At 70.3% G+C, this 114,688-nt stretch carries 108 protein-coding genes and 2 pseudogenes (2 of these 110 running past the window's edge); 63 read left to right on the forward strand and 47 right to left on the reverse strand.

Translation table 11 applies throughout. The annotated features are described in order from the left end of the window. Positions 1-158, forward strand: the 3' end of a protein-coding gene (locus ACIBK8_RS20785; protein ID WP_399043278.1) for a DeoR/GlpR family DNA-binding transcription regulator. 712 nt of this gene lie to the left of the window's left edge; 158 of the gene's 870 nt are visible here — the last part of the coding sequence; the start codon falls outside the window, past its left edge; the stop codon is at positions 156-158. Beyond that, on the forward strand, positions 155-577 hold the full coding sequence (locus ACIBK8_RS20790) for a RidA family protein (protein ID WP_399043279.1): 423 nt from the start codon (positions 155-157) through the stop codon (positions 575-577). The genes ACIBK8_RS20785 and ACIBK8_RS20790 overlap by 4 nt, the downstream gene beginning before the upstream one ends. 278 nt (positions 578-855) lie before the next feature. Here the strand turns inward: ACIBK8_RS20790 and ACIBK8_RS20795 are convergent, their stop codons facing one another. From ACIBK8_RS20795 to ACIBK8_RS20855, 13 genes are all read right to left on the reverse strand, one after another. Further along, positions 856-1,815 carry a hypothetical protein gene (locus ACIBK8_RS20795; RefSeq protein WP_399043280.1) on the reverse strand — a complete coding sequence of 320 codons (960 nt, stop codon included), beginning with the start codon at positions 1,813-1,815 and terminating at the stop codon, positions 856-858. Further along, a complete protein-coding gene (locus ACIBK8_RS20800; RefSeq protein ID WP_399043281.1) occupies positions 1,812-2,153 on the reverse strand; it encodes a PadR family transcriptional regulator in 342 nt (113 codons plus the stop codon). Before ACIBK8_RS20800 ends, ACIBK8_RS20795 begins: the two co-directional genes overlap by 4 nt. Positions 2,154-2,276: 123 nt before the next feature. Then, positions 2,277-3,524, reverse strand: coding sequence for an acyltransferase family protein (locus ACIBK8_RS20805; protein WP_399043282.1), 1,248 nt, complete (start codon positions 3,522-3,524; stop codon positions 2,277-2,279). Between the two features lie 197 nt (positions 3,525-3,721). Continuing rightward, positions 3,722-4,561 carry a glycerophosphodiester phosphodiesterase family protein gene (locus ACIBK8_RS20810; protein WP_399043283.1) on the reverse strand — a complete coding sequence of 280 codons (840 nt, stop codon included), beginning with the start codon at positions 4,559-4,561 and terminating at the stop codon, positions 3,722-3,724. A 305-nt stretch (positions 4,562-4,866) separates the two neighbouring features. Continuing rightward, the gene (locus ACIBK8_RS20815; protein ID WP_399043393.1) at positions 4,867-6,123 is read right to left on the reverse strand and encodes a carboxylesterase family protein; all 1,257 of its coding nucleotides are present in this window, start codon (positions 6,121-6,123) and stop codon (positions 4,867-4,869) included. A 43-nt stretch (positions 6,124-6,166) separates the two neighbouring features. Next, a complete protein-coding gene (locus ACIBK8_RS20820; RefSeq protein ID WP_399043284.1) occupies positions 6,167-7,171 on the reverse strand; it encodes an amidohydrolase family protein in 1,005 nt (334 codons plus the stop codon). Positions 7,172-7,179: 8 nt separating this feature from the next. Next, positions 7,180-7,701: a 3-hydroxyanthranilate 3,4-dioxygenase gene (locus ACIBK8_RS20825; RefSeq protein WP_399043285.1), complete on the reverse strand. Its 522-nt coding sequence runs from the start codon at positions 7,699-7,701 to the stop codon at positions 7,180-7,182. Beyond that, positions 7,698-8,165, reverse strand: coding sequence for a RidA family protein (locus ACIBK8_RS20830; RefSeq protein ID WP_399043286.1), 468 nt, complete (start codon positions 8,163-8,165; stop codon positions 7,698-7,700). The genes ACIBK8_RS20825 and ACIBK8_RS20830 overlap by 4 nt, the downstream gene beginning before the upstream one ends. Further along, positions 8,158-8,973, reverse strand: a complete 816-nt coding sequence (locus ACIBK8_RS20835; RefSeq protein ID WP_399043287.1) for a 2-keto-4-pentenoate hydratase — start codon at positions 8,971-8,973, stop codon at positions 8,158-8,160. Before ACIBK8_RS20835 ends, ACIBK8_RS20830 begins: the two co-directional genes overlap by 8 nt. Further along, the gene (dmpG, locus tag ACIBK8_RS20840; RefSeq protein WP_399043288.1) at positions 8,970-10,019 is read right to left on the reverse strand and encodes a 4-hydroxy-2-oxovalerate aldolase; all 1,050 of its coding nucleotides are present in this window, start codon (positions 10,017-10,019) and stop codon (positions 8,970-8,972) included. Before dmpG ends, ACIBK8_RS20835 begins: the two co-directional genes overlap by 4 nt. Next, the gene (locus tag ACIBK8_RS20845; protein WP_399043289.1) at positions 10,016-10,954 is read right to left on the reverse strand and encodes an acetaldehyde dehydrogenase (acetylating); all 939 of its coding nucleotides are present in this window, start codon (positions 10,952-10,954) and stop codon (positions 10,016-10,018) included. The genes dmpG and ACIBK8_RS20845 overlap by 4 nt, the downstream gene beginning before the upstream one ends. Then, complete coding sequence (locus tag ACIBK8_RS20850) at positions 10,951-11,808, reverse strand: 2-keto-4-pentenoate hydratase (protein WP_399043290.1); 858 nt, start codon at positions 11,806-11,808, stop codon at positions 10,951-10,953. The genes ACIBK8_RS20845 and ACIBK8_RS20850 overlap by 4 nt, the downstream gene beginning before the upstream one ends. Continuing rightward, on the reverse strand, positions 11,805-13,283 hold the full coding sequence (locus ACIBK8_RS20855; protein WP_399043291.1) for a 2-hydroxymuconic semialdehyde dehydrogenase: 1,479 nt from the start codon (positions 13,281-13,283) through the stop codon (positions 11,805-11,807). The genes ACIBK8_RS20850 and ACIBK8_RS20855 overlap by 4 nt, the downstream gene beginning before the upstream one ends. 84 nt (positions 13,284-13,367) lie before the next feature. Between ACIBK8_RS20855 and ACIBK8_RS20860 the strand changes: the two genes are divergently transcribed. Together ACIBK8_RS20860 and ACIBK8_RS20865 are read left to right on the forward strand one after the other, a co-directional pair. Next, a complete protein-coding gene (locus tag ACIBK8_RS20860) occupies positions 13,368-14,342 on the forward strand; it encodes a LysR substrate-binding domain-containing protein (protein ID WP_399043292.1) in 975 nt (324 codons plus the stop codon). A gap of 206 nt (positions 14,343-14,548) precedes the next feature. Next, positions 14,549-15,937 carry an FAD/NAD(P)-binding protein gene (locus ACIBK8_RS20865; protein WP_399043293.1) on the forward strand — a complete coding sequence of 463 codons (1,389 nt, stop codon included), beginning with the start codon at positions 14,549-14,551 and terminating at the stop codon, positions 15,935-15,937. 64 nt (positions 15,938-16,001) lie between these two features. On the opposite strand, the gene ACIBK8_RS20870 is transcribed toward ACIBK8_RS20865, so the two are convergent. Next, entirely contained in the window at positions 16,002-16,670 is a 669-nt protein-coding gene (locus tag ACIBK8_RS20870; RefSeq protein WP_399043294.1) for a GPP34 family phosphoprotein, read from the reverse strand. A 113-nt stretch (positions 16,671-16,783) separates the two neighbouring features. On the opposite strand from ACIBK8_RS20870, the gene ACIBK8_RS20875 reads away from it, so the two are divergent. Together ACIBK8_RS20875 and ACIBK8_RS20880 are read left to right on the forward strand one after the other, a co-directional pair. After that, positions 16,784-17,248, forward strand: a complete 465-nt coding sequence (locus tag ACIBK8_RS20875) for a hypothetical protein (protein WP_399043295.1) — start codon at positions 16,784-16,786, stop codon at positions 17,246-17,248. Continuing rightward, positions 17,248-17,565 carry a winged helix-turn-helix domain-containing protein gene (locus tag ACIBK8_RS20880; protein ID WP_399043296.1) on the forward strand — a complete coding sequence of 106 codons (318 nt, stop codon included), beginning with the start codon at positions 17,248-17,250 and terminating at the stop codon, positions 17,563-17,565. The genes ACIBK8_RS20875 and ACIBK8_RS20880 overlap by 1 nt, the downstream gene beginning before the upstream one ends. Before the next feature lie 132 nt (positions 17,566-17,697). Here the strand turns inward: ACIBK8_RS20880 and ACIBK8_RS20885 are convergent, their stop codons facing one another. Then, positions 17,698-17,850, reverse strand: a complete 153-nt coding sequence (locus ACIBK8_RS20885) for a hypothetical protein (protein ID WP_399043297.1) — start codon at positions 17,848-17,850, stop codon at positions 17,698-17,700. A 209-nt stretch (positions 17,851-18,059) separates the two neighbouring features. Between ACIBK8_RS20885 and ACIBK8_RS20890 the strand changes: the two genes are divergently transcribed. The 14 genes from ACIBK8_RS20890 (at position 18,060) to ACIBK8_RS20955 (ending at position 51,320) form a co-directional block, all read left to right on the forward strand. Next, complete coding sequence (locus tag ACIBK8_RS20890) at positions 18,060-18,371, forward strand: plantaricin C family lantibiotic (protein WP_393686632.1); 312 nt, start codon at positions 18,060-18,062, stop codon at positions 18,369-18,371. 53 nt (positions 18,372-18,424) lie between these two features. After that, the gene (locus ACIBK8_RS20895) at positions 18,425-18,586 is read left to right on the forward strand and encodes a class II lanthipeptide, LchA2/BrtA2 family (protein WP_393686633.1); all 162 of its coding nucleotides are present in this window, start codon (positions 18,425-18,427) and stop codon (positions 18,584-18,586) included. A 307-nt stretch (positions 18,587-18,893) separates the two neighbouring features. Further along, positions 18,894-21,665 (forward strand): type 2 lanthipeptide synthetase LanM family protein, encoded by a 2,772-nt coding sequence (locus tag ACIBK8_RS20900; RefSeq protein WP_399043298.1) that lies wholly within the window; start codon positions 18,894-18,896, stop codon positions 21,663-21,665. Next, on the forward strand, positions 21,662-23,818 hold the full coding sequence (locus tag ACIBK8_RS20905) for a peptidase domain-containing ABC transporter (RefSeq protein ID WP_399043299.1): 2,157 nt from the start codon (positions 21,662-21,664) through the stop codon (positions 23,816-23,818). Before ACIBK8_RS20900 ends, ACIBK8_RS20905 begins: the two co-directional genes overlap by 4 nt. Continuing rightward, positions 23,815-26,565, forward strand: coding sequence for a type 2 lanthipeptide synthetase LanM (gene lanM, locus ACIBK8_RS20910; protein ID WP_399043300.1), 2,751 nt, complete (start codon positions 23,815-23,817; stop codon positions 26,563-26,565). Before ACIBK8_RS20905 ends, lanM begins: the two co-directional genes overlap by 4 nt. 11 nt (positions 26,566-26,576) lie before the next feature. Continuing rightward, positions 26,577-27,524, forward strand: a complete 948-nt coding sequence (locus tag ACIBK8_RS20915; RefSeq protein WP_399043301.1) for an LLM class flavin-dependent oxidoreductase — start codon at positions 26,577-26,579, stop codon at positions 27,522-27,524. A gap of 70 nt (positions 27,525-27,594) precedes the next feature. After that, positions 27,595-28,512, forward strand: a complete 918-nt coding sequence (locus ACIBK8_RS20920) for an ABC transporter ATP-binding protein (RefSeq protein WP_399043302.1) — start codon at positions 27,595-27,597, stop codon at positions 28,510-28,512. After that, positions 28,509-29,237, forward strand: a complete 729-nt coding sequence (locus ACIBK8_RS20925; protein ID WP_399043303.1) for an ABC transporter permease subunit — start codon at positions 28,509-28,511, stop codon at positions 29,235-29,237. Before ACIBK8_RS20920 ends, ACIBK8_RS20925 begins: the two co-directional genes overlap by 4 nt. Before the next feature lie 579 nt (positions 29,238-29,816). Continuing rightward, positions 29,817-46,598 carry a non-ribosomal peptide synthase/polyketide synthase gene (locus ACIBK8_RS20930; RefSeq protein ID WP_399043304.1) on the forward strand — a complete coding sequence of 5,594 codons (16,782 nt, stop codon included), beginning with the start codon at positions 29,817-29,819 and terminating at the stop codon, positions 46,596-46,598. An 18-nt stretch (positions 46,599-46,616) separates the two neighbouring features. Then, positions 46,617-46,829 (forward strand): MbtH family protein, encoded by a 213-nt coding sequence (locus ACIBK8_RS20935; protein ID WP_393686641.1) that lies wholly within the window; start codon positions 46,617-46,619, stop codon positions 46,827-46,829. Between the two features lie 132 nt (positions 46,830-46,961). Further along, positions 46,962-47,555, forward strand: a complete 594-nt coding sequence (gene lspA, locus ACIBK8_RS20940) for a signal peptidase II (RefSeq protein WP_399043305.1) — start codon at positions 46,962-46,964, stop codon at positions 47,553-47,555. 70 nt (positions 47,556-47,625) lie between these two features. Next, a complete protein-coding gene (locus tag ACIBK8_RS20945) occupies positions 47,626-48,816 on the forward strand; it encodes an NAD(P)/FAD-dependent oxidoreductase (protein ID WP_399043306.1) in 1,191 nt (396 codons plus the stop codon). A gap of 105 nt (positions 48,817-48,921) precedes the next feature. Then, positions 48,922-49,569 carry a Type 1 glutamine amidotransferase-like domain-containing protein gene (locus ACIBK8_RS20950; RefSeq protein WP_399043307.1) on the forward strand — a complete coding sequence of 216 codons (648 nt, stop codon included), beginning with the start codon at positions 48,922-48,924 and terminating at the stop codon, positions 49,567-49,569. Between the two features lie 815 nt (positions 49,570-50,384). After that, the gene (locus ACIBK8_RS20955) at positions 50,385-51,320 is read left to right on the forward strand and encodes a DUF5655 domain-containing protein (RefSeq protein ID WP_399043308.1); all 936 of its coding nucleotides are present in this window, start codon (positions 50,385-50,387) and stop codon (positions 51,318-51,320) included. 96 nt (positions 51,321-51,416) lie between these two features. Here the strand turns inward: ACIBK8_RS20955 and ACIBK8_RS20960 are convergent, their stop codons facing one another. After that, positions 51,417-52,163, reverse strand: coding sequence for a DNA-methyltransferase (locus tag ACIBK8_RS20960; RefSeq protein WP_399043309.1), 747 nt, complete (start codon positions 52,161-52,163; stop codon positions 51,417-51,419). A 578-nt stretch (positions 52,164-52,741) separates the two neighbouring features. Between ACIBK8_RS20960 and ACIBK8_RS20965 the strand changes: the two genes are divergently transcribed. The 34 genes and pseudogenes from ACIBK8_RS20965 (at position 52,742) to ACIBK8_RS21130 (ending at position 83,369) form a co-directional block, all read left to right on the forward strand. Then, entirely contained in the window at positions 52,742-53,881 is a 1,140-nt protein-coding gene (locus tag ACIBK8_RS20965) for a C40 family peptidase (protein ID WP_399043310.1), read from the forward strand. 87 nt (positions 53,882-53,968) lie between these two features. Next, positions 53,969-54,277: a DUF6112 family protein gene (locus ACIBK8_RS20970; RefSeq protein ID WP_185300065.1), complete on the forward strand. Its 309-nt coding sequence runs from the start codon at positions 53,969-53,971 to the stop codon at positions 54,275-54,277. After that, positions 54,277-54,966 (forward strand): hypothetical protein, encoded by a 690-nt coding sequence (locus ACIBK8_RS20975; RefSeq protein WP_399043311.1) that lies wholly within the window; start codon positions 54,277-54,279, stop codon positions 54,964-54,966. The genes ACIBK8_RS20970 and ACIBK8_RS20975 overlap by 1 nt, the downstream gene beginning before the upstream one ends. Before the next feature lie 27 nt (positions 54,967-54,993). After that, the gene (locus tag ACIBK8_RS20980) at positions 54,994-56,385 is read left to right on the forward strand and encodes an ATP-binding protein (RefSeq protein ID WP_399043312.1); all 1,392 of its coding nucleotides are present in this window, start codon (positions 54,994-54,996) and stop codon (positions 56,383-56,385) included. 142 nt (positions 56,386-56,527) lie between these two features. Next, positions 56,528-58,000: an SCO6880 family protein gene (locus tag ACIBK8_RS20985; RefSeq protein WP_399043313.1), complete on the forward strand. Its 1,473-nt coding sequence runs from the start codon at positions 56,528-56,530 to the stop codon at positions 57,998-58,000. Between the two features lie 34 nt (positions 58,001-58,034). Continuing rightward, positions 58,035-58,487 (forward strand): DUF6238 family protein, encoded by a 453-nt coding sequence (locus ACIBK8_RS20990; RefSeq protein WP_399043314.1) that lies wholly within the window; start codon positions 58,035-58,037, stop codon positions 58,485-58,487. A gap of 26 nt (positions 58,488-58,513) precedes the next feature. Beyond that, complete coding sequence (locus tag ACIBK8_RS20995; RefSeq protein WP_399043315.1) at positions 58,514-60,019, forward strand: ATP-binding protein; 1,506 nt, start codon at positions 58,514-58,516, stop codon at positions 60,017-60,019. A gap of 33 nt (positions 60,020-60,052) precedes the next feature. Further along, the gene (locus tag ACIBK8_RS21000; protein WP_399043316.1) at positions 60,053-60,250 is read left to right on the forward strand and encodes a hypothetical protein; all 198 of its coding nucleotides are present in this window, start codon (positions 60,053-60,055) and stop codon (positions 60,248-60,250) included. 204 nt (positions 60,251-60,454) lie between these two features. Then, positions 60,455-61,087, forward strand: a complete 633-nt coding sequence (locus ACIBK8_RS21005; RefSeq protein ID WP_399043394.1) for a hypothetical protein — start codon at positions 60,455-60,457, stop codon at positions 61,085-61,087. A 135-nt stretch (positions 61,088-61,222) separates the two neighbouring features. After that, entirely contained in the window at positions 61,223-61,801 is a 579-nt protein-coding gene (locus ACIBK8_RS21010; RefSeq protein ID WP_399043317.1) for a hypothetical protein, read from the forward strand. 97 nt (positions 61,802-61,898) lie between these two features. Then, complete coding sequence (locus ACIBK8_RS21015) at positions 61,899-62,669, forward strand: hypothetical protein (RefSeq protein WP_399043318.1); 771 nt, start codon at positions 61,899-61,901, stop codon at positions 62,667-62,669. A gap of 94 nt (positions 62,670-62,763) precedes the next feature. Then, the gene (locus ACIBK8_RS21020) at positions 62,764-62,985 is read left to right on the forward strand and encodes a hypothetical protein (RefSeq protein WP_399043395.1); all 222 of its coding nucleotides are present in this window, start codon (positions 62,764-62,766) and stop codon (positions 62,983-62,985) included. A gap of 130 nt (positions 62,986-63,115) precedes the next feature. Beyond that, positions 63,116-64,321 (forward strand): AAA family ATPase, encoded by a 1,206-nt coding sequence (locus ACIBK8_RS21025; RefSeq protein ID WP_399043319.1) that lies wholly within the window; start codon positions 63,116-63,118, stop codon positions 64,319-64,321. Then, a complete protein-coding gene (locus ACIBK8_RS21030; RefSeq protein ID WP_399043320.1) occupies positions 64,318-66,117 on the forward strand; it encodes a hypothetical protein in 1,800 nt (599 codons plus the stop codon). Before ACIBK8_RS21025 ends, ACIBK8_RS21030 begins: the two co-directional genes overlap by 4 nt. Positions 66,118-66,325: 208 nt before the next feature. Beyond that, a complete protein-coding gene (locus ACIBK8_RS21035; protein WP_399043321.1) occupies positions 66,326-66,817 on the forward strand; it encodes a hypothetical protein in 492 nt (163 codons plus the stop codon). Between the two features lie 59 nt (positions 66,818-66,876). Further along, entirely contained in the window at positions 66,877-67,386 is a 510-nt protein-coding gene (locus ACIBK8_RS21040; protein WP_399043322.1) for a hypothetical protein, read from the forward strand. A 114-nt stretch (positions 67,387-67,500) separates the two neighbouring features. Next, entirely contained in the window at positions 67,501-68,778 is a 1,278-nt protein-coding gene (locus ACIBK8_RS21045; RefSeq protein ID WP_399043323.1) for a hypothetical protein, read from the forward strand. 5 nt (positions 68,779-68,783) lie between these two features. After that, positions 68,784-70,046: an MFS transporter gene (locus ACIBK8_RS21050; RefSeq protein WP_399043324.1), complete on the forward strand. Its 1,263-nt coding sequence runs from the start codon at positions 68,784-68,786 to the stop codon at positions 70,044-70,046. A gap of 71 nt (positions 70,047-70,117) precedes the next feature. Next, positions 70,118-71,350, forward strand: coding sequence for an ATP-grasp domain-containing protein (locus tag ACIBK8_RS21055; RefSeq protein ID WP_399043325.1), 1,233 nt, complete (start codon positions 70,118-70,120; stop codon positions 71,348-71,350). 127 nt (positions 71,351-71,477) lie between these two features. Continuing rightward, positions 71,478-72,149, forward strand: a complete 672-nt coding sequence (locus ACIBK8_RS21060) for a hypothetical protein (protein WP_399043326.1) — start codon at positions 71,478-71,480, stop codon at positions 72,147-72,149. 108 nt (positions 72,150-72,257) lie between these two features. Beyond that, positions 72,258-74,046: pseudogene (locus ACIBK8_RS21065) on the forward strand (type IV secretory system conjugative DNA transfer family protein). Positions 74,047-74,269: 223 nt separating this feature from the next. Then, a complete protein-coding gene (locus tag ACIBK8_RS21070; RefSeq protein WP_399043327.1) occupies positions 74,270-75,439 on the forward strand; it encodes a DnaB-like helicase N-terminal domain-containing protein in 1,170 nt (389 codons plus the stop codon). A 45-nt stretch (positions 75,440-75,484) separates the two neighbouring features. After that, entirely contained in the window at positions 75,485-76,066 is a 582-nt protein-coding gene (locus tag ACIBK8_RS21075; protein WP_399043328.1) for a hypothetical protein, read from the forward strand. A gap of 1 nt (position 76,067) precedes the next feature. Further along, positions 76,068-76,247 (forward strand): annotated as a pseudogene (locus ACIBK8_RS21080) (hypothetical protein); the annotation flags it as partial. A gap of 118 nt (positions 76,248-76,365) precedes the next feature. Beyond that, positions 76,366-77,265 (forward strand): DNA cytosine methyltransferase, encoded by a 900-nt coding sequence (locus ACIBK8_RS21085; RefSeq protein WP_399043396.1) that lies wholly within the window; start codon positions 76,366-76,368, stop codon positions 77,263-77,265. Positions 77,266-77,358: 93 nt separating this feature from the next. After that, on the forward strand, positions 77,359-77,961 hold the full coding sequence (locus tag ACIBK8_RS21090; protein WP_399043329.1) for a DUF4913 domain-containing protein: 603 nt from the start codon (positions 77,359-77,361) through the stop codon (positions 77,959-77,961). Further along, entirely contained in the window at positions 77,958-78,725 is a 768-nt protein-coding gene (locus ACIBK8_RS21095; RefSeq protein WP_399043330.1) for a glycosyl hydrolase, read from the forward strand. Before ACIBK8_RS21090 ends, ACIBK8_RS21095 begins: the two co-directional genes overlap by 4 nt. Next, on the forward strand, positions 78,722-79,198 hold the full coding sequence (locus ACIBK8_RS21100) for a hypothetical protein (protein ID WP_399043331.1): 477 nt from the start codon (positions 78,722-78,724) through the stop codon (positions 79,196-79,198). The genes ACIBK8_RS21095 and ACIBK8_RS21100 overlap by 4 nt, the downstream gene beginning before the upstream one ends. Further along, on the forward strand, positions 79,195-79,863 hold the full coding sequence (locus ACIBK8_RS21105) for a hypothetical protein (RefSeq protein WP_399043332.1): 669 nt from the start codon (positions 79,195-79,197) through the stop codon (positions 79,861-79,863). The genes ACIBK8_RS21100 and ACIBK8_RS21105 overlap by 4 nt, the downstream gene beginning before the upstream one ends. Further along, complete coding sequence (locus tag ACIBK8_RS21110; protein ID WP_399043333.1) at positions 79,860-80,285, forward strand: hypothetical protein; 426 nt, start codon at positions 79,860-79,862, stop codon at positions 80,283-80,285. Before ACIBK8_RS21105 ends, ACIBK8_RS21110 begins: the two co-directional genes overlap by 4 nt. Positions 80,286-80,306: 21 nt before the next feature. After that, positions 80,307-80,846 carry a hypothetical protein gene (locus ACIBK8_RS21115; protein WP_399043334.1) on the forward strand — a complete coding sequence of 180 codons (540 nt, stop codon included), beginning with the start codon at positions 80,307-80,309 and terminating at the stop codon, positions 80,844-80,846. A gap of 56 nt (positions 80,847-80,902) precedes the next feature. Beyond that, entirely contained in the window at positions 80,903-81,748 is an 846-nt protein-coding gene (locus ACIBK8_RS21120) for a winged helix-turn-helix transcriptional regulator (protein WP_399043335.1), read from the forward strand. A gap of 117 nt (positions 81,749-81,865) precedes the next feature. Next, positions 81,866-82,810: a DUF317 domain-containing protein gene (locus ACIBK8_RS21125; RefSeq protein WP_399043336.1), complete on the forward strand. Its 945-nt coding sequence runs from the start codon at positions 81,866-81,868 to the stop codon at positions 82,808-82,810. Positions 82,811-82,880: 70 nt separating this feature from the next. Beyond that, complete coding sequence (locus tag ACIBK8_RS21130) at positions 82,881-83,369, forward strand: hypothetical protein (RefSeq protein WP_399043337.1); 489 nt, start codon at positions 82,881-82,883, stop codon at positions 83,367-83,369. A gap of 4 nt (positions 83,370-83,373) precedes the next feature. On the opposite strand, the gene ACIBK8_RS21135 is transcribed toward ACIBK8_RS21130, so the two are convergent. Next, on the reverse strand, positions 83,374-83,640 hold the full coding sequence (locus ACIBK8_RS21135; RefSeq protein ID WP_185300041.1) for a hypothetical protein: 267 nt from the start codon (positions 83,638-83,640) through the stop codon (positions 83,374-83,376). 219 nt (positions 83,641-83,859) lie between these two features. Between ACIBK8_RS21135 and ACIBK8_RS21140 the strand changes: the two genes are divergently transcribed. From ACIBK8_RS21140 to ACIBK8_RS21165, 6 genes are all read left to right on the forward strand, one after another. Beyond that, on the forward strand, positions 83,860-84,207 hold the full coding sequence (locus ACIBK8_RS21140; protein WP_399043338.1) for a DUF317 domain-containing protein: 348 nt from the start codon (positions 83,860-83,862) through the stop codon (positions 84,205-84,207). Between the two features lie 32 nt (positions 84,208-84,239). Next, positions 84,240-84,500, forward strand: a complete 261-nt coding sequence (locus tag ACIBK8_RS21145; RefSeq protein WP_399043339.1) for a hypothetical protein — start codon at positions 84,240-84,242, stop codon at positions 84,498-84,500. Between the two features lie 52 nt (positions 84,501-84,552). Continuing rightward, complete coding sequence (locus tag ACIBK8_RS21150) at positions 84,553-84,765, forward strand: hypothetical protein (protein WP_359461388.1); 213 nt, start codon at positions 84,553-84,555, stop codon at positions 84,763-84,765. A 93-nt stretch (positions 84,766-84,858) separates the two neighbouring features. Beyond that, a complete protein-coding gene (locus tag ACIBK8_RS21155) occupies positions 84,859-85,188 on the forward strand; it encodes an esterase (RefSeq protein ID WP_399043340.1) in 330 nt (109 codons plus the stop codon). A 104-nt stretch (positions 85,189-85,292) separates the two neighbouring features. Then, entirely contained in the window at positions 85,293-85,529 is a 237-nt protein-coding gene (locus tag ACIBK8_RS21160; RefSeq protein ID WP_399043341.1) for a MarR family transcriptional regulator, read from the forward strand. A gap of 32 nt (positions 85,530-85,561) precedes the next feature. Beyond that, positions 85,562-85,795: a hypothetical protein gene (locus ACIBK8_RS21165; protein WP_399043342.1), complete on the forward strand. Its 234-nt coding sequence runs from the start codon at positions 85,562-85,564 to the stop codon at positions 85,793-85,795. A gap of 69 nt (positions 85,796-85,864) precedes the next feature. On the opposite strand, the gene ACIBK8_RS21170 is transcribed toward ACIBK8_RS21165, so the two are convergent. From ACIBK8_RS21170 to ACIBK8_RS21210, 9 genes are all read right to left on the reverse strand, one after another. Then, complete coding sequence (locus ACIBK8_RS21170; RefSeq protein ID WP_399043343.1) at positions 85,865-86,269, reverse strand: hypothetical protein; 405 nt, start codon at positions 86,267-86,269, stop codon at positions 85,865-85,867. Between the two features lie 107 nt (positions 86,270-86,376). Beyond that, positions 86,377-88,149, reverse strand: a complete 1,773-nt coding sequence (locus tag ACIBK8_RS21175) for a relaxase/mobilization nuclease domain-containing protein (RefSeq protein WP_399043344.1) — start codon at positions 88,147-88,149, stop codon at positions 86,377-86,379. Then, positions 88,149-88,616 (reverse strand): plasmid mobilization protein, encoded by a 468-nt coding sequence (locus ACIBK8_RS21180; protein WP_399043345.1) that lies wholly within the window; start codon positions 88,614-88,616, stop codon positions 88,149-88,151. The genes ACIBK8_RS21175 and ACIBK8_RS21180 overlap by 1 nt, the downstream gene beginning before the upstream one ends. A 194-nt stretch (positions 88,617-88,810) precedes the next feature. Next, positions 88,811-89,035 carry a hypothetical protein gene (locus ACIBK8_RS21185; protein ID WP_399043346.1) on the reverse strand — a complete coding sequence of 75 codons (225 nt, stop codon included), beginning with the start codon at positions 89,033-89,035 and terminating at the stop codon, positions 88,811-88,813. A gap of 101 nt (positions 89,036-89,136) precedes the next feature. Beyond that, on the reverse strand, positions 89,137-90,201 hold the full coding sequence (locus ACIBK8_RS21190) for a DUF2637 domain-containing protein (RefSeq protein ID WP_399043347.1): 1,065 nt from the start codon (positions 90,199-90,201) through the stop codon (positions 89,137-89,139). Next, positions 90,198-90,764, reverse strand: a complete 567-nt coding sequence (locus tag ACIBK8_RS21195) for a WhiB family transcriptional regulator (protein WP_399043348.1) — start codon at positions 90,762-90,764, stop codon at positions 90,198-90,200. The genes ACIBK8_RS21190 and ACIBK8_RS21195 overlap by 4 nt, the downstream gene beginning before the upstream one ends. A gap of 117 nt (positions 90,765-90,881) precedes the next feature. Beyond that, on the reverse strand, positions 90,882-91,589 hold the full coding sequence (locus ACIBK8_RS21200) for an ATP-binding protein (RefSeq protein ID WP_399043349.1): 708 nt from the start codon (positions 91,587-91,589) through the stop codon (positions 90,882-90,884). Further along, the gene (locus ACIBK8_RS21205) at positions 91,589-92,608 is read right to left on the reverse strand and encodes a hypothetical protein (RefSeq protein ID WP_399043350.1); all 1,020 of its coding nucleotides are present in this window, start codon (positions 92,606-92,608) and stop codon (positions 91,589-91,591) included. The genes ACIBK8_RS21200 and ACIBK8_RS21205 overlap by 1 nt, the downstream gene beginning before the upstream one ends. 1 nt (position 92,609) lies before the next feature. Continuing rightward, on the reverse strand, positions 92,610-92,936 hold the full coding sequence (locus ACIBK8_RS21210) for a transcriptional regulator (RefSeq protein ID WP_399043351.1): 327 nt from the start codon (positions 92,934-92,936) through the stop codon (positions 92,610-92,612). Between the two features lie 571 nt (positions 92,937-93,507). Between ACIBK8_RS21210 and ACIBK8_RS21215 the strand changes: the two genes are divergently transcribed. Continuing rightward, positions 93,508-94,383, forward strand: coding sequence for a helix-turn-helix domain-containing protein (locus ACIBK8_RS21215; RefSeq protein ID WP_399043352.1), 876 nt, complete (start codon positions 93,508-93,510; stop codon positions 94,381-94,383). A 189-nt stretch (positions 94,384-94,572) separates the two neighbouring features. Here the strand turns inward: ACIBK8_RS21215 and ACIBK8_RS21220 are convergent, their stop codons facing one another. Further along, complete coding sequence (locus tag ACIBK8_RS21220) at positions 94,573-95,199, reverse strand: HAD-IA family hydrolase (RefSeq protein ID WP_399043353.1); 627 nt, start codon at positions 95,197-95,199, stop codon at positions 94,573-94,575. Positions 95,200-95,462: 263 nt separating this feature from the next. Continuing rightward, positions 95,463-96,698: an MAB_1171c family putative transporter gene (locus ACIBK8_RS21225; RefSeq protein ID WP_399043354.1), complete on the reverse strand. Its 1,236-nt coding sequence runs from the start codon at positions 96,696-96,698 to the stop codon at positions 95,463-95,465. Between the two features lie 416 nt (positions 96,699-97,114). Between ACIBK8_RS21225 and ACIBK8_RS21230 the strand changes: the two genes are divergently transcribed. Continuing rightward, positions 97,115-97,378, forward strand: coding sequence for a hypothetical protein (locus ACIBK8_RS21230; protein ID WP_399043355.1), 264 nt, complete (start codon positions 97,115-97,117; stop codon positions 97,376-97,378). Positions 97,379-97,908: 530 nt separating this feature from the next. Here the strand turns inward: ACIBK8_RS21230 and ACIBK8_RS21235 are convergent. From ACIBK8_RS21235 to ACIBK8_RS21325, 19 genes are all read right to left on the reverse strand, one after another. Next, a complete protein-coding gene (locus ACIBK8_RS21235) occupies positions 97,909-98,667 on the reverse strand; it encodes a 3-deoxy-manno-octulosonate cytidylyltransferase (protein WP_399043356.1) in 759 nt (252 codons plus the stop codon). A 34-nt stretch (positions 98,668-98,701) separates the two neighbouring features. Continuing rightward, positions 98,702-99,253 carry an NUDIX hydrolase gene (locus tag ACIBK8_RS21240; protein WP_399043357.1) on the reverse strand — a complete coding sequence of 184 codons (552 nt, stop codon included), beginning with the start codon at positions 99,251-99,253 and terminating at the stop codon, positions 98,702-98,704. A 6-nt stretch (positions 99,254-99,259) separates the two neighbouring features. Continuing rightward, entirely contained in the window at positions 99,260-100,381 is a 1,122-nt protein-coding gene (locus tag ACIBK8_RS21245; RefSeq protein ID WP_399043358.1) for an adenosylhomocysteinase, read from the reverse strand. A gap of 31 nt (positions 100,382-100,412) precedes the next feature. After that, positions 100,413-101,411 (reverse strand): NAD-dependent epimerase/dehydratase family protein, encoded by a 999-nt coding sequence (locus tag ACIBK8_RS21250; protein WP_399043359.1) that lies wholly within the window; start codon positions 101,409-101,411, stop codon positions 100,413-100,415. Positions 101,412-101,449: 38 nt separating this feature from the next. Further along, positions 101,450-102,286, reverse strand: a complete 837-nt coding sequence (locus ACIBK8_RS21255) for an aminoglycoside phosphotransferase (protein WP_399043360.1) — start codon at positions 102,284-102,286, stop codon at positions 101,450-101,452. Beyond that, complete coding sequence (locus ACIBK8_RS21260; RefSeq protein WP_399043361.1) at positions 102,283-102,930, reverse strand: histidine phosphatase family protein; 648 nt, start codon at positions 102,928-102,930, stop codon at positions 102,283-102,285. Before ACIBK8_RS21260 ends, ACIBK8_RS21255 begins: the two co-directional genes overlap by 4 nt. After that, positions 102,927-103,688 (reverse strand): phosphotransferase, encoded by a 762-nt coding sequence (locus tag ACIBK8_RS21265; protein WP_399043362.1) that lies wholly within the window; start codon positions 103,686-103,688, stop codon positions 102,927-102,929. The genes ACIBK8_RS21260 and ACIBK8_RS21265 overlap by 4 nt, the downstream gene beginning before the upstream one ends. Positions 103,689-103,690: 2 nt before the next feature. After that, positions 103,691-104,533 (reverse strand): class I SAM-dependent methyltransferase, encoded by an 843-nt coding sequence (locus tag ACIBK8_RS21270; RefSeq protein ID WP_399043363.1) that lies wholly within the window; start codon positions 104,531-104,533, stop codon positions 103,691-103,693. A 31-nt stretch (positions 104,534-104,564) separates the two neighbouring features. Continuing rightward, positions 104,565-105,074 carry a topology modulation protein gene (locus ACIBK8_RS21275; RefSeq protein ID WP_399043364.1) on the reverse strand — a complete coding sequence of 170 codons (510 nt, stop codon included), beginning with the start codon at positions 105,072-105,074 and terminating at the stop codon, positions 104,565-104,567. A 96-nt stretch (positions 105,075-105,170) separates the two neighbouring features. Then, on the reverse strand, positions 105,171-106,223 hold the full coding sequence (locus ACIBK8_RS21280) for a hypothetical protein (protein ID WP_399043365.1): 1,053 nt from the start codon (positions 106,221-106,223) through the stop codon (positions 105,171-105,173). Beyond that, the gene (locus tag ACIBK8_RS21285; RefSeq protein ID WP_399043366.1) at positions 106,220-107,938 is read right to left on the reverse strand and encodes a carbamoyltransferase; all 1,719 of its coding nucleotides are present in this window, start codon (positions 107,936-107,938) and stop codon (positions 106,220-106,222) included. Before ACIBK8_RS21285 ends, ACIBK8_RS21280 begins: the two co-directional genes overlap by 4 nt. Positions 107,939-107,946: 8 nt before the next feature. Then, entirely contained in the window at positions 107,947-108,897 is a 951-nt protein-coding gene (locus tag ACIBK8_RS21290; protein WP_399043367.1) for a thymidylate synthase, read from the reverse strand. Next, positions 108,894-110,747, reverse strand: coding sequence for a hypothetical protein (locus ACIBK8_RS21295; RefSeq protein WP_399043368.1), 1,854 nt, complete (start codon positions 110,745-110,747; stop codon positions 108,894-108,896). Before ACIBK8_RS21295 ends, ACIBK8_RS21290 begins: the two co-directional genes overlap by 4 nt. Next, on the reverse strand, positions 110,744-111,466 hold the full coding sequence (locus tag ACIBK8_RS21300; RefSeq protein WP_399043369.1) for an HAD family hydrolase: 723 nt from the start codon (positions 111,464-111,466) through the stop codon (positions 110,744-110,746). The genes ACIBK8_RS21295 and ACIBK8_RS21300 overlap by 4 nt, the downstream gene beginning before the upstream one ends. A gap of 47 nt (positions 111,467-111,513) precedes the next feature. After that, positions 111,514-111,996 carry a DUF6082 family protein gene (locus ACIBK8_RS21305; RefSeq protein WP_399043370.1) on the reverse strand — a complete coding sequence of 161 codons (483 nt, stop codon included), beginning with the start codon at positions 111,994-111,996 and terminating at the stop codon, positions 111,514-111,516. A gap of 44 nt (positions 111,997-112,040) precedes the next feature. After that, positions 112,041-112,295, reverse strand: coding sequence for a hypothetical protein (locus ACIBK8_RS21310; protein ID WP_399043371.1), 255 nt, complete (start codon positions 112,293-112,295; stop codon positions 112,041-112,043). Positions 112,296-112,424: 129 nt separating this feature from the next. Then, positions 112,425-113,051: a hypothetical protein gene (locus ACIBK8_RS21315; RefSeq protein ID WP_399043372.1), complete on the reverse strand. Its 627-nt coding sequence runs from the start codon at positions 113,049-113,051 to the stop codon at positions 112,425-112,427. Between the two features lie 124 nt (positions 113,052-113,175). Further along, complete coding sequence (locus tag ACIBK8_RS21320) at positions 113,176-113,409, reverse strand: hypothetical protein (RefSeq protein ID WP_399043373.1); 234 nt, start codon at positions 113,407-113,409, stop codon at positions 113,176-113,178. A gap of 3 nt (positions 113,410-113,412) precedes the next feature. Then, positions 113,413-113,958 (reverse strand): ATP-binding protein, encoded by a 546-nt coding sequence (locus tag ACIBK8_RS21325; protein WP_399043374.1) that lies wholly within the window; start codon positions 113,956-113,958, stop codon positions 113,413-113,415. A 321-nt stretch (positions 113,959-114,279) separates the two neighbouring features. Here ACIBK8_RS21325 and ACIBK8_RS21330 point away from each other — a divergent pair, with 321 nt between their 5' ends. Beyond that, a protein-coding gene (locus tag ACIBK8_RS21330; RefSeq protein WP_399043375.1) for an SDR family NAD(P)-dependent oxidoreductase crosses the window boundary here: on the forward strand, positions 114,280-114,688 show its 5' portion. Its footprint extends 401 nt past the window's final position; the window shows 409 of its 810 coding nt (coding positions 1-409); it begins with the start codon at positions 114,280-114,282; its stop codon lies beyond the right edge, outside the window.

Raw genomic sequence — 114,688 nt, forward strand, 5'->3', positions numbered from 1 at the left:
CGAAGTTCGGCCGCCAGGCGCTCTACGAGCTGGCTCCGCTGGCCGACTTCGACCTCGTCATCTCCGACGAGCTGCTGCCGCAGGAGGAGCAGGACGCGCTGCAATCCCTGGGCGTGCGCTACGAGTTGGCGGCGGAGGGCGCCCACCACCGGTCGTGAGCGACACCCCGCTGGAGCGGATCAACCCGCCGCAGCTGTCCGCGCCGAGCGGTTTCAGCCATGCGGTCGTGGCCGCCACGGGGACGATGGTCTTCCTCGCCGGGCAGACCGCCCTGGACGCGTCCGGGCGGATCGTCGGGCACGGCATCGTCGAGCAGTTCGAGCGGGCCCTGGCCAACCTCCTGGCCGCCGCGGCTGCGGCCGGTGCCGCCCCGTGTGACCTGGCCAAGCTCACCGTCTTCGCCGTCGACGTGGACGGCTACCGCGCCCACGCCCGGGAGATCGGGCGGGTGTGGAAGCGCCTGGTGGGCGGCGACTACCCGGCGATGTCCGTGATCGGCGCCGCCCGCCTGTGGGACGGGGCGGCGCTGGTCGAGATCGAGGGCATCGCGGTGGTCGGCCGGGGCCGTGGCGTCTGAATCCGCACGGGGCCGGCACCCCGCGTCGTCAGGAGCAGGAGCAGGAGCGACGCGGTGCGGGCCGTCCCGTGGCGGTAAGCCAGAGCAGTGCCACGCAGGCGACCGCGGCCACGGCGAACACCAGCGGGCGGGCGGGCGAACGCGTCGGATCGTGAGCCCGCCGATAGGGCGCCGACGACGGCGAGGGCCAGGGCCGGCCAGGCGCGCGGGCGCGTGGGGCCTCGGGAGCAACGGACGGCAGCAGGTGGGTGGCGAGTGCGGGAGTTCGACGACAGGACCTAGCCGAGCCGCGGGCTGCTGCGCCGGGTTCTGGCGGCGGCGATCAGGGCCGGGAGCGCGGCGAGAAGGGCGAGGATGACGGCGGATTCCGATACGTGCCGGTTGTCCAGGGGCATCGCCGAGGTGAGGAGTGCGTGGGCGCGCAGCAGCGTGAACGCGGCGACGGGGATGGTCCAGCGGAAGTCGCCTGTGGTGGTCGTCGCCCACCACGCGGCGAGCAGGGCGCCGGCTTCGACCACGAGTTGCGCGCGCTGGAACCACGGGTCGTAGGAGGCGATGCGCAGGGCGCCGGCCGCGAACATGGCGAGGAGTACGGGGACGAGCCAGCCGTAGGAGCGGCGGCGCAGCCGTCGGGGGCGGCACAGGGCCAGCGCCGCGCAGGCGGCGCACAGCGTCGCCGACAGGGCCAGGTCGCCGGCCCTGATCGGGGCGGCGAGGCCGTAGTAGCCGACGCCCACGACACCCTCGTCGCCGAAGAGCGTCGAACTGCCCAGCGTGGCACCGGAGTAGATCATCAGCGCCGCGGCGGGCAGCGCGAGCCACGGTTTGCCGCGCAGCAGCGCCACCAGGGCGGCCAGCGGGAGCAGTCCGTAGGGCAGCAGCCGCGTGGGCGTGCCAGGACCCTGCGCCCACGGGTACCAGCCGGCGTGATGAAAGCCGATGGCGTTGCCGGGGTCGATGCGCAGCGCCCAGTCCCAGACGTCCTGGAGGTACGGCACCAGGGCCAGGGCGGCGAGGACGAGGGCGGCCAGGTGGATGCCGTCCAGCCACCACGGCCTGGCGGTGTCGTCGGCTGCGGTACGGGCGTGCGCCTGGATCCCGCCGCGCAGCAGGGCGGCGGCCTCGCGGGGCGGCGGCCAACTCCGGCCGGGGTGCGCCTCGGTGAGGCAGGCCAGCAGTTCGTCCCCGTACCGGTCACGGTAGGTCTTGGGGTAGACGGCGAGCAGCAGACGGTTCATGCCGGGGCCGTCCCGGGGATCCTGCGGCGTGTGGTGACGACGGCCGCGGCCTGTTGCATGCGCAGCGCCTCCTGCTCCAGCGTGCCGGTGCCGTCGTCGGTGAGCCGGTAGTAGCGGCGTTGCCGCCCGTCCACGACCTCTTCGTGGTCGGCGGTCACCAGACCGGCCTTCTCCATCCGCTCCAGCGCCCCGTACAGGGTGCCGACGGCGAGTGTGAGCCGTCCGCCGGTGGCCTGTTCGGTGGCCTTGATGATGCCGTAGCCGTGCAGCGGTCCGTCCAGGAGCGCGGCCAGGATGAAGTACTGCGGTTCGGTCAGGGTCGGCTGCCGTTTCCTCATGACCGGGAGCATATATCGGCGCTCGAAGTATGCGGCTCCCGGGGCACGGCCGCCGCCCCTCGGGAAATGACGCGGCCGGGCACCGGAGCGAGTGCTCCGATGCCCGGCCGGGTCGTGACGGGCTCAGGCCCTGCCGCGTGCCGCTTCCACCGGGTCCTTCTTGAAGGCCCAGGTCATCTTGGGCTCCATGGCCCAGCGGAAGGCCCGTTGCACCGGTGGGGTGCACAGCAGCGTGATGACGGTGCCCGCGATGAGCGTCAGCAGGACGGCGCCCCACGGCGTGTGCATCCACGGGTTGTCGTACCAGTGCCAGAAGCGGGAGCCCTTGGCGAGGAAGCCGTGCAGCAGGTAGCCGTAAAGGGTGCCGGCGCCGAGTGCGGTGCACCACATCGTGCGGCCCGGGATCCAGGCGAAGAAGCAGGCCACGAGCACCAGCGAGCAGCCGAACATGGCGAGCGTCATCACGGCGCCGCTCCACCACGGGGCGCCGAGTTCCTGGGCGGCGTCGCGGTGGTAGAACCACGCCGCGTTCATCCGCGGCGCGGCCCAGTACGCGAAGACCAGGGCGGCGGCCATGACCGGCACCGCCGCGATCCTGGCCTGCCGGCGCCTGACGAGCTTGAAGTGCTCGGGGCGCAGGCTCAGGCCGATCACGAAGAACGGCAGGAACTGCAGGACCCGTTGGAGGTCGAGGTCGTCACCGATGTCCGGTGAGACGGAGGCCAGTACGGCGATGGTCAGCGCCAGCGGGACGGGCCAGCGCACGATCTTCCACAGCGGGGTGGTCAGCCGCCAGACGAACAGGGCGATCAGGAACCACGTCAGGTACCAGGGGTCCAGGAGGCTGATCGGATAGCCGGGGTCGTCGTCCGCCCACCGCTTGAAGAGGGTGTACGCCACCTCGAAGAGGATGTACGGGATGGCGACGCCGGTGATCAGCCGCTGGAGGCGGTCCTTGCGCATGTCGAAACTGCGCGAGAAATAGCCGGAGATGATGATGAACGCCGGCATGTGGAAGGCGTAGACGGTGATGTAGAGCGCGGCGGCCGAGCGGCTGCCGTCCCGGAGCGGTTCCCAGGAATGCCCCATCGCCACCAGCACGATGGCGAGGTATTTCGCGTTGTCGAAGAACGCGTCGCGCTGCTTGGCCTTCGGCTGCCCCGCATCGGCCTTCGGCGTCTCCTTGGCGGCGCCGGCCGTGGCGGTGGCGGGCCTGGCGGGTGCCGTCGCCGTCGCCGTACCGCCCCTCGCCGCGTCCCGGTGGCCCTGCCGTTCCCCCGGCCAGGCCAGGTTCAGCGTCTCGTCCGAGCCCTGCTGCTGCGGGGGAAGGGGAACCCGCCGGTCGCCGTGCGCCTGTGCATCGTTCGTCAAGGGCCCTCCCGGAACGAACCCAGAGGAGGAGTGGGACGCTGGATCTCACGGGGTGCCAAAACGGAACCCATAAGCCAAATCCTGCGTCTTAGTTCTTTTGCGGGGAGCATGGCGGCATCGAACATCCCAGGCACCTTAACCGCGGCGCGGGAATCCCGTAAATCCCCGCCGGATACGGCCCTTACCGCGCGGGAACGCTACGCGACGACCCCCTCTATGCCCCGCGCCGCCGCGGCCGGGGCCCCGGCTCCCGTACCGGCTCCCCAGGCGTAGATCTCCAAAAGTCTGCCGTGCGGGCCACGCAGCCGGTGCACGGCGGATATCCAGGCCGGACGGGCCTCGGCCATCGGCGGGTTGATCTGGTCGGCGAACCGGGCGTAGCGCGCGAGGTCACGCAGCCGCGGCGCGCCCAGGATGCCGGTGCGCACCTGCGGGACCAGTGCGTGGACGGTCCGCACGCACGGCACGCAGAAGCTCTGGACGACCAGCCGGCGGTCGGTGTGCGCGCGGTCCAGCCAGCCTTCCTTGCGGAGCAGGGCGACGGTCTGTGCCTCGATGCCCGGGTAGCGCGCGGGGGATTTCAGTTCGAGGAGCAGCGCCTGGCCGTTGTGGTCCAGCCGCCGCAGATAGCCGGTGAGGGTGGGCACCCGCTCCCCCGCGAACCGCTTCCCGAACCAGCTGCCGGCGTCCAGACGGGCGAGGTCGGCGGCCGTGAAGTCGCCCACCCGCCACGGTGCGCGGGCCGGGAAGACCCGCGCCGCGTCCGTCGTCCGCCGCAGCGTCGCGTCGTGCATCACGATCAGCTGCCCGTCCCTGGTGCGCTGCACGTCGTTCTCGACCCAGACGCGGCCGATCCGGTGCGCCGCGTCCACCGCGGCGATGGTGTTCTCCGGGGCGCGGTGTGCCGCTCCCCGGTGCGCTATGACCAGCGGCGCGGCGGCCATGGCCGGTTTTCCGGGTGCCGCGGACGCCGTGCCCACGGCTGTCGCGGCCAGCGCGGCGGCGCCGATGGCCAGCCGTATCGGTCGGCGCGGCATGGGGCCTCCAGGTGGCTCGCCCGCAGGGGGCGGACCACGGCCCCTCGGTTGCGTCGGCCCCTCCCACGGCGGAAGGCGGCACTCCACCGAAGATCACCCGATCCGGGCACCGTCGCTATCCGGGCACGGCCATCCGGGCAGCCGGCGCCCTGGAGCCTGTGTCTGACGCATACGGGCGGCCCCGGTCGTGGTCAGCGACCGGGGCCGCCCGGTACCCGGGCCGCCCCACGGGGGCGGGGGCGGCCCGGCCGGGACCGGTGCCGGTCCACGGGGACCGGCACCGGTGGCTTGTGCTTCGCGGCGGGTCAGTCCGCGGGGACTCCCTGGTTCTCGCCCCAGCGCACCGGGTACCCGGCGGTCGGCGCGGGGTCGACGCGTCCGGTGCGGGCGAAGCCGGCCCAGGTGGCGCGCAGTGCCCGGCCGAAGGCGTCGACCTCGTGCCACGGGACGGTGCCGAGCAGCGGCGAGTCACGCCAGGCGGCCTCGTCGCCCAGCAGCAGCGGGAGTTCGAGGCAGTGGGTGGCACCGTAGGCGGAGCCTTCGGGGGCCCAGTCCAGGCGGTAGGTGGCGAGCCGCGCGCCGGCCGCGCGGGCCCAGCGGGCGAACTCGGCCACCGGGCGGGTGAACGCCTCCTCCTCGGCTGCGCGGGCCGCTTCCGGGGGCAGGCCGAAGGCGGTCAGCTCCTCCCGGGTCCAGCCGACCAGCAGGTCGATGCCGTCGAGCCCGGCGGTGGGCGGCTCGGCGGGCACCGGTGGCACGCCGAGCACCGGGCCGAACGGCGGCATGACGCGGCTGCCGGTCCGCTCCGCGACGTGCTCGGCGGTGGCCGACCGTGCCCCGAGCAGTTCGTCGAAGGTGGCGGTGCGCGGGTCGCCCGCCAGCGCTTCGGTGAAGAACGCGCCCTGTTCTTCGGCCTGTTGGGGCAGGGTGGTGGCCAGTTCGAGCACCGGGCTCTGGAGGATCGCCCGCCGCAGCAGCCGGGGCGTCTCGGGGTGGCGGAGCAGCAGGGCCAGCGAGATGGCGCCGGCGGACTGGCCGCAGGCGGTGACGTTGTCCGGGTCGCCGCCGTGCCGTGCGATGTTCTCCCGCACCCAGCGCAGCGCCTCCAGTTGGTCGAGCAGGCCGAGGTTGCCCTCGCTGACGCCCTGGTGCCGCAGGAAGCCGAGCGGGCCGAGCCGGTAGCCGGCGCTGACCACGACGAGGCCGCCTTCGGCGCTCAGCCGGGAGCCGTCGTACCAGTCGAGGAGTCCGGAGCCGCTGGAGAAGCCGCCGCCGTGGAAGAAGACCAGGACCGGGCGGGGCGGGGCCGGCGCGGCGGGGGCGGTGATGCGGAGGCTGAGGCAGTCCTCGCCCTGCAGGTACAGGTCGTAGGGCGTGCCCATCACCGCGTCGAGCCGGGAGGGCGGCTGCGGGCAGATCTCGCCGCTCGCCGCCTCGTCGGACCCGGCGGGGGTGCGGCGCGGCGGTCCGAAGCGGTCGGCGGTGGCGTAGCGGATCGGGCCCGTGCGCCGCACGGCGGCGGTCGCGGCTTCGTTCGGGGCGTCCACGGGAACTCCTCTCAGTCGTCCGGTCGGTCCGGTCGGTCCGGTCGGTCGGTCCGTCCGGTCAGTCCTCCGGCAGCCCCAGGAAGCGCTGGGCGTTGCCGCCGAGCAGCGCGGTCCTGTCCTGGTCGGTGAGGAAGTCCGCGCGGTGCACGACGGCGCCGACGGGGCGTTCGCCGAGCGGGTAGGGGTAGTCGCTGCCGACCATCACCTGGGAGGCGCCGAGGGTGTCCACCAGGGTGCGCAGCGCGGCCGGTTCAAAGACTACGGAGTCGACGGAGAAGCGGTCGAGGTACTTCGACGGCGGCATCCGGGACGTGGCGATGACGTCGGCGCGCTGGTGCCAGGCGTTCTCCAGACGGCCGAGCCAGAAGGCGAACGAGCCGCCGCCGTGCGCGAAGCAGATCTTCAGCGACGGGTCCACCCGGTCGAAGACGCCGCCGAGTATCAGGGCCAGCACCGACAGGTGCGTCTCGGCCGGCATGCCGGTCAGCCATTGGGCCATCCACCGGTCCAGGCGCGGCGAGTTGGGCATGTCCCAGGGGTGCACGAAGACCGGCGCCCCGCGTTCCGCGCAGTGCTGGAGGAACATCACCACACCCTCGTCGTCGAGGTCGCGGTCGCCGACGTGGTTGCCGATCTCCACACCGTGGTGGCCGTTGTCCAGGCACCTGTCGAGTTCCCGGCAGGCGGCTTCCGGGTCCTGGAGCGGGACCTGCGCGAAGGGCAGCAGCCGGTCGGGGGCGGGGGCGCAGATCTCCAGGGCGAGGTCGTTGAAGATCCGGGCGGTCTTGACGGCCTGGTCGGCGGGGCGCGCGTAGGAGAAGAACACCGGTGTGGGCGAGACGACCTGGAGGTCGATGCCGTCCGCGTCCATGTCGGCGAGCCGGGTGGCGGCGTCCCAGCAGTCGGCGCCGATCCGGCGGAACTCCCGGGAGCCCACCATGATCATGGCCTCCCGCTCGGACGTGGCGCGCAGCCAGGGCCAGTCCCCCGCGGGGCCCGCCTCCTTCGCCAGGTCGGGCCAGGCGCGGGGGACGTAGTGGGTGTGGATGTCGATGTGTCTCATGGTGGTGTTCAGCCCTTGCCGGGGTGCAGCGTGCCGCAGGCGCGGCAGGTGCGCGCCTGCTCGTTGTCGTAGAAGCTCTCGAAGACCGGGGGCAGGTCGGTGACGATGTCGCGGACCTGGAGTTCCTCCGCGTGCACCAGCGCGTCGCACCCGGGGCAGTACCACTGGAAGCTCTCCAGGGTGCCCTCCTCCCGGATCCGCTCGATGACCAGGCCGATCGAGCCGGTCTCGGGGCGCTGCGGGGAGTGCGGGACGTTGCCGGGCAGCAGGAACATCTCGCCCTCACGGACGTCGATCCGCCGCTGCCCCTCATCGGTCACGACGTTGACGTGCATGTTGCCCTTGACCTGGTAGAACCACTCCTCGTACGGGTCGACGTGGAAGTCGGTCCGCTGGTTGGGGCCGCCCACGACCTGCACGATGAAGTCGCTGACGCCGTCCCAGATCTGACGGTTGTTCACCGGCGGCTTCAGCTCGTCGGCGTGCTCGTTCACCCACTGCGCGAAGTTGATGACCGGGGGAAGACTCATCGTTGACCGTCCCTTCCGCTGCCGTCGGCCGCGTTGCCTTCGGTTGCCGTGCCGTCGTTCCTGCGGGCGATGCCCTGGATCTCGATCAGGAGGTGCGGGTGCGGGAGCTGGTGCACGGCGACGGTGGTCCGGGTGGGGCCGCTCTCGTCGAAGTACTCGGCCCAGACCTCGTTGTAGCCCGCGAAGTCGTTCATGTTCACCAGGTACGTGGTGACCTGCACGAGGTCGTCGAGCCCCGCGCCGGCCGCGGCCAGCACCTCGCGGACGTTCTCCAGGACCGCCCGGGTCTGCACCCGGATGTCGAGGGTGGTGGCGCCCATGTGGTCGGCCGATGCGCCCGCGATCGTGTTGTCCGGCCTGCGGCTGCTGGTCCCCGAGAAGAAGACCAGCTCGCCTGCGGCCTTGACGTGCGGGAAGCGTCCGCGCGGCGTCGCCTTGCCGGGGACGACGATGCCGTCACTCATCGGTGGCCTCCCCCACGGTGAAGCCCGCCCTGCCGAGCCCGGTCACGGTGGCCTCCACCGAGGTGCCGGGGGTCAGCGCGACGGCCGGGGTGGCGGCGCCTGCCAGCAGGATGCTGCCGGCCCGCAGGGTGTGCCCCTGGGCGCGTGCCATCCGCACGGCGGCGTGCACGGCGCGCAGCGGGTGGCCGAGGATCGCGGCGGTGGAGCCGGTCTCGGCGGTCCTGCCGTCGATCTCCAGGCGCACCCCGCGGTTGGCGAGGTCACCGGCGTCGGCGAGCTCGGTCCACGGGCCCAGGACGTAGCCGCTGGCCGAGGTGTTGTCGGCGACGACGTCCTGGAGGGTGAAGCGGAAGTCGCGGTAGCGGCTGTCGATCACTTCGAGTGCCGGGGCCACCGCGTCGACGGCGCTCTCCGGGTCGAGGTCGTCACCAGGTCCGATGTCGGTGCCGAGCCGGAAGGCGACCTCCGGCTCCACCCGCGGGTGCACGTACCGTCCGAGCGGGATACGGTCGCCGTCCGCGATCCGCATGCCGTCGGTGAGCCGTCCGAAGATGACGTCGAAGACGCCCATCTGCGCGGCCTTCGTACGGCTGGTGAAGCCGAGCTTGACGCCGCTGATCCGCTCGCCGCGGGCCAGCCTGCGGCCGATCAGCAGCTGCTGGACGCGGTACGCCTCGTCCAGTGTCAGCGCGCCCGACGAGGTGAGCTGGGGTACCGGTTCGGCGCGGAGCGCGGCAGTGTCGAGCAGCCCGGCGGCGGTGTCGTGGACCGCGCCGTTGCGGGCGGCCGGGTGGTGTGCGGTGGTCATGCTGCGCCTTCCTCACGCGCGGCGGCCAGATCCAGCGCCACGTCGACGATCATGTCTTCCTGGCCGCCGACCATGTGCCGCCTGCCGACCTCCAGGAGCAGTTCCCGCACGTCGAGACCGTAGCGGGCGGCGGCGCGTTCGGCGTGCAGCAGGAAGCTGGAGTACACCCCGGCGTAGCCGAGGGTGAGGGTTTCCCTGTCGACCCGTACGGGCCGCTTCTGGAGCGGACGGATCAGGTCTTCGGCGGCGTCCTGGAGGGCGAACAGGTCGCAGCCGTGCCGCCAGCCGAGCAGGTTGGCGACGGCGACGAACGCCTCGATGGGACAGTTGCCCGCGCCCGCTCCCTGTCCCGCGAGCGAGGCGTCCACCCGCGTCACGCCGTTCTCGACGGCGACCACGCTGTTGGCGACCGACAGCGAGAGGTTCTCGTGGGCGTGGATGCCGATCTCGGTGCCGGGGTCGAGGGCGTCGCGGTAGGCGCGTACCCGGGCGGCGACGTCGGGCATGGTCAGCCGGCCGCCGGAGTCGGTGACGTAGACGCAGTGCGCGCCGTAACTCTCCATCAGGGCCGCCTGCTTCGCCAGCCCCGCCGGGTCGTTGAGGTGGCTCATCATCAGGAAGCCGGCCACGTCCATGCCGTTCTCGCGGGCCCAGGCGATGTGCTGGGCGGCGACGTCGGCCTCGGTGCAGTGGGTGGCGACCCGCACGCTGCGCACCCCGGCGGCGTGCGCCTGGCGCAGGTCGTCGATGGTGCCGATGCCGGGCAGGATCAGGGTGGTCAGCCGGGCGCGCTGCACGACGGACGCGGCGGCCTCGATCCATTCCAGGTCGGTGCGGGCGCCGTGCCCGTAGGTGACGCTGGAGCCCGACAGGCCGTCGCCGTGCGCCACTTCGATGGCGTCGACGCCGGCCGCGTCCAGGGCGCAGGCGATGGCGCGGACCTGTTCGGCGGTGTAGCGGTGGCCCACGGCGTGCATGCCGTCCCGCAGGGTGACGTCCTGGACGAAGACGGACCTGCCGTCCGCGCCGCCGGTCTGGGTACTCATCGGGTGGCTCCTTCCCGCTCCCCGGCGACCAGGCGTTCCGCGGTGCGCAGGGCGGCGGAGGTCATGATGTCGAGGTTCCCCGCGTAGTCGGGCAGGTAGTGGCCGGCGCCGGTGACCTCCAGGAACACCGACACCTTGGTGCCGCGGAAGGCGCGCCCGATGCCGGGTACGAAGGGCTCGTCGACGGGGTCGAACTGCACGTCCTGCTTGAGGCGGTAGCCGGGCACGTACTCGCGGACCGCGTCGGCCATGGCGGCCACCGAGCGCCGGATCTCCTCCTGCCGGTCCCGGTCGGCCGTCTCGATCAGGCAGAAGACGGTGTCCCGCATCACCAGCGGCGGCTCGGCGGGGTTGAGCACGATGATCGCCTTGCCGCGTTCCGCGCCGCCGACCTGCTCGATGGCGGCGGCGGTGGTCTCGGTGAACTCGTCGATGTTGGCGCGGGTTCCGGGGCCCGCCGAGCGCGAGGCGATCGACGCCACGATCTCCGCGTACCGGACCGGGGTCACCCGCGCGACGGCCGCGACGACCGGGACGGTGGCCTGCCCGCCGCAGGTGACCATGTTGACGTTGTCGGCGCCCGGGTGCGCGTCGAGGTTGACCGGCGGCACCACGTACGGGCCGACGGCGGCCGGGGTGAGGTCGACCATCAGCTTGCCGTGCTCCTTCACCACCGCGTAGTTGTGCCGGTGCGCGGCGGCCGACGTGGCGTCGAAGACGACCTCGACATCGGCGAACTCCGGCAGTGCGCGCAGCCCTTCGACCCCGTCGTGGGTGGTGGCGACGCCCAGCCTGCGGGCCCTGGCGAGCCCGTCGGACTCCGGGTCGACACCCGCCATGGCGGCCACGTGCAGGGTCTGCGACAGCCGCTTGACCTTGAACAGCAGGTCGGTGCCGATGTTGCCGGACCCGATGATCGCTACGGCGCGCGTCATGCCGCGCCCCCTTCCTGAACGTCCCGGGTGTCCCGGATGAAGTCGGCGTGGACCTCGCCGAGCCCGTCGAGCCTGGCGCGGAAGACGCCGGGCCCGGTGACGGGCACCATCGGGCCGAGCGCCCCGGACAGCACCGTTTCACCGGCCCGCAACGGGGCGCCCCGGCGGGCCGCCTCCCGGGCGAGCCAGACCACGGCGGCCACCGGGGTGCCGAGGCAGGCGGCCCCCGATCCGGTGGAGACGATCTCGCCGCGGTGGTCGAGCGCCATGCCGAGGCCGGGCAGGTCGACGGCGGACAGCGGGCGCGGGGTGGTCCCCAGGACCAGGGCGCCGCTGGAGGCGTTGTCGGCGACGGTGTCGGTGATGCCGATGTCCCAGCCGGCCACCCGCGAGTCGACGATCTCCAGCGCGGGCAGCAGGAAGTCGGTCGCCCTGATCACCTCGGCCGCGGTGACCGCATCGCCGTCCAGGTCACGGCCGAGCACGAAGGCGACCTCCGCCTCGATCCGCGGCTGGAGGAAGCGGCCGATGTCGACGGGCTCGCGGTCGGTGAGCACCATGTCGTCGAGCAGCACGCCGTAGTCGGGGGTGAAGACCCCGAACTGCTGCTGCACGGCGGGCGAGGTCAGCCCGATCTTGCGGCCGGCCCGGCGCGCCCCGGCCGCCAGACGGTCGGCGATGACGGCGCTCTGCACGGCGTACGCGGCGTCCTGGTCGGTGTCGCCGATCAGGTCACGGACGGGGGCACAGGGGGTCCTGGTGGCGGCGGCGGTCCGCAGGCGTTCGGCCGCCGCGGCCTGCTCGGGGGTGAGGTCGCGGGCGGCGGGGCCGGCGCCTGGTTCGGTGGTGGTCACAGCTGCACGCACACATTCGTCGGCTCGGAGTAGAAGTGGAGGGAGTGCGTGCCGCCCTCGCGGCCGATGCCGGACAGGCCGGTGCCGCCGAAGGGGGAGCGCAGGTCGCGCAGGAACCAGGTGTTGACCCAGGCCATGCCGGTGCGCATCTGCTGGGCGACCCGGTGGCCGCGGTCCAGGTTGCTGGTCCACACGCAGGAGGCGAGGCCGTACGGCGAGTCGTTGGCCAGCCGGATGCCCTCTTCCTCGGTGTCGAACGGGATGAGTCCCGCGACCGGGCCGAAGATCTCCTCGCGCATGGTGCGGTCGGTGTGCTCCAGGCCGGTCCACAGCGTCGGCTCGATCCAGGAACCGCCCGCCAGGTCCGGGCCGAGGTCGGGTATGCCGCCGCCGGCCAGGACCTCCGCGCCTTCCTTCCGGGCGAGTTCGAAGTAGGAGAGGACCTTCTCGCGGTGCGCCTGGGAGATCAGCGGCCCGGTGGTCGTCGCCGGGTCTTCGGGGCGTCCCGGCCGCAGGGCGCGGGCGCGCTCGGCGAGTCCGGCGGCGATCTCGTCGAAGACCGGGCGCTGGACGTAGACCCGCTCGGTGCACAGGCAGACCTGCCCCGTGTTGGTGAAGACGGACCGGGCGAGGCCGTCCACCGCCCGCTCGACGTCGGTGTCGGCGAACACCAACGCGGCGTTCTTGCCGCCCAGTTCGAAGGAGACGGGCCGCACCCGCGGCGCCACCGCGCGCATGATCGCCGAACCGGTCGCGGACTCGCCGGTGAAGGTCACCCCGTCCACGTCCGGGTGCTCGGTCAGGTACCCGCCCGCCGACTCGGGGCCGAAGCCGTGCACGACGTTGCAGACGCCGTTGGGCAGCCCGGCCTCCTGGAGGATCTCGGCGAGGATCGTGGCCGTGGAAGGCGTCTCTTCCGACGGCTTGACGATGACGGCGTTTCCGCAGGCCAGGGCCGGTGCGAGCTTCCAGGTCAGGAGGAGCAGCGGCAGGTTCCAGGGCACGATGACGGCGACCACGCCGAGCGGCTTGCGGACCGCGTAGTTGAGCGCCTTGCGGCCACCGGGGAGTTCGGTGAGGAAGGAGTCGAGGCCGGTGGCGGAGATCGTGTCGGCGAAGGCGCGGAAGTTCGCGGCGGCGCGCGCCACGTCGAGTTCCTTGGCCAGCGCGACCGGCTTGCCGGTGTCGGCGACCTCGGCCGCGACCAGTTCGTCGAAGCGGTTCTCGATGCCGTCGGCGACCCGTCGCAGCAACCGGGCGCGTTCGGGGACGGTGGTACTGCCCCAGGGTCCGTCGAGCGCCCGGCGCGCGGCACGGACGGCGACGTCGACCAGGACCTGATCCGCCTCGTGGACCCGTCCTATGAGCGAACCGTCCACCGGGCTGATCTTGTCGAAGGTGTGCACGCCGTCCACCAGGGCGCCGTCCACGAAGTTCCGGATCTCCCGCACGGGGAGCGAGTTGCTGCGGCTCATGTCAGCGAGGCTAGGCACCTCAGCCATGCCTGAATAATGCTCTTTACGTTCCCTGCCATAGCCGTACGGGCATATCCTGGGTCCATGGAGAGCGAGAAGCTTCTCGACGGCCGGCTGAAACTGCGCCACCTCACGCTCGTCACCGCCGTCGCGGACCAGGGCAGCGTCATCCGGGCCGCCCAGGAGCTGCACATCACCCAGCCCGTCGTCACCCGCGCCCTGCACGACCTGGAGACGATCCTCGGCGTCCCGCTGTTCGAACGCCACCACCGCGGCATGACCCTCACCCTGTACGGCGAGTCCTTCGTCGGCCACGCCCGCACGGTCCTGGCCCAGCTGCGGCAGGCCGGCGAGGAGCTGACCCACCTCGCCGCCGGCAACCTCGGCACCGTCACCATCGGCATCCACCTGGCCGGCTCGAACCTGCTGCTGCCGCGCGCCATGGCGGCACTCAAACAGGCCCACCCGTCGGTCACCGTCGTCGTCCGCGAGGCCGACCCCGACACCCTGCGGGCCGGCCTGCTCTCCGGCGAGATCGACCTCACCCTGGGCCGCCTCATCGGCTCCCCGCCCCCGCGCCTGACCCACGAGCAGCTCTACCGCGAACCCGTACGCCTGGCCGCCCGCGCAGGCCACCCGGCCCACCGCCAGCGCAGCCCGTCACTCTCCCAACTACGCCGCTACCCCTGGGTGTTGCCCATCGACCGCACCGCACTCCGCGCCGAACTGGAAGAACTCTTCACCCACGAGAACGTCGAACTCCCCGCCGACCGCATCGAATGCACCTCCATGCCGACCCTGCGCCACTTCCTCCTGTCCACCGACGCCATCGCCGCCCTCCCCCTGCTGATCGCCACCCAGGACGCCGACCTGCGCCTCATCGACACCCCCCTGAAATCCATCAGTCAGGCCGTGGGCATCACCCGCCCGTCGGACCGGCCCCTTTCACCGGCGGCGGAGGCGTTGCATCAGCGGTTGCGGGAGGAGGCACAGGCGCTGGCGGAACTGCTCACCATGGACGGCGCCGACGACTTCGCAGCGCCTCGCGAGAAGCCGTGAGGAGCCGTGAGGAGCCGGATGCCGGGTGCCGTTCCCAAATGGCAAGAAGTAACCGTTTTGCCGCAGTCGGCCTGAAGTGCCCTGTCATCTTGCCGCTTGCCGGGCGATCGTTACGGCATTGATCAGCGGGTCCGCGCTCACGCTGGCGCCGTGACCCGGCATCGGCCACCCGGCACGACCGCCAACCACACGGGGAGGCAAGGGAATTGGCGCGCAACCAAGAACCCCGCACCGTCGCGGTGGTCGGAGCCGGCGCCTCGGGCACGCTCACCGCGGTCCGCCTGCTGCAACGCGCCGAACGCGAGCGCGTCCCCCTCGGCGTCTGGCTGATCGACCCGGCCAGGGAAGCCGGTCGTGGCCCCGCCTACGGCACGGACGACCCGCGCCACCTGCTCAACGTCCCCGCGGGCGGCATGAGCGCCTTCCCCGATGACCCCGGGCACTTCGTACGCTGGCTCGCGGCGCGGGGCCACCACCCGGCCGGTCGGGACGACTTCGTCCCCCGCATGCACTTCGGCCGCTACCTCTCCGATGTCCTGCACGAGGCCGGCCGGCGCGCCACGCTCCCACGGCTGCACCGGCTGCACGACCGCGTGACGGACGCACGGGCCGACGCGTCGGGGGTGACCCTCAGGCTCCGCGCCCACGGATCACTCCGCGCCGACGCGGCCGTCCTCGCCCTCGGTGTCTTCCGGCCCGGTTGCTCGTGGGCGCCGCCCGACCTGCGCTCCGGCGACCGCTTCATCGCCGACCCCTGGCGGCCCGGCGCCCTCGCCGCGGTCCCGCCCGCCGAGGACGTCCTGATCGTCGGAACGGGTCTGACCATGGCCGATACGGCGGTGACCGTCGCCCGCCACGGCCGCGTCGTGCACGCGGTGTCGCGCGGTGGGCGCCTGCCCCACACCCATCTGGCGCCTCCGGCGGGGCTCCGGACGGCCCCGCCCGACGCCCCTCCCGCCCTCTCCGGGCACAACGGCCTCGCCGCCCTGCGCCGGTCCGCGCTGCGGCACATCGGCGAGAGCCGCCGACGGCACGGAGACTGGCGGGTCGGCGTCGACAGCCTCAGGCCCCTCACCTCGTCCCTGTGGCAACAGCTCTCCCTGGCCGACCGGCGCCGTTTCGTCCAGGAGGACCTGCGGCGCTGGGAAACGCACCGCCACCGCATGGCACCGGACACCGCCGCCGCCCTCCACGAGGCCCTGCGCACCGGCGCGTTGGAGGTCGGACCCGGCGAACCGGCCGACGCGCAGCCCGTACCGGACGGCCTGCGCATCCGGCTGACCTGCGGCCGCACCCTCACCGTAGGAGCGGTGATCAACTGCACCGGACCGCCGTCCCGGGTGCGGGACAACGACGACCCGCTGGTCCGCGCCCTGCTCGCCCGCGGCCTGGCCCGCGAGGACCCCCTCGGCATGGGCCTCGACACCCTGCCGGACGGCCGACTGCACTCCGTCGGCAGCTCAACTGCCGTACCTCTGTGGACACTTGGCGTCCTGCGGCGGGGCACCCTCCTGGAAAGCACCGCCATCCCGGAGATCCGCCACCAGGCACACCATGTCGCCATCGCGGTCCTGCACGCCGTCGCCGGGAGCTGACTCACGATGGGAGTGCACCAACTCGCTTTACAGGCAGGTTTGTTGACGAGCAGTCAGACGTGATCTAGCTGCTCGAAGCCCCCGCGCCGGCCGCCACCGCCGCAGTCAGCGCGCCGCGGACGGCCCGGATGGCGTCCCGTACCGCCGACGCGGCCCACTCGCCATCCGACAGTTCCTTGATGCGGGCCTTGCGGTCGGCGGCGGGTATGTCGTGGAAGACCTTCTTGGACAGGCCGCAGGCATCAATGAGCGCCACCAGCGCGGCCGTTCGCGCCTCCACGGGGCCGCCGGCCATCGCCTGGGCGAGTCGCTCGCGGACCTCGGAGGTGACCTCCGGGTCGCGGTCGGCCCAGTGGGACACCGGGACCAGTCCCAGTACGCGGTGGGTCTCCTCCACCAGCACGCCCTGCTTCGCGAGGCCGGCGAGCAGGCGGGCGTTCACCTCGCGCGACTCGGCCTTCTCCACCCACCACTTGGGCTTGCGCGCCCGCGAGTCGGCCCGGATGCGGGCCGCCAGCGCTTCGACTTCCGGGTGCGCCATGCCCTTGCCGGCCGCATCGCCGGGCTCGTCCACGGCCAGGCGTCCGTCCCGGACACCGGCCTCGCCCCGCAGCGCCAGCTCGATCAGCAGCGCCCCCGCCACCCCCCGGGTCGCCGCGATGCCGTTCAGCAGCTTTCTGCCGTCGGAATCGCGGCCGACCAGCAGGAGTTCCTCCGCCAAGATCAGTTCCATGTCCCCAGCGTATGGCCCTGGACCGACATCGCAACAGTACTTTCCTGTGGGGAAAGAACCTGGTACTTTCCCGTGAGGAAAGCACGTGTACCGGAGAGGGCACAGGGGGCCACATGACCATTCACGACGCGCAGGCCGCACTGGACGACGCCAGGCGCCGCCGCGGGCAGTCCCGCGCCGAGTACCTGCGGTACGGGCTCTCCCTGCCCTACCTCCTCACCGGAGCGCTGATCGTGTTCGCCGCGTTCGCCTCCTTCGACCTGCCCAATCCGTGGGGCGGCGCGGTGCTCTTCCCCTCGCTCGTGCTGCTGGCGGGGACGGTGGCGGTGTACCTGCGCCGGGCGGCCGTCCGGATGCCGCTGACCGGCAAGGACGCGTTCCTCGCGGTGGCGGTCGGGCTGGCCCTGGTGGCGCTCTTCCGGCTGCTGTCGGGCCTCGCGGGCGCCGGCGGCGTACCGGCTCCGCACGCGGTGGCTGCGGCCGTGCTGTGCGTGGCCGGTGTGCTGGTCGCGGGCAGGTGGCGGGCGGTCGCGGTGTCGCGTGCGCAAGGTGAGGGCGAAGGGGCCGGGTCGCGCTGATGGACGACGGCTTCAACGAGTTCCTGCACGTTCCCGCGCGGCTGGCGATCGTCGCGCTGCTGGCCCCGGCGAGCTGGACGGAGTTCGGCTTCATGCGCGAAGCCGTGGACACCAGCGACTCCGCGCTCTCCAAGCAGGTGTCCGCGCTCGCCGCCAAGGGCTACCTGGAGGTCCGCAAGCACAAGAGCATCGGCGGACGGCGCACCCTCGTACGGCTCACGCCCGAGGGGCGGGAGGAGTTCCGGCGGCACGCCGAAGCGCTGGAGCGGATCGCGGCAACTGCCCGCGCACCGCAGGTAGTTGGGCCGGACGGCTGACCTTCGCACCGCACCCGCGTGGGGGCCCGTCTCCCCCGCCGGGGCGCGGGAGACGGGCCCGGGTGACGCGGCGCCGTTCTGGCCGGTTCACACCGGTCGGGACGGCGCCGCGTGCTCACTGCGCGCGGGGCGTCAGATTCCGGACGTCATGACGGTGACCTTCTCCGCATCCGACCACTTGTCGGACTTCCGCTTAGCGCGCTTGCCGTTGCCGCCCGCGTCCTTGTCGGCACGCTTCGCCTCAGTCGCTGCGCGGTCCTGGTCCTTGTTCTTCTTCCCGAACACGGCACTCTCACCTTTCACTGTGGGGATTCCGTTTACCGCCCCTTCCCGTCCCGGAACGCGCTTACTCCAGCTCCCTTCCGGAATCGCACATTCCGCGTTCCTCAAGGGGTGCTCCGCGTTCCGGATTCCCGTGCCCGCCACCCATTAGCCACAGGTCGCTCAGCCCTCAAGAGGCCAACACAAGATTCCGGTGTGACGCTGTTCACAACGTGAAGAAGTTGTTGCTTGTGAGACAGGTCGGGTACGTTTCTAGCCGTTGCCTGACCAGCAACGGTTACACCAACGGGGAGATTACGAGTTTTTCGCAACCCCCCTTTGGTGTGTATTTTAACGGGGAGGGGGGTGAATTTTGCATGCCTTTCGAAGGTGATGTTTCCCTTATTGAGGAAATTGCCGAGCAGGACTTTGACGGTGTGGCGTACGGCGCCTGCACCACCAACACGTTCTCGCTCAGCGACCACGTTGGTAACAACGGTGGCTGGTGCACGCTGACCAAGGAGTGCCAGCCCAACTGCAACTGATGCCACTTCTGTGCGCAAAGTTGCCGCTTACCAATGAATGGGGGTGAACAGACATGGAGAAGCAGGACTTTCTGGGTGCCTACGACGAGCTCGAACTGATCGAGCTCGGCGAGGAGGACGCGCAGGGTGGCACCACCACCCCGGCGTGCGTCGCCACTTCGATCGCGGTGTCCACCGCTTTCTGCCCGACCACCAAGTGCACCAGCAAGTGCTGATGTACTGAGGCGGGCCACGTAGGCCATGGGGTGGGGATCGGTGCATGATCCCCACCCCATGGTGCCAATAGCGTACCGTATCCGCGCGCATCAAAGTGAAAGACCATTGCTCTCTTCACAGAAACTTTACCCAGAATTTGACGACGCGGAACGACGGGAAACTATCGAGCCGTTGTCCGCGTTCGACGACGCCGTACTCGAGATACTCACCGCACCTGCCGGGGCCGGAGAAGGCATTCCGCCCGAGGCAGCTTTGCGCTGGGCATCGGAAAAAGAAGAGTACCCATTCCAGCGCATCATCCGTGAATTGGCCACCCAGGTTTGTCTGCCTGATTTCGTGGCGACGCACGGCGCGCTCTTCGGCGATCCCGACGCCATCACACTACAGCTGCTGACCCGCGTCGAAAACCGTTTGCGCATTTCCTGTACCCGCTCATTGGTCGCCGCGGTCAACGCGGCTTCGGCGAGCGAACAGCTGACCGGCGACACCGGAAACGCGCGCTACCTCGACTTCGTCAACACTTTCACCGCTGAACGGCTGGCCGAAACTTTCCCGCTCCTGCGCTCCGCGGTCGGCCACCTCGTCCGTAACACCGCCGCGGCCTTCGACGAGCTCTGCGCGCGGCTGACCGCGGACCGGCAGGCCATCGCCGAGGCATTCCGCATCGCCCCCGACGACGCCGTCACCTCCATCGGCCAGGCCGACGGTGACGCGCACGCGCACGGCCGCAGCGTGTCCATCCTGACGTTCGCCTCGGGCGCCCGGCTGGTCTACAAGCCGCGCGACATCTCGTGCGAGGCCGCCTACGAGGAGATCGTCGCCCACGTCAACCGCGAAGCCGGCACCAGCCTTCCGGCGGCGCGGGCGCTCGACCGCGGCGGCTACGGGTACGTGGAGTACATCCAGGCCGAGGACGTCTCGGACATCTCCCCGCAGTTCATGAAGTGGTGCGGGGAACTCGCCGCGGTCTTCCACCTGCTGGACGCCCGCGACATGCACTTCGAGAACATCGTCGCCACCCGCCGCGGCCCGGTCCCGGTCGATCTGGAGACCCTGCTGCACCCCTCCCGTGTGCACGTCGGCCCGCGTCCGGAAGCGGACGGCAACGCCTACGACGTCATCGCCCGCTCCCTGTACGGGATCGGCATCCTCCCGCTGGTCATGGCGGGCAAGGAAGAGGGCTCCGGCCACGTCGACCTCGGTTTCCTCGGCGGCGAGAACAAGGGGACCTCCCCCTTCAAGGGGCTGGTCTTCGAGAACCCCTTCACCGACAAGATCAAGGTGGTGCTGCGGGCCGAGGAGTCAGGGCAGCGCAGCACCGTGGTGCAGACGGCCGGCGAAGCGGACATCCACCACCTCGCCGAGCAGATGGCCGACGGATTCGCCGCCACCGCACGGGCGTTGACCCGCGGCCTCGACGCCTGGGCCGCGCACCTGACCCGGCTGGCCGGCGGCATGCGGGTGCGGTACGTGCACAACCCGACGGCGCTGTACGCGCAGAGCCTGCGGATGGCCGCGTCCGCCGCCGCCATGGCCGCCCCCGCCACCAGCCTCGGCCTGCTCAAGCGGATCGCGATCACGTCCAAGACCTCGCACCGCGGCATCATCGTCGCCGAGCTGAAGCAGATGGCCGAACGTGACGTGCCCTACTTCGCGGCCGACGCCACGGACACCGTGCTGTACGACGCCGACGGCAACGACACCGGAGCGCGGCTGCCCGAAACCCCGCTCGCGCGGGCCCTGGCGAAGGCCGCCGAGCTGGACGAAACCGTCATCGAGCAGCAGCTCACACTGCTGTACTCCGCCTTCTGCTCCCGGTTCCCCGACAACCACCTCACCGGAACCGACATCTCACGGGCCGCCCCCGCGGTCTCCCGCGACGGCAGCCTGCACGACGTCGCGCGGCACATCGCCGACCGTCTGGTGACGAGCTGCCTGCCGGACAAGTTCGCGCACCTTCCGCGTACCTGGATCGGTCCGCTGGCCTCCGCGCAGGCGGAGCGGGTCTGGCCGTGCGGGGTGCTCGGCTACGACCTGTACACCGGCCGTACCGGCCCTGCGCTGGCGCTGGCCGCCGCCGGGCGGGTGCTGGACGACGCGACGTACCGCGACACCGCCCGGCAGATCTTCGCCACCAGCGCCGACATACTCGCCGGGCAGCGCTACGAGGAACGCAGCGTGCAGCAGACCGGGCCCGGCGCCTACACCGGCCTGACCGGCCTGCTGTTCGCCCTGGACACGGCGGGCCGGCTGCTGGACGAGCCGGAGTGGATCCGGGCGGCGCAGGACGCCGTCCCGCTGGCCGTGGAACGGATCGACGGCGAGCGGGCCGGTGCCGATGTCATCGGTGGCATCGCCGGCACCGCGACCATGCTCGCCGCCGTCGGCGGGCCGCACGCGCAGCAGGCGCTGCCCGGCCTGACGGCGATGCTGTGCACGATGGCCGAGGAGGGCCGGGGTGCGTGGTTCGAGCAGTCAGGTTTCGCCCACGGCGTCGCCGGAGTGCTGCACGCGCTCAGCGTGCTGCGTCCGCACACCGTCGATCAGGACCTGCGGCGGCGCTCCGACGCGGCCGTCGGTCTGCTGCTCGACCGGCTGGAAGCGTTCCACGACGCCGCGGAGGACAACTGGTTCTCCAACATCGCCACACCGGACCGGTTCTCCACCGGCTGGTGCCACGGCGCCGCCGGTATCTCCCTGGCGCTGCTCGCCTGCGTCGAGCACACCGGTGACGAGCGGGCCCGCGGCCTGCTGGGGCAGGCCCTCGCCAACACCGCGGAGCAGGGCTTCGGCCGCAATCTGACGTGGTGTCACGGGGACCTCGGCAACCACGACGTGCTGGCAGGCGCCGCCGTGCGCCTCGGCGACGCCGAACTGGCCGGACAGGTGGCCGCCCTGGAGGACACCTGGCTGCGGCCCGACGTGTTCCTGCGCAAGCTCGCGGACAACCGCAGCCGGTACGCGCACACCAACAGCATCATGGTCGGCACCTCAGGCGTCCTGCTGCACCTGCTCAACCGGATCGCACCCGGCACCCGGCTCTCGCCGCTGTCGCTGACCGGCGGAGCCCGGGGATGAGCCGGCGCGTACCGACGGTCACGCAGGTCACGCAGACCGAGTGCGGCCTGTGCTGCTGCATCGCGGTCATGCGGTACTGGGGGCGCAGCGAGGACTTCTTCACCGTCCGCCAGGACCTGGAAGCCGGTCGCGACGGCCTGGGCGCCAAGCAGCTGTCCGACTTCCTGCGCTCGCGCGGCATGCAGACAAAGGCGTTCCGCGTCAAGGCCGTTGAGGCGCTGGCGCAGTTCACCTCGCCCGTCATCCTGTACTGGGAGGACTACCACTTCCTGGTCCTGGAGAAGTTCGACGGCCGCGTCGCGACGGTCATGGACCCGGCCGTCGGACGGCGCCGGCTGACCCGCGACGAGCTGGAGGCCGGGTTCAGCGACATCGTCATCGCCGCCGAGCCAGGACCCGGTTTCGTCCGGCAGCGGCAGCAGGCGACGAAGGACTGGCGGACGGTCCCGCTGTTCGCCGAGCGGTCCTTCGCCCGCATCGCGCTGGTCGCCGTGCTGTCGCTCAGCGGCTATCTCGCGGTCCTCGGCATCCCGGCGCTGACGAAATGGGCCGTGGACCGGCAGGCCGACTGGCGGGATCTGAGCGATCTGTCGGTGGTCACCGGCGCGGTGGTGGCGGCGGCCGGCGGCTACCTGCTGCTGTGGCTGATGCGGGTGACGGTCCTCTCCTCGCTGATCGCGGTGATGGGGCGGCACCTGATGTCCCACACCTTCCGCAAACTGCTGTCGCTGCCGTACAAGTTCTTCAACACCCGGCAGCCGGGTGAGCTGCTGTTCCGGCTGAACACCGTCAACGTCGTACGTGACCTGCTGTCCTCGCGGATCGCGCAGGGTGTGCTCGACGTCGGCACCCTGGTGTGCATCAGCGTCTACCTGTTCGTCGTCGAGTGGCGGATCGGGCTGATCGCGACGGCGCTGTTCGCGGTCAACGGCGCGTACCTGTGGGCCACCCGCAACCGCGTCAAGGAAGTCACCGACGCGGAGATCAGCCAGCTGGGCCGGAGCCAGTCGACGCAGCTCGACGCCATCGTGTCGATCCCGACCATCAAAATGGGCGGCTACGCCCAGCAGTTCGCCGACGAGTGGGCCAAGATCTACGGCTCGTCGCTGGACGCCATGAAGAAGCGGATGCGGCTCCAGCAGGGCTGGATCGCCGGTGTCGCCACCACGACGCAGATGTTCGGCCCGATGGTGCTGCTGCTGGCCGGCCTGTACTTCGTCTCGCACGGCGTCGTGTCGCTGGGCTCGGCCATCGCCATCCAGTCGGTGTCCGTCACCTTCTTCTCCATGACGACCTCGGTGTTCCAGATGTTCACCGAGTTCACCGAGGCGTCCCGCTACATGGCCAGGCTCAGCGACATCACCGCGCACGACAGCGAGGACGCCGGCGGGGAGACCCGGCAGCTGGACGACGCCTCGATCACCCTGCACGACGTGCAGTTCCGGTACACGCAGCACGCCGCTCCGGTGATCGACGGGGTGTCCCTGCACATCCCGGCCGGGTCGCGGGTGGCGCTGGTGGGGGCGTCGGGGTCGGGCAAGTCCACGCTCGGCCGTCTGGTCTGCGGTCTGCACGAACCGACCGACGGTGTCGTCGAGTTCGGCGGCCGGCCGATGGCGGACTACGACAAGAACTTCATCCGCCGCCAGATCGGGTACATCCCGCAGGAAGTGCACCTGCACAACCGCACGATCCTGGAGAACCTCACGCTCGGCCAGGACATCCCGCCCGAGACGGTCCGCGCGTACTGCTCCGAAGTGGGCATCCTCGACTTCGTCGAAGCGCTCCCGATGGGCCTGAAGACGCTGGTGTCCGAGCTGGGAGCGAACTTCTCCGGCGGCCAGCGGCAGCGCCTGGCGATCGTCAGGACGCTGCTCCAGAAGCCGAAGATCATCGTGATGGACGAGGCCACCGCGTCCCTGGACACGATCAACGAGCGCCGCGTCACCCAGATCATCGAGGAGTCGGGCGCCACCCAGGTGATCATCGCGCACCGGCTGGCCACCATCAGGAACGCGGACCGCATCTACGTGCTCGACGGCGGGCGCGTGACCGAGCACGGCACCCACCAGCAACTGCTGGACAACCAGGCGACCTACGCGGCCCTCTACGCGGAAACCGACGCCCCCACCTTCCTAGGCGAGACAGCATGAGCCAGACCGAACCGTCCGTATCCGTCCCCGCCTTCCTCCCCTTCTACCTGCGCATCGCCCCCAGGGACGACTTCGCCCGCGCCCTCGCGCCCGTCCTCGACGAGGTGGTGGCGCCGGAGAGCCGCGACACCGTGGTGCACCGGATGTGGGACGTCCTGGTGTGCACCGTCGAGGGCCACAGCTACCGCACGCTGATCGGCGAGTTCCACCAATACCGCGAGGCCATGGGTCTGGCGCCCGACCCCGGCAGCAGCACCGCGCTGGATGCGTTCGCCGCGACGCTGCGGGACACCGCGCAGCAGGACGCGCTGCTGGACCGCTACCCGATGCTCAGGCAGCGGCTGACGACGGTCACCGGCAACATCCTGGCGGCCTGCCGTGAGGTGCTCGACGCCTACCGCGACGACACCCTGGCGCTGAGCGAGGCGTTCGGGCTCGACCCGGCGGGCGAGGCGATCACCGAACTCGAACCGTCCAGCTCGGACCCGCACAACGGCAACCGCCGGGTGGTCTTCCTGACCACCAGCGGCGGCCACCGCCTGGTGTACAAGCCCCGCGCGCTCACCGGGGACGACTTCCTGCGCGATCTCTACCGCGCGGCCGGTGCCCACCTGACGCACCCGCTCGACACCTGCGTACCGGATTCGGTGACCGTCGGCGCGCACGGCTGGCAGCGCTTCACCGCGCCTTCGCCGATGGACGACGCCGGTCAAGTGCCGCGCTACTTCTACCGGTTCGGCGCGCTGACCTGCCTGCTGAGCGCCATCGGGTCGACCGATCTGCACGACGAGAACCTGCTGGCGCACGGCGAGTACCCCTGCGTGATCGACACCGAGACGCTGCTGCGGGGTGACGGCGGCGTGGCGAACGACTCGCTGCCGCACATCCTGATCAACCACATGAAGAACTCGGCGTCGTCGACGATGCTGCTGCCGGTGGAGAACCCGGACTCCGTCATCGACGTCATCATGTCGGGCGCCGGCCTCATCGGGGAGCAGCAGTCGGAGATGCGGGCGCCGACCGTCACCGACAAGCAGAGCGACGCGATCCGGGTGGAGTGGGATCCGATCACCTACGCGCACACCATGAACGTGCCGACGCTCGGCGACGAACAGCTGTCCATCGCCGACCACTTCCCGCACGTGATGGCCGGGTACCGCGACGCCCTGGCGTTCCTGCGCACCGGCGAGGCGGACAAGACGCTGGCGGCCTACCCGGACATCCCCGTACGGTCCGTGCTGCGCTCCACGGAGGTCTACAGCCGCTACCTGGACGCCTCCACGCACCCCAAGTACCTCGTCTCGCAGGCGGAGGCCGACCGGCTGCACGGGCTGCTGAGCCGCAAGACCCAGCTGACGCCCGAGCAGGTCGCCTACCTGCGCCGGACCGAGACGGCTTCGCTGAACGCGGGCGACATCCCGTACTTCTTCACGCACGGCTCGTCGACGGCGCTCGCCAGCGGCAGCAGCCGGCTGCCCGGCTTCTTCAAGCTCTCGGCCCTGGACAACGCGCGGCGCGGGGTGCGCGCCGCCGCGGGGCAGCACGAGCGCTACCACCAGTTCCTCATCGAGGAGTGCCTGGGCGGCGTCGCCACCGACCCGCGTGGCCTGTCGGCGCACGGCGTCTTCGGCGGCGACACGCTGGCCCAGGCCGCCCCGGGCGCCTGGGGATTCGGCATCGCGGAGGTGCTCCGCGATCTGGCGGTCACCGCCGAAGGGCCCGACGGCGCGCAGGCCGGCTGGCTCGGCAGCATCGGCCCCGACCGGGGCGTCTCCACGATCACGCCGGGCAACTACGTCGCCTTCCACGACATGGGCGGCATCACCTCCCTGATGCGCCGCGCGGCCTCGCTCAACCCGCGCCACGCGGCGTCGGCGCAGGCCGCGGACGCCGGTTTCGCCGCGCTGTCGGCCGAGTACCACGAGGTGCTGGAGAAGATGCCGGACTCGGTGTTCTCCGGCCTGGCATCGGTGCTGCTGTCCCGTCCGCACGGCGTCGACGACGACTGGACGGGCAGGCTGATCGGCCTCATGCAGCAGCGCGGCGAGGCGCTGGAGGCGGATGTCTCCAACGGCCCGGCCGGGGTGCTGATGGCCGTGCTCGCCCGCATCGAGCAGGGCCACCGGCACCGGCCCGAGCACGTCGACGCGCTGGTCGAGATGGCCTTCGGCGAGGGACGTCCGGCGCCCGCGGGCGGCGAGATGGAGTTGGCCCACGGCGCGCTCGGCCTGTACTGGGCGAAGGCCCGCGCGGGCCGGGTGCTCGGCGACGAGAAGCTGACCGACGAGGCGTTCGGCTGGCTGTCCGCGCGCCTGGACGCGCACCCTCCGGCCGTCACCGGCTGGTGCAAGGGCGCGGCCGGTGTGCTGGTGGCTGCGGTCGAGATCTGCCGGTCAGCGGGGCGTCCCGACTGGCTCGCCGACGGCCGGCTGGCCGCCCTGGCCGACGCCATGACGGTGCTGGACGAAGGGCCGGTCGAGCTGTCGGTCTGCCACGGCACCAGCGGCGTGGTCCAGGCGCTCGTCGTGGCCTCCCGCGCCACCGGGGACCGCGCGCTCATCGACCGGGCCCGCGCCTACCAGGGCGAGGTCATCGACCGTGCGCGCCGGTACGGCTTCTACACGGGGGCGGCGGGCCGTACGTCGCTCATCGGCTACATGCTCGGCTGGTCCGGTGTCGCCGACACCGACCTGATGCTGGCCGCGCCCGACGCCGGCCACCGGGCGCCCGTCGCGCTGATCGGTTAAGAGAGGCCCGCGTGCGCTATTCGATCACCCTGCCCATCGTCGCGACCCGGCCCGAGCAGGCCGTTCCGTTCGCCAACCTGGTCCGCTGGACGCAGGCCGAGCGGCTCTGGCAGGGCCAGACGCAGGTCATCGACAACCACCACCTGATGAGCTGGCTCGCCGGGATCGGGATCCGCGTCCCGGCGGGCTTCGGCGTGAACCTCACCCCGCTGCGGTCCCCGTACCAGGCGGCGACCGAGGCACGTTCGACCGCCCTGGCCACCGGCTGCGACGTCATCGCCGGATACGGCCCCGGGGGCCCGAACTTCCAGCGCATCCTCCTGGGCAGCCCGTACCGGAGCCCGCTGACCGCCACCCGCGAGTACGTCACGACGGTGCGCACGCTGCTGCGCGGCGAGTTCGCGCAGGCGGAAGGGGAGTACTTCTCGACCCACGCCCAACTGGTGCCCGTCCGCGCCCCGGAGGTACGCGTCGGCGTCGGGGTGCTGCGGCCGAAGATGGCCGCGCTCGCCGGGCAGGTCGCGGACCGTGCGATCACCTGGCTGTGCCCGCCGTCCTACCTGCGTGACGTCCTCGTACCCGAGGTGCGCAAGGGCAGCGCCGCGGCGGGCCGGGATCCGGTGCCGGTCACGGCGATCGTTCCGTGCGCGGTCGCGCGGGACGGCCGCGACATGCGGGACACGGCGTTCGCGACGTTCGGCATGCACCTTCAGGCCGACCACTACCAGGACACCCTCCGGCACGCGGGCATCGAGGTGACCGGTGAACGGGCGGACGCGGACCGGCTGTTCGATGCCGGAGGCTTTCTGTACGGCACCCCGCAGGACATCCGCGACCAGGTGCGCGCGTTCGCCGACGCCGGAGTCGACGAAGTGGTCATCAACGTGATGGGGGTCGCGGCCACGAAGGGCGCCCGCGCCGCCGCCCAAGATCTCGAAGAGATCCTTCACGTGCTGTAGTCCCCCCACAGCAGGCGGGCCCGAGGTGCCGCACGGCCCGCCTGCGAACGAACCGAGTCAATGGGTATTCATGATCGAGATCGAGAATCTGAGCAAGCGCTACGGCGACAGGACCGCGGTCGACGACCTGTCGTTCACCGTCGCCCCGGGCAAGGTGACCGGCTTCCTGGGGCCCAACGGTGCCGGAAAGTCGACCACCATGCGCATGATCCTGGGGCTCGACCGGCCCACGGCGGGACGGGCGTTGGTGGCCGGCAAACCCTACGCACAGCACTCCAGGCCGCTGCTGAAGGTCGGCGCGCTGCTGGACGCCAAGGGCGTCAACGGTGCCCGTACCGCCTACCACCATCTGCTCGCTCTCGCCGCCTGCAACGGCATCCCCGCCGCGCGGGTGCACGAGGTGCTCGACATGACGGGCCTGTCGAGCGTGGCCCGCAAGCGGACCAAGGGCTTCTCCCTGGGCATGGGGCAGCGGCTCGGCATCGCCGCCGCGCTGCTCGGCAAGCCGGAGATCGTCGTGCTCGACGAGCCGGTCAACGGCCTCGACCCCGAAGGCGTCGTGTGGGTACGCGAGTTGATGAAGCAGCTCGCGTCCGATGGCTGCACGGTCCTGGTCTCCTCGCACCTGATGAACGAGATGGCGGTCACCGCCGACCATCTCGTGATCATCGCCAAGGGCAGGCTGCTGGTCGACTCCGCGATGAGCGACTTCATCGTCCAGCACTCCCGGCACAGCGTGCTGACCCGCGTCGCGGACCCCGAGGCCCTGCGGGCGGCGCTGACCGCCGAAGGCATCCGCAGCGAACGCCTTCCCGACGGGCGGCTCGAAGTGCTGGAAGCCGGGGTGGAACAGGTCGGCGAGATCGCGCACGCGCGGCAGATCGCCGTCTACGAGATGGCCGCGCAGAGCGCGTCGCTGGAAGAGGCATTCATGCAACTGACCTCGCAGCAGACCGAGTACCGGGCGACGCTGGAGGGACCGCGATGAGCCACGCCATGCGCGCGGAATGGATCAAGCTGACGAGCCTGCGGACGCACATCTGGTCGCTGCCGGTCTACGTCGTCATCTGCCTCGCGATCAGCGGCCTGATGGGCTGGACCAGCCGGAAGAACACCGGCATCGACCCGGTCGCCCTGGGGTTCTCCGGCCTCCAGAGCGGGATGATCCTGATGGTCATCCTCGGTGTCCTGGCCGTCACCCACGAATACTCGTCGGGCACGATCAAGAGTTCGCTGCTCGCCGTGCCGCAGCGGGGCGTGTACTACGCGGGCAAGCTCGCCACCCTGATGCTCGTGACGGTCGTGCTGTCGGCCGCCACCGCGGCGGTGAGCTTCTTCTTCGTCCAGGGTCTGCTGGGTGAATCCGGCGTCGCGGCGGACGCCGGGATCGTCGGGCGGATGGCGGGGGCTGCCGTCTACACGGCGCTGCTGGTGGCCTTCTCCATGGGCCTTGCGACGGTGCTGCGGTCCAGCACGGTCACGCTCGGCCTGCTCGTGCCGATGTTCTTCATGCTGTCGACGATCCTGAACAACATCCCCGCGACCCGGACGTTCGCGCAGTTCCTCCCGGACATGGCCGGCTCGCTGATCCTGCGCAGGGACCTCCCGCCGGACGCGGTGCTCAACGGCGGGACCGGCCTCGCGGTGCTCGCCGCGTGGGCCGTGGTGACGGTCGGGGCCGGATACGTCACGCTCTCGCGGCGCGACGCCTAGGCGCCATTACGTACGGTGCCGTGTCCTGCCGTGAACGGCGGGTTTCGGAAAGGTGTCTGCGGCTTTTGGTAGCGCAGACACCTTTCGCGCGGGCCGGATGTGTCGTTTTTAACGCTTACCGATCACGCTTGACACGTATTTGCGTGACAGCCGATGATCGCTGTGACTGTTGTGACTTATGTGGCGACAACCCGGGGGGGAAATTGATGGTCAGCACGCCATGTTTATCGGCGAGTTGCGCCCCTCCTGAGGCCACCGCACCGCACGCAGCACCGGGCCGGGCCATGTAGCCCCTCTCCCGCACCGCTGATCCGCACCGGGACCGCCGCCGGCACTCCCGGGTGCCGCACCGTGCCCGCACACCGCGTCCCACGAAGGCAGGACCGCCACGAAGGCAGGACCGCCGCACGGGTCCTCGCCTGCCTCGTCCACCAGAACCGGCTGCCCGCAGGCAGCCGCAGCACCGGCCAACGGCTCGACGCAGCCTGCCGAAAGCCGGCCTCCCACCGGGGCACTCGCCCCTGCCGGCCCTCATCCCTTGCAGACCTCATGCTCGCCATGTACAGGAGTTAGCAGATCGTGGACGCAGTCGAAGCGAACGCCGAGAGCACCGACGCGACCGGAACCGAGCGCCGCCTGCCGGTCACCGAGGCCCAGCGGGGCATCTGGCTCGCCCAGCAGGTGGAGGCGTCCGCGGGTGTCTACAACATCGGCGAGTGCCTCGAACTCCGCGGCGCCCTGGACGTGGACCTGCTGCGCCGGGCGATCCGTACCGCCGTGGCCGAGAGCGAGGCGTTCCGCACCACCGTCCGGGTCGACGGCGAGGAGATCGAGCAGGTCATCGCCGACGAGCCGGAAGCGGACCTGGAGATCGTCGACCTCTCGGCCGGGCCCGACCCGCTGGCGGCGGCCGAGGAGTGGATGCACCAGCACATCTGGGAGAACGACTACCGGGGGCGGAACTGCTCGACGGGCTTCGCCCTGCTGCACGTCGCCCCCGAGCACGCCCTGTTCTTCCTGCACGGCAGCCACCTGGTGATCGACGGCTACGGCGGCGTGCTGGTCGCGCGCCGGATCAGCCAGGTCTACACCGAACTGGCGCAGGACAAGCCGGTGTCCGACGCCTGGTTCGGCCAGGTCGCCGACATCGTGGCGGGCGACGTCGACTACCGCGCGTCGGACGCCTGGGAGCAGGACGCCGCCTTCTGGCACACCCACCTCGCCGACCGCCCCGAGGCCGTGACGCTCTCCGGGCAGCCGTCCCGCCTCGCGCCCCGCACCCGCATCGTCCGCCGGGAGCTGGCGGACGAGGACGCGGCCGGCATCGTGCGCATCGCCGAACAGTTGAAGGTGTCCACCACGACCGTCCTGCTGGCCCATGTCGCCCTGCTGCTGTGGAAGTCGACGGGCCGCTACGACGTGCCCGTCGGGCTTCCGGTGACCGCGCGGGTGGGCGCCGCGTCGAAGCTGACCCCCGGCATGATGTCGAACATCCTGCCGCTGCGGCTGAGCGGACGGCCCGACCAGGACTTCGCGGCGCTGACGGCCGACGTCTCGGCCACCGTCAGGGCGTCGATGAGGCACCAGCACTACCGCTACGAGTGGATGATCCACGACAGCCGCCGGGTCCACGGCAGGCAGGACCCGCTGTTCGGCGTCGGCGTCAACATCATGAACTTCAACTCGGAGCTGCAACTGGGCGACGTGGCGGCCGAGTTCCGGATGGTCAAGACCGGCCCGGTGCACGACGTCACCTTGAACCTCCGGATGGACCCCCGCCACGGCGGCCTCGTCGTCGAGATCGAGGGCGACGCCGAACGCCACGACGACGACGGGCTCAACACTCTGGCCGACCGCCTGGTGACGGTGATGCGGCAGGTGCGCGAGGCGGGCCCCACGGGACGGGTGGGCGACCTCTCGCTGCTCTCCGACGACGAACACCGCCGCGTGGTGACGGAGTTCAACGACACCCGGCACGACGTTCCCGCCCTGACGCTGCCCGCCCTCTTCGCCGAGCAGGCCGCCGCCACCCCGGACGCGCCCGCCGTCGTCTCCGGTGAACAGCGGCTGACCTACCGCGAGTTGGACGCCGCGACGGACACCCTGGCCCGGACCCTGCGCGCACAGGGCGTCGCGCCCGAGCAGTTCGCCGCGCTGTTCCTGCCCAGGTCGCCCGCGCTCGTGGTGGCGGCCCTCGCCGTGTCGAAGGCCGGCGGCGCCTACGTGCCGGTCGACCCCGAATACCCGGTCGAGCGGGTGCGGTACATGCTCGACGACGCGCAGCCGCCGGTGGTCCTCACCACCGAAGAACTCCGCCCGACGGTGGCAGCCGCCCTGGGCGAAGGCGCCCGGCTGCTCGTGCTCGACGAGCAGGGCACGCTGATATCCGGCGCCGAGGCCGCCGCCCCGGCGCCCGCCACCGTGGCCGCCGCGCCCGGCAACCCCGCGTACATGATCTACACATCCGGATCGACCGGGCAGCCGAAGGGCGTGGTCGTCACGCACGCCGCCCTGGTCAACCGCCTGCTGTGGACGCAGTCCGCCTACCGGCTCGACGCGGCCGACCGGGTGCTCCAGAAGACCCCCGCGAGCTTCGACGTCTCGGTGTGGGAGCTGTTCTGGCCGCTGTGCGCCGGTGCGACGCTGGTCCTCGCGGAGCCCGGCGGCCACCGCGACCCCGCCTACCTGGCGTCCGTCATCGCCGGGCAGCGGATCACCGTCCTGCACTTCGTGCCGTCCATGCTCGACCTGTTCGTCCGCGAGGGCCTCGCCCGGTCCTGCGACAGTCTGCGTCTGGTGCTGTGCAGCGGCGAGGAGCTGACCCCGGCGCTGCGCGACGGCCTGCTGGCACAGCTCGACGTCGACCTGCGCAACCTCTACGGACCCACCGAAGCCGCCATCGACGTCAGCGCGTCGGGACGGCTGCGCCCGACGGACCCGGCCGGTCCTGTGCCGATCGGCGGCCCGGTGTGGAACACCCAGCTGTACGTCCTGGACGCGGCGCTGAACCCGGTGCCTGTGGGTGTGGTGGGTGAGCTGTACCTCGCCGGCGCGCAGCTGGCGCGGGGCTACCGCGGCCGGGCCGGGCTGACCGCCTCCCGGTTCGTCGCCAACCCCTTCGACCCCACCGGCGGCCGGATGTACCGCACCGGCGACCAGGTGCGGTGGAACGACCGCGGTGAACTCCTCTACCTGGGCCGCGTCGACGACCAGGTGAAGGTCCGCGGGGTGCGCATCGAGCCAGGCGAGGTCCGGGCGGCCCTGCTCGCCCACGCCGACGTCGCGCAGGCGGCCGTCGTCGTACGGGCGGACGGCGACGGGCAGAACCAGCTGGTGGGCTACGCGATCCTGCACGCCGGGTCGGAGGCCACCGGCGCGGGGCTCCGCGGCGAACTGGCCCGCAGCCTGCCGGGACACCTGGTCCCGGCCCACGTCGTGCTCACCGACGCGCTGCCGCTGACCCCGAACGGCAAGCTCGACCTGCGCGCGCTGCCCGCCCCCACCGCGACCGCGGCCCCCGCGGGACGCGCGCCCCGTGACCCCCGCGAGCGGCTGCTGTGCGAGTTGTTCGCCGAGGTGCTCAAGACCGACCGGGTCGGCATCGACGACTCGTTCTTCGACCTCGGCGGCCACTCCCTCAGCGCCACCCGTCTCACCAGCCGCATCCGTTCCGCACTCGGCCTTGAGGTGCCGGTGCGCGCGGTGTTCGACGCGCCCACCGTCGCCGAGCTGGCCGCCTGGATGGACAGCGACCACCCCGGCACCCGGCGCATCCCGGTGCGGCGCCACGAGCGCCCCGAGCAGGTGCCGCTGTCCTACGCGCAGAGCAGCCTGTGGTTCCTCCACCGGATGGAGGGCCCGTCGCCCACGTACAACATCCCGCTGATCCTGCGCCTGTCGGGCGCCCTCGACCGGGAGGCCCTGCGCGCGGCCTTCCAGGACATCGTCGACCGGCACGAGTCCCTGCGGACGCTCTTCGCCGTGGACGAGGCGGGCCACCCCCACCAGCGGGTACTCGCCCCCGAGCAGGCGCCGGTGCCGTGGTCGGTGCAGCGGACCACGGAAGCGGAGCTGGACGGCCACCTGGAAACGGCCGCCTTCCACCTCTTCGACCTGGCCACCGCGCTCCCGCTGCGGGTGACCCTGTACGAGACGGCCGAGAACGAGCACACCGTACTGATCCTGCTGCACCACATCGCCGCCGACGGCTGGTCCTTCACGCCGCTGGCGAGCGACCTGCTGACGGCGTACTCCAGCCGCGCCGCGGGCGAGCCGCCGCAGTGGGCGCCGCTCCCGGTGCAGTACGCCGACTACGCCCTCTGGCAGCGCGCGCTGCTCGGCGACGAGAAGGACCCGGAAAGCCTCGGCCACCAGCAGCTCGACTACTGGACCCGGCGGCTCGGCGGCCTGCCGGACGTGGTGACCCCGCCCACCGACCGGCCGCGCCCCGACATCGCCTCGCACCGGGGCGACACCCTGGACTTCACCCTCGACGCCGAACTGGTCGCCCGGATCCGGCAGTTGGCCGGCGCCCACGACGCGACGGTGTTCATGGTGCTCCAGGCGAGCCTCGCGGCGCTGCTGACCCGGGTGGGCGCGGGCCACGACATCCCCATCGGCTCCCCCATCGCCGCCCGCACCGACGAGGCGCTCAACGACCTGGTGGGCTGCTTCGTCAACCTGCTCGTCCTGCGCGTCGACACGTCCGGCGCCCCCACCTTCGAGGACCTGCTCACCCAGGTCCGCCGCGACAGCCTGGCCGCCTACGCCCACCAGGACATGCCGTTCGAGCGCATCGTGGAGGCCCTCAGGCCGCAGCGGTCGACCGGCCACCACCCGCTGTTCCAGGTCTCGTTGGCCCTCCAGAACAACGAGTACCCGCGCATCGCGCTGCCCGGCGTGGAGGCCAACGGCCGCCCCATGTACATCGGGGTGTCCCGCTTCGACCTCGCCCTGAGCCTGCTGGAGCAGTACGAGGACGACGGCACACCGGCCGCCATCGCGGGTGTCGCCGAGTTCGCCACCGACCTGTTCGACCGTGCCACCGTCGAGACGCTGATGGCACGGTGGACGCTGCTCCTGGAGCAGTTCGTCGCGGAGCCCGCCCGGCCGATCGGGCAGGCACAGCTGCACTCCGCCGACGACCGTACGGAGCTGCCGGGCGACGCGGCCACCGCAGGCGACGACCGCGGCGCGGTCACCCTGCCGGCGCTCGTCGAGGACCGTGCGGCCCGCTCGCCCGAAGCCGTGGCGCTGGTCGCCGGGGCGGCGGACATCGGCTACCGGGAACTGAACGCCCGCGCCAACCGCCTCGCCCACACGCTCATCGCCCGCGGCATCGGCCCGGAGCACACGGTGGCGATCGCGCTGCCCCGCTCCGCCGACCGGATCGTCACCGTGCTGGCCGTGGCCAAGGCGGGAGCGGCCTTCCTCTCCGTCGACCCGGCGTACCCCGCCGAGCGCATCGCGTACATGCTCGGCGACGCGGGCCCGGCGCTGCTGATCACGCACGCCGCGCTCGCCGCCGACCTGCCGGTCACCCCCGACCAGCTCTTCCTCCTGGACACCGCGGCCCCCGAGTGGGACCGGGCGGACACGGGGAGCGACCACAACCCCACCGACGCCGACCGCGTCCGCCCGCTGCGTCCCGAGCACCCGGCGTACGTCATCTACACCTCGGGCTCCACCGGCACCCCCAAGGGCGTCGTGGTCCCGCACACCGGCATCGCGGGGCTGGTCGCCACCATGGCCGAGCGGTTCGCCATCGACGCCGGGGCACGGGTGCTCCAGTTCGCCTCGCCCAGCTTCGACGCGTCCGTCATGGAACTCCTCATGGCGCTCCCGAACGGCGCGGCGCTCGTCGTGCCGCCGGACGACACCGTCCTCGCCGGTGACACGCTCGCGTCCTTCGTCGCCGAGCAGCGGGTGTCGCTCGCCCTCATCCCGCCGACGCTCCTCGCCGGCGTCAAGCCCGAGGCGCTCAGCGGCCTGCGCACCCTCCTCGTCGGCGGCGAGGCGTGCCCCGCCGAACGCGCGGCCCGGTGGGCCGTGGACCGCCGCATGCTGAACGCGTACGGGCCGACCGAGGCCACCATCTGCGCCACCACCAGCGGCGAGCTGTCCGGCTCCGGCATTCCCCCGATCGGCACCCCGGTGGCGGGCGCCCGCACCTACGTACTCGACGCCGGTCTCCGCCCCGTGCCGGAAGGCGTCGTGGGCGAGCTGTACCTCGCCGGGCCCGGCCTGGCCCGCGGCTACCACGGCATGCCGGGCCTGACCTCCCAGCGGTTCGTGGCCTGCCCGTTCGGCGCCCCGGGCGAGCGGATGTACCGCACCGGAGACCTGGCGCGCTGGAACGCGGACGGCCAGTTGGTCTACGAGGGCCGCGTGGACGGGCAGTTGAAGCTGCGCGGCTTCCGCATCGAGGCCGGCGAGGTCGAGACGGCGCTGCTCGACCAGCCCGGCGTGGACCACGCCGTGGTCATGGTGCGCGAGGACCGCCCCGGCGACGTCCGGCTGGCCGCCTACGTGGTGCCGGGCGGCGAGACGGACGGCCCCGACGCCGCCGACGCGCTGCCCGAGCGCCTGCGCCGTGCGCTCCGGTCCCGCCTGCCCGACTACATGGTGCCGTCGGCCGTGGTGGTGCTCGACACCCTGCCGATGACCGTCAACGGCAAGCTCGACCGCCGCGCCCTGCCGGTGCCCGAAACCCGCGGCGGCGCCCTGTCCCGCGGCCCCCGGACGGTCCGCGAGGAACTCATCGCCGGACTGTTCGCTGAGGTCCTCGGCCTGCCCGCGGTCGGCATCGACGACGACTTCTTCACCCTGGGCGGCCACTCACTCCTGGCCACGCGCCTGGTCAGCCGGGTCCGCTCGGTCCTGGGCGTACAGCTGGGCATCCGGGACATGTTCGCCGCGCCGACGGTGTCGGCGCTGGCCGCCCGGCTGGACGAGACGTCAGGCGTGGCGCGTCCGGCCCTGTCCCGGCAGGACCGCCCCGAGACCGTCCCGGTCTCCTACGCCCAGCGACGCCTCTGGTTCCTCAACCAGTGGGAAGGCCGCTCGGCGACCTACAACATGCCCCTCGCCCTCCGCCTGACGGGCGCACTCGACGGCGAGGCACTGCGCGCCGCCTGGGACGACGTCCTGGCCCGCCACGAATCGCTGCGGACGGTCTTCACCGAGCAGGACGGCGAACCCGTCCAGGTCGTGCTGCCCGTCGACCGGGCAACGTCGGCCGCGCTGACGCAGGAGCGGATCGAAGGCGACGTCGACGCGTGGGTCCGCGAGGTGGCCATGCGCGGCTTCGACCTCTCCGCCGACCTGCCCGTCCGGGTGGTCATCGGCACCGTGTCGGACACCGAGTCGGTCCTGGTGCTCGTGGTGCACCACATCGCGGGCGACGGCTGGTCCGTGGCTCCGCTGGCCCGCGACCTCTCGCAGGCGTACGGGGAGCGCTGCGTCGGACGGATCCCGCAGTGGGACGAACTGCCGGTCCAGTACGTCGACTACACCCTCTGGCAGCGCGGCTTCCTCGGCTCCGCCGACGACTCCCACAGCGTCATCGGCCGCCAGACGGACTTCTGGCGCAAGGCACTCGCCGGCGCCCCGGCCGAACTGGCGCTGCCGTGGGACCGCCCGCGCCCGGCTGAGGCGTCGCACCGCGGCGCCGTGGTCTCCTTCCACATCGGCGAAGACCTGCACCAGGCCGTGAAGGACCTGGCGTCCACCTCCGGCGTCACCGCCTTCATGGTGCTCCAGGCAGCGGTGGCCGTCACCCTTCAGGGCTTCGGCGCCGGCGACGACATCCCGCTCGGCACACCCGTCGCGGGCCGCACCGACGACAAGCTCAACGACCTCGTCGGCTTCTTCGTCAACACCCTCGTCCTGCGCACCGACCTCTCCGGCGCCCCGTCCTTCCGCGACGTGCTGGAACGCGTCAGGGAAGCGGACCTCGCCGCGTACGAGAACCAGGACATCCCCTTCGAAGCCGTCGTGGAAGCCGTCAACCCGGCCCGCTCGACCCGCCACCACCCGCTGTTCCAGGTCATGGTGGACCTCCAGAACAACGCCGGACACCAGCTGTACCTCCCCGGCCTGGAGATCAACGCCGTCCCGACCGGCTGGGACATGGCCAAGTTCGACCTGGAGTTCTCCTTCTCCGAGGCGACGGTGTTCGCCGGCGGCCCCGAGGACGGCGACGGCGGGAGCGGCCTGTCGGCCGACCTGTCCTACGCCGTGGACCTCTTCGACGCCACGACCGCACAGCGCATGGTCCAGGGCCTCGTCCAGGTACTCACCGCGGTGACCGCCACCCCGGACGCACCGGTCACCGGCATCGAGGTCATCACCCCCACCGAACGCACCAACGTACTCACCGAACGCAACGCCACCCAACGGCAGTTGCCCACCACCACACTCCCCGCACTCCTCACCGAACAGGCGGCCCGCACCCCCCAGAACACCGCCGTCGTCTTCGACGGCAGGGAGCTGTCCTACGCGGAACTCGACACCCGCTCCAACCGCCTGGCCCGCCACCTCATCGGCCAGGGCATCGGCCCCGAGGACCGCGTCGCCGTCGCACTCCCCCGCTCCGAGCACCTCATCACCGCCCTGCTCGCCGTCCTGAAGACCGGCGCGGCCTACCTCCCCATCGACCCCGCCTACCCGCACACCCGCATCGCCCACATGCTGAGCGACGCGCACCCCGCCGCCCTCCTCACCGACCAGGAAACCCTGGCCACCCTGCCCGAGACCGCAACTCCCGCCATCACCCCGGCAGTTGACGCTCTCGGGGCGCTCCCGGCCGGCCCCCTCACCGACGCCGACCGTGTCCGCCCGCTGCGTCCCGAGCACCCGGCGTACGTCATCTACACCTCGGGCTCCACCGGCACCCCCAAGGGCACCACCGTCGAGCACCGGGCGGCAGGCAACTTCATCGCGGCCATCAGCCCGGCCTACGGCATCGCCGACGGCACCCGGCTGCTCGGCTTCGCCGCGGTCACCTTCGACGTGTCGGTTTTCGAGATCTTCACCGCGCTCACCTCGGGCGCCACGCTGGTACTCGCCGCCGACGAACAGCGCACCGACGCACTCCGGCTCCAGCAGCTGCTGCGCGACGAAAAGGTGACCGTCGCCGAACTGCCGCCCGCCGTCATGCCGCTGCTGGACCCTGCTCAACTCCCGGCGCTGCGCCTGGTGTCCGTCGGCGGCGAGGCACCGGCCGGGCGCCTGGTCGACGAGTGGGCGACGGCCGAACGGGAATTCTGGAACGGCTACGGCCCCACCGAGGCCGCCGTCGCCGTCACCCTGATGAACTGCCTCCCCCCGGCCGGCGACAGGACCCCGCCGATCGGCCGCCCGGTGGCCAACACCCGGGCGTACGTCCTGGACGGCGCACTGCGCGTGGTCCCCCCGGGCGTGACCGGCGAACTGTACATAGCAGGCGACCAGTTGGCCCGCGGCTACCTCGGACAGCCCGCCCTGACCGCCTCCCGCTTCGTCGCCGACCCGTTCGGTCCGGCAGGCGCCCGCATGTACCGCACCGGAGACCTCGTCCGCTGGAACACGGACGGCGACCTGGTCTACCTCGGACGCGTAGACGACCAGGTCAAAATCCGCGGCTTCCGCATCGAACCCGGCGAGATCGAAGCCGTCCTCACCCAGCACCCCGCCACCGCCCAGGCAGCCGTCATCCCCCGCGAAGACGGCCCCGGCGGCACCCACCTCGTCGCCTACATCACCCCGGCAGAAAACCAGGACACCGCCCGTCTCCCGGCCGAACTCCGCACCCACGCGGCCCAGCACCTGCCGGACTACATGGTCCCGTCGGCGGTGGTGGTGCTGGACACCCTGCCGATGACCCCCAACGGCAAGCTCGACCGCAAGGCGCTGCCCGCCCCGGAATACCCCGGCAGCACGGCGGCACGCACCCCGCGCACCGTCCGCGAGGAACTGCTCGCCGGGCTGTTCGCGGAGGTCCTGGGCCTGCCCGCCGTCGGCATCGACGACGACTTCTTCACCCTGGGCGGCCACTCACTCCTGGCCACCCGCCTGATCAGCCGCATCCGCACCGTCCTCGGCGCGGAACCGGCCATCAGGGACCTGTTCGCCGCACCCACCGTCGCCGCCCTCGCCACCCGCCTCGACGAGACCTCGGGCGTGGTACGTCCCGCCCTGTCCCGGCAGGAACGCCCCGAGACCGTCCCGGTCTCCTACGCCCAGCGGCGCCTCTGGTTCCTCAACCAGTGGGAGGGCCGCTCGTCGACGTACAACATGCCGCTGGCGCTCCGCCTGTCGGGCCCGCTCGACGGCGAGGCGCTGCGCGCCGCCTGGGGCGACGTCCTCGCCCGCCACGAATCGCTGCGGACGGTCTTCACCGAGCAGGACGGCGAACCCGCCCAGGTCGTCATCCCCGTCGCGCAGGCCGCGTCGGCCGTACTGACGGAAGAAGCGGTGCGGGGCGAAACGAGCGACTGGATCAACGGGGTCGTCAAGCGCGGCTTCGACGTGTCGGAGGATCTGCCCGTCCGGGTGGTGCGCGGCATCGTCTCGGAGACCGAGTCGATCCTCGTCATCGCCGTCCACCACATCGCAGGCGACGGCTGGTCCGTGGCCCCCTTGGCCCGCGACCTCTCGCAGGCGTACGAAGACCGCTGCGCCGGACGAGCCCCCCAGTGGGACGAACTCCCGGTCCAGTACATCGACTACACCCTCTGGCAACGCGACTTCCTCGGCACCGCCGACGACCCCGACAGCGTCCTCACCCACCAGACCGACTTCTGGCGCAAGGCCCTCGCCGGCGCACCCACCGAACTGGCACTGCCCTGGGACCGCCCCCGCCCCGCCGATGGCTCCCACCAGGGCGACGTGGTCCCCTTCCGCATCGGCGAAGACCTGCACCACGCCCTCACCGACCTCGCGTCGGCCTGCGGCGTCACCGTCTTCATGGTGCTCCAAGCGGCCGTGGCCGTCACCCTTCAGGGCTTCGGCGCCGGCGACGACATCCCCGTCGGCACCCCCGTCGCGGGCCGCACCGACGACAAGCTGAACGACCTCGTCGGCTTCTTCGTCAACACCCTCGTCATGCGTACCGACCTCACCGGCAGCCCCACCTTCCATGAGGTACTCAGGCGCGTCCGGGAAGCGGACCTCGCCGCGTACGAGAACCAGGACGTCCCCTTCGAGGTGGTCGTCGAGGCGATCAACCCGGCACGCTCGACCAACCACCACCCGCTGTTCCAGGTCATGGTGGACCTCCAGAACAACGCCGATGCCGACCTCCGGATGGCGGATCTGGAGATCACGGAGGAAGCCCTCCGGCTCGACGCCGCCAAGTTCGACCTTCAGTTCTCGCTGACGGAGCGCGAGGGCGAGCAGGGCGGCTGGCTGGCCGGTGACCTCTACTACGCGGTGGACCTCTTCGACGCGACGACCGCGCAGCGCCTGGTCCAGGGCCTGGTCCAGGTACTCACCGCCGTCACCACCACCCCGGAAGCCCCGGTCACGCACATCGACGTGATCACCCCCGCCGAACGCACCGGCCTGCTGGCCGACCGCAACGTGACCGAGCGGCAGCTCCCTGGCGGTTCACTGCCCGGACTCTTCGCCGAGCAGGCGGCCCGCACCCCGCAGAACGTCGCCGTCGTCTTCGAGGAACGGGAGCTGACCTACGCCGAACTCGACGCCCGCTCCAACCGCCTCGCGCACTACCTCATCGGCCAGGGCGTCGGCCCCGAGGACCGCGTCGCCGTCGCACTCCCCCGTTCCGAACAGCTCATCGTCGCCCTGCTCGCCGTCCTGAAGACGGGCGCCGCCTACCTCCCCATCGACCTCGCCTACCCCCAGGCCCGCATCGCCCACATGCTGAGCGACGCACGCCCCGCCACCCTCCTCACCACCACCCACACCACACTCCCCGAGACCTCAACTCCCGTTCTCACACCGTCGGTTGATGCTCTCGAAGCGTTCCCGGCAACCCCCGTCACCGACGCCGACCGCGTCCGCCCGCTGCACCCCGCACACCCCGCCTACGTCATCTACACCTCCGGCTCCACCGGAACCCCCAAGGGCATCACGATGCCGTCCGCGGCGCTGGTGAACCTCCTCCAGTGGCACCACGCGGAGCTGCACCACACCGACGGCGGTCGCACCGCACAGTTCACCGGCATCAGCTTCGACGTGTCCGTGCAGGAGATCCTGAGCGCCCTCCTTTCGGGCAAGGCGCTCTGCATCCCCGACGACGACATCCGCAAGGACGCCGGGGAGTTCGTCGAGTGGCTGGAGAAGACCGAGGTCAATGAGCTGCTGGCGCCGAACCTGATGGTGGAGGCGGTGAGTTCGGCGGCAGCCGAGTACGGCCGCACCCTGCCCGCACTGACGGACGTCATGCAGGCCGGCGAGCGCCTCCAGCTCAACGAACCGGTCCGCGACTTCTTCCGCGAGACGCCGCGACGCCTGCACAACCACTACGGCCCGGCCGAGACGCACGTCGTCACCGCCCACTCGCTGCCGCACTCCGAGTCCGCCTGGCCGACGGACCCGCCGATCGGCCGCCCGGTGGCCAACACCCGGGCGTACGTCCTGGACGGCGCACTGCGCGTGGTCCCCCCGGGCGTAACCGGCGAACTGTACGTGGCCGGAGCCCAGTTGGCCCGCGGGTATCTCGGGCAGCCCGGCCTGACGGCCTCGCGCTTCGTCGCCGACCCCTTCGGCACACCCGGCGCCCGCATGTACCGCACCGGAGACCTCGTCCGCTGGAACACCGACGGCGACCTCGTCTACCTCGGACGCGTCGACGACCAGGTCAAAATCCGCGGCTTCCGCATCGAACCCGGCGAAATCGAAGCCGTCCTGACACAGCACCCCGCCACCGCCCAGGTAGCGGTCATCCCCCGCGAGGACGGCCCCGGCGGCGCCCACCTCGTCGCGTACGTCACCCCGGCCGACGATCAGGAAACCGCCCACCTCGCCGCTGAACTCCGGTCGCACGCAGGCAAGTTCCTCCCCGACTACATGGTCCCGTCCGCGGTAATGGTGCTGGACACCCTCCCGGTCACCCCCAACGGAAAACTCGACCGCCGCGCCCTCCCCGCCCCCGATTACCTCGACACCACGACGGCACGCACCCCGCGCACCGTCCGCGAAGAGATCCTGGCCGGGCTCTTCGCCGAGGTGCTGAAGCTGCCGTCGATCGGTATCGACGACGACTTCTTCGCCATGGGCGGCCACTCGCTCCTGGCCACCCGCCTGATCAGCCGCATCCGCACCGTCCTCGGCGCAGAGCCGGCCATCAGGGACCTGTTCGCCGCCCCGACCGTCGCCGCCCTCGCCACCCGCCTCGACGAGACCTCGGGGGTCGTCCGCCCGGCCCTGTCCCGGCAGATACGCCCCGAGACGGTCCCGGTGTCGTACGCCCAGCGACGCCTCTGGTTCCTCAACCAGTGGGAAGGCCGCTCCGCCACCTACAACCTGCCCATCACCCTGCGCCTGACGGGCCCGCTCGACACCGAAGCGCTGCGCGCCGCCTGGGGCGACGTCCTGGCCCGCCACGAATCGCTGCGGACGGTCTTCACCGAGCAGGACGGCGAACCGGCCCAGGTCGTCCTGCCCGTCGACCGGGCAGCGGCGGCTGCGCTGACACAGGAGCGCATCACCGGCGACGCCGACGCCTGGGCGCGCGACATCGCGGCGCACGGCTTCGACGTCACCACCGACCTGCCCGTCCGGGTGGCACTCGGCACCGTCTCGGACACCGAGTCGATCCTCGTCATCGCCGTCCACCACATCGCCGGCGACGGCTGGTCCGTGGCCCCCTTGGCCCGCGACCTCTCGCAGGCGTACGAAGACCGCTGCGCCGGAAACGCCCCCCAGTGGGACGAACTCCCGGTCCAGTACATCGACTACACCCTCTGGCAGCGCGACTTCCTCGGCTCCGCCGACGACCCCGACAGCGTCCTCACCCACCAGACCGACTTCTGGCGCAAGGCCCTCACCGGCGCACCCACCGAACTGGCACTGCCCTGGGACCGCCCCCGCCCGGCGGAGGCGTCCCACCGCGGCGCCACGATCCCCTTCCACATCGACGAAGACCTGCACCACGCCCTCACCGACCTGGCCGCCCGGCACGGCGTGACGGTGTTCATGGTGCTGCAAGCGGCTCTGGCGGTGACCTTGCAGGGCTTCGGCGCGGGGGACGACATTCCCCTGGGCACCCCCATCGCCGGCCGCACCGACGACAAGCTCAACGACCTCGTCGGCTTCTTCGTCAACACCCTCGTCCTGCGCACCGACCTCTCCGGGACGCCCACCTTCCGTGACGTGCTGGAACGCGTCAGGGAAGCGGACCTCGCGGCGTACGAGAACCAGGACGTCCCCTTCGAAGCCGTCGTCGAGGCGATCAACCCGGCCCGTTCCACCAACCACCACCCGCTGTTCCAGGTCATGGTGGACCTCCAGAACACCGCCGATGCCGACCTCCGGATGGCGGATCTCGACATCAGCGCGGTCCCGACGGACGTGGAGGTGGCCAAGTTCGACCTGCACTTCTCCTTCTCCGATGACCCGGCAGGCACCGACGGCCACAGCGGGATGTCGGCCGACCTGTCCTACGCCGTGGACCTGTTCGACGCCACGACCGCACAGCGCATGGTCCAGGGCCTCGTCCAGGTACTCACCGCGGTGACCGCCACCCCGGACGCACCGGTCACCGGCATCGAGGTCATCACCCCCGCCGAACGCACCGACGTACTCACCGAACGCAACGCCACCGACCGGCAGTTGCCCGCCACAACACTCCCCGCACTCCTCACCGAGCAGGCGGCCCGCACCCCCCAGAACACCGCCGTCGTCTTCGACGGCAGGGAACTGTCCTACGCGGACCTCGACACCCGCTCCAACCGCCTGGCGCACTACCTCATCGGCCAGGGCGTCGGCCCCGAGGACCGCGTCGCCGTCGCACTCCCCCGCTCCGAGCACCTCGTCATCGCCCTGCTCGCCGTCCTGAAGGCAGGCGCCGCCTACCTCCCGATCGACATGTCCCACCCCGAGGCCCGCATCGCCCACATGCTGAGCGACGCACGCCCCGCCGGCCTGCTCACCGACGCCGGAACGCTGGCCACCCTGCCCGAAACGGCCACCCCGGCGTTCCTGCCGACCGCCGATGACCTGGCCCGATTCCCCGCCACCGGCGTCACCGACGCCGACCGCGTCCGCCCCCTGCACCCCGAACACCCCGCCTACACCATCTACACATCCGGCTCCACCGGAACCCCCAAGGGCGCCACCATCGAGCACGCCTCCTTGGTGAACCGCCTGCTGTGGATGCAGGACGCGTACGCGCTGTCCGAGCACGACCGCGTCCTCCAGAAGACACCGGCGACCTTCGACGTCTCCGTCTGGGAGTTCTTCCTGCCCGTGATCACCGGCGCCACCCTCGTGGTCGCCCGGCCGGACGGGCACCGGGATCCGAAGTACCTCGCCGAGCTGATCACCGCCACGTCCGTCACCGTTCTGCACTTCGTCCCGTCGATGCTCGGGGTGTTCCTGGACGAGCCGGACGCCGCACGGTGCGAGAGCATCCGGCTGGTGATCACCAGCGGCGAGGCCCTGTCACCCGACCTCGTGACGCGCGTGGGCGGCACACTCGATGCCCGCCTGCACAACCTCTACGGCCCGACCGAGGCCACCGTTGACGTCACCGCGTCCGAGGCCCTGCCGGCCGAGACCACCGGCCCGGTGCCGATCGGCCGCCCGGTGTGGAACACGCGGGCGTACGTCCTGGACGGCGCGCTGCGCGTAGTACCTCCGGGCGTGACCGGCGAACTGTACATAGCGGGCGAGCAGTTGGCCCGCGGCTACCTCGGGCAGCCCGCTCTGACGGCTTCCCGCTTCGTCGCCGACCCGTTCGGTCCGGCAGGCGCCCGCATGTACCGCACCGGAGACCTCGTCCGCTGGAACACCGACGGCGACCTCGTCTACCTCGGACGCGTCGACGACCAGGTCAAAATCCGCGGCTTCCGCATCGAACCCGGCGAGATCGAAGCGGTCCTCGCACAGCACCCCGCCACCGCCCAGGTAGCGGTCATCCCCCGCGAAGACGGCCCCGGCGGCACCCACCTCGTCGCCTACATCACCCCCACCGACAACCAAGACACCACCCAACTCCCGGCCGAACTCCGCTCGCACGCAGGCCAGTTCCTCCCCGACTACATGGTCCCGTCCGCGGTAATGGTGCTGGACACCCTCCCGGTCACCCCCAACGGAAAACTCGACCGCCGCGCCCTCCCCGCCCCGGAATACCCCGGCGGCGGTGCGACGGCACGCACCCCGCGCACCATCCGCGAAGAACTCATCGCCGGACTGTTCGCGGAGGTCCTGGGCCTGCCCTCCGTCGGCATCGACGACGACTTCTTCACCCTGGGCGGCCACTCACTCCTGGCAACGCGCCTGGTCAGCCGGGTACGTGCGGCGCTCGGCGTGCAGCTGGGGATCCGGGACCTGTTCGCCGCGCCGACCGTCGCCGCGCTCGCGGACAGTCTGGGCGGCGAGGTCGGCGGCGAGTCGCTCGACGTCCTGCTCCCGCTGCGCGCGACCGGCGATGCGCCGCCGCTGTTCTGCGTCCACCCGGGATCGGGCGTGGGCTGGGTCTACTCCGGGCTGCTCCGGCACGTGGAATCGGACCGTCCGCTCTATGCCCTCCAGGCACGGGCGCTGGCAGGACCGGAACGGGAACTCCCGGGGAGCCTGACCGAAATCGCCCGCGATTACGTCGAGCAGATCCGCACGGTCCGGCCGAGCGGCCCGTACCACCTCCTGGGCTGGTCGTTCGGTGGCGTCCTCGCGCACATGATGGCCACCGAACTCCAGGCGCAGGGAGAGGAAGTCGCCTTCCTCGCGGTGCTCGACGCCTCGCCCGACCCCGTCGGCGCGGGCGAAGAGGACATGGCGGTGGATGAATCCCAAATCGTCCGTATGCTCACCGATTACTACGGTTATGACCGGCCCGAATCCGCGCAGGAAACGACCGCCGCCCCCGAGCCCGGAGCGGCGGACGGATACGACGGCGTTCTGCGCATGCTGGAAGGCTTCGAAATGGCCCGGGTGGCCGCGGTGATGAACAACTTCGCGCGCTTGTCGAGCGAAGTGTCCCTGGGTTCGTACACAGGGGATCTGACCCTCTTTGTCGCCACCGGCGGGGATTCCGAACCACTGGCACGGGAGGACCGGTGGGCGCACCACGTGGACGGTGCGCTCGACGTTTACGACATCGATTGTGCGCACGACGACATGATGAAGGGCGGCCCGGTCGACGAGATCGGCCCGGTCGTCGCGCGGAAGCTGATGGATTCACGCGAAGCGTGATGAGAAGGAGATACTGCTATGGACAACCCGTTCGATGACGACAGCGCGGAGTTCTTCGTGTTGGTGAACGACGAAGGCCAGTTCTCGCTGTGGCCGGCGGCCATCGGCATTCCGGATGGCTGGACCGTGCGCCACGGCAAGGACAGCCGCCAGGCATGTGTGGATTACGTGGACGGACACTGGGACGACATGCGTCCTCGCTCCCTGGTGCAGGCCATGGGAGACAGCTGACCGCTCTGCGGACGCGCTCCGGCCCTCGTCTCCGGGGACACTCGGCGGCGGCTGTGGAAGCGACTCCACAGCCGCCGCCGAGCGGCCCGCGACCGGGACACGACCGGACAACAGACTTCGAGGTGACGGAATATGACGAATGCGGGCCGATCCCCAGAGGTAGGCGGGGAAAGCCGGGGAGAAACCGGCAGGGGAAAGCGGCGTATCCCGTTCCTCCTGGCAGTGGCGGGTCTCGCCTATGCGATCGACCTGTTCAGCAAGGTGCTCGTGGTCGCGAAGCTGGAGCACCACGCTCCTGTTGAACTGATCGGCACCGTGCTGGAGTTGCGGGTGATGCGCAATCCCGGCGCCGCATTCAGCATCGGCGAAGCGACGACCATCCTGTTCACCGTCATCGCCGTGGCCGTCACCGTGGCCATCATCCGCATGGCGCGCAAGCTCTACAGCATCCCCTGGGCCATTGCCCTCGGGCTGCTGCTGGGCGGCGCGCTCGGAAACCTGACGGACCGGCTCTTCCGCAGCCCGGGGCACTTCCGGGGCGCGGTCGTCGACTTCATCTCCGTACGGGGTTTCAGCGTGATGAACCTCGCCGACTGGGCGATCGTCTGCGGCGGCATCCTGATCGTGTTCTTCACCTTCCGAGGGTGGGAGCTGGACAACACCGGAAAAACCGCCGATGCCGAGAACACCGAGGCCGGCGACAGTACGGAAAACGCTCGGTCCTGACGCCGAGCAGCACACAAAAGAATTCCCCGGTGCGGGTGTTCACTTTCGGAACAAGGAAAAGGGAGACGTCGTGTACGACGTGATCGTGGTGGGAGCGCGCTGTGCGGGGGCGCCGACGGCAATGCTGATGGCCCGCGCCGGATACCGGGTCCTGCTCTTGGAGAAGGCACGTTTCCCGCAGGACAAGCTCTCCTCCCACTACCTTCACCAGCCAGGTGTCGAGATGCTCGGCCGCTGGGGCCTGCTGGACAAAATACGCGCCACCAACATCACCCCCATCGAGCGCGTCAGCTACGAAAACGCGGACATCCGGCTGACCGGCTCCCTGCTGCCGGCCGACGGCCACAGCACGACGTACGCGCCCCGCCGCTTCGTACTCGACCCGATCCTCGCGGACGCCGCGAGCGCGGCCGGCGCCGAGTTCCGCGAAGGATGCACGGTCACCGGCCTGCTCCGCGAGGGCGACAAGGTCACCGGCGTCACGTACAAAACATCCGACGGGGACGAGATCTCCGAACACGCCCACCTGGTCGTCGGCGCCGACGGCATGCGCTCGGTCGTCGCACGGCACGTCGAGGCCCCGATGATCGCCGAGAACCCGCCGATGACCTGCACGTACTACAGCTACTGGGAGGGCCTGCCCGCCCACTTCGAGCTGTACGAACGCCCCGGCCGATGGGTCGGCGTCGTCCCGACCAACGACGACCGCACGCTCGTGATGACGTACTTCCCCCAGTCGGAATTCCAGCAGGTACGCACCGACGCCCAGGCCGCCTACCTGGAGGCGATCCGCACCACCGCCCCGAGCCTGCACGAGCGGCTGTCGTCGGCCACCCAGGCCGAACGGCTCTACGGCACGGGGGAACAGCTCAACTTCATGCGGCAGCCGTCGGGCCCCGGCTGGGCCCTGGTCGGCGACGCCGCCCACCACAAGGACTCCATCGCCGCCCGCGGCATCACCGACGCCTTCCTCCAGGCGCAGCTGCTGACCGACTGCGTCGGCAAGGACCTGCACGACCCCGCGGCACTCGCCACGGCCTGCGAGCGCTACGCACGGGACCTGCAGGAGACCTTCATGGACTTCTACCGCAGCACCCTGAACGTCGCCGAACTCAAGGTCCCCGAGGACCGGGTGACCTTCCTCAAGGCCATCTCGACCAACCAGACCCTGGTGGACCGCTACTTCGCCACCCTGTCCGGCGTCTGCACCATGGACGACTTCTACAACGAGGAACTCCTGACGGCCCTCGCAGAAGCCTGACGCTCCCCGCACCAGGCCCAGGTCGGCAAGCAACTCGCTGACCTGGGCCGTGCACTGCCCCACACCATCGGCCACCGCCGAGAGACCACTCATACACTGCACGCCATGCGCCTCTACCTTTCTTCCTTCCGCATAGGCAACTGCCCCGAGGAATTACCGCGCCTGCTCGGTGGCCGCACACGTACGGCACTCGTGATGAATGCCTACGATTTCCAGGACACGGACTCAAGGGCCGCCTCCACCCAGCGGGAGATCGCGGAACTGCGATCCATCGGCCTGTCCCCCGAAGAACTCGACCTCCGCGACTACTTCAGCGCCGACCGTTCACTCCGGAAAACCCTGGAAAACGTCGACCTGGTCTACGTACGGGGCGGAAACTCCTTCATCCTGCGCCGCGCCCTGCGGCACAGCGGCGCGGACACACTGCTCAAGGAACTGCTGGCCGCCGACACCCTGGCCTTCGGCGGCTACAGCGCCGCCGCGGCCGTCGCCGGCACCACCCTGCGCGGCATCGGCGGCCACATCGACGACCCCGACCACATCCCCGCCGGCTACCCCGCAGGCGATCCACTCTGGGACGGACTCGGCCTGCTCCCCTTCGCGGTCGCACCCCACTACCGCTCCGACCACCCCGAAACAGAAGAGATCGAGCACACCGTCCAGCACCACATCGACCACCACGAGCCCTTCGTGGCACTACGGGACGGCCAGGCAATCGTCACCGACGACAACGGCGTACGAGTGGTCGGCTGACCCGACCCCGGGAAGCACCCGAGAAGCGGCAGCCCATAGGGCACCCCACACCGAGCACGTCACAACTCACGTTGCCGCTGCGCCCGTTCCCGCACCCGACGGCTCACCAAGCCCATGCCCGAAACCCTCAGCCGAACATGAAAAAACCCCAGGTCACGGCGAGTGAGTCCTGGGGCTTTTCCGGAGCCGCCTAGGGGAGTCGAACCCCTGACCTACGCATTACGAGACCGTGAGCGTTCGTGCTGCGTGGTGCCTGGTCGTGCCACCGAGTGACGTTTCGCCTGATCAGAGCACGTGCGGCTGGTTGGTCTGTGCTCCCTCATATTACGTCGTCCAAAGGCGTCCGGCCACCGGCTGGCCACCGGCGGGGCCACCGACGACGACAGCAAGGGGCGCCATACGGGTTGTAGGTCTTCCACAGTGCCTCCTGCGGCTGACCCGCTCCCTGCGAAATCGCCCCACGAGCGTCCCCACCGTAGTCGGCGCAGGACGCCTCCCTGGAGAGTGGCCACCGACCTGCGGGTTCGCGCCCTCCGACTACTCAGCACCACCGTCGGCTTCTGCCAGCCCCCGGCTCGGGTCAGGGGTTCGTCCTCCAGCCTCGCCCAGAGGCACAACGCCTGAACACCGGCACCCCCGAACTCGGTCTGGAATGGCCGGGCAGCCGATGGAGCCACGCCAGACTCTAGTCACCGTCCGTGATGCCTCACCAGTGCGGTGGCGCTGCCCTGGGGGCAGGCGGTGCCGTCTGCCTGGAATACCTCTCTGGCCGTTTCGATTGCTTCTCTTGTACCGATCACGGGAGGGGGACGGTGATGGCCGAGCTGATGTTGTTCCGGCGAGACGCGGGCGGGCGGGACGTCGAGCTGCCCGGTTCGACGGTGGCGCTGGAGGTCGAACTGCAGCGGCGGGTCGAGGCCGGCCTGGAGGCGATGCTCGGCATCCGGTTCCTGGCGTCGGAGTACCCGACCGGTCCGTGGCACCGGGGCCGGATCGACACCCTCGGGCTGGACGAGAACGGCAGCCCTGTAGTGATCGAGTACAAAAAGGGCTCCGACAGCGGGGTGCTGTCGCAGGCCGTCTCGTACCTGTCCTGGCTGGAGTCGGCGCACCACGAGTTCGAGGCGCTCGTGCGGAAGGTGCTGGGCGCGGAGGCTGCCGGGTCGATCGACTGGCGTCGACCTCGGATGGTCTGTATCGCGGCTAGCTTCTCCCACCACGACCGTGTCGCCGTGCAGCGGCTGCCCGAGCGGATCGACCTGGTGCGCTACCGGATCTTCGAGGGCGGCCTGCTGAGCTTGCTGCTCGTCGACTCCTCGCCCGGCTTCCCTACCGCCGCTTCGTCCCGGCGAAATCGGGAGCGGGAGACGGCGGTCGACGTCGCGGCGGCGGCCCTCGTGGGTCCTTCGCCGGCGGATGCCAGCCTCGTACCGGAGTGCCTACGGGACCTGTACGCGGAGGTGGACGACGCGCTCACGGCATGGGGCGAGGTCGAGGTGGCACCGCTGCGGCACTACATCGCCTACCGGCGGCTCGTGAACGTGGCATCCGTGATCTTCCGCCCAAAGCACGAGGCGATCCTGGTCTATCTCAGACTCGACCCGGACACGGTCGAGCTGGAGGATGGCTTCACCCGGGACATGCGCGGCATCGGGCACCTCGGGACCGGGGACCTGGAGGTACGCCTCGCTTCGGCAGCCGACCTGGAGAAGGCGGTGCCGTTGATCCGGCGGGCATTCGAGGCGGCTTGACACAAACAGAAGGGCGGCTGGAGCATCGGTTACTCGATGCTCCAGCCGCCCTTTGGCGTCTGCGGTCCGCGGACCCCGGGCTCTCCGCTCTCATGCTCATGCCTCCGGCCCGGCCAGCTCGAAGTCGTCCTTTGTCAGTTCGGCGCGCAGCCGCTCCTCGGCGACATCGGCGTAGTGCGCGGACAGCTCGACGCCCACGAAGCGGCGTCCCTCGCGCAGGGCCGCGACCCCCGTGGAGCCGCTGCCGGTGAACGGATCGAGCACGGTGCCGCCCTCGGGGCAGACCTGGACGAGCTGCTGCATGACCTCGACGGGCTTCTGGGTGATGTGGACTCGGCCCTTGCGGGGCTGGGAGGCGATGTAATGACCCGGCAGGTAGAGGTCGCGGGTGTTGTCGAGGGATCCCTTGACGCCCCAGACGATGAACTCCGAGTCCTGCTTCGGCCCGCCCTTGCGGGGCCGGCTGGAGGGCTTGATCCACGGGATGGTGCCACTCCAGATCCACCCGGCCATCTGCAGGGCGTCCGAGGTGGTCGGTTCCTGGCGCCAGTCGGTGAAGACCATGGCGACCGCGTGCTCGGTCGAGGCCCGGTACGCCTCGGTGAGCAGTTCTGTCAGCCAGGATCGGTAGGAACGCTGGTCGCGGTTCTCTCCGGGGAAGTTCTGCAGGTCGTGCGCACTGTTGCTGGTGACGTACTTGGCTCGCGCAGTGCGACCGGTGCGGTCCGAACTGGTACGCCCGCCGGAGTTGTACGGCGGGTCGGTGATGACGGCGTTGACGCTCTCGTCCGGGAGGGTCTTCAGCACGGTGAGGGCATCGCCTCGGTGCAGCGTGTAGCTCATGTGCGGGGCCTCTTTCAGGGCACGGCGGGACTGAACCCGCTCCGGGCGTCGCTCAACAGCGGTCGTTTCGAGCGGGGTTGCGCCGGAGGTTAGTCGCGAATTCCGGCCGCGCCTAACGAGCCGTGTCTCTGTCCGGGGCCGAGCCCGAGAGCCGTTTGGCGCGGCCGGAATCCGGGTCTACTGTCTCGCCATGTCACCGGGGCAGAGCAGCGCTCCACCCTCGCTGACCTGTGCTTATCCGTGTTGTCTCGTCCGAATGGGCTGCACGGCAGGCCTGTTAGCCCTTCGTCCGAGCAGCCGTGAGGAGAACCGATGTTCCGCCTGAGATTACGAGGGCGGCTGGCTGCCGCGCTTGACCCGAGACCGGCGTCCGGGAGCTACCAACTCCCCTGACCCGGGCCCGCCCTGAGAGGCGGATTCACATCGGCGCGGTGCCGACGGCTTTGCACGAGAAGTCGGCACCGCGCTTCCTACGAACCACGAGGAGCCGCTGCGATGCAGCATGCCCTGACACCCCCGCGCCCCGACCCAACACCGCTGCCCGACTGGCACCGCCGTACCGGTGAACGGCAGCGGCCATGAAGAAGACCACCGGAGCCGTCGTCGGTCTCTTCGCCTCCGGCCCGCTGCTGCTGGCTGTGCCCATCCTCGCCATCGGTGCCGGTACGGCTTCGGCCTCCTGCTCGACCGGCGATGCACAGTCTGTGGATACTGCAGCCGTTGCCTCACAGGTGAAGGCCATCCTGGACGGTGGCGACAAGGGTGCAGTCTCCGTGCCGGGTCTGGATGATCCAGCCGACCAGGTACCCAACGCCAAGACCATCCAGGCCACAGGCGTCGCGATGAACATTCCGGCCCGGGGGCAGGTCGTGGCCCTGGCAACCGCCCTCCAGGAGAGCGGCCTTCGGAACTTGACCTACGGCGACCGCGACAGCCTCGGGTTGTTCCAGCAGCGTCCGTCGCAGGGATGGGGCACGGCGAACGAGATCCTCGATCCGGTCCACTCCTCGACCAAGTTCTACGAGGGGCTGCAGAAGGTCTCCGGCTGGCAGTCCCTGTCCGTCACCCAGGCCGCTCAGGCGGTACAGCGGTCAGGCTTCCCGGAGGCATACGCCAAGTGGGAGCCCCTGGCCACCGCCCTGCAGAAGGCCATCGCACCCCTGCTGTCGAAGACTGGCGGCGCGTCGCCGAGCCCTTCTCCGTCTGGCTCCGCCGGCACCCCTGCATCCACTACCGCGGGCGGTTGTACGACCGGCGGGGACGGAACCGACTTCGGGACCATCCCGGCAGGCGCGGTGCCGGCCGGATACAAGATCCCGGCCGATGCTCCGGTGAAGGTCCAGACAGCGATCCGCTGGGCGCTCGGCCAGCTCAACACGGCGTACCAGTGGGGCGGGAGTTGCACCGACTCTCACGGGCCGGACCCCATGGGCCGGTGCGACTGCTCCTCCCTGATGCAGCAGGCGTACAAGGCCGCCGGGGTCACCTTGACGCGGACGACGTACACGCAGGTCAAGGAGGGTAAGGCGGCTTCGGCCGATGCTCTCCAGCCCGGCGACCTGGTCTTCACCGAAGGAACGGCGGACGTCCCTGAGCACGTCGGCATGTTCATCGGGCAGGGACTGATCATCAACGCCCCGCATACCGGTGACGTGGTCCGCATCGCGACTCTCGCGTCCTGGAAATCGCAGATTCTCGCGGCCCGCCGAGTCGTCTGACCGGCGCTTCTCCCTCCCCCTTCTTCTCGCCCCGCCCGCTCCGCCCTCTCGGGCTTCAGCGTGCACTAAATCGAACTGGAGTTCGTAATGTATCTCGCCGACAAGGTCATCCAGCTCGCCTACGACCCCGGGATCAAGCCGAACGAGGGCGGGCTGCCGGGCCTCGCCGTCCTCAAGCAGGTGATGGGCTCCGTCAACCTCTTCGGCATCATCGCCGTGGTCGGCGCGCTCGCCGTCAGCGCGGGCGTGTGGGCATGGGGCCACCACTCCGGCGGCCACCAGGCCGAGGCCAACGGCAAGAAGGGTGTGTTGGTCAGCGCTGGCGCGGCCCTTCTGCTGGGTGCCGCAAACGGTGTGGTCGCGTTCTTCAGCACGCTGGGGACGCAGGTCCACTAATGCCTTCCCACTCCTCGAACCCCGGCGGCGCATCTAGCGTGCGCCGCCGGGCGCTGCTCGGCACTGCCGTTCTGGTGGTGCTCGTCGCCCTCGCCGGCCTGGCTGCCTACCTCACCCGCGATGGCAGGGGCTCCTCCAAACCTGAAGTCGCACGCGCGAGTTCGCCCTCTTCTTCCTCGTCGGCCGCCTCGCCATCCGGGTCGCCCTCGCCGAGGTCACACCCTCGCTCCCTCCCGGCTCCACCGGACACCCACGATCCGATCGCGTTCGGTAAGGCAGCCGCCGAAGCGTTGTGGTCCTACGACACCCGCGCGTACTCCCAGGCAGAGCTGCTGACCGCCCTGCACCGCTGGCTGACCACCGAGACCAAGTACGCCGACCCTGCCTCGGTCGACGCGATCGTTCCTTCGCCCGTGCTGTGGAAGGAAATGGCCGCCAACGGCCAGTTCGCCACCGCCAAGGTCAACGAGGGTCACTTCCCGGACTCGTTCACCCAGGCCCTCCAGGCAAATCCCGGAACGATCACGCAGGCGTACGTCTACGCCGTGACCGTCTCCGGCAAGCAGTCGATCGCCTGGAAGGGCTCGCCTGCCGGTGGTGCGGAGAACCGCGTCACCACCCTCGCGGTCCAGTGCCGCCCTTCCCACCCGTGCGCCCTGGCCGGCGTCATGCCGTCCGTCGCGCCCTGATCAGCAACCCAGAAAGGAGGTATCGCCATGGGAGTCTGTGACTTTCCGCTGATGGACAAGGTGTGCGGTGCTGTCGACTTCGCCACCAACCCCGCCGGGGCCGTCACCGACGGCATCGGAGCATGGATCGCGAAGTCGGCGGGCGAACTGGCTGCCAGCGCTGCGGATCTCGCCGCGAAGGCCGTCAACCAGACCACCGCCATCGATCTCAACGCCGGATGGTTCAGGGACAACTACGAACTCCTGCTACCCATCGGGCTCGCGCTGACCGTCGGCACGTTCTGCATCCAGCTGATGTTCGCGGCTTGGCGGCGAGACGAACGCGCCCTGGCTCAAGCAGCCATCGGCACCATGACGGGCATCCTCTTCAGCTTCTGCGCCATCGCCTTCACGACCGTCGCCATCACCGTGGTCGACGCCCTGTCCGACGGGCTGTTCAAGGCAGCCAACAGCTCAGTCGACGATGCGATCCGCCGTGTGGTGAAGGTCAACGAACTGGGGGCGATGTACGGCCTCGGCTGGGGAGTCCCAGCCCTGGTCGCCCTAGGATGCGCGATCGGCGCGTTCATGTACTGGGGCGTCATGGTCGCTCGAAAGGTCGGCGTCCTCGTCTTGGTCGCCCTCGCCGTCTTCGCCGGAGCCGGTGGAGGCTGGGAAGTCGCCAAAAGGTGGCGGCGCGGCTGGATCGAAGCCACCGCCACACTGGTCGTCTCGAAACTCCTGATGACCGTCGTCTTCCTCATCGGCGTCTCGGCGATGGGCAAGTCCGATGCGCACGACGGCATGGCCGCGCTATCCGACGCGATGGCAGGCATCGTCGTGATGGTGCTGGTGCTGCTGTGCCCTTACGCCACATACAAGTTCGTCCACTGGGCCAGCGACGGCGGAGGCCACGACGACCTGCACCGCACCGGCGTCGCCGGCATGGCGGTCGCCGCAGGGGCTGCGAAGACCGCGGGCAGTCTGGCGATGCAGGCCGGCACCGGCACGCCTGCACCGCAGGGACCGAGCCAGGTCCCCGGCGCGGGCAGCGACGGTGTCGCCTCCGGCATCAGCCCCTCCGGAGGCAACCTCAGCAAGGAGGGCATCGACGGCGGACCGTCCAAGCCGCAGACCAGCTTCCGGTACGGCGAAGACCCGAACGCTTCCGGTGACAAGGGTCGAGCCCTGATCCAGCGTCCCGGTATCCCGCCGCTCATCACCCGATCCGGCGAGGGCGAATCGGGAGGTTCCGAAGGAGACTCCGCGGGCGGCCAGTTCGCTGCCGCTTCGGCTGCGGGCAGCAGCATGACCCGCGCTGGTACCGCGCCGCCAGCAGGGTCTGCAGCACCGCCGCCGTCCTCCACAGGGCCGTCGGCAACCGGCTCTCCGACGCCGACGAACTGGATCTATCCCAGCCAGCCGCCGTCGGGTTCCTGACCCATCACATCCGGGGGCGGGCTGCACCCGCAGCCCGCCCCCACGCCCCGCACCATCGATCACCAGAAACGGAGTCCTGCCATGACCTCCAGAAGAGCACCGCGCGCCCCGCCCCCGCCCGCTCCCACCGTCTGGAATCACCATGTCCGACAAGCCCCAGGCCGAAGCCACCACGGCCAGCGTCAAATTTCCGCACCGCTCGCGGCGCGGCATCCTGCTCGGCCTGACCGCCTCGCAACTGATCGTCGTCAGCCTCACCGGCCTTCTTCTGCTCGCCGTGATCCTGACCCGCGGCGTGGTCGGCGCCCTCGAACTCATTCCGGTCTGGGCCGCAATCGCCCTCCTCGTCTTCGTCCGCTACCGAGGCCGCGCCCTGGCCGACTGGGCTCCGATCGTCACCCGGTACGTCCTGCGCCGAATGCGGGGCCAGTTGATCTGGCTCACCCGGCCTTCCCGGCGCCCGGTCCGCGAAGGTCTGCTCCACCTGCCCGGCACAGCGGCGAGCCTGCGTGTGGTCACCGCGCCCGACCGCCGATACGGCGCGGTACACAACCCCCACACCGGCACCCTGACCGCCGTCGTCAAGGTCTCCTCCCGCGCCTACGCGCTGCTCGACCCGGGCACCCAGAACGCCAACGTGAACGGATGGGGACGTGCGCTGGCCGCGCTCGCCCGCACTGGCCAGGTCGCCCGGATCCAGGTGATCGAGCGCACCGTCCCGGACTCTGGTGACGCGCTGCGCCGGTACTGGGAGGAGCACGGCCAGCCCCATGCCCCCGTAGCAGGTGCGATCTACAGCGAGCTGATCCAGAGCGCCGGCCCGGCGGCGGCACCGCACGAGGCGTACGTCGCGGTGTCCCTGGACGCCAAGGCCGCACGGCGGCTGATCAATCAGGCCGGTGGCGGCCTCACCGGGTCCTTCAGCGTCCTGGCGCAACTGACCTCGACCTTCGATCAGGCCGCGCGAACCGCCGGGCTCAACCCCACTGGCTGGCTCACCGCCCGCGAGATCGCGGCCGTCGTGCGAACCGCGTATGACCCCAAGGCCCTTGCACCGCTCGACCGTTGGTCTACCGCAGGACGCCCCGAGGCTGAGCCCGCCGCTGCCGGTCCGGTCGTGGTCGTCGAGAAGTCGGATCACATCATGACTGACTCGGCCGTCCACGCCACGTACTGGGTGGAGAACTGGCCCCGCACCGAAACCAGCGCGGGCTTCCTGCACCAGCTCCTGTTCACCGCCGGGGTCCGGCGCACGCTGTCGCTGTCGTACGAGCCGAAGGGACTGGACGCCGCCCTGCGCGACGTGCAGCGCAAGAAGTCCAGCGTGATCGCCGACGCCGCCGAGCGAGCCCGGCGGGGCCAGGTCGATTCCGAGGCGGACTCGATCGAGTACCAGGACATCAAGTCCCGAGAGCGTCAGCTCATCGCGGGCCACGCGGATGTCGCCCTGACCGGCCTGCTGACCGTTTCGGCGGACTCGGAGGAGGAACTCCGCTCCGCCTGCGCCGTCGTAGAGACCGCCGCCGTCGGTGCCCAGCTCGACCTCCGGCCACTCACCTGGCAGCAGGCCGAAGCGTTCACCGTCGCCGCCATGCCGCTCGGCCTCGCCGCCTGATGCCGGCCCTCCTTCCCCCCGAAAGAGCACCCCCATGTCCCGCACCGCTAGCCCGACCGCGCAGGACTTCGTGCCCTTCGCCACCGCCGCGCTCGACTTCCACCGAGCGCTCAACATTCCGGGTGGTCCCCTCGTCACCACGCGCGCGGAGCTGGACGCCCTGCACGCCCATCTTGTCTCGCTGCACGGCCTGCTCGATGCGCATGCCGCCCGCACCGGCCAGCTCGTGCCGGTCGAAGGGGACCAGCTCCGCGCCACCCGCACCCGGATCTGGCAGGCCGCCGATCACATCCACGCCGCGTACCACGCCGCACCACGGCCGGACTCCGGCGAGGTGCCCGAACGCGAGGCGTGCCAGGCGGGCCTGCCCGAGGGGGCACCAGAGCTGACCATCTGCCAGCGCCACCAACGCACTGCGCACCTGGTACGCCGCCGCACTACCCCGGCCGACCTGCACTCGCCCTTCACGGGCCTCGTCCGCCGCTGACACGCCTTCCGTCTGGAGAAACGTTCATGCCCCGCACCCGCGCCAGCGCCTCCCACCTGTTCGTCCCCCGCAAGGCATCACGCGCCGAGCAGCGTGCCGCCCGCGAAGGCTTCGCCGAGGCCCGCCGCCAGGCCCGCCGCGCCGGAGCCCCGCCGAAGCACCGCGCCGAGGAGCACCTCGACCCGGAACTGCGGCCGATCTACCCGCCCTCCGGACGCCCCGGTCCCTCCTCGGCTCGGGGCGGCAAGCTCAGCCTCCCCTCCCACCGCATGACCACCGCAACTGTCAGCGGCGCCTATCCGTTTCTCGCCGAGGGCGGCCTGGGCGCCGAGGGGATCTTCATCGGACGTGACGTACACGCGGAGGCGGCGTTCTGCTACGACCCGTTCTCGCTGTACAGCAGCGGGCGGATCGAGGGCTTCACGAATCCGAACGCCGTCTTGGCCGGGATCATCGGCATGGGCAAGTCCGCGCTGGCCAAGTCGATAGCCACCCGAGCGATTGCTCATGGCTACCGGGTCTACGTTCCCTGTGATCCCAAGGGAGAGTGGACGGCAGTCGCACAGGCCCTGGGCGGCTACAGCATCGCGCTCGGGCCGGGCCTTCCGGGTCGGCTGAACCCGCTGGATGCTCCGGCCCGGCCTGCTTCGGTGAGCGAGGGCGACTGGTCGACCGAGGTCCGAAAGCGCCGCCTTCTTCTCCTGGCGGGTCTGGCGCGTACGGTGCTGAAGCGCGATCTCTTGCCGATGGAGCACACCGCCCTCGACCTCGCTCTCGACCTGGTCGTCGCCGAGGCCGATGCCAGGGGCACGGTGCCGCTGCTCGGCGAGATCGCGCACGCCCTCGGCTCGCCCGAGCGCCTCGACCGAGCCCTCGGCGACCAGGCCGGGCACATGGGGCCGGCCGCACAGGACCTCGCGCACGCACTGCGCCGCCTGGTGCACGGCGACCTGAGCGGCATGTTCGACGCCCCCTCGACGGTGGCCTTCGACCCCACCACCCCGATGCTGTCCATCGACCTCTCCCGCCTCGGCGGGTCCGGTGACGACACCGCCTTGGTGCTGGCGATGACCTGCGCCTCGGCGTGGATGGAGTCCGCGCTCGCCGACCCGGACGGCGGCAGGCGCTGGGTGATCTACGACGAGGCGTGGCGCGTAATGCGGCACGTCGGCCTGCTGGAGCGCATGCAGTCGCAGTGGAAGCTCTCGCGTGGTCTCGGCATCGCGAACCTCATGGTCATCCACCGCCTCAGCGACCTGCTCAGCGCAGGCGATGCTGGCTCTCGCGGGCGGGTGCTGGCCGAGGGCCTGCTGGCCGACTGCTCCACACGCATCATCTACCGGCAGGAACCTGACCAGCTCGCTGCTGCCGCTTCACTGCTCGGCCTGACCGGCGTCGAGACCCAGGCCGTGTCCGCCCTGACCAAGGGCCGGGGCCTGTGGAAGGTCGCGGGCCGGAGCTTCATCACCCAGCACATCCTGCACCCGGCCGAGCGAGAGCTGTTCGACACCGACGCCCGTATGTCCGCTTAGCTCAACTAGCTTTCCATATAAGGGAGTTGAGCTATGACCTCAACCGTACCGCGACCAGACCACCGAGTCCACGGGGGAGGTGCTGCCTCGGGCCTGGGTCCGTACACCGCAGCACCGGCTAGCGACTGGGTCGACCGTCTTGCCGCCGCCCGCCTTGAGGAGTTCGCCTCGCTATTCCACGAGGCGCTCACGGTGGGGGAGAGCCTCGACCACGAGATCCGCTCCCGCTGACACCGAGCGGGAGCGGCGGCCCGCGTCTCCCCGGCCGTGGCAGTCAACGGGCTTCCCGTCGATCGGCAAGCTCCGGCCCCCGACCCCATCTCGCCCTCCGCAGCCCGCTCACTGCCCCGCTAGCGGTGAGCATAGGCGCAAGAAGAAGGATCAACCGTGCCCGAAATATCCGCACCCCACGAAGGCCAGACAACCTCCGATCACCTGGCATGGCGGCAGCACGTCCCGACCCTGGCTGCTGCCGCCGCCGGCATCCGCGAGGCATCCGACGCCTGGGACGCGGTCTCGGATTCCCTCTGCGACCGCGACGGCTGGCCCATCGATGACAGCTACGACGACGGCAAGGTGAAACGTGACGCCGAAGCGTGGAAACACGTCGAGGTCTTCCTCGCTCACGGCCCCGAGGTACTGGCCGGTGTCCGCGCCGCTGCCAGCGGTGCCGACTACGTCGAGGGGCCGATCAGCGAGGACCTCCGGCGGCTGCGCGGGATCGACACCAGCCTGGTGCGAGCAGGCCAGATCCGGCACGAGTGGGATCAGGTCTTGGCGCTCATGGAAGGCTCACAACCCGGTTCGCGAGAGCTTTACGCGAGCCGGGCGGAGGAGATCCGCAACGCCGACGGCTGGCACTACGCGGACGAGTTGTCCTATCAAGGACCAGCGCTCGCGCGGGCTGGCGACTACTTGGCCCACCGGGCGGAGACGGATCAGCCTCCGCAGACCGAACGCGCCCAGGTAGCCCTCGCGCGGTCCGCGCCAGGCAACCGCAGCACTCCCGCTGCTTCGCCTCCTGCACCGCCCGCTTCCAATCAGTCACCCCCGCGTCGCTCTCGCTGACGCCCGTAACACAGAGTTCCGGCGCCACCAAACCGCCCAGTCTCCGGATCCTCGTGGAACGCCAATACCTCCACCGTCCCTCGGCCTTCGGCTCGCGCCGTCGACCGTTGGGGGCGCCCGGCCAAGGAGAGGTCCATGCAATTCGACCAGCCATTGGTCGCCCTCGATACCGAGGACACTCGCGTCACCGCGCACGTCAGCGCTCCTCCTCTGCGCTTCGCAGCGGCATCCGTGGAACGGGAGCACGGGTACGGACACGTCACCGCTCCCCTACGACAGCGCGGCCTGGAGTGCACCGTCGAATACGGCCTCAGCGACTACATCGTCCACGTCGGGCTGCCCGACGGCAGTGCGCTGATCATCTCGCCACCCCAGGAGCCGTCCACCGAGCACCCACCTGGGCATCCGGAGAGCTGGTTGGTGACCCGTGGGCACCCCGACGACTCCGCAGTCCACGAAGTGATCTACGACTCGGAGCCGGATGGCCCCCACGCGCAACACGGCGGCAGCGTCCCGAGTCTGCTCGCCGCGATCGACTCGCGCCTTGATCAGCTCGGCGTGACTCCCCGGGCGTGCACTGCCTCACCACGGGCGAGTGCCGCTCGCGCGCTCTCGCCGACCGCCCAGCGCGCGATGCCGGCACCACAGCCAGCCGCGTCGGCCATGCGCCCGGCGTTGCCGCCCCTTCGCCCCTCGCCCGCCCCCGGTCGCTGACCGCTTCCCGTCTTGGAGTCCACCATGACCCGCCCCACCAGAACCATCCCGACCCTCGACCGCCCCGGCCCCCGAGCTTCCACCGGATGGATCTTCCATGCCCAGCCACTACGACGTGCTGCCCGATCTGGCCTTCGGCCGCCACCCCGTCTACGGCATCGTCGCCGCGAACCCGAAGAGCCTCGCTGCCAGCACGTGGATGCTGAAAGGTTTCGACTTCCACCCCGTCCCAGACCAGCCGACGCTGTACGCGCTGGCCAATCAGAACCGTGATGGGGAAGGTCGTACGACCCGAGCAGTCGAGCTGCTACGCAAGGCTGGCTACCGGGTCGACGTGGACGCCGCGCTCGACCCCTCTCTGGCACACGATGCAGCACCCGTCCGCAGCCGGGGCCCGAATGGTGAACCTGATGTCGCCATCGCCGAGCACCCGCAACTCGGCATCGTGGCCGCCACCAGCGACCACTCCTCCTCGCTCGGCGGTCGACTCGTCCTGGAGGAACACGGCTGGCGGCTGAACCCGGACCTGGACATCTACACGCTGCCCACCACCGTCGACCGCAGTGAGGCCCTGGAGAAGGTCGCCAGCGCCACGGTGTCGATGCACCGATCCGACCTTCAGGTCGCGGTGCAGCCCCGTCTCGCCCAGGACGTTGCAGCCCGGCGCCCTCCGGCACTCGCGCCAGCCGCACGTCACGAGCACGATCAGAGCCTGGCCACCCACAAGTTCCCCGTCAGCGCTGCCGCGCTCGCCGCCAGCCCGGCCCGCGCCGGCGTCCCGGGCAGGGCTCCGGTTCCCGCTCCCGCCGCGTCTGCTCCTGCGGCCCGGCCGGTCGACCCGCGCATCGCGTTCTCCCGCAATCGCTGACCCAAGGCCCTCCTCGCCCTCGCCCAACACCCCACCACTTCCCGCCTCCTCCGATAGGAGATCCGCCTTGCCCGAAGCACCAGCAGAGCCGTTTATGACGATCCGGCACGCCATCACCGGCGAGATCACCACCACCAGCTACAACGCCGCCGCCCGGCGGATCCTGCTCCAGGACGGCTTCGAAGAGACGCCAGGCTGCGCCTGCCGAGCGACGGAACCCGGTACGGAGCGGACGCACGGGCCTGCTCGGCAGCCAGCGAGCTGCTCGTCGCCGGCAATCCCGTGCACCTGGACCGAGCCCTCGGTCGGCCGGTGAGCGACGACGGTACGCCCCGGTTGGCCCGGTCGCCGATGCCTGCACAGTCCGTGATCCCTCCGAGAACGGCCAGCCTCTCCCGCGCATGGCCAACCCCGCCCGCACCCACACCTGTTGAAGGACCCTCGTTGTGACCACACCCGGACCTCCTACCAGTTCAGCGCGCACCAAGGGCGGCGAACTACGGGCCAAGGTAGCCCGACTGCTGGCCGACCGGCCGGCAGATGCGCTCACCATCGGGGGCATGGCCCGGCATCTGGGCCACTCCCACGGAGCCGTCCGTAACGCCGCCCTCACCCTGGTGCGACGCGGCGAGGCCGACCAAGGCGGAAGCGGACAGCCGGAGTTCCGTGCGAATGCGAAGACTGCCGCAGCCGCGCAGACCGCTGTGATCAGCCCACCGGGCACCCACTCTCCCCGCGCTCAGGCGGCCATGGCCCGCACGACCATTCCCGCCGCAGCCACGCCTAGGCAGACCGGCCCGATCCGCCGCGCGGGGGGTCAGCTCTACCACCCCCGGGAGCTGGCCGATCTGCCCGATGTCGAGGCGTTGAACCGTCTGCGCGACGCCGACGTGCCGGTGCTGCTCTACGGCCCTCCGGGCACCGGCAAGACGTCGCTGGTGGAGGCGGCGTTTCCGGACCTGCTCACCGTCGCTGGTGACGGCGACACCACGGTCGGCGACTTGATCGGCGAGTACACGCAGGCCGACAGCGGAGGTTACGTCTTCCAGTACGGTCCGCTGGTCACTGCGATGACCGAGGGCCGTGCCCTGCTGATCGACGATGCCACCTTGATCTCACCGAAGGTGTTGGCGGCGCTGTATCCCGCGATGGACGGGCGCAGGCAGATCCAGGTCAAGGCCCACAAGGGCGAGACCATCAAGGCCGAGCCGGGCTTCTACGTGGTGGCGGGCCACAATCCCGGCGTCCACGGCGCGGTGTTGACGGAGGCGCTGTCGTCCCGGTTCAGCGTGCAGATCCAGATCGGCACGGACTATGACCTCGCCCTGGCCTTGAGGATCGATGCACGGGTTGTCCGGGTCGCCCGGCACCTCGCCCGCCAAGTCGAACTCGGCGAGCTGGGCTGGGCCCCCCAACTGCGGGAACTGCTCAGCTACCAGAAGACCGAGGCCGTCCTGGGCACCCAGGCCGCGCTCGCGAACCTGGTCGGCATCGCACCTGTGGAGGATCGCGACGCCGTCGCCGACGCCATCATCAAGGCTGCCGGCGTCAAGAAGATCGCTCCCCTCACTCTCGGCAAGCAGCTTCCCGCCTCGGCCGTCCGGCAGCCCCCGGGCAGCACCGGCTCCGCACAGCGGGGCCGCTCGCGATGAGCGCCCACCACCACGTCCAGTCCCCCGCCACCACGCCGGACGACGACGCCGACCTCGCACGCTGGGACGACGACGGCGCCCCGTCCGCGCAACCCCGTTCCTCCCCGGACGCGTGGCTGCGCGTGGGAGCCGAACTCGGCGACCGGCTGGTTGAGCTCTCCGGCCGCCAGGACCTCCTCGTCACCTGCCGTCCCGGCACGCGCAGCGGCGCACCGGCCGCGTTCTTCCCCACGCTGGGCGAGGTCGAGTTCGACGCCCGGCTGTTCGCCCCGCTCAGGCCCAATGAGGTCAATCCGCGGATCGTGGGCGACGAGGAGCGGTATCCCGCCGCCTGGGGAGTGTTCGTCCACGAGGCCGCGCACGCGGCCCACTCCGTCTGGACGGCGCCTACCGGAGCCAACCCCCGTGTCGTCGAGGCCGCGCTCCTGCTGGAGGAGAGCCGCGTCGAAGGCGCACACCTGATCACGCGGCCCACGGACCGCACGTACCTGCGTACCAGTGCCCGCACCTTGGTCATGCCCGACATCGCCCACCCCACCCTCCAGGGCATCGAGCACGCCGCCGGCGTGGCGGCCCTGATCCTCGGCCGCCGTGACGTCGGCATCCTGGACGCCGGCGAGACCCGGGCCGTCGCCGATCTGTGCGAAAAGGTGCTGGGCAAAGACCTGCTGGCCACCCTCACCCGCCTCTGGACCGCAGCCCACCAGTGCGCCGACCACGACGCCACGACCATGCTCGGGCACGCTCAAGAATGGTGCGACGCTCTGGACGCCGCTGCCCCCGCCCTGCCCGTGCCGGAGAACCTCACCGATCTGCTGTCCGGCGCCGTGAGGGTCGTCATGGACAGCACGGCCGCCACCGACGCCGCCGACCTCGCGGCACAGGCCGCAGCGACCAACGCCATGGCCGCGCAGTCCAAGTCGCAGGCACAGGACCGAGCCCAGCGGGCCGGCCAGCGACGCCAAGCCGCCGCCACCGCCAAGTCGGTCTTCAACACACGTGGCACCACCGTCAACCCCGACGGCACACCCGCGCCCTACGGCAACCCGGTCACCGGCACCCGCAGGCCCACCGCCGCCGAGCAGAGCGCCGCAGCTCGCCTGAGCCGCGCCCTGCGTGCCGCCGCCTACCGCGAGCGGACCGAGGAGCGGACCACCAGCCCCACCCCGCCCGGCCGCCTCAACATGCGCGCGGCCCTCGCCCGCGACGCTCAGCGCGCGGCCGGGTCGGTCCCCACCGCGGAACCGTTCACCCACACCCGCCGGCGCAGCTCGCCCACCCCACCGCTGCGCGTGGGTATCGCCGTCGACGTCTCCGGCTCCATGCGTGCCGCCTGCGCGCCCGTCGCGTCCGCCGCCTGGATCGTGGCACGCGCAGCAGCCCTGACCGACCCCGACTCCCGCACCGCCACCATCGCCTACGACACGCACCTGACCGCATTGACCCGACCCACCCACCGGGCACCGGAGCGCGTGACAACGTTCGGCGCCAACGGCAGCAGTCACAACCTCGCCAATGCCCTGGACGCGCTCGACCACGGCCTCGAACTCAGCCGCCCCGGCGCCGGCCGCCTCCTCGTGATCGTCACCGACGCCATCTACACCCCCGACGAGACCGCTCAAGCCGTCACCCGCGTCAAGCAGCTCACGACCGCCGGCTGCGCCGTACTCCAGCTCACCCTCACCGCGGAGTCCCGCCACTTGCAGGGGACCACCTTGCTGCACCTGCCCAAGCCCTCCAGCGCTCCCGCCGCCATCGCCACGGCGGCCACAAACGCCATCCGCAGGACACGTTGAGACGACGCAGAAGGCGGAAGCGTCCCCGAGACCACCGCCAAGCAGTCCAGACCACCTCCGTCCGCCGCATGAATCGTGCAACTGATGCACGACCCTCCGCAGCGACGCAGGCCACCACCCCAACCGCCAACGAAAGGCACTCGATATGAAGCCCCAGACCAGCAGCCCGACCTCGAACGTAACGCCCATCAAACGGAATTCCCCGGGGGTGGCGACCATCTGGCAGATCACCCACTCCTGCGGCCACTCGGCCGAGCGCGACCTGTCCAACCGGGCAGCCGACCGTCGCGCGGGCTTCGCCGAATGGCTCACCAAGCAGCCGTGCACCGACTGCTGGCGGGCCGCCAAGGACGGCGACGAGCAGGACAAGGCCGCCTGGCTGGAGGCCAAGCGGGCCGAGGAGCAGGCCGAATCCGAAGCCTGGTCACAGCAGTACCGGATGCCTCCTCTGGAGGGGACCGAGCGAGCGGTCGTCTGGGGTGTGCGCTGTCGTCACCAGATCCTGGCCGCTGCCTACACCGCCTTGGTCCTCGAAGGCGAGACCAGCGAGACGGAGTGGGAGGAGATCGAGGAGGCCGCTCGCACCGTCACCCGCGCCGGGTGGTGGATCGACCAGCGCTCCTCCGAGCCCGACGACCTCTCGGAACTGCTCCAGGCAGCCACCGAAGCCGACCGGCCGACCGAGAACCCCCACTTCTGACCGCACGGTGCCCCGCTTCGGCGGGGCACCGGCTCCCCTATCAAGGACCTGGATACCCCATGCCCGAGTACCCCCTGCGCTGCGATGTGCGGCGCACCGAGAGCACCACGGACCTCCTCGGCCACCTCCACCGCAGCGAGCCAGGCTTCGCCCCCTACCTGCTTACCGCCTGGTCCCCGGAGCTGACCGCCCAGGAGACCGTCGTCCTGCCGCACCTGGCATCGCTGCTCGATGAACCGGTCGCGCTGCGGAAACCGCGGAGCGGTCACACCGCGTCCCGGCGGCTCACCTGGCACTGCGCCATTCGCAACACCACCGACGTGGAACTCGACGACGACGACTGGTTCGAGCTGACGCGCGAGGTTCTCGACGCCACAGGTATTGAGCCGGAGGCCGACCTGGCGGCCTGCCGATGGGTGGCCATGCGCAACCAGGCCAGCGGGCTCGACATCGTCGCGACCGTCATCCGCCAGGACGGCCGCTGGGCCCGGTTGCACAACGACGCCTACTTCGCTCGCGCCGCCTGCGCGAACTTCACCTACGACCACGGCCTCGACGTCCCGGGGTGAGCGGCGTCTACCAGTGATCTCCGGCCGGGCCAAATCGCGGATTCTGCGGATCCTCTCTCCCTGACAGCCCGAAGACCGGGCTCTTGTTCGCCACTCCCCTTCGAGGTAGACGCCGTGATCGCCCACCTGCAGCGCGCCAGCAACACCGCCGGCCTGCTCTCGTACCTGTACGGGCCGGGCGAACGCGGTAACCACACCAGCCCCCGGCTGATCGCGGGGGACAGCCACGGAGCCCCGATCGACCTGCTCGCCGAGTCTGGCTCGCTGCCGTACTTGGCCCGTGCCCTCGACGCCCCCGTCGAACGCCTCGGGGCCCGCGCACCCGAACGGCCGGTTTGGATCTGCTCGGTCCGCTCCAACCCTCGCCGACCGGACCTCACCGACTCGCAGTGGGCCACGGTCGCCCGCCGCCTCGTGGCCGTCACCGGCATCGCCCCAGAAGGCGATCCGGACGCCTGCCGGTGGATCGCCCTGCGCAACCAGCCTCGGCAGGTACACGTCGTGGCCACCCTCGCTCGTGAGGACGGCAGCCTCCACAACGCCTACCGCGACGCCTTCCGCCTCCAGACCGAGTGCCACCGCCTCGCCACCGAGCTGGGCCATCTGCCCATCGCTCCGCACCCGCCAACCCGCGCCCAGGAGACCCACGTGCCTGCCCCCTCCATCACCATCACCGCCGAGCCCAGCGGCAGCGTCTCGGCGAAGGGCGCCGGCGACGACCTTTCCGCCACGCTCCTCAAGCACGCCGGCTTCCAGCAGATCGACGACTGGTACGGCCGACGCCATCGCCTTCCCACCACCACCCCGGCCTCTGATCGCGCAGCCATCGCCACCCACGCGGCCGAGATGCTCCGCGCCGCCCGCTACGGCGTCGACCTCGACCCCTCCCTTGACACCGCCCGGACGGCCACCCCGGCAAACCCGCTCGGGCCCTACACCGCCGGAGCGGAACTCCTCCGACTCACCGACCAGATCAGGTCTGCCGAGAACGGTGAGGACCTCCGACGAGCGGTCGACCACCTCCTTCATCCCGAACACGGCGCACTGGAGCGTGTCCGCGAAGCGCTGGAGGCGGCGGGCGAGCAGATCACAGACCTCGACGACGAGTCGTACCGGCTCGCCGACCGGTTCGACGTAGCGGCCGAGTTCGTCAGCGCAGCACGGTCGGAACTCAGCGGCTCAGAAGCCGAGTTGTCTCGTGTCGTCCCTGCTCCGCAGCCCCAGGACCAGACACGGACTCACCCTCCGAGGCTCCCCGACCCCCGAAGCGCAGCTCTCGCCACATCGCCCGCAGCGGCTAAGGCCAAGGTCTCCTCAACCTCCGGTGCTGGGGCATCGGACGCCAGCGCGGCCGTACGTCCGTCGCAGGCCCATGGCCCTCGGGCGCGGTGACCCAGATGATCTCTTCACCCGCTCCCATCGCCGGCCTGCCGCGCACCTATCTCATGCGGGCCACCGACGCCCTGGCCAGTGCGACGGCCACCTACGCCATCCCACTCCTGGTCCTGGTCACCACCGGCTCCACCGCCCTGACCGGCCTTGCATTCCTTCTCGAATGGGCACCTCGCCTGGCGGCCTTCTCCTTCGCCGGATCGATGGTCGACCGGTGGGGCGCCGGCCGTGTCTTCCGGCAGTCCAACCTGGTCCGTACCGCCGTGGTCACCCTGGCCGGTGCGGTGCTGCTCGTCCTGCCCGGCGCAGGGACCACGACAACTTGTGTGGTCCTGGCCTTCGGTGCTGTCTCCGGGCTGCTCGCGGAGGTTTCCTTCGTCGCGGTGGAGACTCTTGGTGCTGAGACCAGCCGCCGGTTGGGCAATGCGGCCCACCGGGTGCAGGCCGCACAGACAGGGATCGACCAAGGCGCGATGCTCGTCGGTCCGCTTCTGGGCGGCCTGCTGCTTCTGGCCAGCCCCACCCTGCTCCTGACCGCAGTCGCGTTGTTGGCCCTGACCGCTGCCGTGACCACATCTGGCGATATCGGCGCCACGGGTCACAGCCCGGAGCCCAGCAGTCTTCTGACCGGGTGGGCAACCCTTCGCCGTACCCCAGCACTCGCCTGGTTGGTCGGCGGCCTGGCCGCCTCCAACTTGGCCACCGGCGTCCTGCAGGCCGCCGCCCCGATCACGGTCATCCACCACTTCCACTACTCCACCGTCGCCGTGGGCTCGGTCTGGAGCGCGGCAGCCGTTGCCTCCCTGATTGCCGTGTGGATCAGTCGTCGTGCGATCGATCGCTTCGGCATCTGGCCGGTCGGCGCGGTGACGGCTGCTGTCTCAACCACGGCGTGCCTGGCGACCGCCCTAGCGCCGAGCTTCGCCACGTACACCGTGGCGGTGGCGGCGGTCATGGCTGGCGAAGGCGCGATGACCGTCGTCCTGCGCACGCTGCGGTCCCGTCTCATCCCGGCGCAGGCGTTCGGCTCCACCCTGGCGGTGACGATCATCCTGGTGTTGCTGCCGTTGCCGCTGGCCGGAGTCCTGATCGCGCTCGTACCCCCTGCTGGCATTCCGCACCTGCTGCTGGCGTGCGCCGCTCTCCAGGGCCTGGCGCTGAGCGCATGCTTCGCCGGTCTGCGACGGCACCGCGCCGCCTGCGACCTGCCCCACCCACAGGTCTCTCCGCTCCGCAAGGAGCCCGCCCCAGCAGCGGATGCCGTGTGAACGGTCGCTGAGCGGCCCAGTGCACCTTGCCCTTCCTCCTCATACCCACCACCGCATCACGGAGGCTCCCCATGTCCCGATCTACTCGCCCGCTGCTGATCGTCGTCGGCGGCACCGATCCCGTCTATCGCGGCTACTGCGTCGAACAGGCCGCCGCCGCATACCCGATCGCGCTGATCGACACCCAGCCGCCGTCCAGGCAGCAGCACCTGGTGGTCGACCACGAGGTCGCCGACACCCACGACCCTGAGTCCGTGGTCGCTGCCGGCCTGGCCCTGGCCGCTCGGCATCCCATCGCCGGAGTCGTCACGTGGGACGAGTACACGCTCGTGCCGACCGCTGAACTCGCTGCACGCCTCAACGTGCCCGGAAACAGTCCGGCGGCGATGACTGCCTGCCGGGACAAGGCGACCAGCCGACGCCTGTTCGCCGAGCACAACGTGCCTTCAGCCACGTCCACCCGCGTCGACAACCTGACCGACGCGAAAGTCGCCGCGCTCCGCACCGGTTTCCCGGTCGTCCTCAAGCCGTCCTCTCATGCTGCCAGCATCGGCGTCATCCGCGTCGATACGCCCGAGGAACTGCCTGCCGCCTGGGAGTTCGCTGCCGCTGGAGCCGGTGAGCAAGGCCCGGAAGGCAGCGGTGTCCTGGTCGAGGAGTACCTGTCCGGCCCGGAGATATCGGTGGAGTGCGTCACTCAGCGCGGCGTCACCACCGCACTGGCCGTCACCCGCAAGGAGGTCGCCTTCCCTCCGTACTTCGAGGAGGTCGGCCACACCGTGACTGCAGGCGACCCGCTCTTGCCCGAAGTCGCCTCCATTGCCGCCCAGGCCGTGCGGTCGCTGGGTGTCACGGCTGGCGTCCAGCACGTTGAGATGCGCCTCACCGCGTCCGGTCCGCGGATCATCGAGGTCAATTCCCGGATCGGCGGCGACCTGATCGGGCAGCTCGTCCGCCTTGCCACCGGACTCGACCTACCTCGGATCGCGGCCGACATCGCCTGCGGACAGATTCCCGACCTGACGCCCACGGCGCACACCACCGCCGCGATAAAGATCATTTATCCCCTGGCCACAGGCACCATCGCCGCGCGCGACCTGGCGATCCACCCTGGTCCGGAGCACCCGTGGCTTCACCAGGTGACCTGGCTCCGAGACGTCGGGGAGCGGGTCGTACTGCCGCCGTCGGGCAACCTCGACACCAGCCGGGTCGGCTTCGTCATCGTCACCGCCGACAGCGCCGAAGAGGCCCGGGACTCTCTCTCGTGCCTCGCCGACGCTCTGACTCTGTCGATCACCCTGTGAACCTTCCGCTGCCTTCCTCAGCCACAAGACCGGCATGCGGACCTGAGTCCGTCCATCCGGGTGGGGAGCACGTCAGCCTCGTGCCCCCACCCATCCCGGAAGTCCAGCGCACGACCGAGGAGCAACCGTGCCCGAGTTCTACCCGAGTATCGGCGAGGCCGTCGGCGCCGCGATGAAGCACAACATCCGGCTCGCCCATGGCAACGAAACGCCGGGTCTCGACAAGCCTCTGCAGGTCCGCCACCTGCCCCACCCTTCCTCCGACCCGTACTCCCTCCCCGGGATGATCGCCCGGCTCGCCGAGACCGCGACGCCCAATGAGGTCGCCGGAATCATCGAGGAGGTCAACGGCGCATTGGTCGGGGCTCTCCCGCAGCTGACCGAACTCGTCGCCGCTGCCGCCGACTGGACCCGTGTCCGTCTGACGTTTGACGACCCGAACCACAACCCCACCTTCGAGACCTGGACACGGCTGGCCGCTGCCCACGGGATGCTCCTGGACGTCCAGGAGCAGTTGGAGATCGCCGAGGACGGGATCGCCGCGTGTCCTGCCGAACTCACCGATCCCAGGCACCACGAGATGGTTAACGTCCTGCGGACCAGGGAGCTGCTCAGCGACGTCCTCGGTGCTGGTCCGGTCGCCTCGCCCCCGCCGGCCGCCGATGGCAACGCGGAAGCGAACCGGCAGCGCGCTGCCCGTACCTCCTCGCCGAAGGCTGCCGCCCAGCGCCCGGCCTCCCCGGCGGGCTCCGACGCGGTGCCGAGCACTCCGCCGCCCCGAGCTCCTCGTACCCGATAGCCCTGACCGCCGACCCCCTTCCTGGACAGGAGCTTCCTAGATGACCAGCAGAAGAGCGCCGCGTGCCCCGCCTCCATCAATCGCCTGCGCTCACTTCCAGGACCCACCATGCCCGCACCGCGTAACAGCGCGCCCTCGACCACCACCGGGTCGGACGCGCTCCTCTACCTCCTCTTCGGCATACTCGGCATCGCGCTCGCCTTCGGTTCGCTGGCCTGGCTGAGCGGCAATCTCACCAACTCGCTCTTTGGCAGCGGGCCTTGGGGTCCTTTCAGGGCCACGGATGCGCTGCTTCACCCCGATGCGCTGTGGCCGAACCTGAGCCCCACCGCCCTGCTGGTCGGCGCGCGGATCATCCCCGGCCTGCTGTCCGTCTGCTTCACCATCCTCGGCCTGGTGCTGTGGATGCGCCTGCGCGGTGGCCCGAAGAACGGCCTCGCCCGGAAGGCCGACCTCGCCCCGCTGCTGGACAAGGAGATCACCGCCAAGGCCAGGAGCCTGCGGCCGTCCCTCAGCGACCGGGAGTGTAAAAGAGGTCGCCCCTGCCGACCGCGGCATCCTTCTCGGCACCCTTTCCCCGGGACGGGCCAATGTCCGCGCGTCCTGGGAGGACGTGATCGTCGCGATCATGGCTCCGCGAAGCGGTAAGACCTCCGGCCTCGCGATCCCCGCGATTCTCGCCGCGCCCGGCCCAGTCCTTCTCACCAGTAACAAGGCCGCGAACGACGCCTTCACCGCGACGGTGGACGCTCGCGCCGAGGTCGGCACGATCTGGACCCTCGACCCCCAGCAGATCGCCCACCACCCGCGCGAGATGTGGTGGGACATCCTGGCCGACGCCCGCGACCTGGCCGGGGCGAAACGTTTGGCTGGCCACTTCGTCGCCGCCAGCGTGGACGAGTCGAACGGCTCCGACTTCTGGTCGACCGCCGCGAGCAACACGCTCGGCGCGCTGTTCCTCGCTGCCGCCAGTCACCGGCGCCCGATCACCGATGTTCTGGCCTGGCTCGCCTCCCCCGCCGACCGGACCCCGGTCGACCTGCTCACCGATGCCGGCCACGACGCGGTCGCCGCCCAGCTCCAGGGCACTGTCTCCGGCGCGACCGAGACCCGCGACGGCATCTATGAGACTGCGCGGCAGTACGCGAGCTGCCTGCTCGACCCGGACGTTGCAGCCTGGGTCACGCCCGCCAAGGATCTCCCCGAGTTCAAGCCCTTCGCCTTCGCCACGTCCCGCGACACCCTGTATCTACTGAGCAAGGACGGCGGCGGCAGCGCGAGCGCGATCATCGCCGCAGCGGCCGACGCCGTGATGCGCGCGGCCGTGGTCGTCGCCGAGCGCTCCGGTGGACGGCTGGATCCCCCCGCGCTGTGCGTGCTCGACGAGGCTGCGAATGTGTGCAAGATCAGCGATCTCCCGGACTTGTACAGCCACTTGGGCAGCCGAGGCGTCATCCCGATGACGATCCTGCAGTCCTACCGGCAGGGCCAGCGGTGCTGGGGGGAGGCCGGCATGGACGCGCTCTGGTCTGCGGCCACCGTCAAGATCATCGGTTCGGGCATCGACGACGCGGACTTCGCCGACCGGCTCAGCAGGCAGGTCGGCGACCACGACGTGCAGACCACTTCGGTGTCGACCAGCGACGGCGGCAAGTCCACCTCGGTGAGCATGCGGACCGAGCGGATCCTGCCGCCCGATGCGATCCGCGCCCTGCCCAAGGGCAAGGCATTGCTCCTCGCCACGGGCATCCGGGTCGCCATGCTCGATCTCCGGCCTTGGTACAAGGAGCCGTCCGCCAAGGTGGTCGGCCCGGCTTCGGCCCGTGCGACGAAGGCGATCACCGATCGGGCCATCGCGAAGACCCACGGCCGTGACGACTTCGGGTTGTCGGCATGAGCGCGCCCACGCCGCGTCCCGGGCGGTTCGTACGCTCGCCGGTCGTTCTGCGCGACGGACAGTGGTGGTTGGTCAGCGGGGCCGGCTCGATACTCGCTTCCGATCCCACGTTCACCAGCACGCTGGACTGCCTCGCCCAGGCAATGGCCGCTGCCGACCAGGCGGTCGCCGACCTCCGCGCCCGGGAGAGCGAACCTCCCGCTTTTGATGCAGGCGGCCAGCGATGAACCCGCTGCTGGGCGCGGAGCAGGCGGTGCTCGGTTCCGTGCTGCTCGACCCGGGTCAGCTCTCGCACCTTGACTGGCTCGCGCCGGGTCACTTCTACCGGCCGGTCCACCAGGCGCTGTTCGCCGCGTTGCGCAAGCTCCGGGACGATGGCCACCCTGCGTTGGCCGAAGAGTCCGTACCGCTGTCGTGGGTGACCGATGCGGTCGACGAGGCTGGCCTCCACGTACGGGGGCTGACCGCGGTGTACGCCCACACCCTGATCTCGGCGTGCCCGCGTCCCTCGCACGCTCCGGTGTACGGCCGCATGGTGCTGGAGGGCGCGATCCATCGCAGCATCACGGAACACGCGATTCGCCTTCACCAGGCGGCTCGCGCCGACGCCCTGCAGGGCGAAGTCGCGGGAGCCCTGCATCACGCGGACGTCCTTACCGGCGTGCTCAGCGATCTCGCACAGCGGTGGGGTACCGAACCGCGCCCGGTCGCGCCCGCCGCTCCGGTGGCCACCGTCCCGGTCGCGCCACCGCCGGTTCGGGCCGACCAGGTCGCCGAGGACGAGCGGTTCCTTCTAGCCGTCCTCGCTGAGCAGCCGAAGGCCATGGACGAGGTAGTCGGCTGGCTGCGGCCTGGCGACTTCGCCGACGCCACCCACGGGCAGCTCTACCGCTGCCTCGGCGCCCTGCACCACCGGGGTGAGCCCATCGATCGGATCACGCTGCTCTGGGAGGCCCAGCGGCGCGGCCTGCTGGCCGACGGAACGCTGTCCAGCGATCAGCTCGCCGCCATCTGCGACGGCGTGGGTCCAGGCAGCGCCGAATGGCTCGGCGAGCTGGTGATGCGCTCGTCGGTCACCCGCACGGCGGCGACCTCTGCGCGTGAGATCCGGGCCTTGGCGGAGAACGAGGCTCTGGCCCCCGGGCGGCTGATCAATCACGCCTTGCACGCGCTCGGTCCACTCGATGAGGTGCGGGCCCGCTGGCAGACGGCGAACGGCCGCCCCGCACCGACGCCGCCGGCCCCAGCTCCTTCGCCAACCGGGCCGCCCCCTGCGCAGGTGCACGCGGCGCTCGCCCGCAGCACGCCGCGCCCAGTCTCGCCATCCTCGGCCCGGCCTGGCTCTGCCCCCAGCCCGGCCGCCGTGCGACCGCCCTCTCGCGGACACGGCTGACCCCTCCCCCTTTCCGTCGCTCGTCCTCATCCCTTGGGAATCACCGTGAACAACACCCCCATCTCCGACGCCTTGGCCCTGCGTGCCACGGCCTCGGCTTTCGATGCCCAGCGCGGCAAGCTCCCGGTCCCCGGAGACGTCCACCGCTCACCCGACAGCGTCGCCGTCGCCAGGCAGATCTCCGAACTCGGCGCGCTGATAAGCAGTTTGGGTGACGAAGTCCTCTTCCGTGTCGTCGACCACGACCAGGAGGCCCACAGTGCACGGGTTATCACCAGCTTCGCCGGCGCCGTAGGACCTGCCGGCGAGGCGGCATCCGCTCTCGGGGCCGTGGTCCACCAGCTCTCGTTCCTGAACCAGACCGAGCACCTGCGCGACCAACCCGATGCCCGGGACGCTCGGGAGGCTGCGGCGCGGGTGACGGATGACGCGCTCGGCACGGCGGACACGGCCCTACGCGAAGCCGCCGATTCCCTTCACGCCGCGTCGGCGACGGTTTCTCCTCCGTCCGTACGGCTGCAGGCAGCCCGTAGCCGGTCCACGACCGCGGCTCCTGCATTCGCTTCACCTCCGCCTACTGTCCCGGGAGCAGCCGCTCCTGCGGACCGGATCGCTCGGGGTCGGTGACATGCAGACCGCCATCGAGTGCCCTCCGCTGATCGGCTCGCTCTGCTCGGGGTACGGCGGGCTGGACCTCGGCGTCCAGTCCGCGCTCGGAGGCACGCTGGCCTGGCACGCGGAAGTCGATCCGAATGCTTCGCGCATCCTGGCCCGCCACTGGCCCGGCGTCCCGAACCTGGGCGATATCACGACCGTCGACTGGTCCGCCGTTCCTCGGGTCTGCGTCCTGACGGCGGGTTTCCCCTGTCAAAGACGTCTCGGTCGCCGGCCGCCGGGCCGGACTCAACTCCCAGACCCGCTCTGGGCTGTGGCTGCACGTGGCCCGTGCGGTCGAGGCCCTCCGACCCTGCCTGGTTGTGATCGAGAATGTGCGCGGCCTCCTCACCTCACCCGCCGGTTCCCCTGGCGACGTGGAATTCTGCCCGTGGTGTCTGGGAGACGCCCCAGGTCAGCCTCCTCTGCGAGCACTCGGTGCCGTACTCGGATCCCTGGCCGACCTCCGGTACGACGCGAAGTGGCGCGTGCTTCGCGCCTCCGATATCGGAGCCCCGCACCGCCGCGAGCGCACTTTCCTCGCCGCCTGGCCTGCCGAACACGCTGTTCAAGACGCCGACCAGCAACATCGCGAAGAACGGCGGCTCGCAACACCCCTCCAAGAGGAAGAGCGGAGGACACGGCCCGAACCTGGCCGACGAGGTGGAGTGGCTCCTGCCTACACCGAAGGCATCGGACGGGATCAAGGGCTCGCCCAACCAGCGGCACGGCAATGGGGACATGACCCTGCCGAGTGCGGCGGCGTCACTGCTGCCCACACCGAGGGCCAGCGACACGGGCACCCCGGGACGCCGACCGGGCAAGGGGTGGCGCCCTCCCCTGTCGGCAGTGGTTCTGCCGCTCTGGACGGAATCGGCTCCGGAAACCGAGGGGGCGACCAGCGATGGGGGGCATACGGAGCCGCCATCACCCGATGGGAGATGCTCACCCGCCCCGCGCCGCCGCCCACTGACGCGGCCGGACGCCTTCGCGCCGACTTCGTGGAGTGGATGCAGGGCCTGGAGCCCGGCTGGGTCACCGCCACTCCCGGGCTCGGACGACCGGCTCAACTCACCGCACTGGGCAACGGCGTCGTACCTCAACAGGCCAGTCGGGCAGTGCAGTTGCTGGCGCCGCCCTTCCCGCGCTGCCCTCGCTGCGCGACGGCGTAGCGCCCCACTACCGGGTTTCTCCGGCCGGACCAAATCGCGGTTCCTCCGGATCCTCTTCCTCATGTCGCCGTCTCACAGATGGAGCACGCCCCCATGTCCGACACCAGCACGACCGCCCCCGACCCGGAGCCGTTCCGCGTCCCCGACGGGGACCTCGACGACCTCGCCAGCACCCTCGCCAAGACCATGGCCGAGGTCAGGCAGCACGGCGTCATCCTCGACCGCCTGGGCTCCGAGCCCGCTCCCGCCTCCGCCGCGATCCCGTCGGCGGACGACGTTCCGGCCGCCGAGGCGACCAGCTCCGCGCAGGAGGATGGCCCCGCTTCGGTGTTCATCCTCGCCTTGGGCGGCGAGGCGTACGCCATCGAGATCGCCGCCCTCAGCGACTGGGTGAACTACCTCTTCCTCCCGGTGTACGGCCGAGAGATCAGCACGACCCGCCCCTGGTGTTCGCGGTGGCACGAACACCCCGAAGCCGTTGCACGGTTGCACGCCCTCTGGCTCGCGTGGCAGCAGCTCACCGATGCCGAGGCCGGCCTGTCCGGCCCGTCCACGTGGCACCGCGACCACCTGGACCAGGCGCTGGCCCATCTCCGTGCTCCCGACGGTCCCTTCGCCGCGTGCACGACGAGCGCGACCCGGCCCAACCATCGTGTGCTGGCCACCCCCGCGCCGCAGTTGGAGTTGGCGGCATGAGCAGTGAACTCGACTTCCGCCTGGATGACTTCGACCCCGCTGACGCGGATTCGGAGTACGCGGAGCAGCGTTTCTGGGCCGGTGATCTCACCGTCCTGGCCGAGCACCACACCACCCCCAACGGCTCCCACGACTTCGTCCTCGCCCACGACGGCTCGGTCACCTGGGGAGTACCTGGCGAGCCGCAGATTCGCGCGATCAAGGTCGCGCGGGACCTCAACCAAAACACCTTCACGTTCGAGTCGACCTATCACTCCACCGTGTCCTTCGCTCAGAACTGGCTGATCGAGCGCGGCTGCCCGCCCGAGCGGATTTCCCAGGTCGGCAACGATTTCATGAAGCCCGCTGACGATCTCACCGCGCGGGTCGAGCAGAAGCTCCGCACGTCGGGGGACCGGTACAAGGTCCTCGACAGCTACACCTCGGACTTCGACCCGTGCGAGACATGGACGTTGACCCGCGACTCCATCGCTGCTCAGGCGCCGATTCGCATCTTCCTCGAAGAGGGGGACTTCGACGCGCACACGTACACGATGCGGGAGGGTGCCTTCGCCGACGAGGACGCCGCCCGGCAGTGGCTGGACGACCGCAGCACCGCGCTGCCGCAGCCGCCGGAATACCGCGGAGACGCCGCTGTCCTCCGGACCCGCGCTGCCCTCACGCGATCGGCCGGCGCTTCCGCGATACCGAAGGCCGGCCTCGACGCCCCCAGCGCACCGTCGACAGGAACGACACAGCGACCGAACCCGGGGCGGTCGATGTGAGCCGCGCCCGCTTCGCCTTCTCCGCACATCCGGACGCCATCGCGGACCTACGGGAGCTTCCCGACGAGATGCGTGACTTGGCTCTGCTGGAGCTGCAGAACCTGGTCCACGGCAGCGACGACTGCCTGCCGCTGAAGGGTCGCCTCGCGGGCTTCCACAAGGTCTACGTCGATCCGTCCGTCTCCTACCGGATGGTCATCCAGTTCCGCCCGGCTCCGCCGACTTCGCACCACAAGCGCGAGATCTATCTCGTCGCCGCCGGTAGCAGGAAGGACTACGCGGTCTACCGATCGGCACACCTGCGTACCGGACCCCACCAGGACACCGAGACAGCCTCTGCTTCCGAGGCGCGCGTGCAGGCCGCTCGATCCCGCTCTCCCCGCGCGGTCGACCAGCCGACTGCGGTCCCGGCAACTCCTCCCCCAGCAGTCCAACCCACGGCTGCCGCTCCTCGAAAGGCTCCCCAGCGATGACCGCCGACCGCACCCCCCTGTCCCGTACCGAACTGGCTGACCTGCTCACCGAGGTTGCGCACAGCGTCTCCGGCATCCTCACCGCCGAGTACCCGACGGCCGCTAGCCGCTCCTACTTGCACCCCGTGCTCGGTGCACTGTCCGCCGGGCCCCGGGTCGTCTGCGAGCTGAACGACCGGCTCGAAGGCTTCGTGGCCGAAGATCCGCTCCCCACGACACCGGCAGGTCTCTTCACCTTGGCCTCCTACGCTTCGGCGCTGGGGTGGCTCACCGAGTCCCTCGCCGAGCTGACCGCCTCGGTCGACCGGATCTGCACGCGCGTCGGCATCCCTACGGAGCCGCCGAACCCGGCCTTCGCCGCACGGGCCAGCGTGGAGCAGAACAGCGAGTTCGACTTTGCCTTCAGCGCTCTGGAGCTGGCGGCGATCCGTACTGCGGCTGAGGCCGCCGGCCTCGCGCCGGTCGACTACGTCGAGGTGCTCTCCGAGTCCCTGCTTGCAGCCTCCCGGATCACCGACGCCTGCATGGAGATCTCCAGCGGTCTGCTCGAAGACGCCGCGTACGTCCTCGGCGAGGCGACCGACCACGTCTGGATCGGCGACGGTCCCGAGAGCCTTCCCACTCTGGTCCGCTCCCTGCTCGCCCGGATGGAGGCGGCGGAATGAACCCTGATGACGCGACCGGCCGGGACGATGACTGGGCCATCTCGGGTGATCGCTGCCTCGGGGCCCTCGAAGCCGTCGAGGCCGGCGGACTGCGGTTCCACCAGAGCGCGGTCTACGGCTACATCTACCTCTCCGACGGACATGGCCAGCGGCCTAACCCGGAGGTCTGGCCTGAGACGGTCCAGCGGCTGGTCGCCGACGGGCTACTCGACCAGGACACCAGCGAGGGGCTGTACCGGCCTGGCCAGCCCCTCTCGCTTACACCGCAGGGCGAGGTGGCCCTCCGCGAAGCCCGTACGGCCACGCCGCGCGTATCCGCCGCCCTCAGCCGCAGCGGCGCTGCAGCGATCTCCGGCCACGGCGTCGACCCATCCGCCGTACCTGCGACAAGCACGGCCACCAAGTCGTTCCGTTCCCGCTGATTCCCTAGAAAGGACGCCCGCATGTCCACCGCGATCTACACCCGCCGCCTGGTCGAGCACCGGTACGGCCGCCCGCTGGAGAAGCTGCAGCGCGGCAACGCCTCCTGCCGTTCCGACGACCCTGTTCTGCCCATCTTGCTGCGGCGGCTCGACGGACTCGCCCAGACCGGTGCCGATGCCCGGTCAGCCCGCCGCAACCTCGACGCGGCCTGGCAGCGGCACCGCTCCGGCGAACACGCCCTCGACGATCTCGTTCTGCTGTACGCGGCCGAAGTCGTCGACCTCGAACGCCAGGAACAGAGCGAGGCGGAAGCGGTCTGGGACCTGCTGGATGTCCGCCTCCTCCTGGACCGCGCTTCTACTCAGCGTCCGTCGGCTCATCGAACCATCCCTGCTTCTGACGAGGACCTGCTGGCCATCGCCCGCGAGGTCGCCGCCGGCCTGCATCGCCTCAACCGCGAGGCACTGCGACGGGGCCTGCGCGACCGCGGCGTCCACGTCAGCAACCGCCGCCTCGGCGCGGTGCTCCAGAGGCTTCGAGCCGAGAGCACCTCCCGCTGACCGCTCAGGCGCACCGCAAATCCACAAACGCCCTTTGCTCTTACGGAGTTCATCCCATGTCCGCCTCCTCTCAGTCTTCCGCCGCCTCGATCGGGTCGGCCGATGCCCAGCGTGTCGAGGACACGTTTTCCCTGATAGCACCGAAGTGGACCACCTGGTCGGCGCAGACCCTGGCGCAGCAGGGCAGCCCCATGCGTGTGCGTGACGTCGCCGCCAGGCTTCCCTTCGTCAGCGAGCAGCTCGTCGGCAAGCGGCTGGCCCAGATGCACGCTGATGGACTGGTCACCCGAGTTGGCGACCGCCACGGGGCTCCGTATCAGCTCAGCGCCTTCGGCGAATCGCTTTCTCAGGTGCACCGCGCCCTTTCCGACTGGTCCCAGGCCAACCTCTCGCTCGGCGGCCGAGTAGCCGGTGCCGAACGCGTTGAGGACGCTGTGCGGCGTCTGCACCTGCGAGACTCGACCGCCGTGATCCAGGTCCTCGACGCGGGCGGCCCCATGCGGTTCGTCCACATCGCCGAGGAGGCCGGCCTGGACAACGGCTGGGCCCGGCAGCGACTCAACCGGCTTCAGGCCGACGGCCTGGTCGCCCGTACCGGGCCACGCCACGGCGACCCGTACGTTCTGACCGACGCCGGGCGGGCGCTGGGCCCCGTCTACGCAGCCGTCGAGCACTGGAGCGACCCCGTCTCCACACGGCATCGCTCGGCACCGCAGACCCCTGTCGCGGCGGCCACCCGGACCCACGCAGGCGTCCCGCTGGGGTCGGACAACGTCCGAACTGCAGCGGCCCTGCGCCGGAGCGCCGCCGCGCCGAGCTCCCTGTTCAGCCACGCTCCGCAGCCGCAACCGCGGGTGGCCGCAACCGTCACCGCCCAGTCGGCGCCCTCTCGGGGCCGGTGAACCGTGTGGCACTGAGAGCCAACCACGCCTCCCCGATGCCACGGCGCCCGCGTGCAGTCGAGCAGCACTTTCCGCTGCGCACGCGGGCGCGTTCGCCTTAGCCCCGGAGCCTCGACCATGAACACCCGGCAGCCCTACACCCAAGACCCCTTCCAAGAGGTACTGGTCAGCCCCATGTACCTGGCCGGTTCCAACGGGACCGGAGAGGCTGGCTTCGCCCCCGTCGCTCACTGGCCCCATCACTACCTCGACGAGGGCCCCTGCCAACTGCTTGTCACCTCGCCGGATCAGAGGATCCGTATCGGCTGGTTCGGTGACGACTTCGAGCTGTGGAAGATCACCGCAGCCGAAGAGGCCGTCTCCGCACCCCGCTGGACAGCGACCTTCAACCACGTCACCCCGGCCGAGATCGTCGCCGGTCTCACCACCGCTCTCGCTCACGACTACGCCGAAGCCGATGCCTACGAGGGCAACGGGCGCTTCCTGGCGAGCCCGTCGTACCGCTGGGCCGATGCCGTCCGGCCCCTGACCGATGCCGGCTGGACCCGCGACGGCGGAGCCGAGCTGGGCACCGTCGAGATCATCGCCCCGGACGGACAAGCAGGGATCCTCATCGACAACCGTCGCTCCCGTCCGGACGACGAAGCCGTAACGCTCTGGGCGGGTCCACCAGGGTGGGGCACTCGCGCGGAGGCGTACTTCTCCGCCGGTACTCCCTCCCATCTGATCGCCGCAACGGCAGCGGTCATGGCCGATCCAGCCCCGGCGGCACGTGAGCGGCACCAGATCCACCGCGAGGTGGAGCACCTGGTCTCGCTCACCCCAGTCGGCCCGATCGCCCCCCAGGTTCCTCGGGCTCCCACCCCCCTTGACGTACGCCGCACCGCCGTCAGGCAGGCTGTCAACCGCGCCGCACGTTTCCCTCGCACAGCCGCCGACCTGCGGGTCATGGCCGCCCGCAGCCGTACAGGGGCCTCGGCGCAGAACCGGTCGAGCAATCCTTCGCCCGCTCTCGGGGGCAGGCCGCTGGCCGCCCCGACGCCCCCACGCCGTAGCCGCTGATCATCGGCTTCAGCCTCTCTGGGACAGCCCCTCCGCCCGAAGCGCCACTCCGAATGCCGGGAGTTCCACCATGCCCGACGCCACCGCACTCGATCAGGCCACGGCCATGATCGAGAAAGCCTGGGGCCGCCCGATCGAAGCTCTGGAATCCCTCGCGGTCCGCCGCCCTAGCGACGACCCACTCCTGCGCTCGGCCATGCACATCCGCTCGTCCTTGGTCGTCACCGACAACGCCGTGGCTGTGCACCAAGACCGTCTGCACGCCCTAACCCGGTCCGGCCGTGTGCCGGCCTTCTACGACCTGGAACGGATCACCGGCTCAGCGGCAGATCTTCGCGTCGCTCAAGCCGAGAGCCGGACTTCCCTTCAGGCCATCAGCCACGTGATCGAAGCACGTGAAGCCGCCGCCACCGCGGACCGGCCCCCAGCAGCCCGGCTGGCCCAGGCCGCTGTCGCCCGCTCCGGGCACGCTCCACGCACCCTGGGCCAGTCGCCCGATCAGCCCGCGGCTTCGGCCGCTTCCGGCCCGTCGGTGGCCGCACCGGGGCCGCACCGCTGATCGGTCAGCCGAGGTCCCCGTCGCGGTGGGCATCCCCGATGCGGGAGCCCACCGCGCGAGCCAGGTCCTCCAACGTCAACTCGACGCGACGCCCATCCGCGATCCGATCCTGCACCACGGCGTCCTCGTCTCGGCATCCGTCGGACTGCACACCGACGGCCCACTGGCCGTCGGCGACCATCGCGATGTCACCGACCGTCCACGGCCGCCCGGCGGCGCGGACCTTGCGTTCCAGCCCGGCCCCGTCCCAGTGTCTGCTCGGCTCCGCCATCCCTGCTCCCCCTTCGGTCCTGTGCGGCCCATTGCCGCAACCCAGTTACGACAACCGCGTTCGCCGTTCCATTCCCGGCGTCAGAGTCCCCCACCGACGGCCGCCAGTTCGCCCACGGCAGACGCCGCTTTCCGGGAAAGGACTACGTACTTCGGGACACCGCATGTCAACGTACGGGTGTTGGGAAAAACCGCAGGTCAACGAAGGGATCGTCCAACCGTGAACACCTCCCCCACCCTCCTGCCCGCCGTCGTCCGCCCGGCCGTGGAAGACCGCCGCTGGCTCTCCTCCGACCACTGCGCGGGCCCGGTGCTCGACCTCCTCGATGCCCTCGGCTGGGCGATTGTCGACACCCCGGAGGCCAACGTCCACGCGACGAGCCCGGACGGCCGTGTCTACGTCGGCTGGCTCCCCGAGGACTCCGCCGCCTGGAAGCGCGACATCGTCTGGCAGGTCCGAGTACAGCCCACTGAAGGCGACTCGTGGGTGCAGGAGTTCGGCCTCTACACCCCCTCCGAGGCCGTTGCTGGATTCCTCGCCGCTCTCATCGCCACCCCCACCCGCTGACCGCGCTATCGACCCAGACCCGGAGGAACCCCGTGGCACACCGCGCCCCGCTCACGAACCACCACGCCGACGGCACTCTCTGCCCGGCGGACCACAAGCACACGAGTTCCGGCAAGCCGCTCCACCCCGACTGCCCCGGCCGCGCGTACACCCAGGCCATCTGCACGTGCGGCGGCTGGGACATGAAGCAGTCCGGCAAGGGCTACGTCAACGAGAGCCGCAAGCGGCACCTCGCCAGCCACACCCAGGGGCCAAAGGTCCTTCGCGACTTGCTGCATCTCGACGCGTCCTGACGCTCACTCACCAGACCAGCCATGCCGTTCCGCACCGCTCTCGGAGGACCTCGTGCCCAGCTATCTGACCGTCGGCCACCTGCTTCGCCAGCTCCAAGACCTTGACCCCAGCCTGCCGATCCGCCTTGCCATCAACCCGGACTTCCCCTTCACCCACTACCTCGGGGCGGAGGTCGTCGTCCGGGACGGCAAGGCGTTCATCGCCGACGACGGCCAGGAGGACTACCTCCCGGCGACGGTCAGCGATGCCCTCGCCTGGGCCTGACCCCTCCCGCCGACAAACTCCCCGGAGGCTCCTATCCCGTCGCGATCCCGCCTTTCGCAGGCCCTTCCCCTGCACAGCCTGGCCATACACCCCATGCCGAGCGCCGCGCGCGGCGCGCTGGTCCAGCGCGTCTCCGCCCTGCCCGACGGGCCGCTCGATGTCACCTGGCTCGCCGTAGAAGCCCCGAGACTCCCCCTTGGCCGCATTCGCCTTCACTGGGAGCCCGCCTCCCTCGCAGGGTGGGACGTCACCGCCCACCTGGGCCTGGCCACCACCGAGGTGCACCTGGCCTCGTGGCCTGCTGCCCCGGACGACTGGCCGCGCCTGGTCCGCCCGACCCTCCACGAGGTGCTTGGCCTCTGCGCCGCCCTCGCGGTCGCGACCGCCGCCCTCGACCTGTCGAACCGCCTCGCCCACGTCTGACCGAACCGCAGAAGGCCGCCCCGCGCCGATCAGGCAGGGGCGGCCTTGCCGTACGCCCAGCCGCATGTTGCGTACGCTCATCACCGACGAACGAGGAGGACACGATGGCCGACGACCAGCAGCTCTGGGGGTACCCCGAGGTCGCCGCCCACCTGGGCATCAGCGTTGGGGCTGCCCGTAACCGCAGGAGTCGGGGCAGCCTCCCCCCGCCTGACGACACCACCGTGCCGGACCGGCCACGGTGGAGACCCGCCACGTTCCAGGGCTGGAAGCCGGTCGGCCGGGGATTCCGCAGCGACCTGCACAGCCCCGCCTCGCACGGGATCATGCCATCCGGCTGACCGGCGCTCCTGCCCGCCCGTAGGCTGCGGCCATGACGTCCGATTCGCCGATGCCCTCCCCACCGTTCCCTTCCCCTGACAACGCTGCGCTCCGGGTGGTCGTCGGCAACGCCCTCACATCAGTCCGCGACGGCGAAGCCTCGGTAGAGGACGCGATCCTCCACGCCGCCGTCCACGCCTGGTACGAGGGGCACATCCAGGGCGAGGACGAGTGCCCCGGCTGCGACTTCCGAGGCGGACTGCCGAAGAACGCGAACCGCAGCTAACCATCGCGCAACGCCGAGGAGCGCCACCGACGTTTCGGTGGCGCTCCTCGGCGTTTGTACTCCGCTCGACTAATCCAGGTAGGTGCCGGCGAAGGCCCCGTCGAAGCCGAGCGCGGCGAGTCCCTGCTCGACGCTGGGGTAGGTCGTCCCGTCCGGGATGGCGATCAAGGCGTCGAAGTCGGCGCGGCTGATCTCGGGTTCGAGCCACTGGTTGCTGCAGCGGCAGCAGACCCAGACGTTTCGGCCGTGGTTGATGAGCAGCCAGTCGCGCCGGGCACGGCAGGCCGTGCACATCACCGGGATCCCGCGGAGGGCCAGTTGACGCGGGTGGCTGAGGCAGCGGGTCGCGCCGGGGCCGCTGGGCGGCTGCGTCTCGTACTCGAGTTGCAGCAGGGGATCGGTGCCGGCGGGGAGGACGGGCAGCATCGGTTTCGGCTCTGTGGGGCGGTCGGTGGTTCTGAGCACGAGCGTCATCTCCCGGTCGAGGTGCTTCTGTTTCCATCCGTAACAGCCGGTGGAGCTGGTTGTCCAGGGGTTTCTCGAAGGCCGGCGGCCCGGTCAACCGGCCCGCCGGACCCTCGTCAGCGGCGCGGTGGGCGGTTGCGCGGGTCGGAGGCGGCGGGACGGGCTGCTGCCGTGGGTGCCGTCCGGTTGTTGGTGCGATTGGTCGAGGCTTTCGGCTGGCTGGTGCCGGCCTGCGGGCGGCGCGTCGCTTCACCCGGGTGGGCGGGAAGCTGGGCGAGACGGCGCAGTCGCCAGACCAACACGTCGTTCACATCGTCGGCCGTGTCGAGTTCGCGCATGTCGATGGCCTGCTGGAGAAGAGTCTTGGGGTCGTGGCCTGCTTGCTCGACCTGGGCAAGCGTGGCGGTCAGGGCATCGGTCGTCGGGGACGTGTTATCTGCTCGCATCGCCGCTTGGGGCAGTGCTGCGTGGATGGTGGCCTGGTGGGTGCGGCGTTCGGCTTCTGGCAGAGCGCGGCCTTGGTCGCGCAGTGCCTGCATGGGCGTGGCAGCGGCCTGGCGGTAGGCGGCTCGCAGATGCTCAGCGGTCTGTCGGGAGGCATGGGCCTGCTGGGCATGGCCACGCGCGGAATGCCAGCGGGCGGCAGCCAGCGTGACCAGGACGAGAGTGGAGAGGAGCATGGCGGTGGTGCCGCCGTCCTCGCCACGGCCGAGGGCGCTGCCGGCCTGGATGATGCCCCGGGCCGCCGAGCGGATCGCCCGGGTGTCGGCACGCTCCGCTCGGACGTGGCTGCGGGTGGCACGCTCGAAGGAGCGGGCGGCAGCACCCAGCTCGGCGCGGGTGGCGGCCGGGGAGGTCTGTGTCACCGCATCCAGGAGTTCACCGATCCCTACCAGTTGAGCTGCGGCTTCGTCGTCGTCGCTGTCGAGCAGGATGGCGGCACGTTCGACGATGCCGGTGGCGTTGCGTCGTTCCCGGGCGGGCGGGGACCAGTCCGGTCGGCCGTCGGTCGCCGCCGGGTGCGTCATCTGGGCAGCGGCGCCATCGGCCAGGCGGCGGTGGATCTTGGGGAGTGAGAGGTCAGGGGCCAGCTTGGATCCGGGGTACCAGATCGGTGTGCCCTCGCGGTTGCGGTCGCCGGGAAGTGCGACGTTGTAGCCGATGGCGTCGCCGGACGGGGCATTTCGGATCTTCACACGGAGGCCCGCCTCGCGGAGCCTGGTGAAGAACTCCTCTTCGGTGGCCGCTCCAGCGAGGGCTTGGCGGACGGCTTCGCGGAGAGTCTCGCGAGGGGCTTCGGGCCGACCGGTGCGCTCGGCCTTGAAGCGCTCTGCGCTGGTGGGGGACTTGGCTCCGGTGCCGTCGCCGGGCCTGAGCTGCCGCAGGCCCATCTCCTTCTCGATGCGGCGGCATTCGGCCTGGGCCTTCTTGAAGTCGTAGTTCATCCTCGGACGGCGCAGGTCGCCTCGGACCATGGTGGCCAGGATGTGGATGTGGTCGTCGGCGTGCCGTACGGCGACCCAGCGGCAGCCGTCAGGATCGCCTTCAGGGGCGAGGTTGACGGCGTGGACCAGGCGGCGGGCGACGGTGTTCCACTCGGCGTCGGTCAGGTGTCGGTCGCCGGGGTCGGTGCGGACCGAGCAGTGCCAGACGTGCTGGGCCGGTGCCGTGGTGCCGGCCTGCTTGACCCGCAGGTCCAGCGCTGCGGACAGGCGGGCGAGGGTGATCTTAGGGTCGGGGTCGGGGCTGGTGTCTCGTCCGGGGTCGGGGGCGAAGCCGTCCCAGCTCCCGACGAGGTGCGCGTCGGTGTGCTCGTCGCGTTTGCCAGGGCCGTACAGGTAGACGAGCAAGCCGTGGGTTCGTGAGCCGCGCCGGATCTTGGGGACCATCAGAGTCGCTTCTTCACCAGGGTGTCGGCCGCGTCGTCGATGCGGAACAGGATTCGCGTCAGGGTTGTGAGGGCGTGTTCGAGTTCGCCGGGTCGGGGCTGCCCTCCGGCGTTGTGGACGTAGGCGATCTGGTTGATGTTGTTGCCGACCCGGGAGAGGGCGGTGCGCAGGGCGGCCAGCTCGTCGATGGCGGTGTCGAGTTGTTCGTTGGTGTGCAAGGTGGTGGAACCGCGGGCGGCGGCGAGGCCGGCGGCGGCGAGGAATCGCGCGACGGTGACGCTGCGCTGCGCTGCGGCGGCGACGATTTCGGCTTTCTCTGTGTCGGAGAGGCGGGTGGTCGTCTTACGGGTGCGCTCGGTCGGGTTGCGGCTGCGACGGCGCGGCTTGCGGTCGGGGAAAGGCGACGCGCTCGGGCTCGGCTGCTCGCGGTCGCTGTGGCGGTCTGCTTCTCCCCCCGCGCCCGGCACCCCCTGGTGCCGGGTGTCCGGCTGGTCCCCGTGCGCCCTCGCTCGGGGACCAGCCGGACTTCCCCCGCCCTCCTGGGCGGGGGCAAGTGCGTACGACGGGCCGTAGGACCGTCGTACGCGACAACTTGCTCCGCCAGGAGCCGTCGTGGGGTCACGCTGCTGTCCGACGGTGGTAACCACCGGGTCGTTGGCGGTCACCGGCTCGTCTCCGGGTTTTCCTGCCGGATTTCGCGGACGAGTTCCTCGATCCAGTCCATGGCCAGGACCGGGTGGTGGAGGGTCCAGGGGCGACTCTCCCGGGTTCGTTGCACGGTCCAGGTGTTGTCGGGGCCGGATTGTGCGCGGTGGAGGTGGCCGCGCTGGTGCAGGACGGTCAGCCAGGAGTTGACCTCGGTGGGTGTGGCCGGGTGGGTGCGCATGCGTTGCTCTCCGCTTCGCTTCGGAAGGATGTGGGGCGCGTGTCCGGGGGCGGGTGACCGGTCGGGGTGTCCGGCTCGGTCACCCGCCTCGTGCTGTCCTGTCACCTCCGGCCGGAGGTGACCGGCTGTCCGTGCTGGGCTCGGAGCTGGGCCATCAGGGCGGTCAGGGTGTCGCTGGACAGCGGTATCTGCTGACCTCGGATCGCCTGGGCGACCACCTTGCGGGTCAGCTTGTCCTCGGCCCTGACCGCTGACCGGGCGATCTTCAGCAGCTCCTCGGTGTCCGGGTCACTCCGCCGGTCACTGGCTGTCCGGGTGTCCCGGTCAGTGACCTGCGGCGGAGTGACCGGCCGGTCGGTGTCCCGCGCGTGGCTGTCCTGGTGGCCGGTGACCGGCTCGGTGACGATGGCGCGGTCAGTGACCGGCGGCGCGGTGTCCGGCTGTCCGGGCAGGTCAGGGGCCTCGTGCGGCTGTTCGCGGTCACCGGTGACCGGGCTGCTGTCCGCCGAGGCGGTGTCCCCGGTCAGTGACCGAGGACTCGGGGCCTGCTTGTTCAGGGACGGTCGGGGCCGGTCGGTCAGGGCATTGACCGGCTGTCCGGCGCTGACCTGACCGGCCTGCGGCTGTTGCTGACCGACCCGGTCAGTCCGGGTGACCGCGATGCCCTCGGGCCGGTCAAGCTGACCGAGGTGACTGGCCTGACCGAGGTCCTCCCGGTCACTGCCCTTGACCGGGCCTCGGGCGATCAGGATGTAGAGGTGGACTGCTCCAGCCAGTGCGAGGGGGGCGATGGTGGACAGCACGGCGACCACCGTGTCCCCGAGTCGGAGGCCGGTGCCGGCGACCGCTTCGTCGTTGAGCCGGACCGCGTGGAGGGCGTTGGCCCAGATGCTGGCGGCGGTGGCCGTGCCGAAGAGGGCCCAGACGTAGAGGCGGGCGCGCAGAGGCGCGTCGCGGAGGACCAGGAGTGCCCGGATGCCGTAGGCAATGAAGCCGTCGATCACCAGGGGGAAGAGGTAGGTCAGGAAACCGCGGACGTGAATGGCGACGGCCATCTGCTGGAGGGCGTCGTACGACAGGGCGCACCCTGCGCCGCCCAGGGCGATGACCACCGCGCGGTCCCAGCCGGTGATGTGCGCCGTCCTCGGCGCGCTCGCGGTGCTCATGCCGCCGTCCCGAAGTCGTCGCGGCCCAGGCGCTCGCCGTCGGACTCGGGGGGCGGGGTGGTCTTCGTGGTCTGCTCCAGGTCTCGGTTGCGCAGGGCGCGGCGGGTCTCGCGGTAGAGCTTCTGGGCGTGCTCCTCGGTGATCTTCAGGAGCCAGGCCAGGCGCTGCTCGGTCACCCCGTGGCGGTAGGCGGCGTGGACGACCGCACGGCGCTCGGCCTTGGTGAGGTGGACGTCCCGCCCGGCGACGGTGGCGTTGACGCGGCTGTAGTCGAGGCGGTTGGCGAGCTTCTCGTGCAGCGGCCCGCGCTCCTCCTCGGTCAGTCCGCCCCGGATGCCGTCGGTGTCGCCGCTTTCCAGGGCGGCATCCAGGCAGGTGCGGCGGACCGGGCACTGGCCGCACAGCGACTTCGCGGCGGTGATCTTGTCGGTCTCGTCGGGCTCCGGGAAGAAGATTTCGGGGTCCACCGGGTTGTACTCGGTGCTCTGGCAGACGGCCTGGTCCTGCCAGGTCTGGTCGCCGAGCGACCGGTGGCGGGCAGGGCTGATCGTCGTCGTGGTCATGCGGGTTGCTCCGATCGCTCTCCGCGCGCAGGGGCGTCGGCGGAGAGGTGCGCTGGGTCGGGAGGTGCATGGGGCGGCGCGCTGAGGGCGCGGCCCGGCGTGGCGGCCTGCGGCGAGTCAGGCTGCGGCGCGGTGGCGTCTGCGGTCGACCGGTTCGAACTCGACGCGCGTGGTCATCTGCGCGAGGCGGGAGGCGATGCGGTCACCGACGTAGGCCCGGAGGTCCTTGATCGCCAGGTTGGTGGTGATCAAGGTCGGGAGTTCGTAGTTGTACCGGCGGTTGATGAGCCGGTACGTCACTTCCTCGACCCACTCGCTGGCCTTGGCCGCGCCGAGGTCGTCGATGATCAGGAGCGGGCAGCGGCTGACGGCCGCCAGCTCCCGTTCGCTGTCGACCCCGGGCCGGGGTCGCAGGTCGGCGTAAAGGTCGGCGGCGGTGGTCGCGCGCCAGCGCACGCCGACTCCGCTCTGCACCAGTCGCCGGACCGCCCCGTACGCCTGGTGCGTCTTGCCCGCGCCGACGACTCCGGCCATCAGCAGGCTGGGGCCGGTGGTGACCTGCCGCCTCGCCCCCACGCTGGGGGCGACGGCTGCCTCGGCGACGTCACGGGCCCAGGCCAGGACTTGGGGGTGGTCGGCGACAGCGGCCTGGTAGCGCGGGGGCATCCCCGCCAGCAGGGCATCCAGCGCGGAGAAGGGCTCGGGCTCGTCGACCACGGCGGCGACGGCAGCCGGGTCGATGTTGCGGGCGGCCAGGATCCGGGCCATCCGGTCCAGGGTGCCCTCGCTGCCGAGGGTCTGCGGTTCGCGGGTACGGGTGCGCATCACAGCTCCTCGGCGTAGGCGGCGGCAGCGTTGGCCGGGTTGGTCCACGCCTGGTGAGCGGGCACGTTAGGCCGGATTCCCGGCCGCGCCAAACCGCCGGATCGTGCGTTCATGGCCTCGTTGACCATGCTCGTCAGCACGCTCGGGTGCTTGGGGTTGGCCGCGAAGTTCTGCAGCCCGGCCCGGATGTGCTCCGGGGCGATGCCCTCGCCCAGGAGCTTCTTCGCGATCCGCCCGAGGTGTCCGATCACGTCGCTGGGCGGACGCTCGTCGCAGGCAGCGACGTACTCGCCGACGAGTTGGTTGGCCGAGACGGTGGCTGCGGGCGCTGTGCGCCCCGTAGGGATAGAAGATCCAGGATCCAAGATCCTAGATCCAGGCGCCGAGCCCTCTCCGAGGTTTCGGGGAAGGTTCGGAGAGCCCTCGGCGAATGCCGCCTGACCTGCGCTTTTCGAGTCAGGGAGGCTAGGGGTGCCGACCATGCCCTCGAAGGCGTCCTGCTGAGCGGCGGGAGCCTGGTCGGTGTGGCCGCGAGGTGTCCCGGCGGGCTGCGCGGGCAGATCGAGGGCTCGGGGAGCGTTCGGCGAAACCTCGGCGAGCCCTCGGGTAGGGGTGGGCGACTCCTCGATCCGGTTCGTGCAGGTCCCCCTGCAGGGGCCGCACCGGTCGGCACCGTGGTGCTGCGGGCAGGGGGGCAGGCGGGACTGGCTCGGCTTGTCGATCTTCTGGTGCGCGGACCAGGTCACGATGTGGAGGTAGCGGCGGCCGTCGCAGCCGGTGTACCGGCAGATCAGTCCGGCGGTCGCGAGCTGGTGGAGGTCGTCCTCGACGTGGACCGAGGTGTGCTCGGCGCGCAGCGGCCAGAGCAGCCCGGCGATGATCGCGGCGTTGTCCCGGTGGCGACCGTGGTCGTCGGCTTGGGTGAGCAGGCCGAAGAAGGTGCGCTCTGCCTCGACGCTCACTTCGGCGAGCGACTCGGAGACGAATGCCTCCGGCTTGATGGTTCGTATCCGCGCCATGTCAGCGGCCCCGACCGGCGGCGACCAGGTCGCTGCGGGTGAGGGTCGCGGCGGCGATGTCGAAGGTGTGCGGCCGAGTCCAGTCCGCCTCCGGCCAGACCCGCAGGATCCAGCGGGCTGCGACCCTGGTGGTCGTCCGCCCCAGCTCCAGGGTCTCCCCGGCATCGCCCTTGACGATGGCGTGCGGGTGGGGCCACGCCTCCTTCGGGTCGTTGAGGCTGACCCGGACGGTGGCCGCGCCCGGGATCATGTCGGCGAGCTGGGCGGCGAGGCGGTGCTGGCGGTCGGTGTCCGGGCAGGCCGGGGTTCCGCTCGGCATGGCGAGCATGCGATACTCCGTTGTTCGTAGGAGTGCGGTGCGGCGGTTTTCGTGCAAGAAGCCCCGCCGCCCGCGTGATGTGAATTGGCGCCCCTCGGGGTGCCGGCCCGGCGCTTGGGAGTTGGTAGCTCCCGGGCGCCGGTTTGCTTTGCTGCGCTACTTCACGGACCGTGCGCGCGCATTCGCACCACCCCCTCCTCCCTGCCTTCCACCTGCTCGTTCCGCCCCTCCCCGGGCCGCTGCCCAGCGGGGGACGACGAACATACGTAGACACCCGCGGACAAGTCCATCCCTGGCCCTAACCCGTCGCATAGGGCTGGCGACGGCCGGTATCGGGGAAGGTGCTCCCTCGATCGGCCGACAACAACTGGGTACCGAATGCGATGGGGCGTTGCGCTAGTCGCCACGGCAACGCAACATGCATGAAGGTCCTCCAGGGGCTGGCACACTTGAGGATCGGGGCCCGATCAACAGGTGCGATACAGGAACGTACGTTAGTTTTGCGGATGTATCAAGCCTGGATTACAGTTGTCCCAGACGCCGCCCCGACCAGCCCCACCGCCACGCTGCAGGAGTTCATGTGCCCCCACGTCAGTTCGACGGCACTCGCGTGCGCGCTGTCCGGCGGGGCAAAGACCTTGGCCAGAAGGAGTTGGCCGCCGAGGTAGGCGTCAGCGGCCCCACCGTCGCGCGATGGGAGAGCGGACAGGACTTCCCCAAGGGTGAGAAGCTCCCAGCGATTGCAGCGGCGCTGAGTCAGCCGCTCGACGCTCTCTTTCCCCATGACGGCCCGCCGGACCTGCAGCTCCTGCGGTGCGACGCCGGCCTCAGCGTGGCGCAAGCCGCTGCGATCCTCGGCACGAGCCGCGTGCCAGTGAGCAACGCCGAATCCGGTCGGCGCAGGCTCAGCGATGCCTACGTGCAGCCCCTCGCAGAGGCGTACGGGGTGACCGAAGCGGAATTGCTGGTCGCCCAGGACTACTCGTTCGGCCTTCGCCCCAGAACCTCGCGTGACGATCAGGCATCCGCACCCCGCACGATCGGCGAGAAGATCAACTATCTCCTGCAGCACGGGTACGTGGGCCAGGAGGCACCTTCTGACGAGGAAATCGCGCGGGTCGTCAATCGTCACGCAGGCGTGACAGCCGTCACAACTGACGACATCGTCGCCCTTCGGACGGGCGTCACCACCGAGGCTTCCGACGTAGTGCGTGCCGGCCTCGCCGAGGCGCTCCAGGTCGACGCGGCCCTCTTCCAAGACGATGCCGAGGTCAACCCTGCGGCCCGCGAACTCCTGGAGGCGATCCGCTTCCTCGGCTCGATTCACCGAGGACAGATCCTCGGTCTGGCTGCCCGCGGCAACAGCGCGGGTCTGTCGGCCGAGATGATGGCCACCATCAACCACCTCGTCGGGGAACTGAAGCACAAGCTGCCAGAGGTGCCGGACGGGGAGTGACTCCGTTGGCAAGCGAGCCGGAGCGAGCGCTTCCACCGCCGGGCTAGTGCAGACAACAGCGAAGGGACCTTGGCGCTGCCCCATGATGGGGCAGCGCCAAGGTCCCTTCGCTTTTCATGAGCTAGGAGCTTCAGGCCGAAGGCGGATGTCGCTCGCGCCTGGTCGGACAGTCCCGCGCTCGGCGCCGGGCTAGGACGCGGTGAGGTCCACGCCGAGCAGCTCGGAGAGAGCGGCCACCGTCTGCTTCGGATCCTGATTGTGGACCCCCGCAAGGCCGAGCTGCTCTGCTGCCTGAACGTACGCTTCGGTGTCATCAACGAAGATGCACTGCTCGGCCGGCAGGTCCATGAGCTTGAGCGTGATCTCGAAGAGGCTCGGGTCAGGCTTGCGCATCAGGTGCTGCTCAGAAATCACCACGACGTCGTACAGCCGCTCAAGCTCGAAGCCGTCGTACAGGTCCCACGGGGCCAGCCCCACGCTGTTCGACAGGATGCCCACCTTGATCCCGGCTCGCCTCGCCGCCGCAGCCGCATTGATCAGCAGCGGCTCAGGGCGAAGGTCACCGAAGATGCGACCCATGAGGTTGTCGGGGGACACACCCAGCATCTTCCCGGCGAAGTCGTTCCACTCAGTTTGAGAAACCGCTCCGCGCTCAAGGTCGCTGGTGATCCGGACGCCTTCGTCGTCCTTGTACAGGGCCGTGAGGCAGGCGCCCTGCGGGAGACCCTCGCGCTGCTCGAAGGCGAGCACGGCAGGCAGCAGGGGGGTGGTGAGCACGCCTCCGAAATCGAGGATGAGACCAGTGCGGTTGGACATGCGGGAACTCCATTGCTGATTTCGGACGCCCATCCAGACCGGACAGCGTCGCGGACTCGGCTGTATATGGTGACGACAGCACTGTGCGTCACCAGGCCAGAATCCATTCATCACTTAGTGGGCGGAGCAGGGCCTATCAGTCCGCTCAACCCACGTTACCAGGCCAGTTCGTACAGTCGAAGGTGCCGAATCTCACTCACAAGCCCGCCTTCCAAGATCAATATGCCGCCTGCCCCGAGTCCCAGACAGGCAGTTTATTGCTGCTATTGATCCACTTCGGATTCCGCTCTTGCGGAGTGCCGGAGAAGCCCCTGTGCTTGATCCGTCGTGATGTGCGAGTAAGTGGTGCTGACTCGCACCAGCCAGGCCGCTTCGCTGTCGGTGTCAACGAACGGCTTATCTCGCAGCGGCGCAGCAACATGCGGAAGGACTGGTGTGGTGTCAGCAGCCAAAAGTGCTGCCTTGATCCAATAAGCTTCCGCAGCCGGCTCAGGGTCAGAGTGCGAAGCAGTAATGTCCTCTGCGGCGAACATCAAGCCTCGTGGCGCATAGTGGCGCAGCTTCTCGCAAGCGTCAGCAATATCCTGAGTCCATCGGTCTAGGCGGACGTCGATGGGGACGCGTATATGCATGAGTTCCGCAATGCGCCGTCCCGGCGGGTACAGGCTCGTCCCGGGGAAAGCCTGAACCAGGTCAAACCAGAGCGGATAAGTCCTGTAGAGGGTTTGCCACGTCTTCCACCGGGCTACTGCAGCACGGGTGGTGGGAATACTCGCCCCTGCGGCAACGATCAGGAAGAGCAGGTCCATCCATATCGATGTGACATCTACAAGGAACTGAACCGTGGAAGAGCTTAGGGGGAAGGCCACCGCAACCCAAAGGATGGTGATACGGGCGACTGTATGAGCCAGCCCCATCCACATAGAAATACCCATCAAACCCAGCCCGACGCGCATGCTTGTGCTCTCGGCCTGTCGCGCCGCCCTCGTCCACTGGTAGCCGCAGACTGCGGTCGTGATGAGCGGAAAGAAGTAGAAGACGGTCATGTAGACCGCAACTCCCCATTCTCCCGCATGGTCGATGAGGAAATTTTGGCTTGGTCTGTCGCGATCCACCACGGTGAAGAACAGGATCGTAAGCAGAATGACGCCTATTGCCCCCGCCCTATATGATGCGCGGGCAATCCAGCGTGAGACCGCGACGTGCCGAGGCACGATCGCCTCCGTGCTCTTTCCGTAGCTGGTGGCGACGTATGTCAGGGCTGCCATGATCGCTGCGGTACTGGCAAAGTGCCTGAGTAGGGCGCTCAGGTCCACCACTGGAATACGGTCGACCGCATCCATCGCCGCTGGCGTGTAGAGACACAGGGCGACGGCAAAACCCGCGTAGCCGCCCCAGAGAGCCCTGCGGTGAGAGTCGCCATACCGAACCGCAGGAAATCGCCAGATGGCGATAACGGTCATGACTGCCGCAGTCAGGTATTGAAAGTATTCGAACACGGAACCAGTGGATCTCTGCGCGGGCTGCATTTTGTCGACCCGCAAGGTCGGTTGAGTGCAGACTTGACTGCCAGTAAGGGGACTACAGGGCGCGGCGGAAGTCCCTAGGCCGGAAATGCGTCTAGGTGCTCGCCAAGCGCTCGCGGCTACACTCGACGCCGCGGAGGAGCAACAGGGTGAGCAAGCGAATTTTCTAGAAGGCTTACCATGTCGTCTCCTGTGGCCGACTGACGGCGCGCCAATCGCTTTATCAACGAGGCCGACAGCTCGGCTTGCTTTTCCTCGGGGCTGTCGAAATCGACTCGCCCCTGGACCAGAGTCGACGGGAAACGTCGAATGACTTCCTGGCGAATTCGTTCAGGCACGTATCGCTCGATCTCGGCAGCCGTCAAGCAGGTCCCGTGGTCCAACCATTCATGCACGAGCTCATGGAGAATGATGTGCTCGGTTTGGTTTCGACTCGACCGGCGACGATAGAGAATGATCGTAAAATCCGGCGCTTTGACCCGAAGGCCGCACGCTGCGCCGAGACCTCCGTCGGGGTCGTCCAGTGGTACGAGCCGAATCTGGCGACCCAGCAGGACTTCCATATTCCGCACCAGAGCCTCAACGCTGAAAGGGGTGGGGATAGGGAGGCCCGCGAGCAGTCTCTCGCATTCCTTCACAAAGGCGCGCTGTGAAGGGCCTCGACGCCAACGCATAGTCGCTCCCTAGAGATTCCGCCGATATTCGCCGCCAGCTCAATCCCGATACTCGTACGCGAGGCGCTGGTAGCCAGGAGCTTGCGCTTTGGGTGCGTGGTGGTCGGCCAGCGCACCCGTCTGCGCCTAACCCTACAAGCAGGAAACCGTGATCCACATGGGGGGACTGTGTAGCGAAGGTCACCTAAGTGCGATAGGCCACAAACTGGGCACCAAGATCGAAATTGGAGGACGCCCCCTAATTGATCTTTGAATGCCTCTGCGGTGAGACCGGACCACTCTGTCTTGTCAGGTCCATTTCGACCGCCGTCTTGTCAGGTCCATTTCGATCGCTGCGGGGGCCTCCAACGACGCGGAAAGAAGAGTGGCTTAGCGAACTGCCTTCCCTCTTAAATCCCGGACCCGAAAAGCCACTTCACGGAAAGGGCCCCGAGTGGCGGCGTCGGGGCTCTCCCTGATGTTGGGTCAGGAGCCGCCGTGGTCCGCTCGGCGTGAGGGGCCCTGCCGGACTACTGGGCGAGGAGGCTCTCGGCTCGCGCGAGATCCTCTGGGGTGTCCACTGCCACGCCTTCGTCAAGGACGGGAATCATCCTTACGGAGTGGCCGTGTTCGACGAAACGGAGCATCTCCACTCCCTCGGCGCGCTCCAGGGGCCCCTGCTGGAGCTGCCGGAAGCGCTGGAGAGCGGGGCCGGTGAAGCCGTAGAGGCCCAACTGGCGGAGGTACTTCGGTCGGTCGCCCTTCGGGTAGGGGATGGGCTGGCGCGAGAACATCAGGGCCTCGCCCCGGGCCGCGATGACGACCTTGACGACGTTGTGGTCCAGGACGGCCCCGACGTCGACCAGCTCGGTGTAGGCGTTCACCGCGAGCGTGCCCGGCGGCAGGTGCTCCAGGGCCCCGGCGACGGCGTCGATGGCGGTCGGCGAGATGAACGGCTCGTCGCCCTGGACGTTGATGTACGCCTCGGCTTGCAGGCGCTGGGCGACCTCCGCGACGCGATCGGTGCCGGTGAGGTGCTCTCCGGTCCGGATGTACTCGATGCCCAGTTGGCGACAGGCGGCTTCGATGCGTTCGTCGTCGGTCGCCACGACGGCTCCGTCGAGACGTTTGGCTTCCAGGCAGCGCTGGTGGACGTGCCAGAGCAGCGGCTTGCCCCCGAGGAGCGCCAGTGGTTTGCCGGGGAAGCGCGAGGCCCCCCAGCGGCAGGGTATGACGGCGATGTGCCGGCGCGGTGTGGTGCCGGTCGGCTGGGCTGTGGTGGCGGCCACGGTGTCCTCCTGATGGTCGAGTAGGGGCGGGCCTTCAGGTGAGCAGGGCGAGCTTGGAGCGGACGGTGGGAGAAGCGGCGCTCGTGAACGGTCGCCATTCGTAACCGTCGACCTCTTCTTCTTGGAGGGTCACCGCGTGTTCTGCGCCGAGGAGGAAGCCCCAGCGGAAGTCCACGTGTTGGTGGGCCGGTTCGTCTTTCGAGGGGTTCGCGTCGATGGCGTGCACGTCGATGTCGAGGGGAACGTCCTCGTAGCCGGAGAGGGGGACGACGGCACTAGGCGGGATGCCGGCCTCCTCGTGCAGTTCGCGCACGGCGGCGTCGCGCAGGTGCCGGTCATCGGGTTCGTTGTGCCCGCCGGGCGCCAGAAGCTTCCCGGATGCCTTGTGCACGATGTGCAGCACGCGCCGGTCGCCGTCGATGAGGATGGCGCTGCAGGTCACGTGGGCGGGGTACGTCTTGCGGCTCGTGGGGTAGTCAGAGGCCGCGAGCGCTGCGAACAGCGGCGCGAGGGAGTCGCGTTCCTCCGGGTGGCGGGCGAGGTACGCCTCGGTGATGGAACGGATGTGGTGGACAGCGGGGGCCACTGCGGGTCACCTTTCGAAGTGGTGGAGCCAGGTTCTGGCGATGCCGTTGCGGTCGGCCGCCGGCATCTCGTGCAGTCCGGGCTGGAAGCGGGTGTGGCTGAGCGCGGCGGTGGCGGCGAGTATCTCGGCCTGCACGAGGTGGATGTACGCGCCGACGGCGGCTCCGTGCACGAAGTTGACGGCACCGCCGTCGGCGAGAACGTAGAAGTAGTGGCCGGTGACCTCGTATCGCGTCAACTGAGGCCCGATGGCGCTTCGTTGGTAGAGGTCATGGAGGCTACCGAGTTCGAGTTCATCCTCGGAGGAGGTCACCGATCCGAGGTACGCGCCGTTGCGCAGGGCGGCGAAGTCTCCCTGTCGCAGGGCGAGATTGCCGGTGGCGCACAGGACGAGTTCCGCGTCGCGTAGGGCCTCGGTGGTGGACGCGCTGGTGTGGAAGCCGAGGGAGTGCGCCTGGACCCGCTTGATCGGATCGCTGTCGTACACGGTGACGCGCAGGTCCTGGGCACGCAGGGTCTGGGCGATGGCCCGGCCGATCTTGCCGAAGCCGATGACGCACGCGTTACGACTCGTGAGGATGTCCCCGCGGGCACGGACGAGGGCGTCGGTGGAGAACACGATCGACCGGCCGACGAGGTGGTCTTCGCAGTCCTTGAGCGGGGAGCGGGCCACGGACACTACCGCGCACGGCAGGGAGTCGAGCGCCGCATACCGCTGGTGCCCGTTCTCGGTGTCCTCGACGACGCCGAGGATACGGCCGGAGAACTTGCTCGCGAGGGTGTCGAGGCTCGCCGCGAAGTAGCCGCCGATGTCCACCAGGACGACGTCCCGGCCGCCCGCCGTGTCCTCCAGGTAGTCCAGGGCCTGGGTCTCGTCGGCGAACCGTTCCCGAGTGAGGTCATGGACCGGGAAGGTGCGGCGGACGGCGTCGAGGGTCGGCTGGTGGATAGACCGGGGCTTGGGCAGCACGGCGCCGACCGTGGACACTGCGGCCATAGCCCGCAGGAATGCCGGCCTTTCCGGGAGCAGGTGCGTGATGACCAGGGTCGTGATCGCCTCGCCCGCGGCGAACTGCGCGGTGATCTGCCGGAAGAAGGCGTCCAGCCGCGCTCGCTCAGGACTTTCCATTACCTCTCCTCTCGGACGCCGGGTCGCGGGGTTACGCGGCTCGGCTGTAGTTGGGGAGCTGTGCGGCCAAGGCCTGCATGTGAGCGCGCAGCCCGTTGTGGAGGTCGACTCGCGGCTGCCAGCCGAGGACCTCTCGGGCACGGCTGGGGTCGGCGCGGGTGAGGAGAACGTCACCGTTGCGCGCGCGGTCCTGCTGGAGCTGGATGTCGCGGCCGGTGAGGCTGGTGGCGATGTTGATCACCTCCAGCAGCGAGGCGTTCGACCCGCCGCCCACATTGATGGCACCGTTCGCGGTCGGTACGACGGCAGCGGCGATCGTGGCGGCGACCACGTCGTCTATGTAGGTGAAGTCGCGTCGCTGATGGCCGTCTCCGTACAGGCGGAGCGGCTGACCGGTCAGGGCGGCTTGCAGGGCGCGGTGGGTGAACATGTCGGCGCGCTGGCGGGGGCCGTAGACGGTGAAGTACCGCAGGGCAACGACGCTGGGGCCGATGGGACGCTCGGCATAGGCGAGGCAGAGCTGTTCCTCGGCCAGTTTGGTCACGGCGTACGGGGAGGCGGGCTTCGGACGGTCGGCCTCGACGCTCGCGCCGCCGTCGGTCGGACCGTAGACGCTGGAGGAGGAGGCGACGACCAGTCGCGGGACGCCGATGCGGGTGCAGGCTTCCAGGACGCGGTGGGTAGCCAGCACGTTGGACGCGAGGTAGTCGCCGAACTGCGGGCCCCAGGAAGGTCGTACGCCGGGAATTCCGGCGAGGTGGAAGACCGCGTCCGCGTCGATCAGGAGGGGGTCGATCGCGCAGTGGAGGAGGTCGGCGGTGACGTGGTGGTATCCGGGGAGTCCCCGCAGGTCGGCGAGGTTGGCGGCGGCCGTGGGGTCGGTGGACGGGTCGCGGCGGTCGACGCCGATCACGGTGGTGCCGGCCTGGATGAGGGCGTGTGCGAGGTGGGAGCCGATGAATCCGGCGGAGCCGGTCACCACGGCCCGACGGGGTGCGGTGGTGGTCGAGGGCTGCTCGTGCTGCGACACGGGAATCTCCAGAGAGGTGTGGTCGAAGAGGGCGAAGGTCAGGTGAGCCGGGACAGCACGGTCCGGCCGTGCGCGCTCAGGGAGGGGTCGTTCTCCTTGTGGCCCTTGACCAGGGCGGTGGCCGCCTCGATGGCGCCGAAGGACTCCAGGAGGCGGCGTTCGGAGCCGTTCAGCGGGCGGCCGTAGCCGTCGAAGAAGGCGGTCCGGAGGTGGGGCGCGGCCTGCCAGCGCCGGAATTCGAGCCGGGCGAAGTCGCGGATGCGCGCGTCGCGTCGCATGTGTTCGAAGTCGTAGATGCCGAAGGCGTCGCCGACCAGCCAGTTGCGCGGCTGGTAATCGAGGTGGCAGACCGCGCTGTCCATGAGGCTGTTGTCCAGGATGGCCGCGTGGTGGTTCAGCAGGTTCCGCTCGACCGTGCTGATCAGGTCGGCGCGACCCGCCTGATCGATCCAGCCCTGGAGACGCTGTGCCAGCATGGCACCGACGGCGCCGCCCTGGGGCATGGAGGTGGCCCGGTGGAGCGCGCCGAGGACGTGGCCGGCCTCGTGATGGGCCAGCTCCTCCTCGGGTGAGCCCGGTGCCACGGTGTCCGCCCGATCGCCCGCGAGCGCCGTCAGCAGGAGCGTGCGGCTGGCGTCGTATCGGCCGACCAGCGTCGGGGCGTGGCCGCTCAGGTGGGTTCCCCATGTTCGGTAGGCGTGAAGCTCCCGCGCATACCGGTCCTGCTCGGCGTGCTGCTTGGCGACGAAGTGCCGCCCACCGGCGTCGACTACCCGCACCACCCGGGGAGGAAGCAGTGGGTCCGGCACGATCTCCACCACTCCGAGGAGGTCGTGCGCCAACTGGATCCGCGGGTCGTCTGCCACCGTGGTCACGAGGAAGCCTCCGGCGCGAGGTGTGTGGTGTCGTTGTGCCGGTCGAGCATCCAGCGGGTCTGTCCGAGCCGGTTGTGGTGCTCCTGCCAACGGGTGATGGAAGCGTGGTTGACCGTGAAACCCGCGGGAGAACCGATCGGGATGTCCAGCAGCAGCGTGTGGGCGGTGATCACGATCTCGCCGTGAGCCGCGAAGAGGACGCGCTGCCCCCGGTGCTGGTCGATGATGTCGCGCAAGGAACTGCCGGCGCGTTCCAGGTAGCCGTTCCAGGTGTCGGAGGCAGCGGCCCACTGCTGGTCCGGGTGAGCGTGGGGGCCGCCGTCTGCTGCGGTCTTCACGGCGGTCCAGGGCTGGCCGTCGGCGTCGCCGTGAACGGGTCCGTCAAGGCGTTCGTCGGTGGACATGGGTATTCGCAGTGCCTGGGCGATGATCTCGCCGGTCTGGATCAACCGGATCCGCGGGCCCGTGTAGACGAGATCGAAGGGCTGCTCCTGGTGCTCGGTGGCCAAGCGGCGTGCCGCCGCCTCGACCTGGGCATACCCGAGGTTGGTCAGTCCGGTGCAGGTGTTCGGGCCCCCGACGAGGCCGTCGGCGTTGCACTGGGCCTGGCCGTGCCGTACGAAGACGAGTTCGGTGGTGATCATGGGGTTCCTCGGAGGTGGGAGCGGAGCGGCCAGCTGTAGCGGTAGCCGTTGCGCCCGACGTACGGGGCGGTCAGCACTGCGTGCAGAGCCAGGAAGTCGTCGAGCCGTTCGCGGCCCGTGGTGCCGAGCCGGGTTCCGTAGCTCCCGGCTGCCGCGTTGTACGCGAGCAGGGCGGCGTTGACGTCGTGGTCAGGGACGGGCCCGTACGTCAGGTGGAGCGTCGCGATGAGCTTGGCGAGGTCGTATCCCATAGGGGCGAGGGACAGGTCGTCGGTGTCGACGGTGACGATGTCCCCGGTGCTGGTGATGATGAAGTTGCGGGGGTTGCTGTCCTTGTAGAAGGCGAACGGCCCCTGGGCGGTCTCTTCCAGCAGGCCGAGCATCGCGTACAAGGCCACCTTGTCCGGGAGATAGCCCTGCTCGTGGCGACGCCGGAGCGCGATCTCCCGGGGGCCGAGGTAGTCGTCGAACGTCGTGCCGTCCTGGAAGCGGTGCGGGATGCCCAGCGATGCGGACTGCAGGTCGCTGGTCCAGGCAGCACCGTGGGCGTGGCCCAGCAGTTCCGCCATGCGCGGGAGGTCCTCGGGGTGAACGGAGCGGCCCTCGACCCGCTCGAACGTCAGGCTGTCCGGTCCGATGGTGTGGAGTGCCGGCTGCCGCAGCGGCTTCGCGTGTTCGTTGATCCACCGGTAGTGGCGCACAGCCCCCGCCGCGCGCTCCGGTGTCGCGTAGTGCTTGGTGAACGACGGGAGCGTCATGGCTAGCGCCCTTCGTTCGGCTGGGCGACGACGAAGGTGATGCGGGACCTGGTGGTCAGCGGCTGGTCCGGAAGGAATTCGTGCAAGGTCGCGGCCAGGGCCCCGGGGTTGCCGTACAGGCCGGGCGCGAGGTCGTACTTGGGGTTGGTGGCCAGGTACTGCGCGGTGTGGTCGTGGCCGCCGAAGGTGAAGGCGTGCTCCTCGTCCAGGACGGCGATCACGTCGAGAGAGGAGGCTGCCAGGTCAGCGAGGTTGCCGCTGTGGGCTGCGGTGTAGAGGCTCTCGTGCGTGTCGGCCTGCGCGTCGAGGCCGGCGGAGGCGACAAGCTGGTCCATCTCCCGGTAGCTGTCGAGGCCCTTGGTGACGAGCACGGCCAGGCCCCCCGGGGCGAGGACTCTGGCGATCTGCGCGATGACGTCCTTGGGCTGCGGCGAGTGGTAGAGGCAGAACGCGGCGACGGCGACGTCGCACGATCCGGCGGGCAGCGGGAGGTCGTGGAAGTCGCTTTCGACGAAGTCCACCGTGCTGTCGGGCAGCTCCTTGGCGCGCTCACGGGCCTGGGCGAGCAGGGAGGAGGCGGCGTCCAGGCCGACGGCGCGCTGCGGCCGGAGCTGCTCGGCAAGGGCCAGGGTGCTCGTGCCGCGACCGCAGCCGATGTCGAGCACCAAGCCGAGCCGGTCCGGCTGCGCGTGGTGGGTCTGCACCAGGCTGACGATCGTCTCGGGCACGGGGTTGCCGGAGGTCTTCGCGCGCATCAGAGCGCTGGTCCGCCCGGCCAGCCGAGCGGCGTGGCCGTAAAGCTCGTGCTGCCGGGCCGGGTCCAGGAACGGGTTGGGCTCGTTCATGCCGCGCCCCCTGTCCGGGAACGCGGGCCGTTCAGGACTGCTCGGCGGCCACCTTCTGCAGCCAGCGACGCGTCTGGCGCCGGTTGGCCAGCAGCACCACGTCGGCCTTCGTGCCGAACTCCTCGATCTTTGCCATCACGCGGGGCCGCATCTTGCGCCGGTACGTGGCGACGTACTTGATCACGCCCCAGTGGATGCGGTTGTGCACCCCATTGCCCTTGTGCCCGGCCCCGTGCCGGATCTGCCGGGCGAAGATCCCGTACAGCGCCGCCACGGTCGACACGTCCATCAGGACCACCGTGTCGCAGGCTTCGAGCCGCACCTGCAGCGTCGAGTTGTAGTTGCCGTCGATCACCCATCGCGGCTGCGAGACAAGCTCGCGCTGCAGCTCGGTGAACTTGTCCATGGGCAGCGCGTTCCACTCGTCGTCGTAGAACGCGGCGTCCAGGTGCGTGACCGGGGCGTCGAGGATCGTGCCCAGTTCGCGGGCCACGTGGGATTTGCCGCTGCCTCCGCAGCCGACGATGGCGACCTTCTTCATGGTGCTCCAGCGTAGAGAGGTTCGGGTGTCCGGCGGGGCCATCCTCCCGGACACGTGCGGATGATCCAGGCGCTATGGCCTGTCGAGTGGTCTGCATCAGGCCACTCCCTGCTCGGGCGCGGTGGCCCGGACGAGTCCGTGCAGGACGGATTCCAGGGTGTCGACCTGCTTGCTCAGGCCGAACAGGCGCAGGCGGTCCACGCACGCGGCGATCAGGTCGGCGTGCTGTTGGGTGCCGGCGATCTCGTGGAGGTAGGAGAGGCGTTCGATCACGTCGTTGCCGGAGCGCACGACCAGCTCCTTGGGGACGAACCGGTCAGCGAAGCGGATGTCCGCCGGGGCCAGCGGCAGGCATCCGGCGAGCACGGCCTCGAAGATGCGCTGGGTCATCTGCCCGACGGCGGCGTACCGCTCCGGCAGCATGAGCACCGTGGACAGCGACCGGCCGTAGATGCCGGCGGCGGCCTCGAACGGGATCCGGCCCACGAAGCGGACGTGCGGCCAGCGGTCGGTCTTCGTCCACTTCCCGGCGACCAGGTGCTCGACACGGGCGGCGGCCGGGGCGAAGAAGCGGTCGAAGGACTCGTCGCGGTCGTATTGGTTGCCCACGTAGCCGAGCGCCAGGTCCCGCCGTTGTGCCGCGAGGGCCACGGGGTCCGCTTGGGCGAGGAGGTCTTCGGCGACGGGGAAGAGCAGGGAGCGCGCGCCGTGGGTCGGGGCGAGGGCGGCCTCGCAGACGCGGGTGTGCGCCGTGCGGCGCCACACGCTCTCGGCCCGCAGCGTGCGGTCCTTGTCCCAGATCACGGTGGGCATCCGGTGCCGCACGGTGTAGTGGTTGATGAGCTGGGCCTGGCGGTGCAGGTCGCAGGTGTGCCCCTCGCTCCCGCACATGGTGGTGTTGCGGCCGGTGATCGCCCAGCGCCACTCCAGGAACAGGACGTCGATGCCCGGGAGGCCGTCGTCGAAGGTGTACGCGCTGCCGAGGTCCTCGCCAGCTTCGAGGCGGTCGCGGTCGGCCTGCAGGAAGACGATGTCGTGACCGCGGGCGAGGAGGGCGTCGATGAAGGGGCGGCGGTGGCTGCGGCCCCCGTCCGGGGTGTCGGTGACGCCGTTGCCGAGGAAGCCCCAGAAGCTGTATCCGATCTTCACTTGGTGATCCACCGCCCTTCGAGGAGCAGGGCGTCGAGCCCAGAGTTGGCCAGGCAGTCCAGGGCCATCTCCGGTGTCCCGCAGATCGGCTTGCCCTTGACGTTGAGGGAGGTGTTGATCAGCACGGGCACCCCGGTGCGGCGGCCGAAGGCGGTCAGGACCGCGTGCATGAACGGGTTCTGCGACCTGGTGACGGTCTGCAGGCGGGAGGTGCCGTTGGCGTGCACGATGGCGGGCACCTGCTCGCGCGTCTTGTCCGTCACGCCGGAGGCCATGGACATGTACGGGGCCTGCTGGCCGAGGGTGAAGAACTCGTCGGCTCGCTCGGCCAGGACCATGGGGGCGAAGGGCCGGAACGGTTCGCGGAACTTCACTGTGGCGTTGAGGCGCTCGACGACGCCGGGCTCCAGCGGGGAGGCGAGGATCGAGCGGTTGCCCAGGGCGCGCGGCCCGGCTTCGACGGCCCCCTGGAACAGGCCGACGATGGTGCCGTGGGCGAGCTGGTCGGCGAGGAACTCCGCGGTTTCGATGCCGAGGGTCTTCTGGTGGAGGCCGGGCCAGGGGGCGAGGTCGAGGGGCTGGTCCTCGTAGGACGGGCCGAGGTAGCAGGTGCGGGCGATGCCGGCGAGCGGGCGCGGGCTGCGGCCGTCGACGTGCACGGCGAGGGCGGCGCCGATCGCGGTACCGGCGTCACCGGGCGCGGGCGGCACGAACACCTCGTCGTAGATGCCGGCCTCGATGATCTTCCCGATGCTCACGCAGTTCGTGGCGACACCTCCCCCCACGCACAGGCGCGGGGAGCCGGTGACCGCGTGGGCGCGACGGGCCAGGTGGACCATGACCTGTTCGGTCCGCTCCTGGAGGGCCGCCGCCAGGTCCTGGTGGACCTCGGCCGGGGGCTCGCTGGGGTGCCGCTCGGGGCAGGTCTCGGCGATGAAACGGCGGGACGTCCGGTCGTATCCCGAGGTGAGGGTGCGTGTAGGGAAGTAGGCGGGGTTGATATGGAAGCCGGTCGCGGTCGTGCGGACGGCCTGGGCGAACAGGTGGCGGAAGCGGGCGGGGTCGCCGAGGGCGGCCAGCGCCATCACGGTGCCTTCCTCGTCGCCCCGCCGCCAGCCCAGGTGCTCGGTGACGGCGCCGTACACGTAGCCGAGCGAGGCCGGGTCGTTGATCGCTTCCAGGGTCTGCGTGACCGGGCGGATCAAGGTGTGCCCGTGGGCGATGGTGGTGGTCTGCCGCTCGCCGAGGCTGTCGACGATGAGCACGGCGGCCTCGTTCCAGCCCGAGGCGGCGAAGGCGGTGAGCTGGTGGGCGCGGTGGTGCAGGACCGGTACGACACGGGCGGCGGGGAACTGCCGGCCGATCACGCGCAGGCGGAGCTGGGTACGCAGGGCGACCTTGGCGAACCCGTGCGCTCGGGCCAGGGCCCGGTCGCGGGTCGCTGGGGAGAGCGCCAGGCGCAGGGCGGCGGGCGATTCGGCGAGGTAGCGGGCGGGCTGGAAGTTGTAGGCGACGGCGTCCACGTCGGCGGCGGTGAGCTTGGCCTGGCCGAGCAGCCACTCGATGGCGCGGGCCGGGTAGAGCTTGGTGTGCTTCTCCTCGGAGAGGCGTTCCTCCTCGACGAAGCCGATCAGTTCGCCGTCCACCAGCAGGGCAGCCGACGAGTCGTGGGTGTACGAGCACAGGCCGAGGACGACCGAAGGGGTGCGCTTCACGGCGGCCGTCACCTCGCCCCGGCGGTCGCGGCGGGCTTGGCGGAGCGGCGCTCCAGCTCGCCGTACCAGGCGGTGAGGGCCTGGCCGAGGGGACCGTCGATACCGTCGGCCGCCCGCCACGCCTGCTGGCGCTGCCCGTCCTTCCACAGCCGGTAGCTGCGCAGCGTCTCGGCCATCGTGTCCCAGCCGGGGTGGCCGGTCACGTCGCGGGCCTCGACCTGGTCGAGCAGGCCGTCGAAGCCCTTCCACGGCGTCCGCAGGTCGGGCATGACCGGGCTCGCGGTGAGCGACGTCAGCTCCTCGGCCCGCTCGACGTGCTCCTCGTAGACGTGCAGCGAGCCGACGTGCAGGTGGAACTCGCCCAGCTCCGCGTCGAGCCATCCGGCGACCAGCTCGTGCAGCACGGTGTAGAAGAACACGTCGTACGGCATGCCGATCCACACGTCCTGGCCGCGCATCATGGTCGCCATGTGCAGGCGGCCGGCGCGCAGGTGGAAGCGGAAGCCGAGGGTGCAGGGCACGTCCTTGTGCCCGGCGGCGTCCTGGGCCGGGTCATAGAGCTGGATCAGGGCTCGCCGGGAGTCGGGGTCCTCCTTGAGGATCTCCACGACGCGACCGAGCTGGTCGACCTTGCCGCCCCAGTTCCGCATCCTGGGCCCGTACGCCCCGAGCAGGACGCCATCGTCGGCGTACTGCCGCAGCCGCGCGTTGTAGTCGAAGATCCACGGGTCATCGGAGCCGGAGAGGTGCCAGACGGTCTCGGCGACCGCGAAGGCCGGGTTCACGATCCGGGCCGGGGGCGCGTAGAGCAGGCGGGCGCGCGGCTGGGTGAGCAGCAGGTGGACGTCGCGGACTTCGCGGGTGGCCATGCCCCGGGGGCTGACCTTCTCGCCGGACTTGGCCAGCGTGATGGCGCCGGAGAACAGCTCGGCCATGCTGTCGGCAGTGAGGTGTGTCATCGGGCAGGAACTCCTTCGCCCTGCGGCGACGCACAGGCCGCGCTCGGGGCATCGTGGTGGACGGGGTCGGATGATCTGGCGCTGGTTTCGGCGCGCTGGGTGATGAGGCGAGCGACCTGGGCCGCGCTGTCGCCGCGCGACCGGCACACCGCGTCCAGGGCCGTTTTCGCGACGGGCGTGCCCGGTACACGCAGGGCGGAGAGTGCTTCGGCGACGTCACCGGCGTTGTGGCAGCGGGTCGCCAGGCCGTGTCCGGCCAGGCCCAGCGTGCGTTCGCCCGGCATGCCGATTTCGAGGACCGGGACGTCGAGCAGCGCGGCTTCGATCCCGCACGTCGAGTACGCGCTCGCCAGCACGTCGGCCCCGGCGAGACAGCCCCGGGCGCCGACCCGCGGGTCGGCCACGGCCACGAGCAGGCCGCCGTCGCGCTTCAGCAGCGCGGAGAAGGCATCGGCGCCCTGGGCCGGGTGCGGTGCGATGACGAGGCCCCATTCGCCGTCCGCCTCGCTCAGGCCGTCCAGGAGGAGGTCCGCCTGGGCCTTGAGGTGAGCGGGACTGAACGGCTGGCAGGCCCACACCGCGATCCGGGCCGGGGCTCGGCGGTCGCCCGGAGCGAGCACCTTCTCCAGGTACCGGCGCTGTGCGTTACGGCCGAGGCTGGCCAGCGCATCGAAGCGGGGCTGTCCCAGCACGTGCACTGCGGCGTCAGGGTGGCGCATCCACGCGCGGGCCAGGGGAACATCCCGTTCCCCCATGACGACGATGTCGCGGCTGTGCAGGGCCGGCCAGGCGACTGATTCCGCCGTCCACGCTCCGTGCTGGACGTGGACCGTGTTCGCGCCGTGCCGCTCGGCCGCGTGCGCGGCCAGTGCGCCCAGCGGGCTGGTGTCGTTGCTCAACAGGACGGTGTGCGGCCGGGTCGCGGCCAGGACGCCGTCGAGCCAGCTCTCGGCTCGCAGGATGGTCCGCCAGGAGGGCTGGGTGCACCCGCCGCTGGTTTCGAGGAGTACGGACAAGAGCATTACGAGCCGGGCGAGTTGGACGTCGTGGCCCTTGACCCGGACGATGTGGTTGTCGTCGCGCGGGGGCAGGCCCTCCGTGGTGCCGGAGAGGGTGAAGAGGTCGCTCGGCGCCGAGCGCAGGTCGATGCCCGTGCCCGTCGGCGCGGGGCACCGCTCCGCCGGGTCGGTGGCGAGGTCGAGCAGGAGGCTCGACCGTCCGTCGCGCTCCAGCTCGGTGAGCACCGGCATCAGGGTGTCGGCGTGGCGGGAGGTCCAGGACAGCGCCAGGACGTCTCGCTGCTTCAGGTCCGTGGGGAGCGGGCTCGGGTCCGTGTTCGCCGTGCTGGCACGAGTCCGGTTGCGTAACTGGGCGGAGCGGGTGGGATTGTGCGGAGCCGCTGCTCCGAGCAGGTAGGCGATGCCGGACCAGGTGACGGTGTACGCGAGGTACTCCCGCGAGCTGCTCGAACGCAGGCCGACGCGCCCCTCATACGGGGCGAGATCCAAAGGTGCCGGAGTCGACGCGAACGGCTCCCAGGCGTCCAGGGCCAGCAGCTTGCGCAGGGCCTCGGTCACGAAGCGCCGCACGGGAACGTGCTGGATGTGGAGCCAGCCAGCGCCGCCCGGTGTGGAGGCGAGAGAGGCGCCGTAGCGTTCCAAGGCGTCCATGACGTTCTCGACGAGGGCGCGCAGCTCCTGCTGGTCGACGGGGATGGCCTCCAGCTCCCCGGTCCGGATGTGGGCGGTCGTGACGTGGCCCAGGGCGCCGCTGCCGACGAGAGCCCACCGGGGCTGACCGGCGAAGTCGGACCGGACCAAGCTCAAGCCGCCGGTCGCGCGGGTGCTCACACCAGACTCCCCGCAACGAACGACTTGTCGGAGCGCAGGAGTTGCAGCAGTCCCTCGGGCGCGACGACGACCTCGGGTGCGGGAGAGGTGGGCTGCCCGTATCCCCACCCCGCATGGACGTAGGCGACACCCGCGCGGGCCGCCGCTTCCTGGTCGACCGCCATGTCCCCCACGTACACGGCTGCGGCAGGGTCGACTCCGAGGTCGACCAGGGCCAGGAGGAGCGGATCGGGGGCGGGCTTCGCCCGGCCCGCTCCAGCGGGGGTACGGACGGTGGCGAAGGGGCAGCCGAGGCGCGTGAGGAGCGGCGCGGCGCGATCGACGTGCTTCGACGTCACGACGCCCAGACGCCAGTCGGCGGCCACGAAGGCGTGGAGCACTTCGACGATGCCGGTGAATTCGTGCGCGAGGTGTGCGGCGGCGACCGATTCCGTTTCGTACGTCCGGCGGACCGCGTCGATGTCGGCGATGCCAAGCCGCTGCATGATGTCGCTGAACTCACGTCCGAGGTGACGCTCGTAGTCGGCGAACGGAAGGGCTATGCCGTGGTCCTCCTGGACCTTCCGCCATGCCTTCTGCATCACCGGGCGGGTGTCGAGCAGGACGCCGTCGAGGTCGAGGAGAAGGGCACGCTGCGCACGGTCGGCGTGCCGACGCTCGCCGACTTTGTTTTCGGATGCGGCCGGAGCCGGTAGAGCTATCGGGGCGGGAACGGTCATGATCGTCCTCCTCATCAGGGGGGCTAGTGGCAGCGGAGCGGCGAGACTCAAAGGGCCGAGACCGGGTCGAGTTCGCACTCGGGGTACTGGCTGGGCCCGCCGGCCTCCTCGAACGCCGCATTGAGCAGCGCCACGTGCATGCGGTCGCGGCGGTTCCTGGACTGCAGGGCGCGTCCGTGGCGGGTCAGGGCCCACGCCTTGAGCGCCACGGGGTCGTTCATGAAGTTCTTGGCGTTCTCCCGCAGCACGGCCGACGTGTAGACCCCGAGGTTGAGTCCGGTGCGCCAGAACTCGAGCCACCACTGGCACATCAGCAGCGGACCGGACTCGTCCTCCTTGACGTGATCGGGGTGGTTCCGCACCCAGATCGGGTCCAAGTCCGGATGGGTCGTGGCGACTTCGAGCATGCGGCCGTGCGCCTTGTGCATCTCCAGCTCCAGGTGTTGCCGGTGCTGCAGGCGCCGCTGGGCGGTGTGCACCGCGGACGCGACGGCAACGGTGGCGGCCAGAGCGAGAACGGAACGGTTCATCTGCTACCTCACTTGCTCGCGGGTGGGAGTGTCCGTGACCGTCGTCATGCCGCGTCCTGCGGGTCGTCAGGCGAAACCGGAGGCGCCGGATTCCTGGCAGCGGGCAGGCGAGAGAGGCGGTGGAAGCGGGAGAGGTTGAAGCCGCTCCCCCGAACCTCGCCAGCGGGCACGGCGAAGAGATCGATGCCGGCCTCGCTGGGCAGTTCCGGACTGGCCTCCTGGATGGCGCCCAGGGCCTCACCCTGCTCGCGGTGCGGCAGGGGACGCGGTGCCCGGTCGATATGCCCCTCGAACGTCATGGTGTCCCCTGATCAGGTGGAGTGGTAGGCGATGGCGAACGCGGCAAACATGGCGAGGATCAGGAGGACCTGAGCGCTGATCTGTCTCCAGCCCCAGCCCTTCGCATCCATCCAGCGCAGCGGACGCCTTCAAGTCGGTACGGCCCGTTCCTCGGGGATCACGAGGTGTACGAACGCCTCGTATCGCTCGCCCAGGTGCTTGATCACGGCGTGGTATTCGTCATCGTCAGAGCTGATGTTGTGCCGATCGAGGACGATCACACCGTTCGCGAATCCGCCCCGAATCAGTCGCTCGACTTCTCCCCAACCGGGTCGCTTCCAGGGAGGCAGGTAGACCCCACGGCTGGCGCGCGCGCCGGGGAAATAGGGCGACGGGGCTGCGGGGACGGCCAAGTCGTGCAGCCTGGCTCCTATCGCGTAATCGTGCTGTTCGGCCTCGACCTGGAGGGTGTGCCAGTCCTCGTCGGGGCTGGCCCCCCTGCCCAGAACCAAGCTGTATGCCAGTACGCGAAGTTGGCGATCACCGGTTCGACGCGCGTTCCGCTCCTTCGCCTCCCGACGAAACTGCTGACGGAGCCGACAGAGGTGCCCACTGCGGGACGGGCGCACCGACGGAGCGCCGTGGTGCCACCTCCGGATTTCTGCGTTGTCGACGTCCATCCAGCGGCTGGACGCCGGCATCTCCAGCACCGCCTCGCGGTGAGCCGCGTATGCCAACGCGTCTGACACGGAGGGGATTTGGTCGTGCGGCGGCATGGGGGTGCCTCCATTTCTCGTGATCAGATCAGGTGTTCGGCGACTGCCGTCTCCAGTACCGCGGCGAACCGGAGAGGGCTCACCAGGAAGAGCTGTCAGCGATCTTTGGGGTCTTGGCGGACGACTACTCCTCGTCGCGCCGAGCGCTGGCCCCTCCGCTCAGCCGCTGGCCGTACCAGTGGGGCTCATGAGGCGAGGCGGCTCGAATGGAACCGTCCGGGCGGTGGCGGGGCGTCGCGGCTATCTCCGCCTGCTCGTCGGCGCTCACCATGCGCACTCCGTCGAAGAGACGTTGTTCCCAGGAGGAGAGCTTCCTGCCGAGCTTGGGCGCCGGGCTGACTTCTTGTGTCTCGTCCACGGCTCAGATGCGCCCGACCCCTACGAGCACGCGGCCAATCAGGTTCGGATCGACTCGTGGCGCCCTCTGCTTCCCAGGGCCGGCTATTGGAGGCCGGTCCGGAGAGCGCGCCGACCTCTCGTCTTCACCAACTCGGTCGGCGGGGTTGAGACCGATCTCGGCCCACACCACCTTGCCGGGCATACCGCGCGCCGGATAGTGACCCCAGCGCCTGCTCATCACTGCGACGATGAAGATGCCACGGCCCCCCGTCGCCTCCACGCCGACCTGTTTCAGCACCGGCGGCCTCGTGTCGCGATCCCACACCGATACCCTCACCGCGCCGCCGATGATCTCCAGCGTGAGTTCGAAGGTCTGCACCGTGTTCCGGACCGAGAACGGGGAGGTGTCCTCCTCGCCCTCCTTGGGGTGCCGGACGGCGTTTGTGGCCAGCTCCGACACCAGAAGCTGCACGGTCTCGACGATGCCGGCGTGCACGCCCCAGCGGGACAGAACATCTGCGGTGTGCAACCGCGCCAGGCCAACAGCGTTGGGGATATCGGCCAACATGAGGCTATTGCGCGAGTGTGGTGCCTGGGACACGGTGTGCCTCCCGAGTTGGGAGAGGAGCGCGGGGTGCGTTCGCTGGCTCTCGCTCGTTTCGTGATGGGGCCGCCGAACCCGGACTCGGCGTTTGAGTAGCGACAGACGGCATCCCGGGCTCGCGCCGTCTCCGGATCCGCGGGACCGATGCCGACTGATCGCCGACTGCACGGTTGTCCCCGGGCCGGGTACGTCCATAAGAGAACCGCTCCGGCGCCCCGGTAAGAAGGGTGCACGGAGGATGTCTCCGGCCACACGGGTCGGCACGGTTGGTGAAGGGTTGTACGGATGACGAGCACAGAACGTGACCAGGGGAAGCAAGCGGCGACGGGACGTTTCGAGGGCCGGCGGATTTTGGTGACGGGGGGTTCCAGGGGGCTGGGCGAGCACGTCGTGCGCCTGCTGTTGTCGGAAGGAGCACGAGTGGCGACGTGTGCGCGGAAGCCCGAGTCACTGGAGGCGCTTCGCAGTTCGCTCGATTCGCCCGCCGCGCTGTTCGCACGGCCTCTGGACGTCGCTGCGCCGGAACTGCTGGAACGGTTTGTGGACGATGCCGCGTCAGCGCTGGGGGGCCTGGACGGTGTCGTCGCTTGCGCGGGTGGCGCGCGTGGTCGGGGTATCGCCGAGGCAACGCCTCAAGACTGGTCGGCAACGTGGGAGATGAACGTCGGCCATGTCGCGCGGCTGGTCGCCACGG

The sequence above is a fragment of the Streptomyces sp. NPDC050161 genome, assembly GCF_044460025.1.
In the GTDB taxonomy this organism is placed as follows: Bacteria; Actinomycetota; Actinomycetes; order Streptomycetales; family Streptomycetaceae; genus Streptomyces.

Bases quoted from the DNA above. Each gene is read 5' to 3' on its own strand.
- ACIBK8_RS20825 (WP_399043285.1), bottom strand. From the start codon at position 7,701: ATGAGTCTTCCCCCGGTCATCAACTTCGCGCAGTGGGTGAACGAGCAC.
- lspA (WP_399043305.1), top strand. From the start codon at position 46,962: ATGACGAATGCGGGCCGATCCCCAGAGGTAGGCGGGGAAAGCCGGGGA.
- ACIBK8_RS21325 (WP_399043374.1), bottom strand. From the start codon at position 113,958: ATGTTGGCCGATATCCCCAACGCTGTTGGCCTGGCGCGGTTGCACACC.
- ACIBK8_RS20845 (WP_399043289.1), bottom strand. From the start codon at position 10,954: ATGACGCGCGCCGTAGCGATCATCGGGTCCGGCAACATCGGCACCGAC.
- ACIBK8_RS21055 (WP_399043325.1), top strand. From the start codon at position 70,118: ATGTCCCGATCTACTCGCCCGCTGCTGATCGTCGTCGGCGGCACCGAT.
- ACIBK8_RS21305 (WP_399043370.1), bottom strand. From the start codon at position 111,996: ATGAACCGTTCCGTTCTCGCTCTGGCCGCCACCGTTGCCGTCGCGTCC.
- ACIBK8_RS20810 (WP_399043283.1), bottom strand. From the start codon at position 4,561: ATGCCGCGCCGACCGATACGGCTGGCCATCGGCGCCGCCGCGCTGGCC.
- ACIBK8_RS21270 (WP_399043363.1), bottom strand. From the start codon at position 104,533: ATGAACGAGCCCAACCCGTTCCTGGACCCGGCCCGGCAGCACGAGCTT.
- ACIBK8_RS21205 (WP_399043350.1), bottom strand. From the start codon at position 92,608: ATGGCGCGGATACGAACCATCAAGCCGGAGGCATTCGTCTCCGAGTCG.
- ACIBK8_RS21070 (WP_399043327.1), top strand. From the start codon at position 74,270: ATGAACCCGCTGCTGGGCGCGGAGCAGGCGGTGCTCGGTTCCGTGCTG.
- ACIBK8_RS20970 (WP_185300065.1), top strand. From the start codon at position 53,969: ATGTATCTCGCCGACAAGGTCATCCAGCTCGCCTACGACCCCGGGATC.
- ACIBK8_RS20855 (WP_399043291.1), bottom strand. From the start codon at position 13,283: ATGAGCCGCAGCAACTCGCTCCCCGTGCGGGAGATCCGGAACTTCGTG.
- ACIBK8_RS21220 (WP_399043353.1), bottom strand. From the start codon at position 95,199: ATGTCCAACCGCACTGGTCTCATCCTCGATTTCGGAGGCGTGCTCACC.
- ACIBK8_RS21195 (WP_399043348.1), bottom strand. From the start codon at position 90,764: ATGACCACGACGACGATCAGCCCTGCCCGCCACCGGTCGCTCGGCGAC.
- ACIBK8_RS20965 (WP_399043310.1), top strand. From the start codon at position 52,742: ATGAAGAAGACCACCGGAGCCGTCGTCGGTCTCTTCGCCTCCGGCCCG.
- ACIBK8_RS21315 (WP_399043372.1), bottom strand. From the start codon at position 113,051: ATGCCGCCGCACGACCAAATCCCCTCCGTGTCAGACGCGTTGGCATAC.
- ACIBK8_RS21210 (WP_399043351.1), bottom strand. From the start codon at position 92,936: ATGCTCGCCATGCCGAGCGGAACCCCGGCCTGCCCGGACACCGACCGC.
- ACIBK8_RS21170 (WP_399043343.1), bottom strand. From the start codon at position 86,269: ATGACGCTCGTGCTCAGAACCACCGACCGCCCCACAGAGCCGAAACCG.
- ACIBK8_RS21125 (WP_399043336.1), top strand. From the start codon at position 81,866: ATGAACACCCGGCAGCCCTACACCCAAGACCCCTTCCAAGAGGTACTG.
- ACIBK8_RS20990 (WP_399043314.1), top strand. From the start codon at position 58,035: ATGTCCCGCACCGCTAGCCCGACCGCGCAGGACTTCGTGCCCTTCGCC.
- ACIBK8_RS21105 (WP_399043332.1), top strand. From the start codon at position 79,195: ATGACCGCCGACCGCACCCCCCTGTCCCGTACCGAACTGGCTGACCTG.
- ACIBK8_RS20800 (WP_399043281.1), bottom strand. From the start codon at position 2,153: ATGAGGAAACGGCAGCCGACCCTGACCGAACCGCAGTACTTCATCCTG.
- dmpG (WP_399043288.1), bottom strand. From the start codon at position 10,019: ATGAGTACCCAGACCGGCGGCGCGGACGGCAGGTCCGTCTTCGTCCAG.
- ACIBK8_RS20920 (WP_399043302.1), top strand. From the start codon at position 27,595: ATGATCGAGATCGAGAATCTGAGCAAGCGCTACGGCGACAGGACCGCG.
- ACIBK8_RS20925 (WP_399043303.1), top strand. From the start codon at position 28,509: ATGAGCCACGCCATGCGCGCGGAATGGATCAAGCTGACGAGCCTGCGG.
- ACIBK8_RS21030 (WP_399043320.1), top strand. From the start codon at position 64,318: ATGAGCGCCCACCACCACGTCCAGTCCCCCGCCACCACGCCGGACGAC.
- ACIBK8_RS20880 (WP_399043296.1), top strand. From the start codon at position 17,248: ATGGACGACGGCTTCAACGAGTTCCTGCACGTTCCCGCGCGGCTGGCG.
- ACIBK8_RS21185 (WP_399043346.1), bottom strand. From the start codon at position 89,035: ATGCGCACCCACCCGGCCACACCCACCGAGGTCAACTCCTGGCTGACC.
- ACIBK8_RS21050 (WP_399043324.1), top strand. From the start codon at position 68,784: ATGATCTCTTCACCCGCTCCCATCGCCGGCCTGCCGCGCACCTATCTC.
- ACIBK8_RS20895 (WP_393686633.1), top strand. From the start codon at position 18,425: ATGGAGAAGCAGGACTTTCTGGGTGCCTACGACGAGCTCGAACTGATC.
- ACIBK8_RS21310 (WP_399043371.1), bottom strand. From the start codon at position 112,295: ATGACGTTCGAGGGGCATATCGACCGGGCACCGCGTCCCCTGCCGCAC.
- ACIBK8_RS20955 (WP_399043308.1), top strand. From the start codon at position 50,385: ATGGCCGAGCTGATGTTGTTCCGGCGAGACGCGGGCGGGCGGGACGTC.
- ACIBK8_RS21300 (WP_399043369.1), bottom strand. From the start codon at position 111,466: ATGACCGTTCCCGCCCCGATAGCTCTACCGGCTCCGGCCGCATCCGAA.
- ACIBK8_RS20935 (WP_393686641.1), top strand. From the start codon at position 46,617: ATGGACAACCCGTTCGATGACGACAGCGCGGAGTTCTTCGTGTTGGTG.
- ACIBK8_RS21115 (WP_399043334.1), top strand. From the start codon at position 80,307: ATGTCCACCGCGATCTACACCCGCCGCCTGGTCGAGCACCGGTACGGC.
- ACIBK8_RS21245 (WP_399043358.1), bottom strand. From the start codon at position 100,381: ATGGAAAGTCCTGAGCGAGCGCGGCTGGACGCCTTCTTCCGGCAGATC.
- ACIBK8_RS21200 (WP_399043349.1), bottom strand. From the start codon at position 91,589: ATGCGCACCCGTACCCGCGAACCGCAGACCCTCGGCAGCGAGGGCACC.
- ACIBK8_RS21135 (WP_185300041.1), bottom strand. From the start codon at position 83,640: ATGGCGGAGCCGAGCAGACACTGGGACGGGGCCGGGCTGGAACGCAAG.
- ACIBK8_RS21155 (WP_399043340.1), top strand. From the start codon at position 84,859: ATGCCGAGCGCCGCGCGCGGCGCGCTGGTCCAGCGCGTCTCCGCCCTG.
- ACIBK8_RS20875 (WP_399043295.1), top strand. From the start codon at position 16,784: ATGACCATTCACGACGCGCAGGCCGCACTGGACGACGCCAGGCGCCGC.
- ACIBK8_RS20835 (WP_399043287.1), bottom strand. From the start codon at position 8,973: ATGACCACCGCACACCACCCGGCCGCCCGCAACGGCGCGGTCCACGAC.
- ACIBK8_RS21000 (WP_399043316.1), top strand. From the start codon at position 60,053: ATGACCTCAACCGTACCGCGACCAGACCACCGAGTCCACGGGGGAGGT.
- ACIBK8_RS21175 (WP_399043344.1), bottom strand. From the start codon at position 88,149: ATGGTCCCCAAGATCCGGCGCGGCTCACGAACCCACGGCTTGCTCGTC.
- ACIBK8_RS20795 (WP_399043280.1), bottom strand. From the start codon at position 1,815: ATGAACCGTCTGCTGCTCGCCGTCTACCCCAAGACCTACCGTGACCGG.
- ACIBK8_RS21010 (WP_399043317.1), top strand. From the start codon at position 61,223: ATGCAATTCGACCAGCCATTGGTCGCCCTCGATACCGAGGACACTCGC.
- ACIBK8_RS21160 (WP_399043341.1), top strand. From the start codon at position 85,293: ATGGCCGACGACCAGCAGCTCTGGGGGTACCCCGAGGTCGCCGCCCAC.
- ACIBK8_RS20905 (WP_399043299.1), top strand. From the start codon at position 21,662: ATGAGCCGGCGCGTACCGACGGTCACGCAGGTCACGCAGACCGAGTGC.
- ACIBK8_RS20870 (WP_399043294.1), bottom strand. From the start codon at position 16,670: ATGGAACTGATCTTGGCGGAGGAACTCCTGCTGGTCGGCCGCGATTCC.
- ACIBK8_RS21165 (WP_399043342.1), top strand. From the start codon at position 85,562: ATGACGTCCGATTCGCCGATGCCCTCCCCACCGTTCCCTTCCCCTGAC.
- ACIBK8_RS20985 (WP_399043313.1), top strand. From the start codon at position 56,528: ATGTCCGACAAGCCCCAGGCCGAAGCCACCACGGCCAGCGTCAAATTT.
- ACIBK8_RS21275 (WP_399043364.1), bottom strand. From the start codon at position 105,074: ATGAAGAAGGTCGCCATCGTCGGCTGCGGAGGCAGCGGCAAATCCCAC.
- ACIBK8_RS20860 (WP_399043292.1), top strand. From the start codon at position 13,368: ATGGAGAGCGAGAAGCTTCTCGACGGCCGGCTGAAACTGCGCCACCTC.
- ACIBK8_RS21015 (WP_399043318.1), top strand. From the start codon at position 61,899: ATGCCCAGCCACTACGACGTGCTGCCCGATCTGGCCTTCGGCCGCCAC.
- ACIBK8_RS21260 (WP_399043361.1), bottom strand. From the start codon at position 102,930: ATGATCACCACCGAACTCGTCTTCGTACGGCACGGCCAGGCCCAGTGC.
- ACIBK8_RS21110 (WP_399043333.1), top strand. From the start codon at position 79,860: ATGAACCCTGATGACGCGACCGGCCGGGACGATGACTGGGCCATCTCG.
- ACIBK8_RS21095 (WP_399043330.1), top strand. From the start codon at position 77,958: ATGAGCAGTGAACTCGACTTCCGCCTGGATGACTTCGACCCCGCTGAC.
- ACIBK8_RS21190 (WP_399043347.1), bottom strand. From the start codon at position 90,201: ATGAGCACCGCGAGCGCGCCGAGGACGGCGCACATCACCGGCTGGGAC.
- ACIBK8_RS20830 (WP_399043286.1), bottom strand. From the start codon at position 8,165: ATGAGTGACGGCATCGTCGTCCCCGGCAAGGCGACGCCGCGCGGACGC.
- ACIBK8_RS21040 (WP_399043322.1), top strand. From the start codon at position 66,877: ATGCCCGAGTACCCCCTGCGCTGCGATGTGCGGCGCACCGAGAGCACC.
- ACIBK8_RS20980 (WP_399043312.1), top strand. From the start codon at position 54,994: ATGGGAGTCTGTGACTTTCCGCTGATGGACAAGGTGTGCGGTGCTGTC.
- ACIBK8_RS21265 (WP_399043362.1), bottom strand. From the start codon at position 103,688: ATGACGCTCCCGTCGTTCACCAAGCACTACGCGACACCGGAGCGCGCG.
- ACIBK8_RS21020 (WP_399043395.1), top strand. From the start codon at position 62,764: ATGACGATCCGGCACGCCATCACCGGCGAGATCACCACCACCAGCTAC.
- ACIBK8_RS21230 (WP_399043355.1), top strand. From the start codon at position 97,115: ATGCACGAGCTCATGGAGAATGATGTGCTCGGTTTGGTTTCGACTCGA.
- ACIBK8_RS20995 (WP_399043315.1), top strand. From the start codon at position 58,514: ATGCCCCGCACCCGCGCCAGCGCCTCCCACCTGTTCGTCCCCCGCAAG.
- ACIBK8_RS20975 (WP_399043311.1), top strand. From the start codon at position 54,277: ATGCCTTCCCACTCCTCGAACCCCGGCGGCGCATCTAGCGTGCGCCGC.
- ACIBK8_RS21090 (WP_399043329.1), top strand. From the start codon at position 77,359: ATGTCCGACACCAGCACGACCGCCCCCGACCCGGAGCCGTTCCGCGTC.
- ACIBK8_RS21130 (WP_399043337.1), top strand. From the start codon at position 82,881: ATGCCCGACGCCACCGCACTCGATCAGGCCACGGCCATGATCGAGAAA.
- ACIBK8_RS20960 (WP_399043309.1), bottom strand. From the start codon at position 52,163: ATGAGCTACACGCTGCACCGAGGCGATGCCCTCACCGTGCTGAAGACC.
- lanM (WP_399043300.1), top strand. From the start codon at position 23,815: ATGAGCCAGACCGAACCGTCCGTATCCGTCCCCGCCTTCCTCCCCTTC.
- ACIBK8_RS20950 (WP_399043307.1), top strand. From the start codon at position 48,922: ATGCGCCTCTACCTTTCTTCCTTCCGCATAGGCAACTGCCCCGAGGAA.
- ACIBK8_RS21290 (WP_399043367.1), bottom strand. From the start codon at position 108,897: ATGACACACCTCACTGCCGACAGCATGGCCGAGCTGTTCTCCGGCGCC.
- ACIBK8_RS21120 (WP_399043335.1), top strand. From the start codon at position 80,903: ATGTCCGCCTCCTCTCAGTCTTCCGCCGCCTCGATCGGGTCGGCCGAT.
- ACIBK8_RS20820 (WP_399043284.1), bottom strand. From the start codon at position 7,171: ATGAGACACATCGACATCCACACCCACTACGTCCCCCGCGCCTGGCCC.